Annotated in this window: 113 protein-coding genes (2 of these 113 only partly in view); 60 read left to right on the top strand and 53 right to left on the bottom strand. The window is 70.5% G+C overall.

Translation table 11 applies throughout. From position 1 onward, the window contains the following. The 12 genes from pgeF to BJ986_RS00775 all read left to right on the top strand — a co-directional run. Positions 1-64 carry the final stretch of a peptidoglycan editing factor PgeF gene (pgeF, locus tag BJ986_RS00830; protein WP_179420274.1) on the top strand. It extends 662 nt beyond the left edge of the window, so 64 of the gene's 726 nt are visible here — the last part of the coding sequence; the start codon falls outside the window, past its left edge; it ends in the stop codon at positions 62-64. After that, positions 61-783 (top strand): YggS family pyridoxal phosphate-dependent enzyme, encoded by a 723-nt coding sequence (locus tag BJ986_RS00825; RefSeq protein WP_179420273.1) that lies wholly within the window; start codon positions 61-63, stop codon positions 781-783. The genes pgeF and BJ986_RS00825 overlap by 4 nt, the downstream gene beginning before the upstream one ends. Before the next feature lie 83 nt (positions 784-866). Continuing rightward, positions 867-1346, top strand: coding sequence for a cell division protein SepF (locus BJ986_RS00820; RefSeq protein WP_179420272.1), 480 nt, complete (start codon positions 867-869; stop codon positions 1344-1346). A gap of 42 nt (positions 1347-1388) precedes the next feature. Beyond that, entirely contained in the window at positions 1389-1676 is a 288-nt protein-coding gene (locus BJ986_RS00815) for a YggT family protein (protein ID WP_179420271.1), read from the top strand. Positions 1677-1793: 117 nt separating this feature from the next. Then, entirely contained in the window at positions 1794-3041 is a 1248-nt protein-coding gene (locus tag BJ986_RS00810; RefSeq protein ID WP_179420270.1) for a DivIVA domain-containing protein, read from the top strand. Positions 3042-3252: 211 nt separating this feature from the next. After that, positions 3253-4110, top strand: a complete 858-nt coding sequence (locus tag BJ986_RS00805) for a TraR/DksA family transcriptional regulator (RefSeq protein ID WP_179420269.1) — start codon at positions 3253-3255, stop codon at positions 4108-4110. Continuing rightward, positions 4083-4664: a signal peptidase II gene (locus BJ986_RS00800; protein ID WP_179420268.1), complete on the top strand. Its 582-nt coding sequence runs from the start codon at positions 4083-4085 to the stop codon at positions 4662-4664. Before BJ986_RS00805 ends, BJ986_RS00800 begins: the two co-directional genes overlap by 28 nt. Beyond that, complete coding sequence (locus BJ986_RS00795; protein ID WP_179420267.1) at positions 4657-5580, top strand: RluA family pseudouridine synthase; 924 nt, start codon at positions 4657-4659, stop codon at positions 5578-5580. Before BJ986_RS00800 ends, BJ986_RS00795 begins: the two co-directional genes overlap by 8 nt. Positions 5581-5714: 134 nt before the next feature. Then, a complete protein-coding gene (gene dnaE, locus BJ986_RS00790; RefSeq protein WP_179420266.1) occupies positions 5715-9320 on the top strand; it encodes a DNA polymerase III subunit alpha in 3606 nt (1201 codons plus the stop codon). 22 nt (positions 9321-9342) lie between these two features. Beyond that, positions 9343-11496 (top strand): prolyl oligopeptidase family serine peptidase, encoded by a 2154-nt coding sequence (locus tag BJ986_RS00785; protein WP_179420265.1) that lies wholly within the window; start codon positions 9343-9345, stop codon positions 11494-11496. A gap of 71 nt (positions 11497-11567) precedes the next feature. Beyond that, positions 11568-13736, top strand: a complete 2169-nt coding sequence (locus BJ986_RS16135) for a SpoIIE family protein phosphatase (protein ID WP_179420264.1) — start codon at positions 11568-11570, stop codon at positions 13734-13736. A gap of 267 nt (positions 13737-14003) precedes the next feature. After that, positions 14004-14180 carry a hypothetical protein gene (locus tag BJ986_RS00775; RefSeq protein WP_179420263.1) on the top strand — a complete coding sequence of 59 codons (177 nt, stop codon included), beginning with the start codon at positions 14004-14006 and terminating at the stop codon, positions 14178-14180. 222 nt (positions 14181-14402) lie between these two features. On the opposite strand, the gene BJ986_RS00770 is transcribed toward BJ986_RS00775, so the two are convergent. Next, complete coding sequence (locus BJ986_RS00770) at positions 14403-14852, bottom strand: nuclear transport factor 2 family protein (RefSeq protein WP_179420262.1); 450 nt, start codon at positions 14850-14852, stop codon at positions 14403-14405. 166 nt (positions 14853-15018) lie between these two features. Beyond that, a complete protein-coding gene (locus tag BJ986_RS00765; RefSeq protein ID WP_179420261.1) occupies positions 15019-16104 on the bottom strand; it encodes a ScyD/ScyE family protein in 1086 nt (361 codons plus the stop codon). Between the two features lie 195 nt (positions 16105-16299). On the opposite strand from BJ986_RS00765, the gene BJ986_RS16840 reads away from it, so the two are divergent. Next, positions 16300-17163, top strand: coding sequence for a universal stress protein (locus BJ986_RS16840; protein ID WP_420372030.1), 864 nt, complete (start codon positions 16300-16302; stop codon positions 17161-17163). A gap of 79 nt (positions 17164-17242) precedes the next feature. On the opposite strand, the gene BJ986_RS00755 is transcribed toward BJ986_RS16840, so the two are convergent. The 3 genes from BJ986_RS00755 to BJ986_RS00745 are packed head-to-tail and all read right to left on the bottom strand — an operon-like array spanning position 17243 to position 19058. Beyond that, positions 17243-18241, bottom strand: a complete 999-nt coding sequence (locus BJ986_RS00755) for a hypothetical protein (protein ID WP_179420259.1) — start codon at positions 18239-18241, stop codon at positions 17243-17245. Continuing rightward, complete coding sequence (locus BJ986_RS00750; protein WP_179420258.1) at positions 18238-18894, bottom strand: cytochrome b N-terminal domain-containing protein; 657 nt, start codon at positions 18892-18894, stop codon at positions 18238-18240. The genes BJ986_RS00755 and BJ986_RS00750 overlap by 4 nt, the downstream gene beginning before the upstream one ends. Beyond that, the gene (locus BJ986_RS00745) at positions 18891-19058 is read right to left on the bottom strand and encodes a hypothetical protein (RefSeq protein ID WP_179420257.1); all 168 of its coding nucleotides are present in this window, start codon (positions 19056-19058) and stop codon (positions 18891-18893) included. The genes BJ986_RS00750 and BJ986_RS00745 overlap by 4 nt, the downstream gene beginning before the upstream one ends. Before the next feature lie 197 nt (positions 19059-19255). On the opposite strand from BJ986_RS00745, the gene BJ986_RS00740 reads away from it, so the two are divergent. Further along, positions 19256-19693: a pyridoxamine 5'-phosphate oxidase family protein gene (locus tag BJ986_RS00740; protein ID WP_179420256.1), complete on the top strand. Its 438-nt coding sequence runs from the start codon at positions 19256-19258 to the stop codon at positions 19691-19693. A 101-nt stretch (positions 19694-19794) separates the two neighbouring features. On the opposite strand, the gene BJ986_RS00735 is transcribed toward BJ986_RS00740, so the two are convergent. Beyond that, positions 19795-20022, bottom strand: coding sequence for an SHOCT domain-containing protein (locus BJ986_RS00735; protein WP_179420255.1), 228 nt, complete (start codon positions 20020-20022; stop codon positions 19795-19797). Positions 20023-20131: 109 nt separating this feature from the next. Continuing rightward, a complete protein-coding gene (locus BJ986_RS00730) occupies positions 20132-20569 on the bottom strand; it encodes a universal stress protein (RefSeq protein ID WP_179420254.1) in 438 nt (145 codons plus the stop codon). 144 nt (positions 20570-20713) lie between these two features. Here BJ986_RS00730 and BJ986_RS00725 point away from each other — a divergent pair, with 144 nt between their 5' ends. Together BJ986_RS00725 and BJ986_RS00720 are read left to right on the top strand one after the other, a co-directional pair. After that, a complete protein-coding gene (locus BJ986_RS00725; protein ID WP_179420253.1) occupies positions 20714-22501 on the top strand; it encodes a GAF domain-containing protein in 1788 nt (595 codons plus the stop codon). Between the two features lie 51 nt (positions 22502-22552). Then, positions 22553-23197, top strand: coding sequence for a response regulator (locus BJ986_RS00720; protein WP_179420252.1), 645 nt, complete (start codon positions 22553-22555; stop codon positions 23195-23197). 9 nt (positions 23198-23206) lie between these two features. Here the strand turns inward: BJ986_RS00720 and BJ986_RS00715 are convergent, their stop codons facing one another. The 3 genes from BJ986_RS00715 to BJ986_RS00705 are packed head-to-tail and all read right to left on the bottom strand — an operon-like array spanning position 23207 to position 26363. Then, positions 23207-24463, bottom strand: a complete 1257-nt coding sequence (locus BJ986_RS00715) for an acetyl-CoA hydrolase/transferase family protein (RefSeq protein WP_337794640.1) — start codon at positions 24461-24463, stop codon at positions 23207-23209. Further along, positions 24460-25830, bottom strand: coding sequence for an MBL fold metallo-hydrolase RNA specificity domain-containing protein (locus BJ986_RS00710; protein WP_179420251.1), 1371 nt, complete (start codon positions 25828-25830; stop codon positions 24460-24462). The genes BJ986_RS00715 and BJ986_RS00710 overlap by 4 nt, the downstream gene beginning before the upstream one ends. Before the next feature lie 56 nt (positions 25831-25886). Further along, positions 25887-26363, bottom strand: coding sequence for a pyridoxamine 5'-phosphate oxidase family protein (locus BJ986_RS00705; RefSeq protein ID WP_179420250.1), 477 nt, complete (start codon positions 26361-26363; stop codon positions 25887-25889). A gap of 246 nt (positions 26364-26609) precedes the next feature. On the opposite strand from BJ986_RS00705, the gene BJ986_RS00700 reads away from it, so the two are divergent. Beyond that, positions 26610-27206 (top strand): CBS domain-containing protein, encoded by a 597-nt coding sequence (locus BJ986_RS00700; RefSeq protein WP_179420249.1) that lies wholly within the window; start codon positions 26610-26612, stop codon positions 27204-27206. 121 nt (positions 27207-27327) lie between these two features. Here the strand turns inward: BJ986_RS00700 and BJ986_RS00695 are convergent, their stop codons facing one another. From BJ986_RS00695 to glnA, 3 genes are all read right to left on the bottom strand, one after another. Beyond that, entirely contained in the window at positions 27328-28212 is an 885-nt protein-coding gene (locus tag BJ986_RS00695) for a universal stress protein (RefSeq protein WP_179420248.1), read from the bottom strand. 295 nt (positions 28213-28507) lie between these two features. Further along, complete coding sequence (locus tag BJ986_RS00690) at positions 28508-29119, bottom strand: hypothetical protein (RefSeq protein WP_179420247.1); 612 nt, start codon at positions 29117-29119, stop codon at positions 28508-28510. A gap of 370 nt (positions 29120-29489) precedes the next feature. After that, complete coding sequence (glnA, locus tag BJ986_RS00685; RefSeq protein ID WP_179420246.1) at positions 29490-30914, bottom strand: type I glutamate--ammonia ligase; 1425 nt, start codon at positions 30912-30914, stop codon at positions 29490-29492. Between the two features lie 133 nt (positions 30915-31047). Here glnA and BJ986_RS00680 point away from each other — a divergent pair, with 133 nt between their 5' ends. Further along, positions 31048-31524 carry an RDD family protein gene (locus BJ986_RS00680; RefSeq protein ID WP_179420245.1) on the top strand — a complete coding sequence of 159 codons (477 nt, stop codon included), beginning with the start codon at positions 31048-31050 and terminating at the stop codon, positions 31522-31524. A 28-nt stretch (positions 31525-31552) separates the two neighbouring features. Here BJ986_RS00680 and BJ986_RS00675 read toward each other — a convergent pair whose 3' ends face one another. Continuing rightward, the gene (locus tag BJ986_RS00675) at positions 31553-32158 is read right to left on the bottom strand and encodes a PadR family transcriptional regulator (protein ID WP_179420244.1); all 606 of its coding nucleotides are present in this window, start codon (positions 32156-32158) and stop codon (positions 31553-31555) included. Further along, complete coding sequence (locus BJ986_RS00670) at positions 32155-32994, bottom strand: DUF4097 family beta strand repeat-containing protein (RefSeq protein ID WP_179420243.1); 840 nt, start codon at positions 32992-32994, stop codon at positions 32155-32157. Before BJ986_RS00670 ends, BJ986_RS00675 begins: the two co-directional genes overlap by 4 nt. 125 nt (positions 32995-33119) lie before the next feature. Between BJ986_RS00670 and BJ986_RS16720 the strand changes: the two genes are divergently transcribed. Then, complete coding sequence (locus BJ986_RS16720; RefSeq protein ID WP_179420242.1) at positions 33120-33995, top strand: ATP-grasp domain-containing protein; 876 nt, start codon at positions 33120-33122, stop codon at positions 33993-33995. Positions 33996-34056: 61 nt separating this feature from the next. Here BJ986_RS16720 and BJ986_RS00660 read toward each other — a convergent pair whose 3' ends face one another. The 4 genes from BJ986_RS00660 to BJ986_RS00645 form a co-directional block, all read right to left on the bottom strand. After that, positions 34057-34791: a DUF4191 domain-containing protein gene (locus BJ986_RS00660; protein ID WP_179420241.1), complete on the bottom strand. Its 735-nt coding sequence runs from the start codon at positions 34789-34791 to the stop codon at positions 34057-34059. A gap of 19 nt (positions 34792-34810) precedes the next feature. After that, complete coding sequence (gene lipA, locus BJ986_RS00655) at positions 34811-35848, bottom strand: lipoyl synthase (protein WP_179420240.1); 1038 nt, start codon at positions 35846-35848, stop codon at positions 34811-34813. 121 nt (positions 35849-35969) lie between these two features. Then, the gene (lipB, locus tag BJ986_RS00650; protein ID WP_179420239.1) at positions 35970-36608 is read right to left on the bottom strand and encodes a lipoyl(octanoyl) transferase LipB; all 639 of its coding nucleotides are present in this window, start codon (positions 36606-36608) and stop codon (positions 35970-35972) included. Positions 36609-36617: 9 nt separating this feature from the next. Next, a complete protein-coding gene (locus BJ986_RS00645; protein ID WP_179420238.1) occupies positions 36618-37349 on the bottom strand; it encodes a Type 1 glutamine amidotransferase-like domain-containing protein in 732 nt (243 codons plus the stop codon). Positions 37350-37419: 70 nt separating this feature from the next. Between BJ986_RS00645 and BJ986_RS00640 the strand changes: the two genes are divergently transcribed. Continuing rightward, positions 37420-38910 carry a serine/threonine-protein kinase gene (locus BJ986_RS00640; RefSeq protein ID WP_179420237.1) on the top strand — a complete coding sequence of 497 codons (1491 nt, stop codon included), beginning with the start codon at positions 37420-37422 and terminating at the stop codon, positions 38908-38910. On the opposite strand, the gene BJ986_RS00635 is transcribed toward BJ986_RS00640, so the two are convergent. The 3 genes from BJ986_RS00635 to lpdA all read right to left on the bottom strand — a co-directional run bounded on the left by BJ986_RS00635 (position 38907) and on the right by lpdA (position 43216). Further along, positions 38907-39818: a TIGR01777 family oxidoreductase gene (locus BJ986_RS00635; RefSeq protein ID WP_179420236.1), complete on the bottom strand. Its 912-nt coding sequence runs from the start codon at positions 39816-39818 to the stop codon at positions 38907-38909. The genes BJ986_RS00640 and BJ986_RS00635 overlap by 4 nt on opposite strands. A gap of 26 nt (positions 39819-39844) precedes the next feature. Beyond that, the gene (gene sucB, locus BJ986_RS00630) at positions 39845-41737 is read right to left on the bottom strand and encodes a 2-oxoglutarate dehydrogenase, E2 component, dihydrolipoamide succinyltransferase (protein WP_179420235.1); all 1893 of its coding nucleotides are present in this window, start codon (positions 41735-41737) and stop codon (positions 39845-39847) included. Between the two features lie 87 nt (positions 41738-41824). Next, on the bottom strand, positions 41825-43216 hold the full coding sequence (lpdA, locus tag BJ986_RS00625; RefSeq protein ID WP_179420234.1) for a dihydrolipoyl dehydrogenase: 1392 nt from the start codon (positions 43214-43216) through the stop codon (positions 41825-41827). A gap of 211 nt (positions 43217-43427) precedes the next feature. Between lpdA and BJ986_RS00620 the strand changes: the two genes are divergently transcribed. Together BJ986_RS00620 and BJ986_RS00615 are read left to right on the top strand one after the other, a co-directional pair. Continuing rightward, a complete protein-coding gene (locus BJ986_RS00620) occupies positions 43428-43763 on the top strand; it encodes a hypothetical protein (protein ID WP_179420233.1) in 336 nt (111 codons plus the stop codon). Between the two features lie 85 nt (positions 43764-43848). Further along, a complete protein-coding gene (locus tag BJ986_RS00615; protein WP_179420232.1) occupies positions 43849-44055 on the top strand; it encodes a DUF5302 domain-containing protein in 207 nt (68 codons plus the stop codon). An 83-nt stretch (positions 44056-44138) separates the two neighbouring features. Here BJ986_RS00615 and BJ986_RS00610 read toward each other — a convergent pair whose 3' ends face one another. Then, complete coding sequence (locus BJ986_RS00610) at positions 44139-45641, bottom strand: leucyl aminopeptidase (RefSeq protein WP_179420231.1); 1503 nt, start codon at positions 45639-45641, stop codon at positions 44139-44141. Between the two features lie 95 nt (positions 45642-45736). Between BJ986_RS00610 and gcvT the strand changes: the two genes are divergently transcribed. The 3 genes from gcvT to BJ986_RS00595 are packed head-to-tail and all read left to right on the top strand — an operon-like array spanning position 45737 to position 48266. Then, complete coding sequence (gene gcvT / locus BJ986_RS00605) at positions 45737-46843, top strand: glycine cleavage system aminomethyltransferase GcvT (RefSeq protein ID WP_179420230.1); 1107 nt, start codon at positions 45737-45739, stop codon at positions 46841-46843. A 31-nt stretch (positions 46844-46874) separates the two neighbouring features. Further along, the gene (locus BJ986_RS00600; protein WP_179420229.1) at positions 46875-47360 is read left to right on the top strand and encodes an OsmC family protein; all 486 of its coding nucleotides are present in this window, start codon (positions 46875-46877) and stop codon (positions 47358-47360) included. Positions 47361-47399: 39 nt separating this feature from the next. Then, positions 47400-48266 (top strand): LLM class flavin-dependent oxidoreductase, encoded by an 867-nt coding sequence (locus BJ986_RS00595; protein WP_179420228.1) that lies wholly within the window; start codon positions 47400-47402, stop codon positions 48264-48266. Here the strand turns inward: BJ986_RS00595 and BJ986_RS16715 are convergent. Next, on the bottom strand, positions 48263-49939 hold the full coding sequence (locus BJ986_RS16715) for an ATP-binding cassette domain-containing protein (protein ID WP_179420227.1): 1677 nt from the start codon (positions 49937-49939) through the stop codon (positions 48263-48265). The two genes, BJ986_RS00595 and BJ986_RS16715, sit on opposite strands and share 4 nt — an antisense overlap. 23 nt (positions 49940-49962) lie before the next feature. On the opposite strand from BJ986_RS16715, the gene BJ986_RS00585 reads away from it, so the two are divergent. Then, positions 49963-50178, top strand: a complete 216-nt coding sequence (locus BJ986_RS00585; protein ID WP_179420226.1) for a hypothetical protein — start codon at positions 49963-49965, stop codon at positions 50176-50178. 33 nt (positions 50179-50211) lie between these two features. On the opposite strand, the gene BJ986_RS00580 is transcribed toward BJ986_RS00585, so the two are convergent. After that, the gene (locus BJ986_RS00580; RefSeq protein ID WP_179420225.1) at positions 50212-50793 is read right to left on the bottom strand and encodes a DUF3043 domain-containing protein; all 582 of its coding nucleotides are present in this window, start codon (positions 50791-50793) and stop codon (positions 50212-50214) included. 105 nt (positions 50794-50898) lie between these two features. Here BJ986_RS00580 and BJ986_RS00575 point away from each other — a divergent pair, with 105 nt between their 5' ends. Together BJ986_RS00575 and BJ986_RS00570 are read left to right on the top strand one after the other, a co-directional pair. Further along, positions 50899-52263, top strand: a complete 1365-nt coding sequence (locus BJ986_RS00575) for a M20/M25/M40 family metallo-hydrolase (protein ID WP_179420224.1) — start codon at positions 50899-50901, stop codon at positions 52261-52263. A 122-nt stretch (positions 52264-52385) separates the two neighbouring features. Continuing rightward, complete coding sequence (locus BJ986_RS00570; RefSeq protein WP_179420223.1) at positions 52386-53639, top strand: saccharopine dehydrogenase family protein; 1254 nt, start codon at positions 52386-52388, stop codon at positions 53637-53639. A gap of 83 nt (positions 53640-53722) precedes the next feature. Here BJ986_RS00570 and nadA read toward each other — a convergent pair whose 3' ends face one another. Further along, on the bottom strand, positions 53723-54928 hold the full coding sequence (nadA, locus tag BJ986_RS00565; protein ID WP_337794639.1) for a quinolinate synthase NadA: 1206 nt from the start codon (positions 54926-54928) through the stop codon (positions 53723-53725). Positions 54929-54993: 65 nt separating this feature from the next. Here nadA and BJ986_RS00560 point away from each other — a divergent pair, with 65 nt between their 5' ends. Continuing rightward, positions 54994-55773, top strand: a complete 780-nt coding sequence (locus BJ986_RS00560; protein WP_179420222.1) for a maleylpyruvate isomerase N-terminal domain-containing protein — start codon at positions 54994-54996, stop codon at positions 55771-55773. Positions 55774-55867: 94 nt separating this feature from the next. On the opposite strand, the gene BJ986_RS00555 is transcribed toward BJ986_RS00560, so the two are convergent. Next, the gene (locus BJ986_RS00555; RefSeq protein WP_179420221.1) at positions 55868-56089 is read right to left on the bottom strand and encodes a hypothetical protein; all 222 of its coding nucleotides are present in this window, start codon (positions 56087-56089) and stop codon (positions 55868-55870) included. 126 nt (positions 56090-56215) lie between these two features. Between BJ986_RS00555 and BJ986_RS00550 the strand changes: the two genes are divergently transcribed. Both BJ986_RS00550 and erpA read left to right on the top strand, forming a co-directional pair. Further along, the gene (locus tag BJ986_RS00550) at positions 56216-57382 is read left to right on the top strand and encodes a glycerate kinase family protein (protein WP_337794638.1); all 1167 of its coding nucleotides are present in this window, start codon (positions 56216-56218) and stop codon (positions 57380-57382) included. 96 nt (positions 57383-57478) lie between these two features. Then, positions 57479-57871: an iron-sulfur cluster insertion protein ErpA gene (erpA, locus tag BJ986_RS00545; protein ID WP_179420219.1), complete on the top strand. Its 393-nt coding sequence runs from the start codon at positions 57479-57481 to the stop codon at positions 57869-57871. 3 nt (positions 57872-57874) lie between these two features. Here erpA and BJ986_RS00540 read toward each other — a convergent pair whose 3' ends face one another. Continuing rightward, the gene (locus BJ986_RS00540) at positions 57875-58600 is read right to left on the bottom strand and encodes a flavodoxin family protein (RefSeq protein WP_179420218.1); all 726 of its coding nucleotides are present in this window, start codon (positions 58598-58600) and stop codon (positions 57875-57877) included. 72 nt (positions 58601-58672) lie between these two features. Between BJ986_RS00540 and BJ986_RS00535 the strand changes: the two genes are divergently transcribed. Together BJ986_RS00535 and aat are read left to right on the top strand one after the other, a co-directional pair. Further along, positions 58673-59659, top strand: coding sequence for a PfkB family carbohydrate kinase (locus BJ986_RS00535; protein ID WP_179420217.1), 987 nt, complete (start codon positions 58673-58675; stop codon positions 59657-59659). Between the two features lie 13 nt (positions 59660-59672). Further along, positions 59673-60362 carry a leucyl/phenylalanyl-tRNA--protein transferase gene (aat, locus tag BJ986_RS00530; RefSeq protein ID WP_420372029.1) on the top strand — a complete coding sequence of 230 codons (690 nt, stop codon included), beginning with the start codon at positions 59673-59675 and terminating at the stop codon, positions 60360-60362. 82 nt (positions 60363-60444) lie between these two features. On the opposite strand, the gene BJ986_RS16125 is transcribed toward aat, so the two are convergent. Together BJ986_RS16125 and BJ986_RS00520 are read right to left on the bottom strand one after the other, a co-directional pair. Then, positions 60445-60771: a sulfurtransferase TusA family protein gene (locus BJ986_RS16125; protein ID WP_337794637.1), complete on the bottom strand. Its 327-nt coding sequence runs from the start codon at positions 60769-60771 to the stop codon at positions 60445-60447. Next, positions 60768-61961 (bottom strand): aminotransferase class V-fold PLP-dependent enzyme, encoded by a 1194-nt coding sequence (locus BJ986_RS00520; protein WP_337794636.1) that lies wholly within the window; start codon positions 61959-61961, stop codon positions 60768-60770. Before BJ986_RS00520 ends, BJ986_RS16125 begins: the two co-directional genes overlap by 4 nt. Positions 61962-62023: 62 nt before the next feature. On the opposite strand from BJ986_RS00520, the gene ctaC reads away from it, so the two are divergent. The 4 genes from ctaC (at position 62024) to BJ986_RS00500 (ending at position 66709) form a co-directional block, all read left to right on the top strand. Further along, on the top strand, positions 62024-62953 hold the full coding sequence (gene ctaC, locus BJ986_RS00515; RefSeq protein WP_179420216.1) for an aa3-type cytochrome oxidase subunit II: 930 nt from the start codon (positions 62024-62026) through the stop codon (positions 62951-62953). After that, positions 62953-64749 (top strand): aa3-type cytochrome oxidase subunit I, encoded by a 1797-nt coding sequence (gene ctaD, locus BJ986_RS00510; RefSeq protein WP_179420215.1) that lies wholly within the window; start codon positions 62953-62955, stop codon positions 64747-64749. Before ctaC ends, ctaD begins: the two co-directional genes overlap by 1 nt. Before the next feature lie 3 nt (positions 64750-64752). Continuing rightward, positions 64753-65154: an aa3-type cytochrome oxidase subunit IV gene (locus BJ986_RS00505; RefSeq protein WP_179420214.1), complete on the top strand. Its 402-nt coding sequence runs from the start codon at positions 64753-64755 to the stop codon at positions 65152-65154. A 379-nt stretch (positions 65155-65533) separates the two neighbouring features. Continuing rightward, a complete protein-coding gene (locus BJ986_RS00500) occupies positions 65534-66709 on the top strand; it encodes a L,D-transpeptidase (protein ID WP_337794635.1) in 1176 nt (391 codons plus the stop codon). Positions 66710-66786: 77 nt separating this feature from the next. On the opposite strand, the gene BJ986_RS00495 is transcribed toward BJ986_RS00500, so the two are convergent. The 5 genes from BJ986_RS00495 to ctaE form a co-directional block, all read right to left on the bottom strand. Then, entirely contained in the window at positions 66787-67128 is a 342-nt protein-coding gene (locus BJ986_RS00495) for a metallopeptidase family protein (RefSeq protein ID WP_202881289.1), read from the bottom strand. 33 nt (positions 67129-67161) lie between these two features. Next, positions 67162-68940, bottom strand: coding sequence for a cytochrome bc1 complex cytochrome b subunit (gene qcrB / locus BJ986_RS00490; protein ID WP_179420212.1), 1779 nt, complete (start codon positions 68938-68940; stop codon positions 67162-67164). After that, positions 68937-70058 carry a cytochrome bc1 complex Rieske iron-sulfur subunit gene (qcrA, locus tag BJ986_RS00485; RefSeq protein WP_179420211.1) on the bottom strand — a complete coding sequence of 374 codons (1122 nt, stop codon included), beginning with the start codon at positions 70056-70058 and terminating at the stop codon, positions 68937-68939. The genes qcrB and qcrA overlap by 4 nt, the downstream gene beginning before the upstream one ends. An 85-nt stretch (positions 70059-70143) precedes the next feature. Continuing rightward, a complete protein-coding gene (qcrC, locus tag BJ986_RS00480) occupies positions 70144-70926 on the bottom strand; it encodes a cytochrome bc1 complex diheme cytochrome c subunit (RefSeq protein WP_179420210.1) in 783 nt (260 codons plus the stop codon). Positions 70927-70981: 55 nt separating this feature from the next. Continuing rightward, on the bottom strand, positions 70982-71647 hold the full coding sequence (gene ctaE / locus BJ986_RS00475) for an aa3-type cytochrome oxidase subunit III (protein WP_475439523.1): 666 nt from the start codon (positions 71645-71647) through the stop codon (positions 70982-70984). Positions 71648-71743: 96 nt separating this feature from the next. On the opposite strand from ctaE, the gene BJ986_RS00470 reads away from it, so the two are divergent. Together BJ986_RS00470 and trpD are read left to right on the top strand one after the other, a co-directional pair. Continuing rightward, positions 71744-72208 (top strand): response regulator transcription factor, encoded by a 465-nt coding sequence (locus BJ986_RS00470; RefSeq protein WP_179420209.1) that lies wholly within the window; start codon positions 71744-71746, stop codon positions 72206-72208. Positions 72209-72213: 5 nt separating this feature from the next. Continuing rightward, a complete protein-coding gene (gene trpD / locus BJ986_RS00465; protein ID WP_179420208.1) occupies positions 72214-73350 on the top strand; it encodes an anthranilate phosphoribosyltransferase in 1137 nt (378 codons plus the stop codon). Here the strand turns inward: trpD and BJ986_RS00460 are convergent. From BJ986_RS00460 to BJ986_RS00445, 4 genes are all read right to left on the bottom strand, one after another. Further along, positions 73347-74729 carry a pyridoxal phosphate-dependent decarboxylase family protein gene (locus BJ986_RS00460; protein WP_179420207.1) on the bottom strand — a complete coding sequence of 461 codons (1383 nt, stop codon included), beginning with the start codon at positions 74727-74729 and terminating at the stop codon, positions 73347-73349. The two genes, trpD and BJ986_RS00460, sit on opposite strands and share 4 nt — an antisense overlap. 63 nt (positions 74730-74792) lie before the next feature. Continuing rightward, the gene (locus BJ986_RS00455) at positions 74793-77249 is read right to left on the bottom strand and encodes an SCO7613 C-terminal domain-containing membrane protein (protein ID WP_179420206.1); all 2457 of its coding nucleotides are present in this window, start codon (positions 77247-77249) and stop codon (positions 74793-74795) included. A 123-nt stretch (positions 77250-77372) separates the two neighbouring features. Continuing rightward, positions 77373-77657, bottom strand: coding sequence for an Lrp/AsnC ligand binding domain-containing protein (locus tag BJ986_RS00450; RefSeq protein ID WP_179420205.1), 285 nt, complete (start codon positions 77655-77657; stop codon positions 77373-77375). An 86-nt stretch (positions 77658-77743) separates the two neighbouring features. After that, positions 77744-79477: a DEDD exonuclease domain-containing protein gene (locus BJ986_RS00445; protein ID WP_179420204.1), complete on the bottom strand. Its 1734-nt coding sequence runs from the start codon at positions 79475-79477 to the stop codon at positions 77744-77746. A gap of 234 nt (positions 79478-79711) precedes the next feature. Here BJ986_RS00445 and BJ986_RS00440 point away from each other — a divergent pair, with 234 nt between their 5' ends. Next, the gene (locus BJ986_RS00440) at positions 79712-79933 is read left to right on the top strand and encodes a hypothetical protein (RefSeq protein ID WP_179420203.1); all 222 of its coding nucleotides are present in this window, start codon (positions 79712-79714) and stop codon (positions 79931-79933) included. Positions 79934-79953: 20 nt separating this feature from the next. Next, positions 79954-81294 (top strand): hypothetical protein, encoded by a 1341-nt coding sequence (locus tag BJ986_RS00435; RefSeq protein WP_179420202.1) that lies wholly within the window; start codon positions 79954-79956, stop codon positions 81292-81294. Here BJ986_RS00435 and BJ986_RS00430 read toward each other — a convergent pair. Then, on the bottom strand, positions 81267-82679 hold the full coding sequence (locus tag BJ986_RS00430) for a glycosyltransferase 87 family protein (protein ID WP_179420201.1): 1413 nt from the start codon (positions 82677-82679) through the stop codon (positions 81267-81269). The two genes, BJ986_RS00435 and BJ986_RS00430, sit on opposite strands and share 28 nt — an antisense overlap. Positions 82680-82703: 24 nt before the next feature. Continuing rightward, positions 82704-84503: an AMP-binding protein gene (locus tag BJ986_RS00425; RefSeq protein WP_179420200.1), complete on the bottom strand. Its 1800-nt coding sequence runs from the start codon at positions 84501-84503 to the stop codon at positions 82704-82706. A gap of 136 nt (positions 84504-84639) precedes the next feature. Here BJ986_RS00425 and BJ986_RS00420 point away from each other — a divergent pair, with 136 nt between their 5' ends. The 7 genes from BJ986_RS00420 to BJ986_RS00390 are packed head-to-tail and all read left to right on the top strand — an operon-like array spanning position 84640 to position 89994. Next, on the top strand, positions 84640-84990 hold the full coding sequence (locus tag BJ986_RS00420) for a polyketide cyclase / dehydrase and lipid transport (RefSeq protein ID WP_179420199.1): 351 nt from the start codon (positions 84640-84642) through the stop codon (positions 84988-84990). A gap of 55 nt (positions 84991-85045) precedes the next feature. Then, a complete protein-coding gene (locus BJ986_RS00415; protein ID WP_179420198.1) occupies positions 85046-85492 on the top strand; it encodes an SRPBCC family protein in 447 nt (148 codons plus the stop codon). A gap of 31 nt (positions 85493-85523) precedes the next feature. Further along, positions 85524-86756: an ArsA family ATPase gene (locus BJ986_RS00410; RefSeq protein WP_179420197.1), complete on the top strand. Its 1233-nt coding sequence runs from the start codon at positions 85524-85526 to the stop codon at positions 86754-86756. After that, positions 86749-87342, top strand: coding sequence for a hypothetical protein (locus tag BJ986_RS00405; RefSeq protein ID WP_179420196.1), 594 nt, complete (start codon positions 86749-86751; stop codon positions 87340-87342). The genes BJ986_RS00410 and BJ986_RS00405 overlap by 8 nt, the downstream gene beginning before the upstream one ends. Next, positions 87339-88295: an ROK family glucokinase gene (locus BJ986_RS00400; RefSeq protein ID WP_179420195.1), complete on the top strand. Its 957-nt coding sequence runs from the start codon at positions 87339-87341 to the stop codon at positions 88293-88295. Before BJ986_RS00405 ends, BJ986_RS00400 begins: the two co-directional genes overlap by 4 nt. Then, complete coding sequence (locus BJ986_RS00395) at positions 88292-89284, top strand: ROK family glucokinase (protein WP_179420194.1); 993 nt, start codon at positions 88292-88294, stop codon at positions 89282-89284. The genes BJ986_RS00400 and BJ986_RS00395 overlap by 4 nt, the downstream gene beginning before the upstream one ends. Then, positions 89281-89994, top strand: a complete 714-nt coding sequence (locus tag BJ986_RS00390) for an endonuclease/exonuclease/phosphatase family protein (protein ID WP_179420193.1) — start codon at positions 89281-89283, stop codon at positions 89992-89994. Before BJ986_RS00395 ends, BJ986_RS00390 begins: the two co-directional genes overlap by 4 nt. On the opposite strand, the gene BJ986_RS00385 is transcribed toward BJ986_RS00390, so the two are convergent. Continuing rightward, entirely contained in the window at positions 89949-90500 is a 552-nt protein-coding gene (locus BJ986_RS00385) for a hypothetical protein (RefSeq protein ID WP_179420192.1), read from the bottom strand. The genes BJ986_RS00390 and BJ986_RS00385 overlap by 46 nt on opposite strands. Positions 90501-90671: 171 nt before the next feature. Between BJ986_RS00385 and BJ986_RS00380 the strand changes: the two genes are divergently transcribed. The 3 genes from BJ986_RS00380 to BJ986_RS00370 are packed head-to-tail and all read left to right on the top strand — an operon-like array spanning position 90672 to position 93527. Further along, on the top strand, positions 90672-91619 hold the full coding sequence (locus BJ986_RS00380) for a 1-acyl-sn-glycerol-3-phosphate acyltransferase (RefSeq protein WP_179420191.1): 948 nt from the start codon (positions 90672-90674) through the stop codon (positions 91617-91619). A gap of 49 nt (positions 91620-91668) precedes the next feature. Continuing rightward, a complete protein-coding gene (gene macS, locus BJ986_RS00375) occupies positions 91669-92844 on the top strand; it encodes a MacS family sensor histidine kinase (RefSeq protein ID WP_202881148.1) in 1176 nt (391 codons plus the stop codon). After that, entirely contained in the window at positions 92841-93527 is a 687-nt protein-coding gene (locus tag BJ986_RS00370; protein ID WP_179420190.1) for a response regulator, read from the top strand. Before macS ends, BJ986_RS00370 begins: the two co-directional genes overlap by 4 nt. Positions 93528-93551: 24 nt before the next feature. Here BJ986_RS00370 and BJ986_RS00365 read toward each other — a convergent pair whose 3' ends face one another. The 3 genes from BJ986_RS00365 to BJ986_RS00355 all read right to left on the bottom strand — a co-directional run bounded on the left by BJ986_RS00365 (position 93552) and on the right by BJ986_RS00355 (position 96034). Beyond that, positions 93552-94178 carry a phage baseplate assembly protein V gene (locus BJ986_RS00365; RefSeq protein ID WP_179420189.1) on the bottom strand — a complete coding sequence of 209 codons (627 nt, stop codon included), beginning with the start codon at positions 94176-94178 and terminating at the stop codon, positions 93552-93554. Between the two features lie 79 nt (positions 94179-94257). Beyond that, a complete protein-coding gene (locus tag BJ986_RS00360) occupies positions 94258-95148 on the bottom strand; it encodes a patatin-like phospholipase family protein (RefSeq protein ID WP_420372028.1) in 891 nt (296 codons plus the stop codon). Positions 95149-95161: 13 nt separating this feature from the next. Next, on the bottom strand, positions 95162-96034 hold the full coding sequence (locus BJ986_RS00355) for an LLM class F420-dependent oxidoreductase (RefSeq protein ID WP_179420187.1): 873 nt from the start codon (positions 96032-96034) through the stop codon (positions 95162-95164). Positions 96035-96246: 212 nt separating this feature from the next. On the opposite strand from BJ986_RS00355, the gene BJ986_RS00350 reads away from it, so the two are divergent. Then, on the top strand, positions 96247-96609 hold the full coding sequence (locus BJ986_RS00350; RefSeq protein ID WP_179420186.1) for a YciI family protein: 363 nt from the start codon (positions 96247-96249) through the stop codon (positions 96607-96609). Between the two features lie 161 nt (positions 96610-96770). Then, positions 96771-97100: a VOC family protein gene (locus BJ986_RS00345; RefSeq protein ID WP_179420185.1), complete on the top strand. Its 330-nt coding sequence runs from the start codon at positions 96771-96773 to the stop codon at positions 97098-97100. 28 nt (positions 97101-97128) lie between these two features. Here BJ986_RS00345 and BJ986_RS00340 read toward each other — a convergent pair whose 3' ends face one another. Both BJ986_RS00340 and BJ986_RS00335 read right to left on the bottom strand, forming a co-directional pair. Next, the gene (locus BJ986_RS00340; protein WP_179420184.1) at positions 97129-98673 is read right to left on the bottom strand and encodes a phospholipase D-like domain-containing protein; all 1545 of its coding nucleotides are present in this window, start codon (positions 98671-98673) and stop codon (positions 97129-97131) included. A 39-nt stretch (positions 98674-98712) separates the two neighbouring features. Continuing rightward, the gene (locus tag BJ986_RS00335) at positions 98713-99228 is read right to left on the bottom strand and encodes a nitroreductase family protein (protein WP_179420183.1); all 516 of its coding nucleotides are present in this window, start codon (positions 99226-99228) and stop codon (positions 98713-98715) included. 119 nt (positions 99229-99347) lie between these two features. On the opposite strand from BJ986_RS00335, the gene BJ986_RS00330 reads away from it, so the two are divergent. Continuing rightward, a complete protein-coding gene (locus tag BJ986_RS00330) occupies positions 99348-99686 on the top strand; it encodes a DUF4760 domain-containing protein (protein WP_179420182.1) in 339 nt (112 codons plus the stop codon). Between the two features lie 49 nt (positions 99687-99735). Here BJ986_RS00330 and BJ986_RS00325 read toward each other — a convergent pair whose 3' ends face one another. Next, on the bottom strand, positions 99736-100371 hold the full coding sequence (locus BJ986_RS00325; RefSeq protein WP_179420181.1) for a dihydrofolate reductase family protein: 636 nt from the start codon (positions 100369-100371) through the stop codon (positions 99736-99738). A 97-nt stretch (positions 100372-100468) separates the two neighbouring features. Then, positions 100469-102031, bottom strand: coding sequence for a phospholipase C (locus BJ986_RS00320; protein WP_179420180.1), 1563 nt, complete (start codon positions 102029-102031; stop codon positions 100469-100471). A gap of 212 nt (positions 102032-102243) precedes the next feature. On the opposite strand from BJ986_RS00320, the gene BJ986_RS00315 reads away from it, so the two are divergent. Further along, positions 102244-102999: a hypothetical protein gene (locus tag BJ986_RS00315; protein ID WP_179420179.1), complete on the top strand. Its 756-nt coding sequence runs from the start codon at positions 102244-102246 to the stop codon at positions 102997-102999. 24 nt (positions 103000-103023) lie between these two features. On the opposite strand, the gene BJ986_RS00310 is transcribed toward BJ986_RS00315, so the two are convergent. Beyond that, positions 103024-105384 (bottom strand): TIM-barrel domain-containing protein, encoded by a 2361-nt coding sequence (locus tag BJ986_RS00310; RefSeq protein WP_179420178.1) that lies wholly within the window; start codon positions 105382-105384, stop codon positions 103024-103026. 79 nt (positions 105385-105463) lie between these two features. On the opposite strand from BJ986_RS00310, the gene BJ986_RS00305 reads away from it, so the two are divergent. The 3 genes from BJ986_RS00305 to BJ986_RS00295 all read left to right on the top strand — a co-directional run bounded on the left by BJ986_RS00305 (position 105464) and on the right by BJ986_RS00295 (position 108678). After that, positions 105464-106816 carry a class II 3-deoxy-7-phosphoheptulonate synthase gene (locus BJ986_RS00305; RefSeq protein WP_179420177.1) on the top strand — a complete coding sequence of 451 codons (1353 nt, stop codon included), beginning with the start codon at positions 105464-105466 and terminating at the stop codon, positions 106814-106816. A gap of 45 nt (positions 106817-106861) precedes the next feature. Then, positions 106862-107923, top strand: coding sequence for a threonine aldolase family protein (locus BJ986_RS00300; protein WP_179420176.1), 1062 nt, complete (start codon positions 106862-106864; stop codon positions 107921-107923). A gap of 524 nt (positions 107924-108447) precedes the next feature. Then, positions 108448-108678 (top strand): hypothetical protein, encoded by a 231-nt coding sequence (locus tag BJ986_RS00295; RefSeq protein WP_179420175.1) that lies wholly within the window; start codon positions 108448-108450, stop codon positions 108676-108678. Positions 108679-108753: 75 nt separating this feature from the next. On the opposite strand, the gene BJ986_RS00290 is transcribed toward BJ986_RS00295, so the two are convergent. The 3 genes from BJ986_RS00290 to BJ986_RS00280 form a co-directional block, all read right to left on the bottom strand. Then, positions 108754-109680: a hypothetical protein gene (locus tag BJ986_RS00290; RefSeq protein WP_179420174.1), complete on the bottom strand. Its 927-nt coding sequence runs from the start codon at positions 109678-109680 to the stop codon at positions 108754-108756. Between the two features lie 381 nt (positions 109681-110061). Then, positions 110062-110847: a hypothetical protein gene (locus BJ986_RS00285; RefSeq protein WP_179420173.1), complete on the bottom strand. Its 786-nt coding sequence runs from the start codon at positions 110845-110847 to the stop codon at positions 110062-110064. Between the two features lie 469 nt (positions 110848-111316). Continuing rightward, complete coding sequence (locus BJ986_RS00280; RefSeq protein WP_179420172.1) at positions 111317-112132, bottom strand: hypothetical protein; 816 nt, start codon at positions 112130-112132, stop codon at positions 111317-111319. 122 nt (positions 112133-112254) lie between these two features. On the opposite strand from BJ986_RS00280, the gene BJ986_RS00275 reads away from it, so the two are divergent. Next, the gene (locus BJ986_RS00275) at positions 112255-112716 is read left to right on the top strand and encodes a hypothetical protein (protein WP_179420171.1); all 462 of its coding nucleotides are present in this window, start codon (positions 112255-112257) and stop codon (positions 112714-112716) included. Between the two features lie 197 nt (positions 112717-112913). Beyond that, a protein-coding gene (locus BJ986_RS00270; RefSeq protein WP_179420170.1) for a hypothetical protein crosses the window boundary here: on the top strand, position 112914 shows a 1-nt sliver of it. It continues 473 nt past the right edge of the window; only 1 of the gene's 474 nt is visible here; only part of the start codon is in view: it crosses the right edge, with 1 base visible at position 112914; its stop codon lies beyond the right edge, outside the window.

Raw genomic sequence — 112914 nt, 5'->3', positions numbered from 1 at the left:
CTCCTACCGCAGGGACGGGCAGACCGGGCGCTACGCGGGCGTCGTCGTGGCCGGAGCCAGGTGAGCGGCACCGAAGCCCGCCGCGCAGAGCTCGCCGACAACCTCGAGCGGGTGCGCGAGCGCATCGGCGCCGCGTGCGCCCGGGCCGGACGGGACCCGTCGGAGATCACCCTGATCGCGGTGACCAAGTTCTTCCCCGCCACCGACGTCGACCTCCTGGTGGGGCTCGGGGTCACCGCGATCGGGGAGAACCGAGACCAGGAGGCGTCGGCGAAGGTGGCCGAGCTGGCCCGGCGACGGGACGTGGAGCTCCACTTCATCGGCCGGCTCCAGACGAACAAGGCGGCGTCTGTCGTGTCGTATGCCGACGTCGTCCAGTCCGTCGACCGCCCCAAGCTCGTCGCGGCGCTCGACCGCGCGGCGGCCGCCCGGGGTGTGCGTCCGGGCGTGCTCGTCCAGGTCTCCCTCGACGGCCAGCCTCCCAGTGGCCCCGCGGACAGGGGTGGGGTCGACCCACGCGCCGCGGCCGCGCTGGCCGAGCAGGTGGCGGGGTGCGACCACCTCCAGCTGCGGGGGGTGATGGCGGTCGCGCCACTGGGAGCCGACCCGGCGCCGGCCTTCGCCCGGCTGCGGGCGGTCGCGAACGGCATACGGGAGGCGCACGAGGGTGCGACGTGGATCTCCGCGGGGATGAGTGGGGACCTCGAGGCGGCCGTCGCGCAGGGAGCGACACACCTGCGTGTCGGGAGCGCAATCCTCGGTTCTCGGCAGTCACACCGGTAACTTCAGTTGCGAAGACGGCGATGACGTGGACCAGGCGTGATCGTGAACGGACAGTAGGCACTGAACCCAAAGGGAGCTCGCACATGGCTGGGGCGCTGCGCAAGACGATGGTGTACCTCGGGCTCGCGGAGGATGACGAGCGCTATGACGGTTACGACGAGTACGACTACGACGAGCACGCCCACCACGAGGCCCCGGCCGAGCGTTCCGCGGCGGTCACTCCGCTGCCGCAGCGCACGCCAGTGGCCCGGGTGGTCCGCGATGTCGAGGTCGGCGCCCTGAACCGCATCACCACGATCCACCCCCGCACCTACAACGAGGCCAAGAACATCGGCGAGAGCTTCCGTGACGGCACGCCCGTCATCATGAACCTCTCCGACATGGACGACTCCGACGCCAAGCGTCTGGTCGACTTCGCCGCCGGCCTGGTCTTCGGCCTGCACGGGCAGATCGAGCGGGTCACCTCCAAGGTGTTCCTGCTGTCGCCCGCCCACGTCGAGGTGTCTGCCGAGGAGGGCCCGGCGGCGCCCACCGCGGCCCGGGGCCTGTTCAACCAGTCCTGACCTTCACAGCGGACGCCAAGCCGCCCATGGCAGGGTGAGCCCATGCTGCTGGGTCAGAACATCGTCGCGAGCGTCCTGCGCTTCGTCCTCTTCCTGTTCTTCGTCGTCCTGCTGGGACGACTGGTCCTCGACTGGGTGCAGGCGTTCGCGCGGGAGTGGCGACCGCGCGGCCCGATCCTCGTCGTGGCCGAGATCGTCTACACCGTGACCGACCCCCCGCTGAAGGCGCTGCGGAGGCTGATCCCCCCGCTGACCCTGGGCACGATGCGCCTCGACCTCGCCTTCCTGGTCCTGATGTTGCTGACCACCATGGCGATGAGTGTCATCTGAATGGCTACTTCTCGCCCGTTTCCATCGGGTCGCCAGCGCATCCTCTAGGCTGGCGCGTGACCCACTCTCTGGGATGCTTTACCTGCACTGCTCATGCCAGCCAACCGAGGTGACTGAATGACGCTCACGCCTGAGGACGTCCTCAACAAGAACTTCACGCCGACACAGTTCCGGCGTGGCTACGACGAACGCGAGGTCGACGACTTCCTCGACGAGGTCGTCGCCGAGATGCGACGCATCGTGAAGGAGGGCGACGACCTCCGCGACCAGCTGAACGAGTGCCGGCAGACCAAGGGGATGCCGGCCGTCGCGAAGGCCGACCCCAACGCGGCCGCTGCCAAGGCCGCGGATGCGAAGGCGGCCCAGGAGGCGGAGGCGAAGGCGGTCCGCGAGGCCGAGGAGCGCCTCGCCGCGATCGAGGCCAAGGCCCAGGAGGCCGAGAAGGCAGCCCAGGAGCGCATCGCCGCGGCGATGGCGCGCGCGGAGGAGGCCGAGAAGACCGCGCAGGCGCGCGCCGACGAGGCCGAGCAGGCAGCCCAGGGTCGCATCTCGGACACCGAGAAGGGTGCCCAGGAGCGCGCCCTGGCGGTCGAGGCGCGAGCCAAGGAGGCCGAGAAGCGCGCCGCCGAGGCGGAGCAGCGTGCGGCGGAGGCCAAGCAGCAGGCCGAGGAGCTCCAGCGCTCCAACGCCGAGCAGGCCAAGGCGCTCGAGGCCGCCCAGGCCCAGGCGAAGGCCGCGGCGCAGGCGGCTCCGGTCGCCGCAGCCGCGGAGCAGGGCAACACGGCGACGGCCCTGGGTGCGGCCGCGGGTGGCGGCGCCAGTGCGGCTGCCCTGCTCGAGATGGCTCAGCGACTGCACGACGAGCACGTCGGTCAGGGTGAGTCCACCCGGGACCGCTTGATCTCCGAGGCACAGGCACGACACGACGAGCTCGTGGGCGACGGTCAGAGCAAGCACGACGAGCTCCTGTCGGTCGGCCAGGCCAAGCACGACGAGCTGCTGTCCGTGGGCCAGTCCCGCCACGACGAGCTGCTGGCCACCGCTCAGGCGCGGCACGATGAGCTCATCGGCGAGGCGACCACCAAGCACGAGCAGCTGATCACCGAGGCCCGCGAGCGCTCGACCGGCATGGTCCACGAGGCTCAGCAGAAGAAGGCGCAGATCCTCGAGGAGCTCAGCCGCGAGCGCAACATGCTCGAGAAGAAGATCGACGAGCTGAGGGCCTTCGAGCGTGACTACCGGGCACGCCTGAAGACCTACATCGAGCAGCAGCTCCACGAGCTCGACCACATCGGCGTGGAGCCCACTGAGGCCCCCGACGGCGACGCCGACGCGGCTGACGAGGGTCAGTCCGACAACCAGTAGGAGACCAGCCTCTGGTCCCTGGCTGCAGTGCACGACGAGGGCGCCCACCGCATCGCGGTGGGCGCCCTCTCGCGTTCTGAGAGCCCCGCGTGGCAACGGTTTTGGAACGCTCCGCGTTTTGCCGTTGAGTACGCAGCGCCCAGCGCTTATCCTCACCGCACCTGTGAGCGCTCGTCTGGGAGCGCCATGCGACCGAGGGGCCCGGCACACCATGGTTCAAAAGGCGAGAGCTGCGACGAAGTCCGCATCGGCGGGCAAGGCTTCCAGCGCGACCAAGACCGCCCCCGCGAAGAAGGTCGCGCCATCGAAGAAGTCGGCGCCGGCGAAGAAGGCTACGGCGGTCAAGAAGACAGCGCCCGCGAAGAAGGCGGCGCCACCGAAGAAGACGGCCCCAGCCAAGAAGGCGGCGCCCGCGCCCGCGAAGAAGGCCGCACCGGCCAAGAAGACCGCGTCCGCACCGGTCAAGAAGGCCGCGCCCGCGCCCGCGAAGAAGGCCGCACCGGCCACGAAGGCTGCCCCGGCCAAGAAGACCGCGCCCGCGCCCGCGAAGAAGGCCGCACCGGCCAAGAAGGCTGCACCGGCGCCCGCGAAGAAGGCCGCACCGGCCAAGAAGGCGGCGCCCGCCAAGAAGGCGGCGCCCGCGAAGAGGACGAGCGCCGCCACCAGGACCGCGCCACAGTCGCTGCGGGTCCGTGACGACGAGTCACCCTGGACGACCAAGGAGCTGCGTGAGATCCGCACCGCCATCGAGGCCGACGTGGCGCACCTGCGTCAGGAGATCTCGGTCGCGGAGGCCGACCTGGTCGGCCTCATGCGCGACGCCGGGGACGGCGCGGGGGACGACCAGGCGGACGCAGGGGCCAAGACCTTCGAGCGTGAGCAGGAGATCTCGCTGGCCAACAACGCCCGCGAGATGCTCGACCAGAACCTCCACGCCATCGAGCGCCTCGACAACGGCACCTACGGGATCTGCGAGTCCTGCGGCAACCCGATCGGCAAACTTCGCCTTCAGGCCGCTCCTCGTGCGACCCTATGCGTGACATGCAAGACGAAGCAGGAGCGCCGCTGATCGCGGCCGACGAGTCCCCCTCCACCACCAGACCCGCAGCAGACCGCCGCCGCCTCTTCGGCCTCATGGCCGCCGCGGCCATCGCGGCCTACGTCGCTGACCAGCTGACCAAGGCCTGGGCCCTGGCCAGCCTCGAGCCGGGGTCACCCGTCGACGTCGTCGGCGGGCTCATCCGGCTCAACCTGATCCGCAACGCCGGCGCCGCGTTCTCCATCGGCAACGGGGCCACCTGGGTGCTGACCCTGATCGCCTTCGGCGTCCTGGTCGTCATCATCCGCACCGCCCGCCGGATCGGCAGCCGCGGCTGGGCCTGGGCGCTCGGGCTGCTGCTCGGCGGCTCGCTCGGCAACCTCACCGACCGGATGATCCGCGAGCCCGGCCCGGGGCGCGGCCACGTCGTGGACTTCATCGACTACTTCGGCCTCTTCATCGGCAACGTCGCCGACATCGCCATCGTCGGGTCGGCCGCAGCCATCGGCCTGCTCGCCGTGCGCGGCATCGGTGTCGACGGCAAACGCCCCCACCATGGACGACACGAGGCCGCGGATGACTGACGCCAGAACCCTTTTCGTCCCGGACGGCCTCGAGGGGGAGCGGGTCGATGCCGCCCTGGCGCGGCTCTTCGGGGTCTCGCGCACCAAGGCCGCCGACCTCGCCTCGGCTGGAGACGTCCACGTCAACCACAAGCAGGCGGGCAAGTCCGACCGCGTGAGCGCCGGTGACCTGCTCGAGGTGACCCTGCCCGCGAGCGACCAGAGCCCGACCCTCAAGGTGATCGCCGAGCCCGTGCCCGGCATGACCATCATCCACGACGACGACGACCTGGTCGTGGTCGACAAGCCCGTGGGGGTGGCGGCCCACCCGAGCGTCGGGTGGACCGGTCCGACCGTCGTGGGCGGCCTGGCTGCGGCCGGGTACCGCATCGCCACCAGCGGAGCGAGCGAGCGGCAGGGGATCGTCTCGCGCCTCGATGTCGGCACCAGCGGACTGATGGTGGTCGCCAAGTCGGAGTACGCCTACAGCGTCCTCAAGCAGGCCTTCCGCAGTCGCAGCGTCGACAAGAAGTACCACGCCCTCGTCCAGGGACTTCCCGACCCGGTGGTCGGCACCATCGACGCGCCGATCGGCCGCCACCCCAACCACGACTACAAGTTCGCCGTGATGGACAAGGGCAAGCCGAGTGTCACCCACTACGAGGTCATCGAGGCGTTCCGCGCCGCGTCCCTGCTCGACATCCACCTCGAGACCGGGCGCACCCACCAGATCCGGGTGCACTTCTCGGCGCTGCACCACCCGTGCGCGGGCGACCTCACCTACGGCGCGGACCCCACCCTGGCCGCCCGTCTCGGCCTGGAGCGGCAGTGGCTGCACGCCGTGGGACTGGGCTTCGAACACCCCGGCACCGGCAAGTACGTCACCTACGAGAGCCCCTACCCGGCTGACCTGGCCCAGGCCCTCGAGCGTCTCTGAGCCGTCCCTGAGCCGCGCGAGCGGGCGGTGCGGTATGCCGGGCAGCCCGCTGCCCGGCATACCACGCGCCCCATCCGTCACAGCTAGGCGCGTCCCTTAGGTCCTGTCGGAGCCCAGACCTAAGATCGCTTCTGATGTCCCCCCAGATCGCCTCCGGCTCCTCCAGCTCGAACAGCACCGACTCGTTCGTCCACCTCCACGTGCACACCGAGTACTCGATGCTCGACGGTGCGGCGCGGATCGGTGACCTGTTCACCAAGGCCGCCGAGATGGGGATGCCGGCGCTGGCCACCACCGACCACGGGTACGTGTTCGGCGCCTACGAGTTCTGGAAGAAGGCCCAGGGGACCGGCGTCAAGCCGATCATCGGGGTCGAGGCCTACGTCACGCCGGGCACGCACCGCACCGACAAGACCCGGGTGAAGTGGGGCGAGGACCACCAGTCCGGCGACGACGTGTCCGGTTCGGGCGCCTACACCCACATGACCCTGCTGGCCCGCAACAACAACGGGCTGCACAACTTGTTCCGGCTCGACTCCCAGGCCAGCCTCGACCAGGTCTACGCCAAGTGGCCCCGGATCGACCGCGAGCTGCTCGGCCAGTACGGACAGGGACTCATCGCGACGACCGGGTGTCCCTCGGGCGAGGTGCAGACGCGCCTGCGCCTGGGCCAGTACCGCGAGGCCCTGCAGGCTGCCTCGGACTTCCGTGACATCTTCGGCAAGGACTACTACTTCGCCGAGCTGATGGACCACGGCCTCGACATCGAGCGGCGGGTGCAGAAGGACCTCCTGCGGCTGGCCCGCGAGCTCGGCCTGCCCCTGGTCGCGACCAACGACCTGCACTACACGACGCGCGACGACGCCAAGGCCCACTCGGCCCTGCTCTGCGTGCAGTCCGGCTCGACCCTGATGGACCCCAACCGGTTCAAGTTCGACGCCGACGACTTCTACCTCAAGAGCCCGGCCGAGATGCGGCACACCTGGCGCGAGCTGCCCGAGGCCTGCGACAACACCCTGCTCATCGCCGAGATGTGCGACATCTCGTTCACCGAGGGCGAAGGGCGGTACATGCCGCGCTTCCCTTGCCCCCCGGGGGAGAACGAGGAGTCGTGGTTCGTCAAGGAGGTCCAGAAGGGGCTCGCTGACCGGTTCCCCGGCGGCGTCCCCGAGTACGCCACGAAGCAGGCGGCCTTCGAGACCGACGTCATCGTCTCCAAGGGGTATGCCGGGTACTTCCTCGTCGTCGCCGACTTCATCAACTGGGCCAAGGCCAACGGCATCCGGGTGGGCCCCGGTCGCGGCTCCGGCGCCGGCTCGATGTGCGCGTACGCCATGAAGATCACGGATCTCGACCCGATCCCGCACGGCCTGATCTTCGAGCGGTTCCTCAACCCCGAGCGCATGTCGATGCCCGACTTCGACGTCGACTTCGACGAGCGCCGTCGTGGCGAGGTCATCAAGTACGTCACCGACAAGTACGGCGCCGACCGGGTCGCCCAGATCGTCACCTACGGCACGATCAAGGCCAAGCAGGCCGTCAAGGACGCCTCCCGCGTGATGGGGCACCCGTTCGTCGTGGGCGAGCAGCTCACCAAGGCGATGCCCCCGGACGTCATGGGCAAGGGCGTCCCGCTGGCCGAGATCTACAACAAGGACCACAAGCGCTACAACGAGGGCGGCGACTTCCGTGCGCTCGTCGAGACCGAGCCGCACTTCAAGGAGATCGTCGACACGGCCCTCGGGCTGGAGGGGCTCAAGCGGCAGTGGGGCGTCCACGCAGCCGGGGTGATCATGTCGAGCGAGCCGCTCATCGACGTCATCCCGATCATGCGGCGGCTCCAGGACGGCCAGGTCATCACCCAGTTCGACTACCCGAGCTGTGAGGCGCTCGGGCTGGTCAAGATGGACTTCCTCGGCCTGCGCAACCTCACCATCCTCGACGACGCCATCGACAACGTGAAGGCCAACCGCGGCGAGGACATCGACCTCGACGCGCTGTCCAAGGACATGACCGACAAGGCGACGTTCGACCTGCTGTCCCGCGGTGACACCCTCGGCGTGTTCCAGCTCGACGGCGGCGGGATGCGCACGCTGCTCAAGCTGATGCAGCCCGACAACTTCGAGGACATCTCGGCGGCCCTCGCGCTCTACCGACCCGGCCCCATGGGAGTCAACGCCCACACCAACTTCGCCCTGCGCAAGAACGGCAAGCAGGACCTCACGCCGCTCGACCCGCAGCTGGCAGGCAAGCTCCAGCAGGAGATGGTCGACGCGCTCCTGCCGATCCTGGGCACCACCTACGGCCTGGTGATCTACCAGGAGCAGGTCATGGAGATCGCCCAGAAGCTGGCCGGCTACACCCTCGGCAACGCCGACCTGCTGCGCCGCGCGATGGGCAAGAAGAAGAAGGAGGTCCTCGACGCCGAGTACGTCCCCTTCTCCGAGGGCATGAAGGCCAAGGGTTTCAACGAGGCCTCGATCGCTGCCCTGTGGGGCGTCCTCGTGCCGTTCTCGGACTACGCCTTCAACAAGGCCCACACCGCCGCCTACGGACTGGTGTCCTACTGGACCGGCTACCTCAAGGCGAACTACCCGGCCGAGTACATGGCTGCGCTGCTCACCAGCGTCGGAGACGACAAGGACAAGTCCGCGCTCTACCTCGGCGAGTGCCGCCGGATGGGGATCAAGGTGCTGCCCCCGGACGTCAACGACTCGGTGGCCCGGTTCGCCGCGGTGGGCACGGACATCCGGTTCGGGATGCAGGCGATCCGCAACGTCGGGCACAACGTCGTCGAGGCGATCGTCGCGGCCCGTGAGGAGAAGGGCCGGTTCACCTCCTTCAAGGACTTCCTGTCCAAGTGCCCCGCGGTGGTCTGCAACAAGCGCACGATCGAGTCGCTGATCAAGGCGGGCGCCTTCGACGGTCTGCAGGAGTCGCGACAGGGGCTGTACCGCGTCCACGAGGACTTCGTCGACAACTTCGTCGACATCAAGCGGCAGGAGGCCATCGGACAGGACTCGCTGTTCGGGTCCTTCGGCGACGACGCCGCGGGGGAGTCCGTCGACTTCTCGGTGCTGCCCACCATCCCCAGTGTCGAGTGGGACAAGAAGACCCTGCTGCAGTTCGAGCGCGAGATGCTGGGCCTGTATGTCTCGGACCACCCGCTCTTCGGCATCGAGCACGTGCTGAGCTCCCACGCAGACACCTCGATCGCCAGCCTGATGGGGGAGGACGGCAAGCCCGAGGGCGCCAACGTCACCATCGCCGGTCTCATCACCGGGCTCCAGGTCAAGCGCACCAAGAAGGGCGACCTCTGGGCGATCGTGACGGTGGAGGACCTCGAGGGCGCGATCGAGTGCCTGTTCTTCCCCAGTGCCTACCTCACGGTGCAGCACGCCCTGACCCATGACGCGGTCGTCGTCGTCAAGGGGCGGGTCAACCGGCGTGACGACACCCCCACGATCTTCGCCTCCGACCTGACGCTGCCCGACATCTCGGAGGGGCCGCGTGGTCCGGTCGTCGTCACCATCGACACCAACCGGGCCACCCAGACCAAGGTCGAGGAGCTCAAGTCCGTGCTGTCGTCGCATCCCGGCTCCACCGAGGTGCACGTGCGGCTGAGCCAACCCGGGCGATCGGTCCTGATGAGGCTCGAGGACTCCTACCGGGTCAACGCCACCGAGGCGCTCTTCGGCGACCTCAAGGTGATCCTCGGCCCGCGCTGTCTGGCCGGCTGAGTCCACCCCGTAGGGTGCGAGCGTGACCACGCCCGAGGCAGCCCGGCCCACCCCACCGCGCGCCGAGCGGCGCGAGACCACGCGGGAACACCACGGGGACGTCGTCGTCGACCCCTACGAGTGGCTCCGCGACAAGGAGGACCCGGCGGTCCGCGCGCACCTGGAGGCCGAGAACGCCTACGCCGAGGCGGTCACGGCCCACCTGCAGCCGTTGCGCGACGCCATCTTCGAGGAGATCCGCTCGCGCACCCAGGAGACCGACCTGTCGGTACCGGTCGCGAGCGGGCCGTGGTGGTACTACTCCCGCAGCTTCGAGGGCTCCCAGTACGCCGTGGAGTGCCGGGCGCCCCGTGTCGAGGGGGCGCCGCGACCGATGCCCGAGCCGGGTACCGAGGTCGAGGGTGAACAGGTCCTGCTCGACGCCAACGCCGAGGCCGCGGGTCACGACTTCTTCGCGCTCGGGGCGCTGACGGTCAGCCCCGACCACCAACGCCTCGCGTATGCCGTGGACACCGAGGGAGACGAGCGGTTCGCCCTGCGGATCAAGGACCTTCGCACCGACGAGGTCATCGACACGGCCGTGGACGAGGTGGGCTACGGGTGCGTGTTCTCGCTCGACGGCCGACACGTCTTCTACACCCGGGTCGACGAGACCTGGCGCCCGCACGAGGTCTGGCGACACGAGGTCGGCACCCCCGCCGAGGCGGATGTCCTCGTGCACCACGAGGCCGACGAACGGTTCTGGATGGGCGTCGGGTCCTCACGCGACGACCGTTGGCTGATGATCGGCCTGGGGTCGAAGACGACGTCGGAGGTACGGATCCTCGACGCGGCAGACCCGACAGGTGAGTTCCGGGTGGTCGCGCCCCGGCGCGAGGGCGTCGAGTACGACGTGGAACCTGCCGGCGACCGCCTGCTGATCGTGCACAACGAGGAGTCGATCGACTCCGACCTGGCCTGGGCGCCGATCGATGCCACCTCGGCCGACCAGTGGCAGCCCCTCATGAGGGCCGAGAAGGGCGAACGTTTCCAGGGCATCGACGCGTTCGACGACGTGGCAGTGCTGTCCCTGCGCAAGGACGGCCTCACCGCCCTGCGGGTCCTGCACCGCGACGCGGGTCAGCCCTCGGGGTTTGCCGGACACCACGACCTGGAGTTCGACGAACCGGTCTACTCCGTCGGGCTGGGCGACAACCCCGAGAGCGCCACGACGACCCTGCAGGTGGTATTCGAGTCCATGGTGACGCCCAAGACCGTCTACGACTACGACGTGGCGAGCCGCGAGTTCGAGCTACTCAAGCGTCAACCCGTGCTCGGCGACTACGACCCCACCCAGTACGAGCAGCGTCGCGAGTGGGCGACGGCAGCCGACGGCACCAGGGTGCCCCTGTCGCTGGTGCATCCGCGCGGCGCCGAGCCCGACGGCACGCACCCGGGTCTGCTCACCGCCTACGGGTCGTACGAGATCTCCTCCGACCCCTACTTCTCGGTGGCCCGGCTGTCCCTGCTCGAACGCGGTTTCGTCTACGCGATCGCCCACGTCCGCGGGGGTGGCGAGCTCGGTCGTGCGTGGTACGACGACGGCAAGCTGGCGACCAAGAAGAACACCTTCACGGACTTCGTCAGCTGTGCCGACCACCTCGTCACGAGCGGCTGGGTGGCCCAGGACCGCCTCGCGGCAGAAGGCGGCTCGGCCGGTGGCCTGCTCATCGGTGCCGCCATCAACCTCGCGCCCGAACGCTTCCGCGCCGTGCACGCTGCCGTCCCGTTCGTCGACGCGCTGACCACGATCCTCGACCCGTCCCTGCCACTGACGGTCGTGGAGTGGGAGGAGTGGGGCAACCCCTTGGCCGACGCCGAGGTGTACGACTACATGAAGTCCTACTCGCCGTATGAGAACGTGCGCCACGCGGCATACCCGGCGGTCCTTGCCACCACGTCCCTCAACGACACGCGGGTGTTCTTCACCGAGCCGGCCAAGTGGATCGCCCGCCTGCGCGAGGAGACCACCAGCGACCCCGCCGACCGGCCCGTGCTGCTGCGGACCGAGATGGTCGCGGGGCACGGGGGCAAGAGCGGGCGCTATGACGCCTGGCGGCAGGTGGCCTGCGAATGGGCCTTCCTCATCGACCAGGTGGGAGCCGCGCCGAGGAACTCGCGATTGGGTGGCCCCTGATCGCGCCTCCGGACCGATTATCGCCATACCCTTTCGGGTAGGGCGATCCATGTCGGACAGAGGCGGAATGCGTGGGTGAGGGCGGAGCGCGCGAGGCGCGACGTCTTGCTGCCCACAGCGACTGGGCAGCGACGCCGCTGGGGCCTCGGTCGCAGTGGCCGCCACAGCTCGAGGCCGCGTGGGAGATCGTCCTGGAGTGCCCTCTGCCGGTGGCCCTGCTGTGCGGGGACGAGTTCACGATGCTCTACAACGACGCGTTCCGCGATCTGTTGGGCAGCAAGCACCCGGCGGCCTTCGGCCAGTCCGCCCGCAAGGTGGTGGCCGAGATCTGGGACGACCCCAACGTCGGGCCACTGTTGGAACGTGCCTACTCCGAAGGCGAGGCGTTCCTGGACGAGGGCACCGAGCTGAGGCTGGACCGCGGTCGGTCATCGGCCGAGGGCACGGGCCTGCACGACGAGCCGGATGACGGGACCGACGTCGGCTACTACCTGCGCAGCGGTTCGCCGGTGCTGGCCGAGGACGGCAGCGTGCTGGCGGTCCTGCACGTCATCGTGGAGACGACCAGTGCCATCGGACGGGCCCGCGCGGTCGCGAGGCTGGCGGCGCAGCTGGCCGTCGCGGTGACCGTCGACGACGTGTGCAAGGTGGTGCTGCGTCAGGCGATGGTGGCTTTCGACGGTCTCTCGGTCTCGGTCTGCTTGCCGTCAGCCGGGCCCGCCACCTGGCGGATGGCGCGCCGACACCGGATCGAGCGGCTCTCGCCGGACGAGGAGCGGCTGCCGCTGATCTGGTCCGAGCTGGGGGAGGACATGGCGGCCATCATCGCCGGGGCCATCTCACGCAACGAGCCCTACCTGTCCGACAACGGCGAGATCGTGGCCGTGCCGTTCCGGGTGGGTGGCGGTCGGGCCGCGCTGGTCATCCAGCGCGAGGCCGCCCCCGTGCCCCAGGACGTCCTGGCCGTGCTGGCGCCCTTCCGGGAGCTGGTCGGCGATGCCTTGGGGCGCGCCGTGGTCTACGACGCCGAACGCACGACCGCCGAGCTGCTCCAACGCACCCTCCTGCCGCCCAACCTGCCCCAGTCCGACGCGATCAGCATCGCCGCGCGCTACGAACCCGTGTCCGAGGGGACGGTGGCCGGGGGAGACTTCTACGACTCGTTCTTCCTCCCGGACGGTCGGCTGGCTGTGGTCATCGGCGACGTCGTAGGACGCGGGGTCATGGCGGCGACCGTCATGGGTCAGGTCCGTGCTGCCGCACGCGGGGCGGCCCTGACCGACAGCGACTCCGCGTCGGTCATGAGCTCGCTGGACCGGGTCGTCTGGGACCTGGACGCCCTCTGGCCGGCGTCGATGCCGCTGGGTTCGCCCCGGGCCCGACCGGGTATGGCTTTTGGCGGCGAGCTGTTCGTGACCATGCTCTACGGCACGGTCGACCCCGAGACTGGCGACGTCATGCTGGCCAGCGCCGGCCACCCGCCCCCTGCTCTGCTCCACGGTCTGACCTCCCGTGCCCTGGGCAAGGCGCGAGGGGAGCTGCTGACGATGCCGGTGGGTCCGCCGCTGGGGATCGACGGCGTCCGGCCGACCCACCACCTCACCATCGAGGTCGGTGACATGCTGGTCGGCTTCACCGACGGGCTGCTCGAACGTCGTGGTGAGGCGTTGGACGAGGGCGAGGCCCGGCTGCTCGAGGTGCTCTCGGAGATGCCGCCGGGCAGCCCCCGCAGCGTGGCGCAGTACGTCATGGACTCGATGCTGCAGACCTCCGGCCAGGAGGACGACTGCGCGGTGCTGGCCATCGGGCGCTCGCCCGTGGGACACCGCCGGGCTGCGATCGTCGTGCCACCCATGCCCGAGTCGGTGCGGGCGGCCCGCGACTGGGCGCGCGAGCAGCTGACCGACTGGAGCGTCGGGGACGGGGACCAGCACACCATCGTCACCGGGATCTCCGAGCTCATCACCAACGCCGTCCTGCACGCCGGGACCGAGTCGCACCTCACCATGGACCTCGACACCGGAATCGTCGCCGTGACCGTGGCGGACAGTGGCAACAGGGGCGAGCCGCTGCTCACCGGAGCGGACACCATGGCCGTCCGCGGGCGTGGGCTCTCGCTGGTGCGCGCCATCTCGGACTCCTTCGGGGCGCACAGGACCTCGGCCGGCTCCACCGTCTGGTTCGAGGTGGCGGTCGAGCTGGTCGGGGTTCAGGCCGCGGCCCGCGGGTGGGCTGACTGACCTGTACGGGTCGGACCGACCTCGTGCCCCACTGACCCCAGTGCGCCGCTGACCTCGTGCCTGTCGGACTTGTCCCGTGCCGGGTCGACTTGTCCCGATGTGGTGCCCGGTGCCCGGTCATCCGTTCGGTCAGGGGTGTGCTGACCAACGAGGGAGGCGGACGGTTTCGGCGCGGCGCCGACGACCTGGCTGCGGCATCGTTCATGCTGCGCGTCAGAAGGTTCGCGTGAACGACTTGACTGCTCGTCCTCCGACGGTGAAAGGTCGATGACCATGTGGCAACGACTGCTCGAACGATTCGTGCCCCTCGTGGACGACGACGTCTCGTCGCTGGACCGGCGTGACGGAGTGGGCGTGTCGAGTGAGTCGGTCGTCGACCTGCGTGGCGCCCGGGACCAAGCTGGGCCTTCGCGTGGCTCCCGCACGGCATACAAGGGTGCCTGAGGCCGTTGGCCTCCTGAAGTTCCCTCCTGACGCTGCCCCCTGACGCGGCGACGCGGCCCGTGCGCCTGATGAGAGGTGCCCACGCCCCCTGGCCCCCCTGTTGCGCGGGCACCTCTCGTCCCCGGGTCCAGATTGCTCGCCATGGGCGTTCGTGACCATAGTCAATGTGAGCCATTTGCCCGCCGCCCCGGGGGAGGCAGCGCCTGACGACGTGGTGGGGACTCAGCCCACGCCGGGCAGCTCCAGGATCGCGAGGCCGTCGCGCTCGTCGTCCCAGGCTGCCGCACTGATGCGCCACCCGTCCGGGGTCCTGATGAACTGCAGCGACTTCATCCCCTGACCGGTGAAAGCAGCGCCGTCCTGCCGCCCCGACTTGGCGTAGGCGCCGAACCAGTGGGCGATGTCCCCGAAGCGGTCGACCCGCCCGGACAGGCTCCACTCCTTGAAGTCGACCAGCGTGCCGCCGGACAGCAGCGCCTCGCGCGGAGCGATGAATCCCTCCACCGTGGAGACGACGGGATCCAGGCCGCAGGTCCTGATGACGACCGCTTCAGGAAGCAGGATCGACCTGAGCCTGGCCATCCGGGTGGGGAGCTCAGGGCCAGAGGTGAACGCCTCGAAGAAGACCCGCACGAGAGCCTCGATCTCGGCGGTGTCCGTCTCGGGGCTCATGCCCGTAGCCACATCGTCGACATGGCCACACGCTACGGGCACTCGTTCGCCGCGGCCCACCGGCTGGTCCATGACCGCGAAATTGTCGTGGACCAGCCGCCCCCGAGGCTGAGTGGCCCCACCCGGGGAGGGTGGGGCCACTCAGCTGGCTGACGAGGGGAGAGGGTCAGTCATCCAGCTTGATTCGCACGACCTGGCCCGTGGGACCCGTGTCGTTGTGGGCCGGCATGATGCTCCAGTTCGAGACGTAGATCGCGTCGTCGTGGAAGGCGAAGCCCGACGGGAAGAACAGCGACCCGGCGCCGAGCGTCGTGCGGTGACCGCGGGGCGTCACCTTGATCACGGCCCCGCTGGGGTCTGGCCCGAACATGCCGTTCATCTGGAACTCGGTCGCGTAGAAGTTGCCGTGTTCGTCGAAGCCGCACCCTTGTATGCCGGTGAAGCCCGTCCATTTCACCGTGGCCACACCGTTGACGATGCGCCACACGCGGGCATGTCCAGGAGCGAAGTCTCCGCCCAGCAGCTCACCGACGTACAACGAGCCGTCCGGAGCCTTTGCCACGCAGGTGGGAACGGCGTCAGTCGGTGAACCGTCCGGCACGGGGAGGTATGCGTAGGTCGACACCGACCCATGGCGGTCCACCTTGGCGATCAGGTTGCCGCCGGCGTCCGCGACGAACAGGGTCCTGCCGGAGGTGGCCAGACCGTTGGGGTTCGCATCCGGGAACTGGTCAGGCTGGAGCTCCTTGTGGTCGCCGGTCCAGGCGTAGTCCGCGTCACCGGTCCCCGCGATGTCGCGCCAGCCAGTTGCAGTGATGGCGATGGTGTGGCCCAGCTGCGCACGGGCTGCCTGCACGACCGGATCGCTCGCTGGAGCCTCCGGCGGGATGCCTGCCGTGTTGGCAGCCACCTGGGCGTACAGGCGAGGGCCCCGGGTTGCGACGGCGACGACGCCTTCGGCGCCAGTTCCGTCCGGGCTGGCAAGGGAGATCATGTGGTCGAGGACCTTGGTGAGGTGCCCGTGGGACAGTCGACTGACCCCACTCGTGAGACCAGCGCAGCTCTGGCCCCCGTCGGGGCCCGGGCCGAGGCAGAGGTCGCCGCCATGGCCGGCTTCGGCGATGTACAACGCGCCGTCTGAGCCGAACGCCAAGCCTCGTGGGTTGTCGAGGTGGGGAGCAACAACTGTGATCCTCCCGGCGCCGCCTTCTGCATGCGCGGGGAGGGTGGAGGCGTTCAGGGCGGCGGCCATGGTTCCCGCCGAGAGGGCCGCAACGTAACGGGCCCGACGCGATGTTCTGAACATGGTGGGCATACGGACTCCCAATCTTCGAAGTGGACAACCTCCGAGTGTCGTGATGACCCCGCTGCGGCGCCTCCGGCAAAAGGGTGACGGACCATCCGCGGCGTCGGAGGCTCGCGTGGTTGCGGTCATGGCGATCGAGTCATGTTTGACTGCTGCCTCCGTGCTGGTTGCCGCGGGGCGCTCTGGCTGTCTAGGCGTCAGGCCATGAGGCAGGCGCAGATACAGGTGCTGGTCGCCGCGGACTATCCAGGGATGCCGTCCCCACCGCGCAACGGGTCGTGGACCCCGCGACTGCTCCAAACCAGTGCTGAGGGCCACCTCGAAGAAGCCCTTCGGTTTGCAGGAAAGCGCCTGCCCGAACTGCAAGTTCAGGGCCGGGTCGTCGTCGGCAAGGCGGCAGGAGTCTTGGTGGAGGCGTCCCGCACCGCCGAGCTCCTCGTGACCGGCAGCAGATCTCTGAGCCCCTCCACCTCCGCGATCCTGGGGTCGACCTCAGCCATCACGGCAGCGTTGGCACACTGCCCAGTGGTCGTGGCTCGTGGAGCGGCCGACGCGGATGTGAGCTTCACCCGACCCGTCAGCGTTGGAGTTACCACTTCGCCACGCTCACGGAGCTCGCTGACCTTTGCCGCGCAGGCTGCCCTTCGGCGCGGGGTGCCGCTGAACATCGTGGGTGCGTGGGCCATGCCAGCCGCTGAGAGCTGGGACTTCGCCCCATGGCACACCGACTCCCTGGCGGCATTCGCACGTGCCCTGCGGGCCGACACTGACCAGGCAGTCAACCATGCGCTGGGCGTGGTCCGCGGCGCTTACCCCGAGGTTGATGCGCGTGCCGAGGTGGTTGAGATGCCACCGTGGGCCGCCCTGGAAGCGGCGTCGCGACGTGCCGGCTTGCTCGTCGTGGGCTCGCGGGGCACGGGGGGCTTCGAGGGACTGACGCTGGGCAGTGTCGCCAGAGCGATTCTGGACCACTCTCGCTGCCCAGTAGCCGTCGTGCCGAAATAACGCCGGGACCGGCTGCTGTTCGATCCGCCGCCCTGAAGCCATCAGCCATCCGGCGCCTTGATGCAGGAGACGGTCTGATTCAGCGGCGCTCGGTCGCCTGCTTCCGGTAGTAGTCGCGCCAGATGTACCGGTGGATGGGGATCCACCGCGGGAGGGAGCGCACACCCGGCAGGAACGGCACGAGCAGGAACCCGAGGCTCAGCAGGGCCATCAGCCCCCACACCAGGGCATCCGCGTTCGGCGAGGACTTGAAGGGCTCGACCTGGTACCAGAACGTGTAGAGCCACAGCCACGACTGGCCTGGGTAGCTGCCCGTCTCGTTCATCATGCCCCACTGGTCGCCCCCGAGGTGCTGGGTAGTGGCGTGGTCATCGAGGTAGCTGCCGTCGGCCAGGAACAGTGTGGATCGGGTGTAGTCGGTGTTGTAGAAGCCGGACTCGCCTTGGATGACGGGCTGGAGCGCACCGGACTGGGCCATGCTGAGCAGGTTCGCGGTGAGTGCGGGGACTGGTCCGTACGCACCAGCGGCCACCTTGGCGGGGTTGCCGTCGGGGACTTTGCCGAGCGCATCCGCATACGACCCGGCCCACTTGCCCTGCTCGGTGGCAGTGGCGCCCTTCCAGTCGCTGAGCGCGCGGGAGAGCGTTGCAGTGGCGGGGAGTGTCAACAGGGGCGTGATGACGAAGTCGTTGGCGGGGTCAACCGGGATGCGCACACCTGCTGCCTTCTGCAGGTTGAGCGGGCCGAGTTTCTGACCGGCGTCCGCAGTGGCGTTGTAGGGCGGTCCGTAGCTGGCGCTGGTGCTGGTGCCGGCCAGCTCTGCTGCCGCGGTGGCGACGAAGTCGTTGGGCGCCTGCTGGGCCCATCCGGCGAGGGTGAGGCTCTTCTCGTCGGGGGAGCTGAAGGCGGCGGCCAGGCCGATGACCAGTGCGCCCACGACGACCAACGCGATGACGAACTCCTTGAGGAGGTCGTACTCCCGTTTGGCCCCCGCCCACGGCCGTGCGGCGACGTCGTCTGAAGCGCTGCGGCGTCCGGGTCGCGTCGGCGCAGGGCTGTGGGTGCGTGTCGTGCTCATGACGAAGTCTCCTCCGGGGTGGCTTCGGACAGTGCGTCGATCGGCGGCACCACCCCGTGCTTGCGGACGAGCAACACATGCCAGACCACGATGAGACCCACCACCAGGGGGAGCAGCGCGACGTGCCACAGCAGCATCTGGCCGAGGTTGGTGACGTTGAACCAGGCACCGATGCCGACGGAGTTGAGGCCGTCCTTGGCCTGCCCGGAGATCCACTGGGCGTCGAAGTTGGTCTGCACGAGGTACCCGGTGAACGCTGCACCGATCGAGGCGAGGAAGGACACGACGCCGGTCATCCAGGTCATGGCCCGGTGACCCCGCCACGCGGCCATCCAGAACTTGCCCCAGAGGTGCACGACCATGAACACGAAGAACAGCTCGACGCTCCACAGGTGCACGCTGTTGACGAAGTGCCCGACTGACGACACGTGGTACCACTGCGGCCCCTCCAGGGTGAGGACCACACCGCTGCCGATGATGAAGACCAACGCGGCCAACGTCGCGACCCCGAAGACGTAGATCCACGACGCGACGTATGCCGGCTGCTCGTCCGGCATGAGCTGCTCGGGTGGCATCGTGCGCACGACGCGCTCACGGAGCCGCCCCGTCCAGGTGTACCGACCGGCGTCCTCGGCCGGTGTGCGGGTCGTCATCGCCGATCCCGAGGCTTCGGGAAGGGCAGCACGACGGCCAGCACGAACAGGACGACGATGATTCCGATCGTCACCAGGTTCGCCACGGAGATCTGGATCGGTCCCCAGGTGAGGTATCGCGCGGGCCCGTCGAGCCCTGCGGTCAGAGCTGTGGTGGTGGTCATGTCGACAACTCTCCCTTCCCCAGCCGATGGGGGACGCCTTCACGATAGGGGGGAGCAGAGGCTCGCAAACAGGGCACAAGGTCCTGCGTCGTGGAGGCGGCCGGGTCGGTCGCGACCTGCGTGTCTGAACTGCGTCTTCGATGGATCGGGACCTTCGCCTCTGACGATCGAGCCAGCGGGTGTCTTCACTGGGGAGCATGACTCATTCCGGCACTCCCCACCCTGGATCGGAAACCCATGAGCTGGGCGCCCATGAGGCGCTCGCCTTGCTGCGTTCGGTCCCCGTCGGCAGGTTGGCCGTCATCGTCGACGGTGGGCCGGACATCTTTCCGGTCAACCACATGGTGGACCACGGGACGATCGTGTTTCGAACGGCAGAGGGAACCAAGTTCTCGGCAGCGCACGGACACCCGGTCGCCTTCGAGGTCGACGGCTACGACGCGGCCAACGGCCAGGCGTGGAGCGTGGTGGCGCACGGCGTGGCTCGCCTGGTGAATGACGCAGACGAGGCCATCGAGGCCCTGAGCCTGCCGATCTTTCCGTGGCAGGCGGGGGCCAAGCCCCAGATCGTCCGGGTGGTCCCGAGCACTATCACGGGGCGACGCTTCACCGTCCTCGGCGGCTTTCGGTCGTAAGCGGCCCGCCTTCGCCTGGCGGCCTCCCGGCTGGCGCGACCGGTCTCGCGGCCGGCCCAACCCTTGTCGCGCAACCCATATCGCGTATCGCGCCTGCCTTGTCACTGGCGCAACACGGCGCGCTGCCGGGCAAGGGTCTCGGCATCGATCTCGCCGCGGGCATAGCGAAGCTCAAGCTCGGCCTCAGCGGCTGTCGGCGGCTGGTGCGCGGGAGTCGGCGGCCTGCGGTCGCCCTGCCCGGCGGACGGATACAGGGCGTTGATCGCCAGCACCAGCGCCACCACCAGCCCGATCGCCAAGGCCGCCATGATGACGATCATGGGGCCCATGTGCACCCAGTCTGTCCATCCCCAGTCCATCATCAGACTCACCTCGTCCGGGTTCTCTTCGTGGTTTCCATGTTTCGGCGTGGTTCCGTTTCAGCGTGGTCCGCGTGCGTCAGTCAGTCCCCGGGACCACGAGGACCCGGCATCCAGAGTTGGCCTGGCAGTAGGCCGCGACCGCAGGCTGCGCGCCGCCGCCCGGTTTGTCCTGTCCCACGACAAGGGCCTTCGCCAGGCGGCTCCGGTGCACGAGGAGTTCACGCGGGTCACCCGACGGTGCTTCGAAGGTGGCCTGGACCCTGGGCTGGCCATGGAGAGCGCGTAGGGCGGCGCCAAACGTCGCGGCCTCGGCATCGGCTCGCTCCTGGTCGTCCAGTCCGTCCGGCAGAACCTGGACGAAGCGCACTCGTCCCCCGAGCTCCCGTGCCAAACCGACGGCGGCCTGCGCCACAGCGGCAGCCGAACCGTCGTTGACGATTCCAGCCACCACTTCGGGCGGCGTGAGCGGCCGAGCTGACGGGGGTCGCTGCGGTGACTGCGAGGTGGTGGTCACGTGTCGAGCATGCGACTCCTCGCGACGACGTAGTCGGGCCATTGGTCCCTGTCCGTCCCCGATGCCGCAGAGGGTCCCGCCGAGGCGCGGCCAACTTCGGCAAAGACGGTGGGGGGCTTGGGCGCCGGGCCTATTCTCGGGAACGTGGTTCTGGACCCGAAGCGCGAGCGCGACCAAGGGCGTTGGTCTGAGGGCGTCTCCCTCGAGGTGGACGACCTCATGGAAGAGCTGCGTGCGCGGGCCAGTGCTGCGCGCCGGTCACACGAGCAGCTCGAGGCGCTGCTGGACGCGGTGACGGCGATGAGCGCCAACCTCGAGCTCTCGGTGGTCTTGGGCCGAATCGTGCGGTCTGCCTGCGCGTTGGTCAACGCCCGGTACGGCGCTCTGGGTGTCCTGAGCCCTGACGGGGAGCACCTGGTCGAGTTCGTGACCCACGGCGTCAGCCCTGAAGAGCGCGCCCGAATCGGCGACCCGCCCCGGGGGCACGGCATCCTCGGCCTGCTGATCCGCGATCCTCGACCACGTCGACTGGCCGACATCGCGGCTCATCCGGACTCCTACGGTTTCCCGCCGAACCACCCGCCGATGCGCAGCTTCTTGGGCGCGCCCATCCGGATTCGCGACGAGGTGTTCGGCAATCTCTACCTGGCCGGGAGCGACCATGACGCGGAGTTCTCCGAGGCCGACGAAAGGATGCTGGTGGCGCTGGCTTCGGCGGCCGGGTTCGCCATCGACAACGCCCGCTTGTACGAACGCAGCGAGCAGCAACGACAGTGGGGACAGGCCATCAGCGAGCTGACCCGCAGCCTCCTTGAGAGCCCGGTCGAGACCGACTCCCTGTCGCCGATGGTCGAGCGCGCCTGCGGCCTGGCTGGTGCACGGCTGTGCGCCGTGACCTTGGTCGGCGCGGACGGGCTGTCCGCCATCCATGCGTTGTCCAACCGTGACCAGCCGGTGGCAGCGTCGGCGACTCCGGCTCCGTCCTGGGCGCCCCTCGAGGGGGGCCACTGGTCGGAAGTGCTCAGCTCGGGCCAGGAGCTCCTGCTCGTGCCGGGTCCGCAGCCTGGCGCGGCGCAGCGGGTTGCCTCCGACCTGTCGAAGGCGGCCGGAATCGTTGGGGCCGGCCCCACGGCAGTCCTGCCGATGGCTGACGGTTCCGGAGCGATCGGGCACCTGCTCCTGCAGTGGGAACCGGGTCAGGAGGACCTGGCTTCGCAGGTGATGCCGGCGCTGTCCGGCTTCGCGCAACAAGTGGGTCTGGGGATCATCGCCGCCCGCGCCCAGCATGACCGAGCCCTTGTCGCCCAGCTCGAGGACCGGGACCGCATCGCTCGGGACATGCACGACCACGTCATCCAGAGACTCTTCGCCACCGGGCTGTCCTTGCAGTCCGCCGGCCGTTTCGCTGTCCACCCCGTCGTGCAGGCCAGGCTCGACGAGGCGGTCGAGAGCCTGGACGTGGCGATCAAGGACATCCGCTCCACGATCTTCCAGCTCCACACCCAGGCACCCAGCGCGGACCTCGAGTCCCAGCTGCGCGCGCTGGTCGAGACGTATGCCGCGAGCCTTGGCTACACGCCCGCGCTCACCCTCGAGGGGGACCTGAGCCACCTGGATCCCGATCTGGCGGCAGACCTGATGGCTGTCGTGCGTGAGGGACTGTCGAACGTGTCACGTCATGCGCAGGCCGGCGCCGCGACCGTTCAGCTCTGTCTCGGCCCGTCGCTGACTGTGGCCATCACGGACAACGGCACAGGGCTCGGCGCCACCGGTCGGCGCAGCGGCCTGGCCAACCTTGAACGTCGGGCGACCGCCCGCTCTGGAACGTTCACCGTCGAGTCTGTCGAACCATCCGGCACCCGGGTGACGTGGGTGGTACCCCTGGGCGGCCCGGGACCTTCGGCCCTGCCCGGTCGCGGTAGAGACGACTAACGTCTGACCATTGGTGCAGCCCTGCGGGGCTTGGGAGAGGGTGAGCCGACTGTGATCAAGGTGTTTCTCCTGGACGACCACGAGATCGTTCGTCGGGGGCTGCGTGAGCTCCTCGAGGCCAACGGTGGCTTCGAGGTGGTCGGGGAGTCCGGCCTTGCCCGGGAAGCGGCTCGGCGCATCCCCGCATTGCGCCCGGACGTGGCGGTGTTCGACGCGCGGTTGCCCGACGGCTCGGGAATCGAAGCCTGCCGTCAGGTGCGATCCGTCGATCCGACGATCAAGGGCCTGATCCTCACGTCCTACGACGATGAGCAAGCGCTGGCGACCGCGGTCCTTGCGGGGGCGTCCGGCTTCCTGCTGAAGGACATCAAGGGCAATGGGCTGGTCGATGCGATCCAGCGCGTCGCGGCGGGGGAGAACCTCCTCGACACGGAGCGCGCCCGCAGACTTCGCGCGACGTGGGGCCAGGGCGACGACACCGATCCGCGGCTGCGCGCGCTCAGCCCCCAGGAGCGTCGAATCCTCGATCACGTCGCCGCCGGCCTCACCAACCGTCAGATCGGTGAGTCGATGTCCCTCGCCGAGAAGACCGTCAAGAACTACGTGACGTCGCTCCTGGCCAAGCTCGGCATGGAGCGACGCACCCAGGCGGCCGTGTATGCCGCCACGCACCAGCGGTCCACACTGACCCGCTGATCCGGTCAGTCAGGCCAGTCCGAGGGCGCGTGCCTCCTCCCACAGTTCGGCCCGGACCGACGGGTGCGCGGCCTGCTCGATCAGCTCCCGGGCCTGCGCTTGCTCGTCGTTGCCCCAAATTTCGGCCACGCCCTGTTCGGTGATGACGGCCGTGTGCTGGAACGAGGTGACCGGCTCGTCGATCATGGCGATGATGGTGGAGGTGTCTGCCGTCGGGTGCCACGACTGGAGCGCCATCAACGCCTGGCCGCCCTCCGCGTGGAGGGCACCCTCGATGAAGTCGATCTGACCGCCGAACCCGGAGTGGATTCGCCCAGCGATCCGAGACGCGTTGGCCTGGCCGAAGAGGTCGACCTGGAGCGCTGTGTTGATGCTGACCATCGCCGTGTTGCGCGCGATGAGGGCTGGGTCGTTCGTGGTCTCCGTCCGCAGGAGGCGCAGCCGCTCGTTGTGGTCGGCCCATTTGTACAGCTGCGCGGAGCCCATCACGAACGAGGCGACGATGCTCCTGCCGGTGCTGAGGGCGCCGGTCTGGTCCAGGGTCATGACCCCGTCCGAGATCATCTCGCTCCAGATCCCGAGACCACGGCGTTCCAACAGGCCGGGCAGGACGGCATCAGGTACGCGACCGATGCCCAGCTGCAGCACGGAGCCGTCCCGGACCCGATCGGACACGACCCGGCCCAGCTGGGCCAGTGCCCCCGTCTGCGGCGGGCCGTGGCCTTGCAGGGTGCGAGGAGTGTCGCCGAGCGGCTGGTCCACCCACAACGCCGCGTCGATGCTTGAGAGCGGGATCTCGGCATCGCCGTAGGTGTACGGCATGGCGGGGTTGAGCTGGGCAAGCACCAGTGCGCCCCGCGCCCGTGCGGCCTCGATGGCGGCGGGCAGGATGTTGACCTCCACACCGAGACTGACGTTGCTCCCTGATGGGGCCGACGTGTGCAGGCACACCACGTCGGGTGGGGTGGCGGTGGTGAAGAGGTGAGGGACCTGCGAGAGCCGGGAGGGGATGTACCTCAGGCTGGTGAGCCGACGCATACCCGGTCCCACAAAGGGTGTTTCGTGCACGATCCCGGCCCTGGTGGGTATGCCAGCCGGCGCGTTGAGCATGAACAGGCGGTACTGCTCGAGTGAGGTGTCGACCAGGGTCAGCAGGTCCCAGGGAACTGCTGCGTTTCCGCTGACCACGACACGCGGCGCGGGCCCGGCAGTCTGGCCGACGGCCCTGACCAGCCGGGTAGATACGGCGCGCAGGGGGGTGGTCACGTGAGCACGACACGTTCGCCGAGGCGGGGCACGGCGACCGTCGTGTCGAGACTGGCCCGGATCTGTTCGGCCAGCGCTGCGCTGGACTCAGGCTCGCCATGGACGAGGTAGACCGTCTCCGGCGGCTGGGGCATCGCGGCCAGCCACGCGACGAGCTCTGCGGAGTCCGCGTGGACCGAGAAGGTGCTGTCGACCACGACTTCGGCGCGCACCCTGACGTACTGTCCGTGGATCTTGACCTGGCGGACGCCCTCCTGGAGTGCTCGACCGCGGGTCCCGGCGGCTTGGTATCCAGTGAGCACCACGGTGTTGTTCGGGTGCGGCAGCAGGCTGGCGAGGTGGTGGACCACGCGGCCACCGCTCGCCATGCCCGACGCGGAGATGATGATGCAGGGCCGACCGGGGTTGTTGAGCCGCTTGGACTCGTCCGCAGAGCGCGCCTCCCGCACCCCTCGGAGCGTGGCCAGGTCGCGCAGCGCCTCAGAGCGTAGCTCGGCGGCGAGCTCGGGGCGCCGGTAGACCTCAAGGGCAGCCAAGGCCATCGGGCTGTCGACGTAGACAGGGACCTCGGGTATCGAGCCTGCGATCTGGAGACGAGCGATGGCCAGGAGAACGAGCTCGGTACGGTCCACGGCGAAGGCCGGGATGACTATAGAACCTCCCCGCCCGATGGTGCGCCGAATCGCTCCGGCGAGCACTTCATGGTCCTGCTCCTCAGGGTGGGTGCGGTCGCCGTAAGTCGACTCGATCACGACGGTGCGCGCGACCGGTGGTGCGGAGCGTCCCCGCAACAGCGGATGCTGCGGCCGTCCGAGATCGCCGGAGAACAGCACCTGGGTGTCGCCGTGGGTGACCAGCGCCGAGGCGGACCCCAGGACATGACCGGCCCGCGTCAGGCTCAGCTCTGCACCCGAGAGCAGCGTCGTCGACTGCCCAAAGTCGCAGGAACGCAGGAGGCGAATGGCCCGTTCGGTATCGGCCACGGTGTACAGCGGCTGAGGTGGGTCGTGACGTGAGTAGCCCTCGCGCTGGGCGAACATCGCCTCCTCCTCCTGGAGGTGGGCGCTGTCACGCAGGACGATCTCAGTCAGCGCTGCAGTTCCAGCGGTGGCCCAGACCGGTCCGGCGAAGCCCTGCCGCACCAGCGCAGGCAGGTACCCGCAGTGGTCCAGGTGAGCGTGGGTGAGGACGACGTCGGTGATGGACTTCGGTCCTGCGACCAGTGGCTCCCAGTTCATGCGCCGCCATCGGCGTTCGCCTTGGTAGAGGCCACAGTCCACGAGCACCCGCGAGTGCCGGTCGTCGAGCAGGAACTTGCTTCCTGTCACCGTGCCCGCTGCGCCGAGAAATGTCAGTGCGAGGGTCATGCCACGCTCCTTCGATGGGGGTGGGGGCGAGCGGGAAGCGACGGTCGATGCTCGGTCTAGGTGCCGGAAGCTGACAGGGACCTGCGTCCCTCGTCTCCCCACAGCGCCCGTCCGGTGATGGCTGTGGAACGGACCCTGATCCACGTCATCCTCGAGGAGTCGGCAGGCACCCATGGCTCACGGGTGATCGGCTCCAGCCGGCGAAGGTCCTCGCGGTCGCTGACCACCTCGGCGGTGCCGTGGACGAGCACGCTCCACCCATCCTTGGCGCGGGGGTTGTACGCGTCGACCTCGAAGGAGACGCGGTCGCCATTCACCGCGGCTTCGATCTTGGAGTCGCCCAGGGTTCGGAAGTAGACGTTCAGTCCCAGAACGGTGTGGTTGACCGGCAGAACAGCGATCTCTCCGTCGAGGACGAAGGCGATCCTCCCCACCGGACACTCGGCGAGGCGGCGCAGGCACTGGTCGAAGGTGAGGACGCGAAGGCCCGTGTGGTCGGTAGGGACGTTCTCGTGGTGCCGGTCGCTGGTCATGTCCATTCCCCTCTCGTGCTCGGCGGCCACGGATCGTGGAGGCGCTGCGCTGGGTATCGCGCTTTTCAGGGTCGACGGTGCTGTTCCCGGCGGGAAGGGGCCAAGGTCCCGTCGGATGCGTGGACGCGCGTGGTGCCTTGTCCCCGAGGACGAACGTGGGACCTAAGGCCCGCCTGCGGGCCTGCCCCTGGGCGGACAGTGAGGGAGATCAGCCGTGCTCAGTGACATCACCACGAGGAGGTCGCCATGCTTGTTCGGGAGCTCATGACGAGCCCGGGGACGAGCCTGCGGGCAGGGTCCCGGCTGGACACCGCAGTGCAGGTCTTGGCGGCGCAGCACATCAGTGCGGTCCCCATCGTCGATGCCTACGGTCACGTGGTCGGGATCGTCAGCGAGGCCGATGTTCTCCGCGAGGGGCTTCCGGAGGATCCACGAAGCCAGCTGCGTCCGACCCAGGAGCCGCCGGCGCCGTGGCACCGGCTGGTGGACGATGTCATGACGGTGGACCCCGTCACCGTGGAAGCGCAGTCCGATGCGGCACGCGCCGCTGAGCTCATGGCTGACATGGGCTGGAAGAGCCTGCCCGTCGTGCGTGGCCGGCAGTTCGTCGGCGTGCTCAGCCGCAGCGACGTGGTGCGGGCCTTGGCCACCCCGGATGCGGAGGTACAGCGCACCGTCGCCTTCGAGTTCGCGCAGATCGGCCGCGAAGACTGGACGGTGGACGTGGTCGAGGGCGTCGTGACTCTGCGTGACGTAGCCCCCGGCCGCGAAGCGCGACTGGCGCGGGCGATTGCGGAAACGCTACCCGGAGTGCGTCGGGTCCTGATCGAGGATCGTGCCTGACCGAGGATCAGCTAGCAGCCTTCACCATCACCCCCAGCTGTGATCTGGGCACAGCTCGCAGAGCTCAGGTCACAGCCGGGCGTTGGCGCGCCATAGTCAGCACGGGCGGCCCTGACGTTCCTCATCCGAGCGACGGCGTGAGCCGGAGAGAAGGGGCGACAACGGTGGGGCACTTCGCGTCGTGCAGGACGCGGCTGCTCACGGATCCGAGCAGCAGGCCGGCGAAGCCGCCGCGGCCTCGGCTGCCGACGACGAGGAGCTGGGCGGTCTGGGACACCTCTTGGAGGACGACGGCCGCTTGCCCACGCACGGAGGTCAGGCTGACCTTCACATCCGGGTACTTCTCCTGCCACCCGGCCAGCATCTCGGCCACCAGGACCTTTTGGGTCTGCGCGACGGCGATCCACTCATCTTCCCATTCCGAGCCGGCGAGGAATGGCCCTGGTTCCTCCCACCACCAGGTGTGCACCGGGACGAGCTCGGCCTGACGGGTGGAAGCTTCTGCGAAGGCGAACTCGACCGCCGGGACTGAGTGCTCGGCGGCATCGACACCGACGACGACCGGGCCCGTGGTCGACCATTTGCGGGACCCAGGCACCACCATGACCGGGCAGCGTGCGTGCGAGGCCACCTGGTGTGCTGTGGTCCCCAGGAGCACCGAGGCGCTCTGGCCGTGGGTGCCCGCCCCGACGACGACCAGAGAGGCCGTGTGACTCGCCGTGACCAGTGCAGTGGCCGGGTCGGCGACCTGGCTCGCGAAGGTGATCTCGAGGTCGGGGGCCGCCTCGGTGGCGCGCTCGTAACTGCGTCTCGCGAGCTCCTCGTGCGCCTGGAGACGGTCCAGGGTCCAAGGCGCCAGTCCGAGGGGGGTCGCATGCAGGATGTGCAGGGGGCGGTGGGTGCGTTGGGCCTGCTCGACGGCGACCTCGACTGCGCGGTCTGCGGCTGGCCCTCCGTCGACGCCCACCACGACGGGGCGGCGCGGGGGCGAGGCTGGCATGCTCATGATGGTCTCCTTCGTGGTGAGGGGTCTCCAAAATGCGATCGCGTTGCCGGGGACCTGTAGGGGCCAAGGTCCCTGGATGTGGCGAGGACGCAACGCGCTTGGGTATCGCCGGATCGCGGCTACTCGGAGACATCAGCCAGGATCGGACTCAGCGGTCATGCCTCAGGCCTGGTGGAGGTGCCCTCCATGGGCCGTCTAAGGGCTCAAGGCCGGGCACGGCCGTGCTTCGGGAGGGCAGGCAAGCCCCCGACCAGCTGGTCGGGGGCTTGCCGTGGGTTCGCAGAGGCTGGACGGTTCAGCCGACAGCGGGAGCAGGAAGGGCTGTGCGACCGGCTCCGATGCGAACTTCCTCCTCTACCGGCACGGTGCGACGGTGCCAGAGTCCGAGGAAGCTGAGGAGAAACATGAGGGCCGAGCCGACGAAGCTGGCGATCGCTCCCCAGAGGGCGATCGTGCCCATGGTGCCGAAGGCGTATGCGTTGAGGAGCAGACCGCGCAGGGTGTTGCCCATGAAGAGCGTCTGGCGCAGCTGGCCGAGCTTGGCCACCTCGGCCGGATCGGCTTTCGGGTTTGCCGAGGCTGCGATGAACTCGCCGCTGACCTCTTCGTAGGTGCGGCCCTGGCTGGCCTTGTTCATGTGGACCTTGATGAAGTGGTCGGCGTAGGTCTTGGCCTGGGCGCCGGTGGTCATCGGCTGGCCCGCGTACTGCTGCAGGTACGGCTTGATGGCCGGGTCCTCGATGGCCTTGCCGGACGGCATCGTGATCTTCTGGTCGGCCAGCTGGCTGTGCACGTTGTCCTGCACGAAGTTGCTGGCCCACACGAGCAGGCCGCCGGCCACGAGCAGGACTGCGGCGACGACGATGCCGCCGGTGCTGAGGAGGGTGTCTAGGGTTCTGCGTCGCATGGCTTCTTCTCCCGCTGAACGGGGTTCGCGGCCCCGATTGTCTTGCCCTTGTGGGCACTTCCAGCGTGGGGGAGCGACGCGCCGGCCGCTTGGGACCAAGGTCCTCGTCCAACTGTGGTCCACATCACAGCCGGGGGGCCAGGCCCGCGAGCTCTCGACGAGCCCGTGGCGGAGATCTCGGGTCGTTTGTCAGTCTGGGCGCAGTCACCCGCCACCCCGCGCCGGGACCGCGTGGACGCAGTCGAGCCCCTGCCGGGGAACGGGGGACACCCCGGCAGGGGCTCGGCAACACTGCAGGTCAGACCCGGTGAAGGGCCTACCGCTTAGATGTCGCTGCGCCTTCGTTCGACATCTGACTCCGCAAGCTCCGTCAGATGTCGAAGTACATCTCGAACTCGTGCGGGTGCGGGCGGAAGCGGATCGGGTCGACCTCGTTCTTGCGCTTCCACTCGATCCAGGTCTCGATGAGATCCTGGGTGAAGACATCACCCTCGAGCAGGAACTCGTGGTCGGCCTCGAGGGCGGCGAGCACCTCGGGCAGCGAACCGGGCACCTGCGCGATGGCGTCGTGCTCCTCCGGCGGCAGCTCGTAGAGGTCCTTGTCCACCGGCTCCGGGGGCTCGATGCGGTTCTTGATGCCGTCCAGACCGGCCATCAGCATCGCGGAGAAGGCGAGGTAGGGGTTGGCCGACGGGTCCGGCACGCGGAACTCGACGCGCTTGGCCTTCGGGTTGTCGCCCGTGATCGGGATGCGGATGCACGCCGAGCGGTTGCGGGCCGAGTAGACCAGGTTGACCGGGGCCTCGTAGCCCGGGACCAGGCGGTGGTAGGAGTTCACCGTCGGGTTCGTGAACGCGAGCAGGGCCGGCGCGTGCTTCAACAGGCCGCCGATGTACCAGCGGGCGATGTCGGACAGGCCGCCGTAGCCGCGCTCGTCGTAGAAGAGCGGCTCGCCGTCCTTCCAGAGCGACTGGTGCGAGTGCATGCCGGAGCCGTTGTCACCGAAGATCGGCTTCGGCATGAAGGTGACCGTCTTGTCGCCCTGCCAGGCGACGTTCTTGACGATGTACTTGAACTTCAGCACGTCGTCCGCGGCCTGCTTCAGGGTGTTGAAGCGGTAGTTGATCTCCTGCTGACCGGCGGTGCCGACCTCGTGGTGCGCACGCTCGACCGACAGGCCGGCGTCCTCGAGGGCGAGCGTCATCGCGTCGCGCATGTCGGCAAAGTGGTCGACCGGCGGGACGGGGAAGTAGCCACCCTTGTACCGGGTCTTGTAGCCCTTGTTGCCACCTTCCTCGTCGCGACCGGTGTTCCACGCGGCCTCGACCGAGTCGATGTAGTAGTAGCTGGCGTTCTGCTTGGTCTCGAAGCGCACGTCGTCGAAGACGTAGAACTCGGCCTCCGCACCGAAGTACGCGGTGTCGGCGATCCCGGTGGACTTGAGGTACGCCTCCGCCTTCGCGGCGATGTTGCGCGGGTCGCGGGAGTACTCCTCACCGGTGAACGGGTCGACGATGGAGAAGTTGAGGATGAGCGTCTTCTCCTTGCGGAACGGGTCGAGGTACGCGCTCGTGGGGTCCGGGATCAGCTTCATGTCGGACTCGTGGATGGCCTGGAACCCGCGGATCGAGGACCCGTCGAACATCTGCCCTTCCTTGAAGAAGTCGGCATCGAGGCTCTTGGCGGGCACGTTGAAGTGCTGCATCACGCCGGGCAGGTCACAGAACCGCACGTCGACGAAGATGACGTCCTCGTCCTTGATGAACTTCAGGACCTCGTCAGCATTGCTGAACAAACCAACCTCCTGTGGTGGGGCCGGGCGAAACCGCCCATGACTCAACTGGTGTCGCCGTCGACACTAACGGGTCGGGATTTCTCGGCCATGACCCGAATGTTTCGCCGGTGTTACGCGGACATAGGCTTTCCTGGTGGTCGACCGCAAGGACATCGGTTCGTGGCTCGAGGGCCCGGGTTCGCGCTCAGCCGCGCCCTCGGCATACCCGGGCGAGCGCCTGGGTATGCCGCGCGAAGGCTCCGGTTCGATGGGCCGGTTCGGGCGCCGCCTGGTCGGCGTCGTCATCGACTGGAGTGCCTGTCAGGCGATCGCCGCGGCCCTGTTCGGCGTACCGCTGCCGTTCCGGGGGGTGGCCACCAGCACGCAGACGCTCATCCTCCTGGCGATCTTCGCCCTCGAGAACCTGCTGTTGCTCGGCACCACCGGCTACACGCTCGGCCACCGCATCGTCGGACTGCGTGTGGCCTCGCTCGACGGGCGCACCCCACGCCCCTTCCAGGCGCTGGTGCGCACCGTCCTGCTCTGCCTGTTCCTGCCGGCGATGTTCTGGGACAAGGACGGCCGCGGTCTGCACGACAAGGCCGCGGGCACCGTCATCGTCCGCAGCTGACCCGAGCCGGCTGACCCGACCGCCCGGCTCAGCGCCGGGTGATGATGTCGCGGATGCGACCCGTCGCCTCGGCGAGGATGTCGATGATCTCGCGGCTCTGCTCGCTGGTCAGGCCGTGCCGTTTCCACGCGCCACGAGCCTCGGATCGCAGCTCGGAGACCGCCTGCTCGAGATCGCGGATCGCGGTGGGGTCGCTGCCCTTCCACCCCTGCCACGGCTCCGGTCCGCCGACCGGTGTCGCCGTCCGGCGTGCCTCCTGCGCGGCGGCCTTGAGCTCGGCGCGCAGGTCCTTGGTCTCGCCGCGGACCCGGGAGCGCACCTGTTCGGCGAGCTCGCGCACCGACAGGTCGAGGTCGGACTCGAGGCTGCTCAGGTCGTCCTGACGGGCCCTGACCTCCTCGCGGCCGGCCTCGGTGATCCGGTAGATGGCCTTGCGGCCCTCCTCGGACCGCTCGACCAGACCCTCCTCCTCGAGCTTGGCCAACCGCGGGTAGACGGTCCCGGCGCTGGGGGAGTAGAGCCCGTTGAACCGGTGCTCGAGATCCTGGATCACCTCGTAGCCATGCCGCGGGCCCTCGTTGAGCAGGGCCAGCAGGTACAGGCGGAGCTGACCGTGGGCGAAGACGGGGCTCATGCTGACGCCTCGTCCACGGGCGCCCCGGAGCGGGACTTGAGGACCACGACGTTGCCCGAGACGGCGTTCGCCTTCAGCCGCAGGCTGCCATCACCGTCGGTGAGCCGGTTCCCGGACTGGCGCGAGAACTTGTCGATCGTGTGACCGTCGATCACGACCTGGCCGGAGGCCGTGTTGGCCGTCACGTCGTAGCCCCCGTGCGGGGCCCGCACGGTCACGTCGCCGGAGACCGAGTTGGACTTGATCGTCGCGGCACCGTTGACGAGGTCGAGGGCCACGTCGCCGCTGACCGTGCTGATGCTCACCTCCGGCACGTCGCTGTGCTGCGCGGTGACGGCACCGGAGACCGAGTGCACCGTGAGAGGGCCTCGCACGTTGCCGCACTCGACCTCGCCGCTGACCGTGTTGACGTCGACGGGTCCGACGATGTCGTCGATGGTGATCGAGCCGGAGACGGTGTTGGCTCGGGCTCCGGACCGCATACCCGCGAGGAGTCCGGCGGCGCTGACCGTGCTCACCGAGGTCGCCGCGTCCTCCGGGATCGAGATGCTGATCGCGACCCGGTTGTGCTCGAGACCCTCGAACGCCTGGCGGACCTTGTCGAGGATCCGCGTGGAGTCGACGCCGTGGGTGATCTTGAGCTTGGAGCCGTCCCAGCTGACCTTGACCGGCATGCCCTCGACCTTGGCGACCTCGATCCTCGCCGTGGGGGAGTCGGCGTGGGTCACGACGTCGACCCGGCCGCCGACGATCGCGACGCTGAGCCGGCTGACGCGCTCGCCGTCGCCGCCGATGTCGAGCACCCTGGCGGTGTCGATCGACCATTCCTCGCTCATGGGTTGTCCTCTCGTGGGATTCATCTCGCGTTATATCGCGTTGTTGCGACTCACGTTATATCGCGTATGTCACGAGGGCAAGTCCCAGCGCCGGATGCCTTGCCGCGCCTGAGAGGATCGGCGCCGTGACGAAGCCCCGCATCGCCCTGTGCACCTGGTCGGACCCGTCCTACCTCGATCCGGAACCCCCGCAGATCGCCGACGCCCTGCGCGCCCTGGACGTGGACGCCGAGGTGGTGGTCTGGCACTCCGACCTCGACTGGGCGACCTTCGACCTCGTCGTGATCCGCTCGACGTGGGACTACTTCGACCGCTTGGAGGAGTTCCTCCAGTGGGCCGAACACGTCGACTCCGTCGCGCGGATCGTCAACAGTCCCAAGATCATTCGCTGGAACTCCCACAAGGGCTACCTCGCCGAGCTGGGCGAGGCCGGCATACCTGTCCTGCCTGGTCTCGCGCTGGCGCAGGGCGCCACCCACCCGGTCGACCAGATGCTCGCCACGGGCTGGGGCGACGTCGTGATCAAGCCTGCCGTCGACGGTGGCGCCAGGGGGGCGCTCAGGACCGCCGCCAGCTCCGACGAGGCGGCGGAGCACCTGACGCGGCTGGTCGAGGCCGGCGACACGATCGTCCAGCCGTTCGCCCCGAGCGTGGAGCAGGGGGAGACGTCGCTGTTCTTCTTCGGAGGCGGCTTCTCGCACGCCGTGCGCAAGGTGCCCAAGGCCGGCGACTACCGGGTGCAGGCGCTACACGGCGGCTCCGAGGAGGTGCACGTGCCGACGCCGGCGGAGCTCGACGTCGCGACGCGGGCGATGGCGCTGGCACCGGACGACCTCGTCTATGCCCGGGTCGACCTCATCGACGTCGACGGACAGCCGACCCTGATGGAGCTCGAGCTCATCGAACCCGACCTGTTCCTGCGGATGGCGCCGGGCTCGGCGGAGCGCTTCGCGGCCGCCGTCGCCGCGGTGGCGGCCGAGGTGTCCACCGATTCGATGTAGACGCGCCCGTGATTCCCGGCGGGTTTACATCGACCGCGGGAGGATCGGGAGGGTCTGGGCCTCAGCGGCCGCGCATGGCCTTGCGATCGACGCGCGCACGCATGGGGTCCATCCCGGCCGGGATCGGCGGGCGCAGGCCGCCGAGGGACTTGAGTCGCTTGTTGACGGCCGACACCTCCTCCTTCGTGAGGACCGGCTTCATCCGGGTCAGCTTGCCGCTGAGCTTGCGGACCGGCACCTGGTCGGCGCCGTCACCGACGACGACGGAGATCACCGGGACGCCGGGCGCGACGCGCTCGACCTTCTTGCGCTCCTGGACGAGCAGCTTGCCCCGACGGGCATCCGGCCCCTCGGCGATGAGCACGATGCCGGGACGACCCAGGGCCCGGTAGACGAAGGCCGCACCCGCGACGTCCTCGGGGCGGGTGCCCCGCGCGCCGTCGACCGCGACCGGCTGCTGGTCGAAGAACCAACCGCGGCGCAGCGCGCCCAGGGCGGCGCCGGCGGCTCCGGGCTGACCTTCGAGCGAGCGGTAGGCCGCCCGCTCGGCCATCCGGGACAGGACGAGGGTGGCCGCCAGCAGGCCCAGCGGGAAGGACAGCACGAGGGCGTACACCCAGTGCCCGACGAGCGCCCCGATGCCCGCCCCGACGGCGAGGACCGCCAGGAACGCGAGCAGCATCCACCACGGGATGGTCGGGTCGGCCTTGCGCGAGGCCGCGAAGACCTGGCGGATCTGGGCGAACCGGCCCTGCTTCGTGGGCGTGTCCGACTGCTGTTCTTCCTTGCGGGCCATGAGGGTCAGGATACGGGTGTCAGGCGGAGGCGCCCAACGCGCCCGGCTGCCGCGCTGCGAGCAGCGAGGAGGCCTCCTGCCGGGCAGGGTCCCCGGCGGCGTCGGCGAGGTGCTGCAGGTGCTCGGGGATGTCCCGGCCCCACTTCTTCATCGCCGTCGCCCACAGGCGTCCGGCGCGGTACGAGGACCGCACCAGCGGTCCGGCCATGACGCCCTTGAAGCCCAGCTCCTGGGCGACGTCGCTCCAGTGCACGAACTCCTCGGGCTTGACCCACCGGTCGATCGGGTGGTGCAGCTTGGAGGGCCGCAGGTACTGCGTGATCGTCAGGATGTCGCAGCCGGCCTCGTGCAGGTCGCCGATCGCCTGCTCTACCTCGTGGTCCTGCTCACCCATGCCCAGGATGAGGTTGGACTTCGTCACGAGTCCGGCCTCGCGCGCCATCGACAGGACCTTGAGCGACTTGTCGTAGGTGAAGGCGGGCCGGATCTGCTTGAAGATGCGCGGGACCGTCTCGAGGTTGTGCGCGAACACCTCGGGCCGGGCGTCGAAGACCTGTCCGACCAGCTCGGGCTGGGCACCGAAGTCGGGGGGCAGGATCTCGACCCCGGTGGTCGGGTTCTTGGCGTGGATCTGACGGATCGTCTCGGCATACAGCCAGGCGGCGCCGTCGGGCTGGTCGTCACGCGCGACCCCGGTCACGGTCGAGTAGCGCAGGCCCATCTGGGCGACCGACTCGGCCACCCGGCGCGGCTCGTCGCGGTCGAGCGCCTCGGGGCGACCTGTGGCGATGTCGCAGAAGTCGCACCGACGCGTGCACACGTCACCACCGATGAGGAAGGTGGCCTCGCGGTCCTCCCAGCACTCGAAGATGTTGGGGCACCCGGCCTCCTGGCACACCGTGTGCAGACCCTCGGTCTTCACCATCGAGTGCAGCTTGGTGTACTCCGGACCCATCTTCGCGGTCGTCCGGATCCACTCCGGCTTGCGCTCGATCGGCGTCTCGGCGTTGCGCGCCTCGACGCGCAGCAGCCGGCGGCCCTCGGGTGCGATGGTCACGAAGACTCCCTTGCGTTGCTCGGTATGCCGCGGGGCACGAGTCCGCCCGGAGGTCACCGGGCGTGCATCAAGACTACGCCTGACCCCGCAGGGGTATTCCGCCGCCCGACGTGCTCCCGGTTCAGCTGCCGGCGAGGACGTCGAACAGGTGCTTCTCGGCATAGGGCAGGACGTCCTGGACCGTCACCACCCGTCCTGCTTCGCGGCTGATCGAGCTCACCCCGGCGTCGTCGATGCCGCAGGCGACGATGTTGTCGGCCCACGACAGGTCGGCGTCGCAGTTGAGGGCGAAGCCGTGCATGGTGACCTGGCGGCTGACCCGCACGCCGATCGCGCCCAGCTTGCGGTCCGGGCGACCCTGCTCGTCGGCCAGGGCCCAGACGCCGCTGCGGCCGTCCACGCGGGTCACGTCGACGCCGAAGTCGCGGCAGATCCGGATCATGACCTCCTCGAGGCGACGCACGTGGGCCACCACGTCGATGGGGACGCCGTGCAACCGGACGATGGGATACCCCACGAGCTGCCCCGGGCCGTGCCAGGTGATCAGCCCACCCCGGTCGACGTCGATGACGGGGGTACCGTCGAACGGCCGTTGGTGTGCCTCGGTGCGCTTGCCCGCGGTGTAGACGGCGGCATGCTCGAGCAGGAGGACGGCATCCTCCGCGCCATCGACGACGGCTGCGTGCACCTCGCGCTGGTGGGCCCACGCTGCCTCGTAGTCGACGAAGTCGGGGGCGAAGCCCACGTGCTCGAAACGCATGCGGGCAGCCTACGCCTGGGGGAGTCGTCGGGTTTCGAGGCGCTCCTCGACGGCCACGTCTGCCTCCCGGGTGACGATGTAGCCCGCCTTGCCGTCGCGCTCGCTGACCGCCTCGACGAGCTGGGTGCCGTGGTAGACCAGCCCGACGCCGTCGTCCGTGCAGTGCGTCGTCGGCAGGGTGCCGTCGGCCACGAGCGAGTGGACCAGGGGGCGCCGGCGCTCCTCGGAGTCGTAGTGCACGCCGTTGCCGTAGGGCAGGAAGCCGAGGCCGTTGGTCACCGGGCGCAGCTCGGGCCCGAACGAGTCCGTCGTGCCCCCGGCATACCAGCAGATGGAGCCGGCGGACACGCCGGCGAGGACCACCCCTGCCTCCCAGACCCGCCGGAACACGGCGTCCAGCCCGTGCACCCTCCAGACCGCGAGGAGGTTGGCGACCGAACCACCGTTGACCCAGACCACGTCCTGGCTCAGCAGGTGGCCCTCGACGTCGGCGAGGTTCGGCATGGGGAACAGGTGCAGGTTCGTGATGGCGAACCCTGCGACGCGCCCCGCCTCGTCGACCTCGGCGGCGAAGGCGCGCTGGTCCCCACTCGCCGTGCCGAGGACGGTGACCTTGGGGGTGCCCTCGGCGCCGGAGAGCGCGACGGCATGGTGCACCAGCGCGTCGAACTCGAAACGGCTCCGCTGGGACATGCGGTAGCCACCCGAGGTGGCGAGGATGGTCGGGTGGTCTGCGGGCATGCCCCGACTCTAGGAGAGGGCCTGTGGACAACTCGCAGGGTGGTGCGGCGCGACTGGGCATAGTGACGCGATGAGCACCGAGAACGCTGCGACCCGGCCGCAGGTGCCCGGTTACCTGCTGGGCGAGCAGCTGGGGCGCGGGGGTTCCGGCACCGTCTGGGCAGCCACGCGGGAGGTGGACGGGGCTGCGGTGGCCGTCAAGGTCGTACCCGTCGGCACGCCCGGGCAGGCCGACCAGCTGGTGCGCGAGTTCGCCGTCCTGGCCCGGGTCGAGGTCGACGGACTCGTCGGATTCCACGAGGCGGTAGGGCTGGCGGGGGAGCCTGCGGCGGTGGCCTTGGTGCTCGACCACGTGCGCGGAGGTTCGCTGGAGGCCGTGGTGCGGGCGCGTGGCCACCTGAGCGTGGGGGAGTCGGTGACGATGCTCGCCCCGGTGGCGCGAGCCCTCGCCGAGCTGCATGCCGTGGGCGTCGTGCACGGCGACGTCACCCCGGCCAACGTCCTCCTCGAACGCACCGGCCGACCGCTGCTCGCCGATCTCGGGGTGGCCTCGCTGGTGGGCGAGGTGCCCGGTCACCTCTACGGCACCGAGGGTTTCGTCGCGCCGGAGGTGCTCGACCGCGGGGTTCTCACCCCTGCCAGCGACGTGTATGCCGTGGGTGCGCTCGCCTGGTGTTGTGTCACCGGCTCGGCGCCGGCCCCCATGGCCCTGCGTCGCCCCCTCGAGGAGCTGGCACCCGGGCTGCCCTCGGCGTGGTCCGAGCTCACGCTCAGAGCCCTTCGGGCCGATCCAGTCGGCCGCCCGACCGCAGCCGAGCTGGCCCTGGCCTACTACGACTCGGCCCCCTGTGAGCCGCTTCGGCTCGTCGTGGGCACGGACGAGACGTCGCTGGTGACCCAGCGGCTGCGGCAAACCCCACCGGCGGCTTCTCCGGACGCCAGGGCCAGCGCGCGGCGGGAGGGCGTCCGGCGGGTCGGTGCGGGGCGGGTCGGTCCGCGAAGGCGCCTCCTGGCGCTCGGCACCCTGGTCCTCCTGACCGTCGGGCTCGGGTTGGCGGTACTCATGGTCAGCGGCCGGGTGGCCCGGCCGCCATGGCTGCACCCCAACACGGTCGGCGCATCAGCCGCCACGCACCAGGGGGCGGTGCCTGACCTCGCGGCCGACCCGGCTGCGCCGCGGACCGATCCCGTCGGGCTGATGACGGCCCTGGCCGCGCTGCGGGCCGAGGTCATGTCATCGCGGTCCACGGCCGCGCTGGCCCGCTTGGACGCACCCGGCTCGGACGCCCTCGCCCGCGACACGGCCCTGCTGCACGCCCTCGACGCATCGGGTCAGTCCTGGCAGGGCGTGGCGCTGACCGTGACCTCGGCGCGCACCCTGGGGCACACCGCGACGACGGCGTCGGTGGCCGCGGTCGTCGGGACGGCGGCATACCGGGTGGTCGACGCAGCGGGTCGGGCACAGGCGCGGCCGGCGGTGGTCGGCGAGGAGCTGCGCTACGAGCTGCGGTGGTCCTCAGGCCGGTGGCGGGTGGCCGGCATCAGCGGGCCCACCCTCTAGGACCGCTGTGACAACACCCAGCGCAGGGCCGACTCGACATCCTGGTCCTGGTGGACGAAGCCGGACTCGGCCAGGCGCGCCGGGACGGCTCGCTTGCTGGTGAGCACCTCGTCCGAGAATCCGCCGAGGACCAGCTTGATGCCGAAGGCGGGGGCCGGCAGCAGGGCCGGGCGGTGGACCTGTCGGCCGAGCTCACGCGCGATGTCGAGCTGGTGGTCGGGATGCGGTCCGACGAGGTTGACCGGACCCTCGATCTCGGGGTGGTCGACCAGGTGAGCCAGCCCAGCGACGGTGTCCCGCAACGAGATCCACGGCCACCACTGACGGCCGCTCCCGAGTGGGCCGTTGATGCCGGCCCTGGCCAGCGGCAGCATGCGCGCCAGCGCCCCGCCGCCAGGAGCGAACACCAGGCCGGTGCGCGTGGTGGCGACCGACAGCCCGGCCGCACGCGCCGGGTCTGCTGCCGTCTCCCAGGCCCGCACCACCTCGCTGAGGAAGCCCCCGCCGGGCGAGGACTCCTCGGTCAGCACCTCGTCGCCACGGTCGCCGTAGACGCCGACGGCTGCGCCGCTGACCAGGCGGACCCGCTGGCCCTGCGCGGCGAGCGTGGCCAGGGTGGTGGCGACCGTGGTCGTGCTGTCCACGCGGGAGGCGAGGATCTGCTGCTGGTAGGTCGGCGTCCACCGTTTGTCGCCGACGCCGGCCCCGGCCAGGTTGACCACGGCGGTGACACCTTCGAGGTCGGCTGGGTCGAGCCGATGGGCCGCCGGGTCCCACTCCACCTCGTCGGAGGCCCTGGCGGGCCGACGGACCAGCCGCACCACCTCGTCCCCGCGCTGGCGCAGGAAAGCCGACAGCGCGCCGCCGATCAGTCCGGAGGCCCCGGTGATGGCAACGCGCTGCGGCATGGGCTGGTCCTGGTCGACCGAGGTCGCTAGAGCCCGAGGTCGGACTCGAAGTTGCCGTCCTCGAGCCGCGTCTTCATGGTCGTGAGGAAGCGGGCCGCGTCGGCGCCGTCGACGACGCGGTGGTCGTACGACAGGGCCAGGTAGACCATCGAACGCACGGCGATGGTCTCGCCGCCATCACCGTCGGACACCACGACCGGACGCTTGACGACGGCGCCGGTGCCGAGGATCGCGACGTTGGGCTGGTTGATGATCGGCGTGTCGAAGAGTGCCCCGCGGCTGCCGGTGTTGGTCAGCGTGAAGGTGCCACCGCCGAGCTCGTCCGGGCCGATCTTGTTGGTGCGGGTGCGCTCGGCGAGGTCGGCGATCTTGCGGGCCAGTCCGGCGATGTTGAGGTCTCCGGCGTCCTTGATGACCGGGACCAGCAGGCCGCGCTCGGTGTCGACCGCGACGCCGAGGTTCTCGGTGCCGTGGTAGGTGACCTCGGTGCCCTCGACACTGGAGTTCACCGACGGGTGGGCCTTGAGGGCCTCGACGGCCGCGAGGGCGAAGAACGGCAGGAAGCTGAGCTTGGTGCCCTCACGCCGCTCGAACTCGGTCTTGGCCTTGGTCCGGAGCCGGGCGATCTTGGTGACGTCGACCTCGACGACGGTGGTCAGCTGGGCCGACACCTGGAGCGACTCGACCATCCGCTTGGCGATGGTCTGCCGCAGTCGCGACATCTTCTCCGTGGTGCCGCGCTTGGGCGACACCGACGGCGTCCCACCCCCGGTCGACGCGGCGGCAGGCGCGGCGGCCGGTGCGGCTGCGGCGGGAGCAGCAGGGGCCGGCGCAGCGGCCGCCTCTTCCGCTGCCTTGGCCGCGTCGAGGACGTCCTGCTTGCGGATCCGTCCCCCGACCCCGGTGCCCTTCAGCGAGCCCAGGTCGATGTTGTTCTCCGCCGCCAGCTTGCGCACCAGAGGCGTGACGTAGGCCGAGGCATCCGTGTCGTCGGTTCCCGAGGCAGCGGGCGCGCTCGGTGCCGGTGCCGGTGCCGGTGCCGGTGCGGCCGGTGCGGAGGGCGCGGCGGCCGGCGCCTCCTGCGCGGCGGGCTGCGGTGCCGGGGCCGGTGCAGCCGGTGCCTCCTGCGCCGGGGCCTCCTGGGCTGGTGCCTCCTGCGCGGGGGCGGAACCAGCGGACCCGCCGATGACGGCCAGGTCGCCACCCACGGGGACGGTGTCGTCCTCCTGGACGAGGATCTTGGTCAGCGTGCCGGCGACCGGCGAGGGGATCTCGGTGTCGACCTTGTCTGTCGAGACCTCGAGCAGCGGCTCGTCGACCTCGACGCGGTCGCCCTCTGCCTTGAGCCATCGGGTGACGGTCCCCTCGGTGACGGACTCGCCGAGTGCGGGCATCTTCACCGTCTCGCCGCCGGAGGAGCCGGAGGAGTCCGAACCCGCGCCCGACTCGCCGCCCCCGGACGCCTGGTCCTGCTCCGGCTCGGAGGTCGCAGCCTGTGGCTCCTGCTCGGTGGAGGGAGCCTCCGCCGGCGGTGCCTCGGCGCCCTGCTGGGCCTGCTCGCCCTGGCCGCCGTCCAGCGCCTGCTCGCCCTGGTCTTCGCCCTGGCCTTCGGTCTGCTGACCCTGCTCGCCCTGGCCGCCGTCCTGGGCGGCGGGCTGTTCGCCGCCGCCGGAGCCGTCCGAACCGTCACCGATTACCGCGAGGTCGGCACCCACGGGGACGGTGTCGTCCTCCTGGGCCAGGATCTCCTGCAGCACACCGGCCACGGGCGACGGGATCTCGGTGTCGACCTTGTCGGTCGAGACCTCGAGCAGTGGCTCGTCGACCGCCACGGTGTCGCCGACGTTCTTCAGCCAGCGCGTCACGGTGCCTTCGGTGACGGACTCACCCAGGGCTGGCATGGTCACGCGTTCAGACATGTGCCTGTTTCTCCTTGTACTCGTGTTCGCTGGCGGGTGCTGCGGTCGTGCGGTGCTGCGATGGTGCGGGGGCGCGGTGCGCTCGGGTCAGTTGTGCGCGTGCAGGGGCTTGCCGGCTAGGGCCAGGTGGGCCTCGCCGAGCGACTCGTTCTGGGTCGGGTGGGCGTGGATCAGGGAGGCCACGTCGGAGGGCAGCGCCTCCCAGTTGTAGATCAGCTGGGCTTCGCCGACCTGCTCACCCATCCGGGCGCCGATCATGTGAACGCCCACGACAGGACCGTCCTTCTCGCGGACCAGCTTGACGAAACCCTGCGTCTGCAGGATCTGGGACTTCCCGTTGCCCCCGAGGTTGTACTCGTAGGTCTCGATCTCGGCGTACTTCTCGCCGGCCTGGGCTTCGGTGAGACCGACCGAGGCGATCTCGGGGTCGCAGTAGGTGACTCGCGGGATCCCCGCCTCGTCGATGACCGCAGGGTTGAGCCCGGCGATCTCCTCGGCGACGAAGATGCCCTGCGCGAACCCGCGATGGGCCAGCTGGAGGCCCGGCACGATGTCGCCCACGGCATACACGCCGTCGACGCCGGTGCGCAGCCGCTCGTCGGTGGTCACGAAGCCCCGGTCCAGGGTCACTCCCGCCTCGGCGTAGCCGAGCCCTTCGGTGACCGGTCCGCGGCCGACGGCGACGAGCAGGAGGTCGGCCTCGAGGGTGGCGCCGTCCTCGAGCGACACCGTCACGGTGTCGCCGGACTGGGTCGCCCCGGCGAACTTCACGCCCGTCTTGAAGGCGATCTTGCGCTTGCGGAACGAGCGTTCGAGCGTCTTGGAGATGGCCTCGTCCTCGGCCGCCACGAGCCGCGGCAGGGCCTCGACGATCGTCACCTCGGACCCGAAGGACTTGAAGACCGACGCGAACTCGACACCGATGACGCCGCCGCCGAGCACCACGACCCGGGGCGGGACGAAGTCGAGGGTCAGGGCCTGCTCGCTCGTCATGATCCGGCCGCCGATCTCAAGGCCGGGCAGCGACTTCGCGTACGAGCCGGTCGCGAGCACGACGTTGCGTCCGCGGATGCGACGACCGTCGACCTCGACGGTGGAGCGGTCGACCAGGCGACCGGCGCCTTCGACCAGCTCGATCTTGTGTGCCTTGGCCAGGCCCTGCAGACCCTTGTACAGGCGCGCGATGACGCCGTCCTTGTAGGCGTTGACGCCGGACATGTCGACCGACTCGAAGGTCGACTTCACCCCGAACTGCTCGCCCTCACGGGCGGTGTCGGCGACCTCGGCGGCGTGCAGCAGCGCCTTGGTCGGGATGCAGCCGACGTGCAGGCAGGTGCCCCCGAGCTTGCCCTTCTCGACGAGGGCGACGCGCAGCCCCAGCTCTGCCGCCCGGAACGCGCAGGCGTAGCCGCCACTTCCTCCTCCGAGGATCACCACGTCGTACGTGGTCTCGTCGGTGGTCTCGGCGTCAGCCGACATGCTCGCTCCCTTGCGTCGTGTGCGTCGGATGGTGGCGTCGCCCAGGGTCGCGGTCAGGTCGTGGCCGGTCCGGATCGACACAGAGCATCTTGTCACTGATTGCACAGCGAGGCGCAAGCAGGTCGACGCATGGTCCGCGGGTCACCGCGCGCGCCGCTCCGGTGCCCGCGATGGGCTCCGGTCGGGACACCTCTCCCCGTATCGTGGGCGCATGGCGTGGTGGAAGCGGAGCGGCAAGCGCTCGGACCGGGGACCCTCCGACGGGCCCAACATGGCGGTGGACCAGCAGGCCGTCCGCCGGCACTTCACCGAGTTCACCACCAGCCGTCGCGGGGTCGAGGCCTACGTCGAGCCGCCGACGAACGTCACCGCGACGACCGTCATCCTCATCGCCTACGACGGTGAGTGGACCCGGCGGGCCGCGGGGTCGCGCGATGCCGCGTTCGCGCTCGCTCGTAGTCTCGAGGTGCCGGTGTACGACGTGCTCCAGACCGGTTACCCCAACCGCATGCGCGAGTGGAACTCGCGCCAGCGCAAGAAGCAGTGACCCGTATGCCGCGTGGCTGGCAGAGTGGGCACAGACCTGCGGGCCGGGAACCGGCTCCGCTCCGCTCCGAGAAGTAGGAGGCACCATGGCCAAGTCCGGTGACGCAAAGAAGCCAGCAGGACAGGGGCCCAGCGAGGAGATGAAGCGCAAGTTCCGCGAGGCCCTCGACAAGAAGCAGTCGCACGCAGGTCGCGACGTGTCGGACGACACTGAGCACGGCAAGGTCGACCACGCCCAGGCGGCGGCGACGACGGCGACTCAGCAGATGTTCCGTCGCAAGAGCGGCGGATGACCGAGTAGTCAGGTGACGACAGTGGGGCCCGTCCACCGCGGACGGGCCCCACTGTGTTTGCGCGCGCCGGCGGGCAGCGGGCGTCAGCCGGCGTAGTCCTCGACCAGGCGCAGGAGCGTGCCCACGCCGTAGCCGGTGGCGCCCTTCGGGGTGTAGCCCCACCCGGAGCCCTCATTGAACGAGGGACCGGCGATGTCGACGTGCGCCCAGGGCGTGCCCTCGGTGACGAACTCCTTCAGGAACAGGCCGGCGGTGAGCATCCCGCCCCACCGTTCGCCCTTGTGGGCCAGGTCCGCCACCGTCGAGTCGAGCTGCTTGCGCAGGTCGGCCGGCAGTGGCATCGCCCAGGCCGCCTCGCCGGCCGCGGCCGCCGCGGCGACGACCCGGTCGCGGAAGGTGTCGTCGTTGGCCATGATGCCGGCGACGCGGCCCCCGAGGGCGACCATCTGCGCTCCGGTGAGGGTCGCGATGTCGACGATCACGTCGGGCTTGGCCTCACCGGCCAGGCAGATGCCGTCACCGAGGACCATGCGCCCCTCGGCGTCGGTGTCGAGGATCTCGACGGTGGTGCCGTTGCGCATCGTCACGACGTCGCTGGGGCGCTGGGCCGTGCCGCTGGGCATGTTCTCGGCGAGGCAGAGGTAACCGGTGACCTTGACCGGCAGGCCGAGCTGGGCGGCGGCGAACACCGTCGCGGCGACCGCGGCGGCGCCGGCCATGTCGGACTTCATCGTGGTCATCCCGGTGGCGGGCTTCAGGTTGAGTCCGCCGGAGTCGAACGTGATGCCCTTGCCGACGAGCGCCACCGAGGCCGTTGCGCGGGGCGGGTTCCACGTCAGGGTCACCATCCGCGGCGGGTTGACCGAGCCCTGGCCGACGCCGACGATGCCGCCGAAGCCGCCCTTCTCGAGCGCCTTCTCGTCGAGCACCTTGATCGTCACCTTGGCGGTCGCCGTGGTGTTGCGGGCCTTGACGGAGTCCGCGAACGACTGCGGGAAGAGCTGGTTCGGGGGAGTGTTGACCAGGTCGCGGGCGTAGGCCTTGGCGTCCGCCAGGATGGCCGCCCGGGTCGCGGCTGCCTTGACCGCCTTGACGCGCGCGTCCGGGGTGGCGACGGTGATCGCGGTAATGGCCTTGGCGGGCTTGGCCGCGGGGCCGCGCACCCCGGCATACCGGTAGGCGCCGAACGCGGCGCCCTCGGCGACGGCGGCGACGGACTCCTCGCCGGCGGTCGGCAGGGCCACGACGACCTTGTTCGCGTTCTTGAGGGACCTCGAGGCGGCGCCGGCAGCGCGTCGCAGCACCTCGTGGTCGAAGGAGGTCGTGCGGGCAGTCCCCTTGCCGAGGCCAGTGAGGACGACGCGCGGGGCAGCGACTCCGGGGACGGCCGCGATGGTCAGCACCTCGTCGGCGGCACCCGTGGCGTGCAGCGCCGCGAGCTGCGCGGCGACGTGGGAGGCGGCCGGCCGGGGGAGGCCGTGGCCGGCGGCCAGGGCGGCCTTGCCGTCGGCGTCGACGGTGGCGAGGACGAGGGCGTCCGCCTTGAGGTCGTGGGCGGGGCGGTCGGAGACGCTGACGGTAGTCACGTACTCATCCTTCATGTGGGGGCTGGTGGCACCTGCTTGTGCGCAGGATAGCCGTGCCGCGTGGGGGGCAGGTGCGGGGCGGTAGCGTTCGGAGCATGAGCGACGGAGCCCTGAAGACCTCACCCCTGCACGACCGGCACGTGGCCCTGGGGGCCAAGATGGCCGACTTCGGCGGCTGGGAGATGCCGATCGAGTACCCCGGTGGCGGCGTCGTCCGCGAGCACTCCGCCGTGCGCACCTCCGTCGGCATCTTCGACGTCTCGCATCTCGGCAAGGCGCGGGTGTCCGGACCCGGGGCCAAGGACTTCGTGAACTCCTGCCTGGCCAACGACCTCGACCGCATCCACGAGGGCAAGGCGCAGTACACCTTGTGCTGCAACGACTCCGGCGGGGTCGTCGACGACCTGATCGCCTACCTGCGCAGTGACGACGACGTCTTCCTCATCCCGAACGCCGCCAACACCGGTGCCGTGGTCGAGCTCCTCGCCGCGGCCGCCCCGCAGGGTCTGAAGGTCGAGAACCTCCACGAGGGCTACGGCGTCATCGCCGTCCAGGGCACCAACAGCGACGAGGTGCTCGAGGCCCTGGGGCTGCCCACCGGGCACGAGTACATGTCCTTCGTCGAGACCGACTGGAAGGGCCACCCCGTCATCGTCTGCCGCACCGGCTACACCGGGGAGCGCGGCTACGAGCTGGTGCCGGCGTGGGAGGTCTCGGCCGAGCTCTGGGACGCCCTCCTCGAGGCCGCGGCGCCGTACGACGGACTGCCGTGCGGCCTCGGTGCGCGGGACACCTTGCGCACCGAGATGGGGTACGCCCTGCACGGCAACGAGCTGTCCCCGTCGATCACGCCCGTCCAGGCACGGGTCGGCTGGGCGGTCGGCTGGAAGAAGGAGGCGTTCTGGGGCAAGGACGCGCTCGTCGCGGAGAAGGCGGCCGGCCCTTCCCGGGTGGCCTGGGGCCTGCTCGCGACAGGACGAGGCATCCCGCGGGCGCACTGTGAGGTGAAGGTGGACGGCGAGGTCGTGGGAGAGGTGACGTCCGGGACGTTCAGCCCGACCCTGCGCAACGGCATCGCCCTCGCGCTGCTCGCGCCGACCGTCGCCGCGGGCGACGAGGTCGTCATCGACGTGCGCGGACGCGAGGTGCCCGCGACCGTCGTGAAGCCGCCGTTCGTGCAGGTCGACGTCCGCGAGGACTGAGCCGGAGCACCGGGGAGGCACAGTGACGGGTATGCCGGACGAGGGGTTCCGCGGCGACGTCCGCGGACACGTGTACTCCGCGCGCGTCGAGTGGAGCGGGTCGACGGCCGGCGGCTACCGCGCCTATCCGCGAGCCCACACGGCCTGGACGCCACCGGCGGCCGAGGGCTTCGACCTCAGTGCCGACGCGCACTTCCGTGGCGACCCGGACCTGCCCAACCCCGAGCAGCTGCTCGTCCTGGCGGCGTCCTCGTGCCAGCTGCTGTCCTTCCTCGCGGTCGCTGCCCGAGGCGGCGTGGAGGTGCTGGCCTACGCGGACGACGCCTTCGGGCAGATGCCGGCTGACGCGGTGCCACAGCGGATCACGCGGATCGTCCTCAGGCCGGTCATCAGCGTGGTGGCGGGGACCGACCCGGCCGTCGTCGTGCGGATGACCCACGAGGCCCACGACGAGTGCTACATCTCCAACTCGCTCACCACGCAGGTCGTCGTGGAACCCGAGGTCGTCATCGCCTAAGGGTGCCTGGCTGTCGGTGGTCGGACGTAGCGTCACAGGATGCGATACGGCTTCGTCGTCCCCTATGCCGACGCCTGCGCGTTCGCCGAGGTGGCGGCGCTGGGTGAACGGCACGGCTGGGACGCGGTGTTCACCTGGGAGAGCCTCTACGGCGAGCATGCCTGGGTGACCCTGGCCGCGGCGGCGACCGCGACGTCGGCGATCCGGCTGGGCACCCTGCTGACCCCGGCCAGCCGTCACCGGCCCTGGGATCTCGCGTCGATGGTCAGCTCCGTCGACCGGCTCAGCGGAGGCCGGGTCGTCATGACAGTCGGGCTCGGCGCGCTGCACCCCGGGTGGACCCGGTTCGAGCGCGACGAGGGCCGGGCCGAGCGGGCGCGCAAGCTCGACGAGTCACTCGCCGTCTATCGCGGCCTCCTGTCGGGTGCGCCGCTCACCTACGACGGGGTGCACTACCCGGTCGGTCCCGAGGGCGAGGGGGCGCCGCCCCTGCCGCCGCCACCGACCCAGCGACCACACCCGCCGGTCTGGGTGGTCGGCGCCTACCTGCCCGGCCGTCGCAGGCAGCCCTCGATGGAGCGGGCCGCGCGGTGGCAGGGGGTGCTGCCCACCGTCGCGGTGCCCGACGCCCAGCCGGGCAGCCCGCACCTCACCCTGGAGTCCGTGGCCGAGGCGCTGGCAGTCGTGCGCGACCTGCGGGAGGAGGCCGGGCTCCCGTGGGAGGGCTACGACGTCGTCATCGAGGGGGACAGCACGGGCGAGTTCGTCCGGTCCGCGGGCACCCCGGCGCAGTGGGCCACGATCGGGGCGACCTGGTGGATCGAGAGCTGGTGGAGCGTCGAGCCCGGCCCGGCCGGGCTGGCCGAGATCCGCCGACGAGTGGAGGCCGGTCCGCCGACCGACTAGCTGACGACGTCGGACACCCGAAGGAGCGGCAGGGGGTGCATCACCTTGGCCACCTGCGGTGCGAAGGCCGGCGAGTCGCTCAGGATGCGCCTTGCAGGCCCGTCGGCGACGACCTCCCCGTCGGCGAGGATGATCGCCCGGGTCGCGACGTCGGCCGCCAGCTCGACGTCGTGGGTGGCCAGGATGACCGTGCGGCCGGCGGCGGCCAGCTGCGACAGCAGGGTGGTGAGCCTGGCCTTGGCCTGGTAGTCGAGTCCGCGGGTGGGTTCGTCGAGCAGGACCACCTGGCTCCCGCGGGCCAGGACGAGACTCAGCGCCACGCACATCTTCTGGCCCTCTGAGAGCTCGGTGGGGTGACGGGCGCTGGGCAGACCTGGGACCAGGCGCTCGAGGAGGGTGGCGCTCGACCCGGGGATGAGCGCGTGGGCGGCGTCGTTGGCGGTCAGCTGCGACCCAACTGCAGCGTCTGTGAGCAGGACGGCCGGATCCTGTGGCGCGAGGGCCGACGGACCCGACACCCGGACGCGTCCCGAGGTCGGGCCGAGGCTCCCGTGCAGCGCGCCGAGCAGGCTCGACTTGCCGGCGCCGTTGCGCCCCATCAGGACGACCACCTCGCCCCCGTGCACCTGGAGCGTCACCGTGCGCAGCGCCACGACCTGTCCGCGCAGCAGGCTGAGCCGATGCACGTCGACTCGCACCTCGCCCCGGGTGCCCGGCCCGTCGTCCCGCCGGTCGTCCCTCCGGTCGTCCCGCCGGTCGTCCCGCCGGTCGTCCCGCCGGTCGTCCCGCCGGTCGTCCCGCCGGTCGCCCGGCACGTCGCCAGACCGGTCGTGATCCAGTGCGGCCCGCAGGCCCTTGGCCTGGCGCCGACCGGCCCGGACCGACAGCGGGACGGGGGACCAGCCGAGCCGCAGGCCCAGGTCGACCACCGGAGGGCGGATGGGCGAGCGAGTCATCGCGGTCGCCGGATCGAGCGGCCCGATCACCCGCCCCGCCTCGACGAGCAGGACCGAGTCAGCGTGGTGCACGACCCTTTCGAGCCGGTGCTCGGCCACGACCACCGTGACGCCGACGTCGTGGACGAGGCGGTGCAGGATCGCGAGGACCTCCTCGGCAGCCACCGGATCGAGCGCGGACGTGGGCTCGTCGAGCACGAGGACACGAGGGCCACCGGCGAGCGCGACGCCGATGGCCACGCGCTGCACCTGTCCACCCGACAGCTCTGCCACCGGACGGCTGCGCAGGCCCGCGAGACCGAGCAGGTCGAGGGTCTCCTCGACCTGTCGCTGTCCGCGGTGCGGGTCGTCCGCGCGGGGTCGCACGCCTGCCGCGATCACGGACTCGACCGTCCCGTCGACCAGGTCGGCGGCGGGATCCTGTCGGACCAGCCCGACGACGGCCCTCTCCTCGTCAGTCCCGGCCCCCCACAGGTCGGCCCCGTCCACGAGCACCCGGCCGGTCCGGGTGACCTTGCCGTGGGCGTGGTCGACGCCGCGGGTCGAGGGGGTGTCACCGGACGTCGCGGGGCCGCCCAGGCAGCGCAGCAGGGACGTCTTGCCCGATCCGGTCGGCCCGACCACGAGCACCAGCTCACCCTCGGGGATCGCGAAGGAGGCGTCGCGAAGCGCCGACGCGCCGGCATACGCGATGGTCACGGCCTCGAACACGATCACGCAGCGAACCCTAGAGTGGAACCATGAGCGACGCGTGGACCTGGACCTACCTCGATGCCGAGGGCAACGCCCTGTCCGGGGACGGACTCGTGACGACCGCTTTTCCCTCGCAGTCGGACGCCGAGAACTGGTTCGGCGAGTCGTGGCACGAGCTGACGGACCACGGGGTCGACGCGGTCAACCTGTTCCACGAGGGGGTGCTCGTCTACGGGCCGATGAGCCTGCGGGCCGCCGAGTAGCAGCCGAGCAGCCGCCTCAGGGAGCGCTTGCGCTCAGGCGGGGTACTCGCCGCGCTTGACGAGGGCCCTGGGCATGCGCGAGCGGCGCAGCTGGAAGCCGCGCATCACGGCATACATGGCCAGCCCGCGGCCGACCTTGTCGGCCCCGAACTTCGCGACCAGCAGCTTCTTGAGCCGCCGCCACATGAGGAAGCCGTCGACGGCGGCGACCAGCAGCAGCCCGTAGACGCAGATCGAGACGATGGCGAACAGGGCTGGGACGCGGATGAACGACAGCGCCAGCACCACGATCATCACGGGCAGCATGAACTCGCCGATGTTCCAGCGGGCGTCGATGTAGTCGCGGATGTAGCGGCGGACCGGGCCCTTGTCGCGGGCAGGCAGGTGGGCGTCGTCGCCGGTCGTCATCGCGGCCCGCTGCTTGAGCTGGGCCTCGCGACGCCTGGCCTTGTCGGTGTCCCGAGCGGCCTTGCGGTCGGTGACGACAAGCGGGCGCCGGTTGGCTGCCTCCTGGTCCTTGCGCTTGGGGGTGGGCCGGTTCTTGGCACCCTCGCGGGGAGCGTGGGCGACCGAGGAGGCCTGCTGGTCGTTGAGGGTCTTGCTGCGTCCGAACACCCGCTCACTGTATGCCGTGCGGTTGCCTTCCCTTGAATCGCGCGTCAGCGTCCCCGGGCGCCGGCAGCGGTGGGCTCGACCAGGTCACCCGTTAGGCTCCCCGACGTGACCGACGACGTGCTGACGAACGACCAGATCTCCGCCCTCAAGACCACGGTCGCGGGCCTGATGCCCGGCCTGCGCAAGGACCTCGAGGACCTCACCCGCATCCCCAGCGTGAGCCTGGACGCGTTCGACCAGGCCCACGTCGAGGCCAGTGCCGAAGCCACCGCGGCCCTGCTGCGTGCCGAGGGACTCGAGGTCGAGATCGTCCGCGAAGGTGGTCGTCCGGCCGTCATCGGGCACATCGACGGACCGCAGGGTGCCCCCACCGTCATGCTCTATGCGCACCACGACGTGCAGCCGCCCGGCGACGACGCGGACTGGGACAGCCCGCCGTTCGAGCCGACCGAACGCGACGGCCGCGTCTACGGACGCGGTGCGGCCGACGACAAGGCGGGGATCATGGCGCACCTCGCAGCCCTGCGGGCGCACGCCGGCAACCTGCCCGTCGGGGTCACCGTCTTCGTCGAGGGGGAGGAGGAAATCGGCTCCGACTCGCTCCCGACCCTGCTGGAGGTCCACGGCGAGAAGCTGCGTGCCGACGCCATCGTCCTGGCAGACTCCACCAACTGGGCCATCGGCGAGCCGGCCCTCACCACCACCCTGCGTGGCCTGATCCGCGTGGTCATCACGGTGACGACCCTCGACCACGGCATCCACTCGGGCATGTTCGGCGGGGCGGTCCCTGACGCCATCACGCCGCTCATCCGCATCCTGGCGACCCTGCACGACGACGCCGGCGACGTCGCGATCGCCGGGCTCAAGTCCGGCACGGCCAGCGACCTGGAGTTCGACGAGGCGCGCCTGCGTGAGGAGTCGGGCCTGCTCGATGGCGTGGAGGTGATCGGCACCGGCACCCTGCTCGACCGCATCTGGGCCAAGCCGACCGCGACCGTGATCGGCATCGACGCACCCTCGGTCGCCAAGTCCTCCAACACCCTGGTGCCCACCGCCAGCGCCAAGGTGTCGATCCGCCTGGCCCCCGACGAGGTGCCGCTGGAGGCGTATGCCGCCGTGCAGCGGCACGTCGCCGCCCACACCCCCTGGGGTGCCAAGGTCGAAGTGCACCTCGACGACCAGGGAGCGGGTTTCGACGCCGACGCCAACGGGCCCGTCTACGACCAGGCGCGCGCGGCCTTCACGGACGCCTGGGGCGTCGAACCGGTCGACATCGGCGTGGGCGGCTCGATCCCGTTCGTGGCCTCCTTCGCCGAGAAGTTCCCCGATGCCGCGATCCTCGTGACCGGTGTCGAGGACCCCGACACCCGCGCGCACGGCGCGAACGAGTCGCTGCACCTGGGCGAGTTCGAGAAGGTCTGCGTCGCCGAGGCCGTGCTCCTCGCGCGACTCGGCGCGATGCCGCGCTGAACATCCATGCTGGACCCGTCGACCCGTCGACCCGTCGACCCGTCGACGCTGAACCTGTCGATGACAGGCTGGACCTGCCGAAGCCCCGCTGCACCTGTCGAACCGAGTGAAAGGGACCTCTCATGAGCGACGCCGCGAACGAGCCCCGCCCCTACGACGTCGTCGTCTTCGGGGCCACCGGCTTCGTCGGCCGGCTGGTGGCGGCATACCTGGCCGAGCACGCCCCTGCCGACGTCAGGATCGCCCTCGCCGGCAGGTCGAGGCAACGACTGGAGGAGGTCAGGGCCGGACTGCCGGCCGCGGCCCACGACTGGCCGCTGGTCACGGCCGACGTGGCGGACCCGGCCTCCCTGCGCGAGCTCGCTGCGTCCACCACCGCCGTGGCCTCCACGGTCGGCCCCTACCTGCGCTACGGGCTCCCGCTCGTCCAGGCGTGCGCCGACGCGGGCACCCACTACGCGGACCTCACCGGCGAGGTCCTGTTCGTGCGCGCCGCGATCGACGCCGTCGATGCCCGGGCGCGGGAGACCGGCGCGCGCATCGTCACGGCCTGTGGCTACGACTCGATCCCGTCCGACCTGGGCGTGCTCCTCCTGCACGAACGCGCAGTCGCGGATGCCGCAGGCGGCCTGCTCGACACCACGCTGCACGCCCGGTCCAAGGGTGGACTCAGCGGCGGCACGATCGACTCCTCGCGAGCCCAGCTCGAGGCGGTCGGTGAGGACCGGACGCTGCGCAAGGTGCTGTTCGACCCCTACGCGCTGAGCCCGGACCGCTCTGCCGAACCCGAGCTGGGCTCGGAGCGTGACCCCAGCTCGGTCTTCACCGACTCCGAGACCGGTGAGTGGGTCGGGCCCTTCATCATGGCCAGCTTCAACACGCGGATCGTCAGGCGCAGCAACGCCCTTCGCGACCACGCCTACGGCCGACGCTTCAGGTACCGCGAGGTCAGCTCCTACGGCCGGGGGCTGCGCGGGCGCCGGCGCGCGACCCTCTTCACCGCCGTGATGGGTCTGGCCTTCGCCGGGCTCGCCAACCCGCGGACCCGTCCCCTCTTCGACGCGCTCGCGCCGTCACCCGGCGAGGGCCCGAGCGAAGAGAACCGCCGCTCCGGCTGGTTCTCGATGAAGATCCGCACCACCACCGAGACGGGACGTCGCTACCTCGCGACGGTGTCGGCCCAGGGCGATCCCGGGTATGCCGCGACGGCAGTCATGCTGGGGGAGGCCGCCCTCTGCCTGGCCCTGGACGGCGACCGGCTCCCGCAGGCGGCAGGGGTGCTCACCCCGGCCACGGCGATGGGTGACGCCCTCGTCGAGCGGCTGCGAGCGCGCGACTTCGTGATGACCGTGGACGAGCTGTCCGACCGCCCCTGATATCAAGCCGGGCTGCCCGTCCACGGCGCTGCGGACGATTCAGTCTGTTCCGGGATGGCCGCCGTGGGCCTCCGCCAGGTGTCCTAGTCCTTCGAGGTCTCTCCGGGTAGCGACAGCATCTGGTCGAGGGCCACCCGGGCGTAGCGGGCAACCTCGTCGTCCACCGTGATCGCGTTGACCACCCGACCCGCCACGAGGGACTCGAGCGTCCAGACGAGGTGCGGCAGGTCGATGCGGTTCATGGTGGAGCAGTAGCAGACGTTCTTCTCCAGGAAGGAGATCTGCTGCCGCGGGAACAGCGTGCCCAGCCGCCGCACCAGGTTGAGCTCGGTGCCGACCACCCACTTCGTGCCGTCCGGGGCGGCGGCGATGGTCTGGATGATCTTCTCGGTCGAGCCGACCTCGTCAGCGGCCTCCACCACCTCGTACTGGCACTCGGGGTGCACGATCACCCTGACGTCGGGGATCTCGCGGCGCGCCTGCTCGAGCGCCGCGAGGCTGAACCGGCCGTGGACCGAGCAGTGCCCGCGCCACAGGATCATCGTGGCGTCCTGGAGCTGCCGACGGGTCAGCCCGCCCATCGGCTTGTGCGGGTCGAACACGACGCAGCCGTCGAGCGAGCCGCCGAGGTCGCGCACGAAGGTGTTGCGCCCCAGGTGCTGGTCGGGCAGGAACAGCACCTTGCCGCCGGGGCCCTTCTGTTCGAGGGCCCACGTCAGTGCCGTCTTGGCGTTGGAGGACGTGCAGATCGTGCCGCCGTGACGACCCGTGAAGGCCTTGATGGCTGCCGAGGAGTTCATGTACGTCACGGGGACGGTCAGGTCGGCGACCCCGGCCTCGACCAGGTCGTCCCAGCACTCCTCGACCTGGCGGATGGCCGCCATGTCCGCCATCGAGCATCCCGCCGCGAGGTCGGGCAGGATCACGGTCTGGCTGTCGCCGGTGAGGATGTCCGCGGACTCGGCCATGAAGTGCACGCCGCAGAACACGATGTAGGGAGCCTGCGGCCGCGCGGCCGCGTCCTTGGCCAGCTTGAACGAGTCACCGGTGACGTCGGCGAACTCGATGACCTCGTCGCGCTGGTAGTGGTGACCGAGCACGAAGACCTGGTCACCGAGGGCAGCCTTCGCCGCGCGGGCGCGCTCGACGAGGCCCGGGTCCGACGGCGCGGGCAGCTCGCCGGGGCACTCGACCCCGCGCTCGGTGTGCAGCTCCGTGCCGCGCCCGAGGACGAGCAGCGGCAGGGGAGTGGTGGGTCGGGAGTCCGACTGCGTCACAGAGGTGCTCACGTGCTCGATCGTATGCCGTGGCCGGCCCGGCCCGGGCCAACGGTCCGTGCTCTAGGGTCGCCGCCATGGACGACGCCACGCAGCTGACGACCCTGCACGCGGCCACGACCGCGATGGGCGACACGGTCCGCGCGGCTGACCCCCAGGCCACCGTCCCGTCCTGCCCGGGCTGGACCGTCACCGACCTGGTCGACCACCTGGGCCGGGTGCACCTGTGGGCGGCCCACTGTGCGCGCACCGGCTCGCCGCCGGATCCCTACCCGCGTCGCGGCCGCGACCAGCCGTTGCCGGACTGGTATGCCGCGTGCGCCGACACCATCGTGACCACCCTCGGCGAGCTGCCACCCGACCATCCGGCCTGGAGCTTCTCAGCCGTGCCGGGACACCAGGACGTGAGGTTCTGGCGCCGTCGGCAGGTCCACGAGACGACGATCCACCACGTCGACGCGCTGCAGGCGTGCGGGCGGCTGCCGACCACCGGTCTGGTCGACCACCTCCCCGTGCTGACACCCGGGCAGGCGGCTGACGGGATCGCCGAGGTCTTCGAGGTGATGGCGCCACGCAGCCTGGTCCGCCATGCGGATCGTCCACCCCTGGACGTGATTCCGGCGGAGCGGCCCGTCGCCTTCGCATGCAGCGACACCGGGGCCTCGTGGACCCTGAGCGTGGTCGACGCAATGGTCCGAGTCGACGACGTGCCCGTGCGGGACGCGGTCGCGCTGGTCAGCGGGCCGGCATCGCACCTGTACCTCTCGCTGTGGCACCGCGCCGACTCGTCGCTGCTGCGGACCGAGGGCGACGAGGCTGCCGCCCGGCGGCTCCTCGGTGCTGCTCTGGTGCCCTAGCCGCAGCGGCAGCGCTTGCGACAGGGGCAGCGGCTAGTGCTTGCGACAGCGGCAGCGCTGGCTACAGGGGCGGGAGCCGGGGCAGGCGCAGGGCTCAGAGGGGGTGGATCTTGCTGCTGGACATCGCGACGCTGACGGTGTTCTCACCGAACCGGACGTGAATACGGTCGCCGGTGATCTTGACGACGGATCCGAGCCCGTGCCGGTCATGGGTGACCCGGTCGTTGACGGCGAAGTCAGGGATGTCGGGGACGGGCGCGGCCCGGAAGGGGCTGTTGGGAAGGTGCGGCTTCTTGGCGGGTTGGCGGGGGCGCATCCATCCATTGTGGACCTGTTTTGCCCTCGCGGCCTCCACGGGGAAGCCGATTCGGGCGTGCCCGTGCTCAGCAGGGCCCGAGAAACCCGCCGTCGCGCTCGGCGTCGGGACTGCGAGGATGTCTGCGTGCACGTCGTCATCGCCCCGGACTGCTTCACCGGCACCCTCACCGCCCAGCAGGCCGCCCGTGCCATCGCCCACGGGTGGGAGGCCAGCGCGCCGCACGACCTGCTGACCCTGCGTCCGCTGTCCGATGGCGGACCCGGGTTCCTCGACGTGCTCGCCTCCGCGCTCCCGGAGGCCCAGACCCTGGCGGTCACCGTCGCCGACCCGCTCGGACGGGACGTGCCCGCGGCGATCCTCATCACCGACACCCACGGCAAGCGCACGGCATACCTGGAGTCGGCGCAGGCGGCGGGGCTGCACCTGCTCGCCGCCGACGAGCGGAACCCGGCCGTCACGAGCACGTGGGGCGTCGGCCAGCTCGTCGACGCTGCGCTTCGCGAGGGCGCGACCCGGATCGTCGTGGGCCTGGGCGGCAGTGCGACCAACGACGCCGGCGCGGGCCTGCTCGCGGCACTCGGCGCCGGCGCTCCGGATGACCTGGCCCGAGGTGGGCTGGCCCTGGCCGACATCTCCGATGGTGCGCTGTCGGCGCTCGCGGCCACCCGCGAGCGGTTCCGGGACGTCGAGGTCGTCCTGGCGACCGATGTCGAGTCGCCGCTGCTCGGACTCCAGGGCGCCAGTGCTGTCTTCAGCCCCCAGAAGGGCGCGTCGCCCGAGACCGCGCAGGCCCTCGAAGGAGCGCTGGGACGGTTCGTCGAGGTGGTCCGTCGTACCCTGCCGGAGCAGACCGACCTGTTGACCGGTGCCGCCCGCCGCCTCGACAAGGCGCCGGGAGCGGGCGCCGGGGGTGGCCTGGGCTACGGCCTGTCCCTGCTCGGTGGCACCAGGGTCAGCGGGGTGGCTCAGGTCCTCGAAGCCGTCGGGTTCCGTGACCTGCTGCGCGCCGCCGACCTGGTGGTGACGGGGGAGGGCTGCTTCGACTGGCAGAGCCTGCAGGGCAAGGTCGTGGCCGGCGTGGCCGCCATGGCCCTCGAGACGGCGACGCCGAGCGTCGTCATCGCCGGCCAGACCCTCGTGGGGCGCCGCGAGGCGATGACCTTGGGCCTGTCCGGCAGCTATGCCGTCGCCCAGACCCCCGCGGAGGTCGAGGCGGCCATGGCCGACCCGGTCGGGACGCTCGCGGCACGCGCTGCCCGGGTGGCGGCCACCTGGTCCCCCCGGGCCTGACCACGACGTACAGTGGGAGGTGCGCGGGGAACATTTCGCGAGAACCGCAGGTTGGCACTGGTGGCCAACCTCCACCGACATGAAGGACTCATCACCATGAGTGTTCAGGACCAGACCGCCGAAGCGACGACCGCCGACGCGACCCAGGCGCCTGCCGAGGCCACGCACGGCGTGCTCCTCACCGATGTTGCTGCTGCCAAGGTGAAGTCCCTGCTCGAGCAGGAGGGCCGCGACGACCTGCGTCTGCGCGTCGGCGTGCAGCCCGGTGGGTGCTCCGGCCTCATCTACCAGCTCTACTTCGACGAGCGCACCCTCGACGGTGACCTCGTGCGCGACTTCGATGGTGTCGAGGTCGTCGTGGACCGGATGAGCGCCCCTTACCTCGTCGACGCGAGCATCGACTTCGCCGACACGATCGAGAAGCAGGGCTTCACGATCGACAACCCCAACGCGGGCAGCTCCTGCGCCTGCGGGGACTCCTTCAGCTGACCCCTAGCGGTACTCGGGGTTCTCGTAGTCGAAGCGGGCGCCGGCGTCCCACTCGGTGCGCTGGTTCCCGCCCACGGGGAAGCCGCCCGCGGCCTTGAGCAGGGCCGCCAGGTGCATCAGGTTCCACGTCATGAACGTGGTGTTCCGCTGGGTGAACTCGTTCTCCGGCCCGCCGCTGCCGGGGTCGAGGTAGGACGGGCCGGGGCCGGCTTCCCCGATCCACCCGGCGTCCGCGCCTGGCGGGATGGCGTAGCCGATGTGCTGCAGGCTGTAGAGGATGTTGGACGAGCAGTGCTTGATGCCGTCCTCGTTGCCGGTGATGATCGCGCCGCCGACCTTGCCGTAGTAGACGTACTGGCCCATGGCGTTCGTCATCGACGACCCCGCGTAGAGGCGCTCGATGACCTGCTTGGTGATGCTGGAGTTGTCGCCGAGCCAGATGGGTCCGGCCAGCACGAGGATGTCGGACTCGATGATCCGTGCGAAGAGTGTGGGCCACTCGTCGCGCTCCCAGCCGTGCTCGGTCATGTCGAGGTAGACGCCGGTGGCGATGTCGTGGTCGACGGCCCGGATCAGCTCGACGTCGACCCCGTGCTTGCGCATGATCGCGGCGCTGATGTCGACCAGCGCCTGGGTGTTGCTCCGCTCCGGTGAGCGTTTGAGCGTGCAGTTCACGAAGGTCGCACGCAGGCCACTGAAGTCGAAGGCGCTGATCCCGGGTTCGCTCATGGACTCGACTGTGCACGGTCGCGGGAGCACCGACAACAGTCATTCGGCGGATAGCGCGATAGGTTTTCGACCGTGCAGATAGCCATCACCGGTTCCATTGCCACCGACCACCTGATGACCTTCAAGGGCAGGTTCCGCGACAGCCTCGTCGTCGACCAGCTCGACAAGGTCTCGCTGTCGTTCCTCGCGGACGACCTCGAGGTGCGCCGCGGGGGCGTGGCCGCCAACATCGCGTTCGGCATGGCCAACCTCGGGCAGCGGCCGATCCTCGTGGGAGCGGTGGGGGAGGACTTCGGCGACTACCGCAGCTGGCTGGAGAGGCACGGCGTCGACTGCGTCTCGGTGCACACCTCCGAGTCCAAGCACACCGCCCGGTTCGTCTGCACGACCGACGACGACATGGCCCAGATCGCGACGTTCTACGCGGGGGCGATGAGCGAGGCTCGGGCCATCGAGCTGGGTCCCATCGCCCAGCGGGTGGGTGGGCTCGACCTGGTGCTCATCGGGGCCAACGACCCCGAGGCCATGCTGCGGCACACCCGCGAGTGCCGCTCGCGCGGCATACCGTTCGCCGCCGACCCGAGCCAGCAGCTCGCCTTCGCCGACGGCGAGACGATCCGCCAGCTCATCGACGGCGCCGACTTCCTGCTCACCAACGAGTACGAAGCCGCGCTCACCAAGCAGAAGACGGGCTGGAGCGCCGAGGAGATCGCCGACCGCGTCAACACCCGCGTCATCACCCGGGGCAAGGACGGCGTCACCGTCGAGCGCAAGGGCGAGGACCCCATCGAGGTGTCGGTGGCCCGTGAGGTCCGGCGGGCCGACCCGACGGGGGTGGGCGACGCGTTCCGCGCCGGCTTCCTCACCGGCCTGGCGGCAGACCTGGGGCTGCGGCACTCCGCCGAGCTCGGGTCGATGCTGGCGACCTACGTCATCGAGACGGTCGGGACGCAGGAGTACACCCTCGGCAAGGCCAGCTTCCTGCGTCGTCTGTCCGAGGCGTACGGCCAGGACTCCGCCGACGCCATCGAACCCCACATCTCCTGCGTCGCCCCGTAGGACTCGGCCGCACGTGGAGACCGACCCGGTCGAGCCCCTGCCGACCTCGTGGGCGTTCGACCTCGACGAGGTGGACGACGGCGAGGACATGGTCGCCGTCGGGGGCGACCTGCGCGCCGGCACCATCATCGAGGCCTACCGCAGCGGTGTCTTCCCGATGGGCCTGGGCGAACACGGTGCCAGGCCGCTGGGGTGGTGGTCCCCGGATCCTCGGGGCGTCCTGCTGCCGGGCGGCGTGCACGCCAGCCGTTCCCTGCGCAAGTCGCTGCGGCGTTTCGAGATGCGGGTCGACACCGCCTTCCGCGAGGTGGTCGCCGCCTGTGCGGACCCGAGCCGCGAGGGGCGGTGGATCACGGACGAGATCGCCGACGCCTACACCGAGCTGCACGCCCTCGGCTGGGCCCACAGCGTCGAGACCTGGCTCGACGGCGAGCTGGTCGGGGGCCTCTACGGCATCAACGTCGGGGGGCTGTTCGCCGGGGAGTCGATGTTCCACCGCGTGACCGATGCCTCGAAGGCGGCCGTGGTCGCCACCGCGGGGTACGTCTTCGCGGACGGCGACCCCCGACGGCTCATCGACGTGCAGTGGGCCACCGACCACCTGCGCAGCCTCGGGGTGGTCACGATGTCCCGCCGCGAGTACCTGCGCCGGCTCGCGGACGCGGTGGACCTGCCACCGCCCACCTTCGGCGCCGTTACCTGAGTCGGCGCTTCCTGAGTCGGCGCTTCCTGAGTCGGCGCTTGCTGAGTCGGCGCTTCTTGAGTCGGCGCTTCCTGAGCCCGCGTCAGGACGCCAGCCGCACCCGGTATGCCGCGGCGCCGCCTTCCGCTGGCACCTCGCCGAGGTAGGTCTGACCGCGCAGGCGACACCACGCCGGGATGTCCGCCCTGGCTGCCGGGTCCGTGGCCCACACCTCGATCACGGCTCCCCGGGGAGCGTCGGCCGCGACCTGTGCCAGCCGGATGACGGGCAGCGGGCATCGCAGGCCGCGGGCGTCGACGACGACCGGCGCGGACGCGACCGGGTCCTCGGGGACGTCGTGGCGGCCGGGGCGGGCGTCGTGGCGGCCGGGGCGGGCGTCGTGGGGGCCGTCGGCGGGGGCGTGGCTCACAGGCGGTGTGCTCCGAGCTCGGCGCGGACCGAGGCGACCACGTCGCCGATGACGGCGCAGAAGGCGTCCACCTGGGCGGCCCGGTCGGGAGCCACAGCCGCAAGGGGCAGCGTGACGCGGACGTTGCCGTGCGTCAGGGCGCCCATGGCCGCCAGGACGTGGCTGGGTTCCAGGGTGCTGGCGGTGCACGCCGACCCCGACCCCACCCCGAAGCCCCGACGGTCGAACTCGCGCACGAGGGCCTCACCGTCGGCGTACAGGGCCGAGAAGGTCACGACGTGGGGGAGCCGGTCGACCGGGTCGCCGACGACCTCGACGTCCGGGACCGCGGCAGCGGCGGCGCGCACCCGGTCCACGAGGAGGGCGGCCTCGGCGGCGTCGGAGTCGCGGGCTGCCGCCGTCTGCTGCCAGGCCTCGGCAGCAGCCAGGGCCAGCGGCACCCACGGGGTGTGTCGCGTGGCGCCGCTGAGCGCGGCGTCCGGGTCGGGGGCCCCCGGCAGCAGCCAGCGTGACCGCTCGGGCAGCACGACCAGCCCGAGACCGCCAGGACCACCCCACGACTGGGCGTCGCCGGCGAGCGCGTCGTAGGTCGTGGGGGAGGGTGCCCGGCCCAGGGACGCCTGGGCGTCGACCGCGAGTGGCACCCCGGCGCGCTGGCACAGCGCCCAGGCAGCCGCGAGCGGCTGCACGGTGCCGACCTCGCCGTTGGCGTGCTGGAGGGCGGCGGCCACGGTGCCGGGGACCTCGACGGCCCCGGCCCACGCCGCGAGGTCGACCCGCCCCGTCCCGTCCACCGCGACCGTCGCGAACGCGGGCGGGTCACCGAGCGAGTCGGCGGCGTGGCGCCCGGGGACCAGGACCGCCGAGTGCTCGACGGCGGAGGCGACGACGCGCGTCCCGCGGCGGCGGCCGGCATACCGGAAGCCGTCGAGCATCCAGCGCACGGCGGTCGGGCCGTCGGGCGCGAAGGCGACCTCCGGGGGTCGCACCGCGAGCCCCGCCGCGAGCACCTCGCGGGCCTGGTCGAGCAGCCGCCTGGCGGTCCTCGCCTCGCGGTGCAGGCGCCGCGGATCGGCCCAGCCGGCCTCGATCGCCGCGAGGAGGGTCTGGCTCGCGCGAGGGTGCATGGGGCCGGGCGCGGCATCGAGGATCGCGCGGACCGAACCGTCGTCCGGGGAGGGGTTGGCCACACCCCGACGTTAGTCCCACCCTGACCGGACGACCCGCAGCGGCTGGAGTAGGGTTTGGCGCGATGGCCCATCACTGTCTCGAAGAAGGTGCACCGTTGCGTCAGCAGGACGTCTCTGCGCCGCGCCCACCCCGGCGGCGGACTGCAAGCAGGAGATCGATCACGGCTCTCGGGCTGTCGCTCGTCGCCCTCACCCTCTCGGGGTGTGCGGGGCGCGTGCAGGACGGTTTCCTCCCGCGTGCGGTGACCCAGGGCGGGGAGCGGGTGACCTCGCTGTGGAACGGCGCCTGGATCGCCGCGCTCATCGTCGGGGCCATCGTCTGGGGCCTGATCGGATGGTGTGTCGTGGCCTATCGCCGCGCGAAGGACGACACCGCCCTGCCGGTGCAGCTTCGTTACAACGTGCCGATGGAGATCCTCTACACGATCGTCCCTGTCTTCATGATCGCGGTGCTCTTCTACTACACCGCTCGTGACGAGGCAGCCCTGCTCGACACCTCCAAGCACCCCGACGTCGTCGTCAACGTGGTGGGCAAGAAGTGGAGCTGGGACTTCAACTACGTCAACGAGCAGACCTACGAGAGCGGCACCCAGGCCGAGCTCACCGGGAAGCCGGGCGCGGAGAAGAACCTGCCGACCCTCTACCTGCCGGTCAACAAGCGCACCGAGTTCGTGCTCACCTCGCGTGACGTCATCCACTCGTTCTGGGTGCCGGCGTTCCTGCAGAAGCTCGACATGATCCCGGGCCGGGTCAACAGGTTCCAGGTCTTCCCGACGCAGACCGGTGACTTCAAGGGCAAGTGTGCCGAGCTCTGTGGCGCCTACCACTCGCAGATGCTGTTCAACGTCAAGGTCGTCGACCAGGCCACCTACGACCAGCACATCGCCGAGCTGAAGGGCCAGGGCAACAACGGTCAGCTCGACAACAGCCTGAACCTGGCCAAGGTCATGGGCCAGGACCAACACCTCATCCCGAGCGCAGGGAGCAACTGATGGCAGCGGCAACCGAGTCCACCTCGGCCGGGACGTACTACCGCTCCACCGAGGCCACCGCGACCCGCAGGCTCACCAAGGGCCAGACGATCGTGAAGTGGGCGTCGACCACCGACCACAAGGTCATCGGCAACCTCTACTTCATCACCTCCTTCATCTTCTTCATCTTCGGTGGCGTGCTCGCCCTGCTGATCCGAGCCGAGCTGTTCCAGCCCGGTCTGCAGGTCGTGGACAACCCCGACCAGTTCAACCAGCTGTTCACGATGCACGGCACGATCATGCTGCTGCTGTTCGCGACACCCCTGTTCGCCGGTTTCGCCAACGCGCTCATGCCGATCCAGATCGGCGCCCCTGACGTCGCCTTCCCGCGGCTGAACATGTTCGCCTACTGGCTCTACCTGTTCGGTGGCCTGATCGCCTCGGCCGGCTTCCTCACCCCCTCGGGTGCGGCGTCGTTCGGGTGGTTCGCCTACTCGCCGCTGTCGGACGCCTCGAACACCCCTGGCCTCGGTGGTGACCTGTGGGTCTTCGGCCTCGCGCTCGGTGGTTTCGGCACGATCCTCGGTGCGGTCAACTTCATCACCACGATCATCTGCATGCGCGCCCCGGGCATGACGATGTTCCGGATGCCGATCTTCACCTGGACGATCCTGATCACCAGCCTGCTCGTGCTGATGGCGTTCCCGGTGCTCGCGGCGGCGCTGCTCGCCCTCGGTGCGGACCGCAAGTTCGGCGCCCAGATCTTCGAGGCCGGCAACGGTGGGCCCATGCTGTGGCAACACCTGTTCTGGTTCTTCGGCCACCCCGAGGTCTACATCATCGCCCTGCCGTTCTTCGGCATCATCTCCGAGATCCTGCCGGTGTTCTCGCGCAAGCCGATCTTCGGCTACAAGACGCTGGTCTTCGCCACCATCGGCATCGCGGCCCTGTCGGTGACGGTCTGGGCCCACCACATGTACGCCACCGGGCAGGTCCTGCTGCCGTTCTTCGCCGTGATGACCATGTTGATCGCGGTGCCCACCGGCGTGAAGTTCTTCAACTGGATCGGCACGATGTGGGGCGGGAAGCTGTCCTTCGAGACGCCGATGCTCTGGGCGATCGGCTTCCTGGTCACGTTCCTGTTCGGCGGCCTGACGGGCATCATCCTGTCCAGCCCGGCGCTCGACTTCCACCTCTCGGACAGCTACTTCGTGGTCGCGCACTTCCACTACGTCGTCTTCGGCACCGTGGTCTTCGCGATGTTCGCAGGCTTCTACTTCTGGTGGCCCAAGTTCACCGGACGGATGCTCGACGAGACGCTCGGCAAGATCCACTTCTGGATGCTGTTCATCGGCTTCCACACGACCTTCCTGATCCAGCACGTGCTGGGCGTGGACGGTATGCCGCGTCGCTACGCCGACTACCTGCCCGAGGACGGCTTCACCTGGATGAACCAGGTGTCCACCTTCGGCGCCTTCCTGCTGGCCGCCTCGACGCTGCCGTTCCTCTACAACGTCTGGAAGACCTGGCGCACCGCGCCCCTGGTCGAGACCGACGACCCCTGGGGCTACGGCGCATCCCTGGAGTGGGCGACGTCCTGCCCGCCGCCGCGCCACAACTTCGACGTGCTCCCGCGGATCCGTTCCGAGCGTCCGGCCTTCGACCTGCACCACCCCGAGGCCGCGCCGCTGGGTGGGGTCTACGCCGACCCGGACACGCTGACCCGGATCATGGCTGAGACCCGCTCGTCCGAGCACCACGCGACGGGCGAGTTCGACGAGCACAAGCACCCCCGGTTCCACGAGGAGCGTGACTGACCCGTGAAGATCGAGTACAAGCTGTTCGTCATCCTGGCTGCCTTCTTCGCCCCCGTCGGGCTCATCTACGGCATCTTCACGCACTGGCGCGAGCCGGTCGGCCCGGCCGGGCTGTTCCTGTCCGCCGGCCTGGGCGCCATGATCGCCTTCTACCTCTGGGCGACGGCGCGACGCCTGCCGGAGCGTCCCGAGGACAACCCGAGCGGTGAGATCGCCGAGCAGGAGGGCGAGTACGGCTTCTTCAGCCCGCACTCCTGGTGGCCGCTGCCGCTCGCCGGCGCCGCCGCCGTGTGCTTCCTCGGGCTCGCGATCGGCTGGTGGCTGTTCATCATCGGTGCGGCCTTCGGGGTCGTCGCCCTGGTGGGCTGGACCTTCGAGTACTTCAAGGGCCCGCACGCCATCTGACAGCCCCCGCGACAGGTCGTCCGGGCGTGCTCACCCTCTGCGGTGGCGCGCCCGGCGCTTCGCCGTGCAAGGGCACCCTGATGGAGCAGGTAGACTGCCATCAGGTCCGCGCAGGGGCGGGCCGTTTCCAGGGGGCTCGGCTCCAGGGGGCTTGGCGCCGAATCGTGATCGCCCGGCCACACAGTTGCATAGCCAACCAATGAGGGCTGCCCGGCGTCTGCTCGGGTGAGGGCACCGTCGGACGCCGTCCGGCGGGTCCAGCCGCACACGACACAAGTCACGCACAGGGCGCCACGGTGGCGCGGAGCACAGGAGCACACACGTGGTGGGTAGGACGCAAGGGTCACGACGACTGGGCACGGCCGTAGCCGCGGCCGCAGTGGCAGCGGTGACCGTGCTGGCGGGGTGCTCGGGCGCCGTGCACAGCCCGTCGACCGGCAACGTCGCGGCCCACTCGAGCAGCAGCTCGTCCTCCCCGTCGGCGACGGCCACTCCCGCCTCGCTGAGCATCAGCCCCGCCCGGGACGCCAGCAACGTCCTGCCGACCGAGCCCGTCGTGGTCAAGGCCACCACGGGCACCCTGCGTCAGGTCTCCGTGACCGACACCGCGGGGCACCAGGTCCCCGGTGCCCTGGGCAGTGACGGCTCCTGGACCTCCAGCGCGCGTCTGGCGCCCAGCGCGGCATACACCGTCACGGCGCAGGCGACCGGTCCCGATGGCTCGCCGTCGACGACGACCTCCACGTTCACCACGCTCAAGCCCAAGGTCATCGCCACCTACGGGATCCTCAACGCCGGCGCGACCGTCGGTGTCGGTATGCCGGTGAGCATCCAGTTCGACTCGCCCGTCGCCACCAAGGCCCTGCGCGGTCAGATCGAGAAGCTCGTCAAGGTCACCACCTCACCCAAGCAGGTCGGCGCCTGGGGCTGGCTGGACAACCGGCAGCTGATGTGGCGCCCCATGAACTACTGGCTGCCCGGCACGAAGGTGTCCGTCAGTGCTCCGCTGACGGGTGTGCAGACCGGCGACGGCAAGTGGGTCGCCAACGACGACTCCGCCAGCTTCACCATCGGCTCCTCGATGATCTCCACCGTCGACATCCAGCGCCACATGATGACCGTGACGCGTGGCGGCGTGGTCATCAACACCATCCCGATCAGCGCCGGACGCCCCGGTCCCAAGACAGAGACGCGCTCGGGCATCAAGGTGATCATCCGCAAGGAGGGCACCGTCGTGATGGACTCCACGACCATCGGCATCAAGAAGGGCCAGCCCGGCTACTACAAGATCACCACCCAGTCGGCCATGCGGGTGACGTGGACGGGGGAGTACCTCCACTCGGCGCCGTGGTCGGTCGGATCTCAGGGCAACGCCAACGTCAGCCATGGCTGCGTGAACATGTCGCCCGCCAACGCGGCCTGGATGTACGCCAACTCCAAGGCCGGCGACGTCGTGAAGTTCACGGGCTCGTCCAGGCAGTTCCAGCCCGCCGAGGGCATCGGCGTCTGGCAGTACTCGTTCGCCGCCTGGAAGGCGCAGAGCGCCCTCGCCTGACCGGCTGGAGCCCCCCAGTGGACCACCGGGCAACCCCGGCCCACCGGGACCGGGACCCACTGGCTCGCATTTCCCGCTCAGCCCCAGCCGAGGTCGTGCAACCTCGAGTCGTCGATCCCGAAGTGGTGGGCGATCTCATGCACCACGGTCACGGCGATCTCCTCGAGGAGGTCGCCGCGGTCGTCGCACAGGCGGGTCAACGGCCCCCGGAAGATCGTGATCCGGTCCGGCAAGGCGCCTGCCCAGCCGTCGCCCCGGTCCGTGATCGGGGTGCCCTCGTAGACACCCAGGAGGTCGGGGTCGCCCTCCGGCGGCTCGTCCTCGACGAAGAAGACGACGTTGTCGAGCAGCCGCATCAGCTCCGGGGGCACCGCGTCCAGGGCGTCACCGACAGCCTCCTCGAACTCGGCTGACCCCATCTCGACCACGGGGCCAGCCTGCCACTGGAGGACTCAGGGACGCTTCGGGGGCTCCCTGCGGGCGCTCTCGAGAGCCGGACGGGACCCATCGGCACTCAGCTCGCCCTGCGGGGCGGCCTCGATCGCCTCGTGGCCGTGACCGTCGTGGTGCGCCGCGGCCAGCTCGGCCGGGGTCACCGGGTTGATGGTGTCGGAGAAGTAGAACCGGGACAGCGCCGCCCGGATCTTGTCCTTGCGCGCGGTCGGGGACGCGACACCATGGGCATCGGTGGCCGCCTCGATCTGCAGGACCTCGTGGTCGTCGTGCTGGACGAGGTTCCAGAGGGTGTACTCGTCGAGCGGCTCGTGCTGTTCGAAGAACCTGCCGTCCGCCGTGCGCACGATGCGTCCCGTCTCGCGGCCGTGCAGGACCAGGTCGCGGTCCTTGCGCTGCAGCGACAGGCAGATCCGCTTGGTGACCCAGAAGGCGATCGGCGGCGCGATGAAGAAGGCCGCCCGCAGGATGTGCGTGATGTCGTTGATCGACAGGTGCAGCTTGATCGCCATCAGGTCGTTGCCCGCGGCGAACATGAGCACGCCGTATGCCGTCAGGCCGGCCATGCCCAGGCCCGTGCGGGTCGGGTTGTTGCGCGGCCGGTCGAGCAGGTGGTGCTCGCGGTCGTCGCCGGTCGCCCACTTCTCGAGGAACGGGTAGACGGCCATCAACCCGTACATCACGGGGATCAGCAGGATGGCGCCGATCATGACGTTGAACGAGAAGGTGAACCCGAACGCCGTGAACTCCAGCCAGCCGGGCAGCAGGCGCAGCGCGCCGTCAGCGAAGCCCATGTACCAGTCGGGCTGGGAACCGGCGGTGACCGGGGACGGGTCGTAGGGACCGTAGGCCCAGATCGGGTTGATCGTGACCAGGCCGGAGATCAGCGCGATGACGCCGAAGACGATGAAGAAGAAGCCACCGGCCTTTGCGGCATACACCGGCATGACCGGGAAGCCGACCACGTTGTCGTTGGTGCGGCCCGGTCCGGGGAACTGGGTGTGCTTGTGCACGAACACCAGCCCGATGTGGGCCGTGAACAGCCCGACCAGGATGGCGGGCAGGAGCAGCACGTGGATCGAGAACAGGCGGGGGATGATCGCCTCGCCCGGGAACGGCCCGTCGAACAACGCGAAGGACAGGTAGGACCCGAGCACCGGGACCGAGCGCATGAAGCCCTCGGCCGCGCGCAGGCCGGTGCCGGAGAGCAGGTCGTCGGGCAGGGAGTAGCCGGCGAAGCCCTCGACCAGGGCCAGCATCGACAGGATGCAGCCGATCACCCAGTTGATCTCACGGGGCTTGCGGAAGGCGCCGGTGAAGAACACCCGGAGCATGTGCACCGACAGCGCGACGATGAACATCAGCGCGGCCCAGTGGTGGATCTGCCGGATCAGCAGGCCACCGCGGATGTCGAACGAGATGTCGACCGTCGAGCGGAACGCCTCGGACATGGTGATGCCACGCAGCGGCAGGTAGGAGCCGTCGTAGACGACCTGACCCGCGCTGGGGACGAACCAGAAGGTGAGGAAGGTGCCCGAGAGCAGGCAGATGATCATGGAGTACATGGCGACTTCGCCGAGCATGAAGGACCAGTGGTCGGGGAAGACCTTCTTCATGAGGTAGCCGACCGGCTTGGCCGCTCCGGTGCGGTCGTCGAGCCAGCCGGCCACGCCGCCGACGGCCTTCAGGGCGGGGCTGGTGGGCGGCTCGGGCTGGACGTCGTCCCTGCGCAGGCGACCGATCGGGTCGCCGTTGGCGGTGCGCTGCTCGGTGCTCATGCGGAACCACGCTCCCAGAAGCTCGGACCGACGGCCTCACGGAACGGGGCGTCGGCGATCAGGTAACCCTGCGAGTCAACGGTGATCTTCAGCTGGGGCAACGGACGGTGGGCCGGCCCGAAGATGACCTTGCAGTCCTGCGTGACGTCGAACGTCGACTGGTGGCAGGGACAGAGCAGGTGGTGCGTCTGCTGCTCGTACAGGCCCACGGGGCAACCGACGTGCGTGCAGATCTTGGAGTAGGCGACGATGCCGTCGTGACCCCAGTCGCGCTCCTTCTGGGGCTTGATGTCCTCGGGGTTGAGGCGCATCAGCAGCACGGCAGCCTTCGCCTTGTCCTCGAGCACGTGCTGGGAGTCCTTGATCGACTCGGGCAGCACGTGGAAGACCGAGCCGATCGTCACCTGGTCGGCCCGGATCGGGGTGCGCTCCGGGTCGCGGACCAGGCGGTCGCCCTTCTTCCACATCGTGGTGGAGAGCTGGTCCTTGGGCAGCGGCCCGAGGCCACCGATGAGGGGCAGGATGATCGCCAGCGGCGGCAGTGCGAGGGCGCCGAGCAGCGAGAACTTGATGAGCGGGCGACGGCCGAGCTGGGCCTTCTCGCCGCCCTCCATGAGCCCGGCGACGACTCGCTGACGGTCCTCGTCCTTGGCCCGCTGGGGGTGGCGCTCCTCGACCGACTCGGTGTCGGGCATCAGGGTCTTGGCCCAGTGCACTGCGCCGACGCCACAGCCGAGCAGTGCCAACGCCATGCAGATGCCGAGGACGACGTTGTAGATGCTGGCGTTGCCGATGCCGGGGATGAACCCCGACTGCTCGGGGTCGATCGCGAAGTAGGCGACGATGAACAGCACCGTCCCCAGGCTCGAGAGACCGAAGAGGGCCGCGACCTGCTTCTCGGCCCGCTTGGCCGCCCGTTCGTCGAGGTCGGCCATCCGCGGGACGTGCGGCGGCAGGCCGGGGTTCTGGAAGCGCGCCGGAAGGCCGCCCGTGCCCTCGATGTGGCCCTGGTCCAGCCGGACGGCGGTGGAGCCGTAGCCGTGTCCATCGCCCTGCGAGGCACCGTGGGTGTCGCTCGTGCCGACGACCGCGCCGTGCGGCGTGTCGTATTCGCTCATCGTGTCGTCGATCCTGTCGAGTCGCGGTGGTCAGTTCCAGTGTCTCTCCGCAGGCCGGTCTGGACCAGCGGGTGTGACCGACCCATCAGGCGGCCTTCCTGCCGAGCCAGACGGCGAAGGCGACCATGATGCCCAGGCCGAAGATCCAGACGAACAGCCCCTCGGACACCGGGCCGAGGTTGCCCAGGGCCAAGCCGCCGACGTTCTTCTGCTTGTCGACCGCGTGGAGGTAGGCGACGATGTCGTTCTTCGCCGAGGGGGAGATGTTGTCGTCGCTGAAGACGGGCATCGACTCGGGCCCGGTGGCCATGGCCTCGTAGATGTGCTTGCCCTTGATGTTGCGCAGGCTCGGGGCGTACTTGCCCCTGGTCAGGGCGCCGCCGGAGCCGGCGAAGTTGTGGCACATGGCGCAGTTGACGCGGAACAGCTCGGCGCCCAGGGCGACGTTGCCGCCCTCACCACTGGAGTACTGGGCGTCGGGGACGGCCGGGCCGGGTGCCAGCGATGCGATGTATGCGGCGACGGAGGAGATCTGGTCCTGCGAGAACCGGACCGGCCCACGGGGAGCCTGGACGTTGGGGGCAGCCAGCGGCATACGGCCCGTGCCCATCTGGAAGTCCACGGCAGCCGCGCCCACGCCCGGAAGCGCAGGCCCCGCCTTGGTGCCCTGGGCCTGCAGGCCGTGGCAGGTCGCGCAGTTGGCGAGGAAGAGCTTCCTGCCCTCCTGGGCAGAGCTGGCCGCGGTGCTGGCGGCGTCGGCCTGCTTGGGCGCGAAGGCGGCGTAGGCGACTCCGGTGAGGATCAGCCCGAGGAGCAACAGCAGGGCGATCGCGGCCGGGTGTCGGCGGCGGGCGGCCAAGGCGTTCACAGTGCGGTCCTGTCGATGGTGGTGGGCAGGGCGGGCTGGGCGGACATCGTGCTGCTCACTTGAGCAGGTAGATCGTCGCGAACAGCGCGATCCACACGACGTCGACGAAGTGCCAGTAGTAGGACGTCACCACGGCGCCAGCCGCCTGGGCGTGGCTGTAGTGACGGGTCGTGAAGGTGCGGCCGATGATCAGCAGGAAGGCCAGCAGGCCGCCGGTGACGTGCAGCGCGTGGAAGCCGGTCGTCAGGTAGAAGACCGAGCCGTAGGGGGTGGAGGACAGGGTGATGCCCTCGTGGACGAGCTGGGAGTACTCCAGCACCTGGCCGGACACGAAGACCGCGCCGAAGATGTAGGTCAGGACGTACCACTCGCGCATGCCCCAGCTGGCGACGGACAGCAGGCTCGCGCCGGCCCGGTGCGGCTTGCCGTGCTCGGCAGCGTGGACGCCGAGCTGGCACCACACCGACGAGGTGACCAGCACCAGGGTGTTGATCGAGGCGAACGGCACGTTGAGCTTCTCGGTGGACGTCTTCCACAGCTCCGACTCGACCGAGCGGATCGTGAAGTACATCGCGAACAGGCCCGCGAAGAACATCAGCTCGCTGGCGAGCCAGACGATGGTGCCCACCGAGACCATGTTCGGTCGGGACACCGGGCCGTGGCCGGGAATGGTGCCGGCCGAGCGAGCGGGTTCTGAGGTCACTGGGGATGCTGTCGCCACAGGCGCCAGATTAGCCACATTCGAAGCGCGGCACACCGTCGCCCCCCCGACGGGTGCGTGGGCGTCCCGAAACGGCGCACCGGTAGCATCTGCGACATGACCGCTTCGCACGCGACCGCCGCCGCCGCCCCGACCTCGTCCGGGTCGACGTCGAGGTCCACGCCCCACCAGATCTCGGTGCTGCTGTACAGCGACGACAAGACCACGCGCGACGCCGTGCGGGTCAACGTGGGACGTCGTCCGGCACGGGACGTGGAGGTCGTGTCGTGGCGTGAGTGCGCCACGGCTGCTGCCGTGGTCGAAGCCGTGGAGAACTCCCGTTTCGACGTCCTCATCCTCGACGGCGAGGCCGCGCCCCTGGGTGGCCTGGGCCTGTGCCGCCAGCTGAAGAGTGAGATCTTCGACTGCCCGCCGGTCCTGGTCCTCACCGGCCGACCGCAGGACGGCTGGCTCGCGACGTGGTCCCTCGCCGACCTGGCGGTTCCGCACCCGCTCGACCCGATCGCGCTGGCTGCCGCCGTGGCCGAGCTGGGTCGCCTCGCTCGCCCCAGCGCCTCCTGACCGGGATGGGCGCCACCGAGTCTGCTGGCCCCACCGAGTCTGCTGCCCCCACCTGGCCGGACCTGCTCACCCTGCTGATCGCCGGGCACCACCTCTCGACCGAGCAGGCAGCCTGGGCGATGGACCAGGTCATGCGGGGTGAGGCGTCGCCCGTCCAGGTGGCCGGGTTCCTCGTTGCGCTGCGCGCCAAGGGCGAGACCGTCGAGGAGCTTCGCGGCCTGGCCGACGTCATGCTGGCGCACGCCAACCGCATCGAGGTGCCCGGGCCGAGCCTGGACATCGTCGGCACGGGGGCCGACCGCTCCAACACGGTCAACATCTCGACGATGGCCTCGGTCATCATCGCGGCCAGCGGCATCCGGGTCGTCAAGCACGGGAACCGGGCCGCGTCGTCCGCGTCCGGCTCGGCGGACGTGCTCGAGGCGCTCGGCGTCAACCTCACCCTGAGCCCGCAGCGTGTCGCCGAGGTGGCGGCAGAGGCGGGCATCACCTTCTGCTTCGCCCAGGCCTTCCACCCCGCCATGCGGCACGCCGCCGTCGCGCGCAGCGGCCTGGGTGTCGGGACCGCGTTCAACGTCCTGGGGCCGCTCACCAACCCCGCCCAGCCGACGTATGCCGTGGTCGGTGTCGCCGACCCGCGGGTGGCCCCGCTGATGGCGGGAGTCTTCGCCGGGCGCGGCAAGGACGCCGTGGTCTTCCGGGGTGACGACGGACTCGACGAGCTCACCCTGAGCACCACGTCGACGGTGTGGTGGGTCAGCGGTGGGGAAGTCACGCAGCGGGTCCTCGACCCGCTCGACGTCGGCCTCCAGCGCCAGCCGGTGGAGGCCCTGCGCGGCGCCGACGCGGCGCACAACGCCCAGGTGGCGCGAGACCTGTTCGCCGGGCAGCGAGGAGCCGTGCGCGACGCCGTGGTGCTCAACGCCGGGATGGCGCTGGCGCTGGCGCGACCCGACCTCGTGGGCACGGACGGCACGGCGGGCGGGGCTGGCGGCAGGGTCGGGCACGCGGACTCCGACGCGGCCTTCGCGGCTGCCGTGCGGGCCGGCATGGACCGGGCCGAGGCCACCTTGGACTCCGGCGAGGCCGCGGCCCAGCTGGACCGGTGGGCGGCCGCGACCCAGCGCGCCTCGTCGGACTAGGACTGCGAGGCCGCGGCGACCCGCAGGATCGCTGCCACTGACCGGTCCACGTCGGCTTCGGTCGTGGACCAGTTGGAGACCGAGACGCGCATCAGCCGGCGGCCGCGCCAGGTGGTGCCACCCAGCCAGCAGGTGCCGTCACGCTGCACGCCGTCGATGACCTGGTCGGTCCGGGCGTCGCTGCCGAAGCTGACCAGGACCTGGTTGAGGACGACGTCGTTGACGACCGTCGCTCCGCCCACCTCGAGGCCTTCGGCGAACCGCTGCGCCAGACCGCAACAGCGGTCGACGAGGTCTGCGACACCGTCTCGGCCCAGCTCACGCAGGGCCGCCCAGACGGCGAATCCCCTTGCCCTGCGAGAGGATTCGGGCACGAGGTCACCCATGGCGGGAGTCGGGCCGCCCTGTCCGGTGAGGTAGGCCGCGGTGTAGGACAGGGCCGCGGCGTGCACCTGCGGGTGCGCGCAGATGGCGAAACCACAGTCGTAGGGCACGTTGAGCCACTTGTGGCCGTCGCAGGACCACGAGTCGGCGAGGTCGATCCCGTCGACGAGGTGCGCCCGGGTGGGGGAGGCCGCCGCCCAGAGCCCGAAGGCGCCGTCGACGTGCACCCACGCGCCGTGCTGCCGGGCCAGCGCGCAGGCCCTGCGTAGGTCGTCGCACGCGCCGGTGTTCACGTTGCCCGCCTGGAGGCAGACGATGGTCGGTCCCTGCTCGCCCCGGTCCAGCACCTCGGCGAGGTCGGCGACGTCGAGCGCGCCGTTGGCGTCGGCCGCGACCTCCTCGACGACGGCGGTGCCGAACCCGAGCAGCCGCAGCGCCCGGTCGATCGTCGCGTGCCGCTCGGCCCCGGCGACCACCCGGACCATCGGGGCGCCACGCAGCCCGTCCCGCCCCACGTCCCAGCCCGCCTCGGCGAGGACGTGCTGGCGCGCGGTGGCCAGGCAGACCGTGTTCGCCCCCTGGGCCCCCGTGACGAAGCCGACGGACGCGCCGGGAGGAAGCCCCAGCAGCGTCTTCAGCCATCCACCGGCGACCTCCTCGGCCACCGCTGCCGCGGGGGACAGGGCGCCGTTGAAGGCGCACTGGTCCCACCCGACAGCCACCATGTCGGCTGCGCTCGCCGCGGGCATGGCGCCCCCGATGACGAAGCCGAAGAACCGCGGTCCCGGGGTGGCGACCAGGCCTGGCGCGAAGGCCGTGACGAGCTCCTCGAGGACCTCGCTCGCCGGGGTGGGTGCCTCGCGCAGGACCGTGTCCACCGCGAGCCGCAGGGTCGCGGCATCGGCCTCGGGACGCACCGGGGTCACGGGCAGTCCGGACCGGTGGCGCGCGGCGACGTCGGCGGCCCGCTGGAACAGGAGCGTCAGATCGTCCATGTCGGCGAAGGTACGCCGCCTCGTGCCGCGGCAGCCTCCACCGTCGGGGTGAGCACCTCGGTGCTACGAGAGCGAGGCGAGCCAGCTCACGGCCTGACGGGCGTCGGCGCGACGTTGCTCGTACCGTGCGCCCACGGCCAGCAGGGCCACGCCCAACGTGCCCAGCGTGAGGTAGCGCGGCAGCTGGACCGCGTAGGGCCCGAGCTCGGTCACCGCGACGACGACGGCGGCCGCCGCCCCCAGGACGACCGGCGCCTGCCAGCGGCGCAGCGCCCCGACGATGAGGACCAGCACCGCGGCACTGACCGTGACCAGCGGGCGCAGCACCCCGTCGTCGACCGTGGTGAACAGAGCGGACGGGAGCAGCCCCACGGCCAGTCCCGGTCCGGCGGTCAGCCAGGTGCGGTCGCCGAGCTCGCGGTGCGACCACAGGCCGGCTGCCAGCAGCAGCGCGGCCGGCGGCAGGCTCCAGGCCTCGAGGGTCGTCACGTCGGCGTGGCCGAGCTGGAGCCAGGTCGCCGACGTCAGCGCCACCACCGCGAGGGTGACGACCGCGCGGCGCTGCGGCAGGGCGGCATACCCGACGGCGAGCAGTCCGTATGCCGCGGCGACGGCTGCCGCCGCGTGCGGCCAGGAGCGGTCGACGGCGACCGCGACGGTGGTGACGGCCAGGAGGGAGGCGATGGTGCCGAGCACGAGCTCCTCCGGGCGGCGGCGCCGCCACAGGGTGAGGGCCACCAGGGCCAGGGCGGTGAGGACGAGCACGGCCCACTGGGTGCGGCTGCCGACGAGCCCACCGGCCAGCCACAGGGCCCAGGTCGCTGTCGCGGCGCTCACCCCCACGCCGACCGGGCGCAGCAGCGGACGCAGCAGCGCGGTCGCCGCCGTGGTCCCGGCGATGCCGCCGAGCACGCTGATCGTCACCGCGTCAGCGAGTCCGCCGCCCACGGCGCCCAGCAGCGCGCTGACCAGGGTGAGGTGGCCGACCGCGGCCAGTGGCACCTCCTCCGGCTCCAGGCGCCGGGTCAGGGCCGCCACCACGAGGGCCGCGCCGCCGACCGCGGCGACCAGCACCTCGACGTCCGGGGAGACGAGGGACCCGGTGAGGGCCAGGGCGAAGACCGCAGCGAGGGCCGCCACCCCCGTCGCGGGCACGCGCCAGCCGGGTCGCTGCACGGCTGCCGTGGCGGCTGCCAGGGCGGCCCCGGCGAGGGCGACGATGGTCGCAGGACGCGAGTCCTGGATGAGGGTGACCACGACCAGGATCGCCATGGCCAGCCCTGTCTGGGCCTCGCACCATGCCGCGCCCAGCGAGGTCGTCCGGGTCCGGGAGGCAGCCAGGACCGTGGCGACGACGGCGGCGAGCAGGGACAGCCCGGCGGTCCAGAACGCACCGACCTGGAGGGCCAAGCACAGGACGGTCGTCGGGACCGCCGCGGAGGCGACGAGGGCGACGACCCCCACGGCGCGCCAGTCGCCGGAGAGTGGACGTCCCCGCCAGTCGGCCCGGACCGCGCGTCGGCCGCCGAGCCGCGTCGCCCGCGCCGCGACGACCTGCCTGACGGTGAGGGCCCCTGCCGTGGCCAGGGTGGCCAGCACCAGGAGGCAGGCGGAACCATCGAGGGTGAGCTCACCGATCCCAGCGCCGGAGGGGTGGTTCAGCGCGTCCACGGACGCGCTCAGCGCGCCATATCCCGCCACGGCGAAGGACAGCGCGGTCCACCCGGCGGCAGGCCCTGTCGCGGCCCGGCGGGTCAGTCCGTAGGAGGAAGGCACGACCAGGTGCAGGACCCCGAAGACCACCGCGCCGAGCAGGGCGAGGGCCGCGCCCCCGGCGGCGGTCGAGGCATACCCGACGACACCCGCCCACCCGATCGAGGCCGCGGTGAGCGACAGCAGGGCGAAGCCGGCGATGCGCTGGTCGCGGCGGTGCACGGCGGCGAGGGCGACAGCGGCGAGGATGCCGCTCACGGCGGTGTAGGCGCGTCCGTCGACGACGTCGAGGTGGGCCAGCCCGAACCGGCGGGCAGCCGCGATGTCCAGGATCAGCAGGCCTCCGGCGACCAGCGCCAGGGCTTCCGCGCTGCTGGGCAGGTGGCGCCGCGAGAGCCTCAGGGACGCCAGGGTGGCGGCGGCGGTGAAGCCACCCATCACCAGCATCTGACCCACGCGGCCGATGATGAACCAGGCGATGGCCAGGGCGATCGACCCCGCGACCAGCACCAGCAGGACGCCGACCGCGAGGAGGGTCTGCTGGGTCGTCCAGGTCCGGCGGAGGTCGGTGGCGGTGACGGTAGAGCCGGCGGGCTCGGTGGACTGGGTGGCCGGGGGAGTGGTGGCGGTCGTGGCGCGCAGCGAGGCGATGAGGGACGCGCGCTCGCGCTGGAGGGTGGCAAGGGTCTGGTCGACCTGCCACAGGCGGGCGGCGTCCGGGCCGGTCAGCGGGAGGTGGCAGTCGGGGCACGCAGTCGGAGCCTCGGGCAGGGGGCGGCCACAGGCGGGGCAGGGGATCGTCGACATCGGTCCTCCGGGGGATGACGGCGCGGTGGCGCGCTGTGGTCCCAGTGTGGAGAACCGCCGGACCCGGAGGATGGGCGTTGCTACTCAGATCGGCCGTGTGGCCGAGGCCGACGCCCGAGGGGCTCAGTCGCCGTCGAGGCCGAGGCTGAAGGCAGCCTCGAGGTCGTGCTTGGAATAGGTGCGGAAGGCGATGTGGGTGTTGGTCCCGATGACGCCCTGCACCTTGTTGAGCCGGTCGGCGATCACGTCGTTGAGCTGCTCGTGCTCCCTGACCCGGATCATCGCGATGAGGTCGGCGTCACCGGCGACCGAGTAGACCTCGGAGACACCCTCGAGCTCGGCGATGGCCTGGGCCACCTCGGGGATGCGGTCGACTTCGGCGTTGATGAGCACGATGGCGGAGATCACAGGCCCACTGTATCGGCGCCGTATCGGCGCCGCCGTACGCCGCGTCGGCGAAGTGACCGCAGACCCGGCCCGCGCACGGATGCGCGTCAGGACGCCGCGACGAAACCCGGGACGGCGTGCTGGGCGACGAGCTGCGGCTCGAGCTCCGCGCGGGCGCCACCCGCGCCGCCGACCGGGCAGGTCCACTCCCCGTCGAGGTCGACGATGCGCACGCCCGGCGACTCCAGCCAGCGCAGGATCTTCTCGGTCTCCTCGGGCGTGGCCGCGGGGGCCGGCCAGGGGGCGGGGAGCACGACCTCGGCACTGTCTCGCAGGGCGTCGACATAGGGCATCGGGTCAGCGCCCCGTGGCGAGATCGTGCTGGCCGCGAGGCGACCGTGCCGGACGACGACGATCTCCCACCCGCCGGTGGTGGCGGGGCGGGCGGCGATGATCTGGGGGCTCGCGGCGAGGGGGGCGATCCGCTGGGCCCTGGCGATCCCGCGCACCAGCGCCAGCATGCGGTCACGCAGCGTGCCCGCGTCCTCGAACCGCTCCTGGTCGGCGAGCGAGCCCATCCTCGAGCGGAGCGCCGTCACCACCCCGCGGGAGTCTCCGGCCAGGGCGTGCACCGCGTCCTGCACCACCGCGGCATACTCCTGGACGCTCTGGGCACCGGTGCAGGGGGCGCCGCACCGACCCATGTCGGCGAGGGCACACGATCCGACGAGGCGGGTGGGCGAGAGCCGTTGCACGCACTGGCGCAGCGGGATCACCTCGTGCACCGCCGCAATGGCGTCCTCGGCCGCGCCGCGGCTGCCGAACGGGCCGATGTACCGCGCGCCGTCACCGCGGACTTCGCGCACGATCGACAGCCGTGGAAAGGCCTCGACGGTGAGCTTGACCCAGGTGGCTCGCTCAGGGGTCTTGGAGCGGCGGTTGTAGCGCGGCTTGTGAGCGGCGATGAGGCGCAGCTCGCGGACCTCGGCCTCGAGCGTGGTGGCGCAGACGATCGGGGTCACCGACTCGGCGAGCCGCACCATCTCGGCCATCCGGGTGCGCTGCTCGGACGCGGTGAAGTAGCTTCGCACGCGCGTGCGGATGTTGATCGAGGTGCCGACGTAGAGGACCCGGCCGTCGCTGTCCTTGAACAGGTAGACCCCGGGCTCGTTGGGCAGGCCGTCGGCCAGCCACCGCTTGCGGCGTTGGGCCGGGCTCACCCGCGAGGTGTAGCTCGCGAGCTCCTCGAGGGTGTGCACGCCGAGACTGCCCACGCGGCCGATCAGGGCGTGCAGGACGTCGACGGTGGCCTGGGCGTCGTGCAGGGCACGGTGGTCGGGCGTGGTCGTCGCGCCGAACAGGGCGGCCAGCGTGGACAGCTTGTGGTTGCGCGCCTCGTCGCGTGTCACCAGCTGGCGGGCGAGGTGGACCGTGTCGAGGACCGCGTGCCGCGGCCACTCGATGCCCTGGTCGCGGGCGGCCATCTTGAGGAAGCCGACGTCGAACCCGGCGTTGTGGGCGACGAGCACCGCACCCTGGGCGAACTCCAGGAACGCGGGCAGCGCGGACTCGATACGTGGTGCGTCGGCCACCATCGAGGTGGTGATGCCGGTGAGGGACTGGATGAACGGCGGGATCGGCACGTGCGGGTTGACCAGCGTCTGGAACTCGCCCATCACCTCGCCGCCCCGCACCTTGACCGCCCCGATCTCGGTGATCGCCGAGTCGGCCGGGCTGCCGCCGGTGGTCTCGAGGTCGACGACGACGAACGTGACATCGGCCAGTGCCGTGCCCAGGTCGTCGAAGGTGCCTTGCACCATCTGGTCGCCGGCCGTCTGCATGGGACCGACGGTAGATCGGTGGTGTGACAGCCGGTGGCAGGCGCGCCCTTCGTCGGGACCTCCCGTATGCCGTGTCGCCGGCGCTGTCAGTGCCTTCACCTAGCGTCGTGGACAGGTGACCCGACCGGGACACGACAGAAGACACGACGCAGGACACGACAGCGGTCCCGAGACGGACCCGAGACAGCGGTTCCGAGACGGACACAGTCCCAGACAGAGAGCGAGGTGGTCGCGATGATCATCGAATGCCAGAGCTGCCCGGTGCGCGACCTGCACTGCGCCGACTGCATGGTGACGGCCATGCTGGTGCCGCAGGGCGCGCAGCTGCCCCTGGACGCCGCCGAGCGGGCGGCCGTCGCTAGGTTCGCCGCGGCCGGGCTGGTCAGCGCGCCCGAGGCCGCCTCGGCCGCCGCCCGCCGTGAGCCGTGGGCTGCCCACATCCGCGCCGTCGGCTGATCCCTCCCTACGATGGCCGGATGAGCCGACCCGCCTCGTTCCGTGGCAGTCGCCCCGGGCGTGTGGCCACCGCGGGGGCAGCCGTCGCGCTCCTCGTCGGCGTGCTGGCGGGTTGCTCGTCCAGCAAGCCACCGACCGGCGGGACGTCGTCGACGTCCCTGTCCTCCCAGCAGAACGCACCCCAGCCCTCGGTGGCGCGGGAGGACGCCCTGGCCGCACTCCTGGCGAGGCGGGCCGCGGCGGTGCGGGCCCACGACCGTCGTGCGTTCGCCGCCACGCTCGACGACCCGTCGTCGGGCTTCGGGCTGCGCCAGCTCGCGCAGTTTGACGCCCTGAGGCAGCTCCCGCTGGGCACCTTCAGCTATGGCACCCCCGAGCCGGCTCCCGCGCTGGGCGCCGCGCGGGCGGCCCAGGTCGGCCCGGATGCCTGGGTGTCGCGGGTGGCTGGGCGCTACAGCCTCGCCGGGTTCGACACGGCGACCAGGGAGTTCGAGTCGTACTTCACGGTGGTGCGACGTGGCACCGCCTGGCGCCTCGCCGACGACACCGACGGGGGCACCCAGGTGCAGCTGTGGGACCTGCCCCACTTCGCGGTCATCCGCAGCGCGACCACCCTCGTCGTGGGGTCGGGGCCGCGGAGTCGGCTGCTGCCCTACCTGGCCCTCGGCAACCTCGCCGTGCCGCGGGTCGACGCGGTGTGGACGCCGCACTGGAACCACCGGGTGGTTCTCGTGGTCCCCGGGACCGCCGCCCAGATGGCGGAGCAGGTCGGTCAGGACAAGGGTCAGGTGTCACAGGTCGCGGCCGTCACCGACGGCCCGTTCGACGTCCAGGGTCGGGCCGGTGCCGACCGGGTGGTGGTCAATCCCAGCGCCTTCGCCAGTCTCGTGACGCGCGGCAGACAGGTCGTCATCACCCACGAGACGACCCACGTCGCCATCCGCTCCTCGACCAACAGGCCGGTGCCGCTCTGGTTGTCCGAGGGCATGGCGGACTTCGTCGGCTACCGCGACGTCGGCGCGACGCGCACCCAGGTGGCCGCGGCCCTGCTCGCCAAGGTCCGTTCCGGCACGGGGCCCACAGCCCTGCCGTCCGCCGCCGACTTCGACCCGTCACGCACCACCATCGCGCCGAGCTACAACGCGGCGTGGCTGGCGGTCAACCGCATCGTCGACCGCTATGGCCTGGCCGCGCTGGTGCGCTTCTACCTCGCGGTGGCCACGACGCGCGACCCCTCGTCCGCCGCCGGCAGCGACCCGGATGCGAACGTCGCCAAGGCCTTCATGACGGTGCTGCACACCACGCAGGCTGCCTTCACCACGCAGTGGCTGGTCTACCTGAGGTCTCTCGCGGCCGGCTGATCGCCGGCGGCGAGTGGTGTGCCCGGGTCTGCCTGGTCCGTCGACTCGGGCCCCGGTCTCGGGTCGGCTGACAGGTCCAGGGAGGCGACGACCAGGGCGCCCACGAGCCAGAACTGGTTGTAGAAGGCCTGTTTGTTGACGAGGTTGGCCACGAGCAGCACCAGCGCCAGCCAGCGCAGGACCTCGGCCAGGGCAGGCTGCCGTCGCCAGACCGTCCAGCAGACGGCGGCGAGGGTGCCGAGCACGACCACCCCGGTCACGGCGAACGGCAGGGTCACGCCGAAGGTGTTGAGCGCCAACAGGTAGAGCGTGTTGGCGAACTTGATGGGGTGGAACCCCACGAGCAGGCTGATCGTGTCGTGGACGAAGTCCGGTGGGCTCGCGAGGAACCAGGGGGCGATCAGCGCGCCGGTCAGGGCACCCGTCGCCACGGCCCGGCGCCACCCGAAGGGACGCCACACCAGCAGGACGGGCAGCAGCAGCGCGAGGTGCTGCTTGCTGGCGCACGCCAGTGCCAGCGGGATGACGGCCCACCAGGCCCGGTCGCGCTGCACGAGGACGGCCCACCAGACCAGTCCGGCAAGCAGCAGTGGCTCGGTCCACGCCTGGTCGAGCTGCGTGAGCGTCCCGGGGGCGAACACGAGCAGCGCGGTCACCGTGGCGGCGGTCCAGACCCAGTCGCGCCCAGCGCTGGATCCCGCAGGCCGCGAGCCCGCCCCGCGCGCGAGGGCCCAGATGCCGGCGACGGCCACGAGGGTCCAGAAGGCCAGGGCCCAGCGGATGTCACCGAACAGCCAGCGCCCCGGCGCGAGCAGGACGGCCGTCCACGGCAGGTAGGTGAAGGCGTCCTTGACGCCCGGGGAGCCCGTCCAGGTCATGGCGTAGAAGTTCTCCCCGCGCGCGAGGCCGTCGGAGGCTTGCTGCAGCGAGACCCACACGTCGATGCGCGGCCGGGGTGAGGAGATGACGGCGATGGCCGCGCACGCGGCATACCCGACGACGGCGACGAGGCCGGCCGCCCACGCAGCGCGGGATCCGCGGGCGCCCAGCAGGACGGCAGCCAGCAGCGGCGCCACGACGAGCACGGTGGTGGCCACCGCGAGGCCCGTGGGGGCGAGATAGCTGAACAACGGCACCGCGAGGGTCGCCAACGCCGACCCGGCCAGCACGAGGGCAGCCGCCGGACGGGTCAGCCGCACACGCCACCCGGACCACTGCCACCACGCGAGCGCGATCGTCGCCGCGGTCAGGGCTGCGACGATGGGGATGCGGTAGCGCACGACGCTCCACTGCAAGGCCGTGAAGAACACCAGCCAGGCCAGGGCGAAGACGGACGAGGACACCGCCACGGACCGCGTGGACGGCCCGCTGGCAGGACGGCGCATGCCTAGACCCTAAGGGTCAGCGGGTCACTCCTTGGCCCCGGCGTAGAGCGACTCCACCTCGTCGTGGAAGTCCTTCAGGACGATGTTGCGCTTGAGCTTCAGGCTGGGCGTCAGGTAGCCGTTCTCCTCGGTGAAGTCACCGGGCAGCACGGCGAACTTGCGGATCGACTCGGCCTTGGAGACCGACTTGTTGGCGTCGTCGACCGCCCTCTGGAGCTCGGCGAGCACGGTCGGGTCGGTGCGAGCCTGCTCGAACGTCACGCCGCTGAGGCCGTTGTTCTTGGCCCAGCCGGGGTACATCTCCTCGTCGAGGGTCAGCAGGGCTCCGATGAACGGCTTCTGGTCACCGACCACGATGCACTGGGAGATCAGCGGGTGGGCGCGCAGCCGGTCCTCGAGGGCCGCCGGGGCGACGTTCTTGCCACCGGCGGTGACGAGCAGCTCCTTCTTGCGCCCGGTGATCTTGAGGTAACCGTCCTCGTCGAGCTCGCCGAGGTCGCCGGTGTGGAACCAGCCGTCCTGCATCGCGCCAGCCGTCGCCTCGGCGTTGTTGTTGTAGGCCGCGAAGACGTTGTTGCCCCGGATCAGGATCTCGCCGTCGTCGGCGATCCGGATGCCGACCCCGGGCAGCGGAGCACCGACGGTGCCGATCTTGACCCGGTCGGGCACGTTGACCGTGGCCGGCGCCGTGGTCTCGGTCAGGCCGTAGCCCTCGAGGACGGTGACGCCGATGCCCCGGAAGAAGTGCCCCAGCCGGGTGCCGAGCGGGGCCCCGCCGGACACGGCATACAGGACCTGGCCGCCCATGGCGGCCCGGAGCTTGGCATAGACGAGCTTGTCGAAGATGCCGTGGCGCACCTTCAGGCCGAGACCAGGCCCGCCGGCATCCTGGGCGGTGGACCAGGCGATGGCGGTCTCCGCGGCGTTGGCGAAGATCTTGCCCTTGCCCTCGGCGGTGGCCTTGGCCTCGGCGGAGTTGTAGATCTTCTCGAAGACCCGGGGGACCGACAGGATGAAGGTCGGCTTGAACTCCGCGAAGTCGGGCAGGAGGTTCTTGATGTCGGCGCTGTGGCCCATCTTGGCCTCGCCCGCCACGCACAGGACCTGGATGAACCGTGCGAAGACGTGGGCCAGTGGCAGGAAGAGCAACGTGGAGGCGCCGTCGGCCTTGACGACCGAGCCCAGCTTGGTGATGGCGTTCTCGGAGAGCGCCAGGAAGTTGTCGTGGGTCAGCTGGACGCCCTTGGGACGCCCGGTGGTGCCCGAGGTGTAGATGATCGTCGCGATGCTGGCGCGGTCGAGGCTCGCCTTGGCCGCCTCGAGGTCGGCGTCGCTGACCCCGGCGCCGGCGGTCTCGAGGTCGGCGATCGCCCCCGCGTCGACCTGCCAGACGTGGGCCAGGCCGGGCACCTGCGCGCGGACCTCCTCGAGGGTGGCCGCGTGGGCGGGCGTCTCGAGCATGATGCCCTTGGCGCCGGAGTCGGTGAGGATCCAGCTGACCTGCTCGGCGGAGGAGGTCTCGTAGATCGGGACTGTCACCGCGCCGGCGGTCCAGATCGCGAAGTCCGTGAGGGTCCACTCGTAGCGGGTCTTGCACATGATCGCGACCCGGTCACCGGGTGCGATTCCCGAGGCGATCAGGCCCTTGGCGACAGCCCGGACGTCCCGGTCGAACTCGGCAGCTGTGACGTCGATCCAGCGGGTGCCCTCCTTGCGCGAGAACGCGACCCGCGACGGGTTCGAGGCGGCGTTGCGTGCGGGCAGGTCGGCAAGACTCCCCTCGGTGGTGGGGGGCACGAGCGGGGGTGCGACGTGTTCCTGCACAGAGTCTCCTTTGACGATGGCATCACGGCCTCGACGACGGCATGTCTGCCCCCGGTGCCGCACAGACTACCCGCGGGTAGGGGCCCTGGGGGAGGGCCCATCCACATGACGGTGTGAGGTGCGAAACACTGGACGGGTGCGGGACCGCAGGATCGACATCATCGACGAGACCTTCATCCGCGCTGCGCCGCAGGTGGTCCGGGCGAGTCTCGACGAGGAGGCCTGGACCGCCCAGATCTGGCCGCACCTGACCCGGTCCGTCACCCGGGACCGCGGGGTCAAGGGGATGCGGTGGAGCGTCACCGGGCAGGTCGTGGGCGAGATGGAGGTCTGGCTCGAACCGTTCCGCGACGGCGTCGTGGTGCACCACTACGTCCGTGGCACCCGCGGGCCGCGGGCCCCGCGCGACGTGGCCACCCGGCATACCCTGCGGTGGAAGCGCGCGGTGCACGAGCTCAAGGACCGCCTCGAGGCCACCCCCGGGTGACCCACGTCGACGCGCCGCTCGTCGGCGAAAGGTCTGGCGCTGTAGCCTTCCGCGCATGGCCGACCGCACCGAATCCAGCATCGACATCGACGCCAAGCCCGGTGAGGTCCTCGACGTCATCGCCGATTTCGAGAGCTATCCGCAGTGGGCGACGGAGGTCAAGAACGTCACCGTTCTCACCGAGGAGGGCGACGGCTGGGCGGACCAGGTCCAGTTCACCCTCGATGCGGGGGCCATCAAGGACACCTACACCCTCGACTACGAGTGGGACGTGGCCAGGAACGGCACAGGCGTCGTGTCGTGGAGCCTGGTCGAGGCGACCGTCCTCAAGGCCATGAACGGCTCGTACACGTTGGCAGCCAAGGGAAAGGACGCCACCACGGTGACCTACCGGCTCGCCGTCGACGTCAAGATCCCGATGCTGGGCATGCTCAAGCGCAAGGCCGAGAAGGTCATCATCGACACGGCACTGAAGTCGCTGAAGAAGCGGGTGGAGGCTTGAGGCAGGGCGTCTCCCCGGGGCGCCGTTAGCCATGCGGGTCATTCTCTTCACCGGCAAGGGTGGCGTCGGCAAGACCACCACCGCTGCCGCCACCGCCGTCCACGCCGCGCGGGCCGGGGTCAAGACGCTGGTCATGTCGACGGACGCGGCGCACTCCCTCGGCGACGCCCTGGGAGTCGACCTCGGGGCTGACGCACGCGCCGGCCACGAACGTGCCGCGACCCCGGTGGACGTCGAGCCCGGGCTGTCCGCGCTGCAGATCTCCCCACCGCACCTGCTGGGCGAGTCCTGGCGCGCGGTGCAGACCTACCTGCTCTCGGTCCTGGACACGGTCGGGATCGACCCCGTCGTGGCCGAGGAGCTCACCCGGCTGCCCGGCGCCGAAGAGGTCGCCGCGCTGCTCGAGCTGCGTGCGCAGGTCGAGTCGGGTCCCTGGGACCTCGTCGTCGTCGACTGCGCCCCGACCGCGGAGACCTTGCGGCTGCTGGCGCTGCCCGAAGCCCTCGCCTGGCACCTCGAGCGCCTGCTGCCCGCGCAGCGCGGGCTGATCCGGACCCTGCGCCCGGCGGCCGCGGCTGCTGCCGGCATCCCGCTGCCCGACGTCGCGGTGGTCGAGGCGGTGACCGGGTGGCATCGCCAGATGCGCCAGGTGCACCGCATCCTGACCGGCGACCAGACCTCCGTCCGGCTGGTGCTCACCCCCGAACGCGTGGTCATCGCCGAGTCCCGGCGCACCTGGACCTCGTTGTCGCTCTACGGGTTCGTCGTGGACGCCGTCGTCGTCAACCGCGTGTTCCCGGACGCTGCCGCCGAGGCGGGTCGCCGCACTCCGGACGCCTGGCGCGCCTCGTGGAACGCCGCCCAGCAGGAGGGTCTGGTGGAGGTCCGCGAGTCGTTCGCCGGTCTGCCCGTCGTGGTGACTCCCTACCTGCCGTCGGAGCCGATCGGGGCCGACGCCCTGGCCGCCCTCGCGCAGGCGCAGCAGGGGGCTGCCGACGTCCTCACCCCGGTCGCGCATCGGGGCCTGGTCGTGGAGCAGACGCCCGAGGGTTTCCTGTTGACCCTGCCGCTGCCCCTGGCACACGCCTCCGACCTCGGTCTCCAGCGCCGGGACGACGAGCTGGTCGTGACGGTGGGCGAGCACCGCCGGGTGCTCACCCTGCCCGCCGCTCTGCAACGATGTGTGGTCGAAGGTGCCTCGGTGCGCGACGGCCGGCTGCGGGTGCGCTTCGTCCCCGACGAGGAGGTCTGGCCGCGTGGCTGACGACGAACGCCCTGCCGTGGGCACGGTGGCCCAGGAGGCCGCCCGACTGCTCGACGCCCTCGGCGGGTGGGCGAGCACCACCCAGGCCGGGTATGCCGCGGCGGCGGGGGGCCGGTGGACCGCGCCGACCGCCGGTGACCCGGACAGCGAGACCGTCGGCGACCCCCTCGCCGGGCCGCAGGACAGCCACGGCCACGGCCACGGCCATGGCCACGGCCTCGGCTCGGGCGGACCCGGGCCGCGGTGCGAGTCCTGTGGCGCCGAGAACGGTGCGGGGCAGGCGGTCACCTGTCAGCTGTGCCCGGTCTGCCAAGGCATTGGACTGCTGCGCTCGGTCCGGCCCGAGACGGTGGACCGGCTGGCCGACCTCGCCGGCGCGCTCGCCGCCACCTTGCGCGACATCGCCGGTCAGCGTCGCGCCGACTCCGGGTCTGACGGCAGGTCCGACTCCAGGTCCGAATCGCGGGCCGACAAGGGGGCGACGGCGTCTGGCGGGGCGTCGGGTACCGCGCGGGGTCGCGTTCACGACATCGTGGTGGACGACGAGAACGAGCCTACGGCGCAGCCGGGGAGCGCGACCTCATGAGCGTCACCATCGGCGTGGACATCGGTGGCACCAAGATCGCTGCCGGCGTGGTCAGCGCGACCGGGGAGATCCTGGCGCGAGCCCGCAGGGACACCCCCGCCCACGACCCGGACCAGATCGCCCACGACGTCGCCGCCGTCGTCGCGGAGCTCGCTGCCGGCCGCACGGACATCCGGGGCGTGGGGGTGGCGTGTGCCGGCTTCATCGACCGCACCGGCTCCACCGTCCTGTTCGCCCCGAACCTCGCGTGGCGGAACGAGCCGCTCAAGATGCGGCTCGAGGCGCTCATCGACCAGCCCGTCATCATCGAGAACGACGCCAACGCCGCGGCCTGGGGCGAGTTCCGGTTCGGGGCCGCCACCGAGGCCGACGACATGGTGCTGATCACCGTCGGTACGGGTATCGGCGGCGGCGTCGTGGCCGACTCGAGGTTGTTGCGCGGCGCCTTCGGCATCGCGGGCGAGCTCGGACACATGAGGGTCGTGCCCGACGGGATCCGGTGCGGCTGCGGCAACCGGGGCTGCTGGGAGGTCTACGCGTCGGGCAACGCCCTGGTCCGCGAGGCCCGTGAGCTCGTGACGTCCGCCGCACTGAGCGGAGCGGCGCTCGCGCAGGCCTGTGGCGGCGACCCCACCGCGCTGAGGGGCGACCACGTCACCAGTGCCGCGCAGGCCGGGGACTCGGCCTCCGTCGAGCTGCTGGCCGACGTGGGCCGGTGGGTGGGTGAGGGCGCGGCGTCGGTCTCCGCGATCCTCGACCCCGAGCTCATCGTCATCGGTGGTGGGGTCGTCGCGGCCGGTGACCTGCTGATCGGGCCCGCGCACGCGGCATACGCACGCAGCCTGACGGGGCGAGGCCACCGGCCGGTCGCCGAGATGGTGGCCGCCCGCCTCGGCAACGACGCCGGCCTGATCGGCGCGGCTGCGCTGGCCGCCGAGGGCGTCGGGTCGTGAGCGCCGGCCTGGCGGTCGGCATCGACATCGGCGGCACCAAGGTGGCGGGGGGAGTCGTCGACACCGAGGGCACGGTCGTGGCAAGAGCACGCCGTGACACCCCCCACCGGTCCACCAGCCCGGCCGTGGTGGAGGACACGATCGTCGAGGTGGTCGCCGAGCTCATCGACGGCGTCGGGGACGACGTCGTCGCGGTCGGCATCGGAGCGGCGGGCTTCGTGGCCGCGGACCGGGCCACCGTCGTCTTCGCCCCGCACCTGTCGTGGCGCGACGAACCCCTCGAAGCAAACCTCCAGCGTCGCGTGCCGGTGCCGATCTCGGTCGACAACGACGCCAACGCCGCCGTCTGGGCGGAGTGGCGATTCGGTGCGGCACAAGGGGACTCGCACGTCGTCATGGTGAACCTCGGCACCGGCATCGGCGGCGCGCTCATCCTCGACGGCCAGATCATGCGAGGCAGGTTCGGCATCGCGGGGGAGTTCGGGCACATGCAGGTGGTGCCCGGCGGTCAGCGCTGCGAGTGCGGCAACAAGGGTTGCTGGGAGCAGTACGCCTCGGGCAACGCCCTGGTCCGCGAGGCCCGCTCCATGGTGACCGCGAACAGCCCGATGGCCACCGACCTGCTCGCCCGGGCCGGCGGTGACCCGTCCGCCCTGACCGGCCCGATGATCACCGAGGCGGCGCGCGACGGCGACCCGACCGCGACCGAGCTGCTCGGCGAGATCGGACAGTGGCTCGGCGTGGGCATCGCCAACCTCGCGGCCGCCTTCGACCCGGGCGTCTTCGTCGTCGGGGGTGGCGTGAGCGCCGCCGGCGACCTGCTGCTGGAGCCGGCTCGGAGCACCTTCCGGCGCCACCTGACCGGCCGCGGCTACCGCCCCGAGGCGCGGATCGTGGCGGCCGCGCTGGGCAACGAGGCCGGACTGATCGGAGCCGCCGACCTCGCCCGTCGTGACGCTCTGGGACGCGCGGGCGCCGAGGGCGCATGACCGCGGTGCGGGTGGCGTCCTACAACGTCAAGGACCTCACCCTGGACCGTCGGGCGGCAGCCCGCGTCATCCGTGCGATCGACCCCGATGTGCTGTGCCTGCAGGAGGTGCCGCGCCGGCTGTTCTCGACCTGGCGGGTGTCGCAGTTTGCGGCCGAGTGCGGCATGTTCTGGTCTGGCCGGCACCGGGGCAGCGGCGGCACGACGATCTTCACGTCGCTGCGTGTCCACGTGTCCGAGACACGGCACCAGCGGCTCCCCGTGGCCGGGCTGGAGCGCAGGCGCGGGTATGCCGTGATCCGGGTCGGTCCCGCCGGTCACCAGCCGCTCGTGGTGGCGTCCGTACACCTGAGCCTGGACGCCGACGAGCGCGTGCGGCACGCCGGCCAGATCCTCCAGTCGCTCGCCGGAGGCGGCCCGCTGATGCTGGCCGGGGACCTCAACGAGGGGCAGAGCGGACGGGCCTGGCAGCTGTTCGCCGCATCGCTGCGGTTGGTCTCACCGACGGCTGCGACCTATCCGGCGGTGGCCCCTCGGGCGCTGCTCGACGGCATCTTCGCCTCTCCGGAGCTCAGGGTGCTGCCACACCGGGAGGTCGAGCTGTCGGCCGAGGACCTGGTCGCCGCCAGCGACCACCGCCCCACCTGGGTCGACGTGGAGGTGGGTCAGACGCGGGCGCCGTTGTCGGGGTCGTCCTCGTCGCGGGCCTGAGGCTGGCGCATCACCAGCAGGACGAACCCCATGACCGTCAGCCCCAGCGCCCCGATGGTCCACCAGTCGCTGACGTCGGGCCGGAACAGCACCAGCCACAGCAGGAGCAGCGGGCCGGCCACCAGGCCGACGATGATCCCCCAGAACTGCAGGTCCTCCTGGGGCGGCAGGGGGGCCGTGGGCCCGGGCTCGAAGTGGTCGTCGTCGTCGAGGTCGTGCGGCTCGCGCAGCTCGACGGGGTCGGGCGCGTCCTCGGTCGGTTCCGGCTGCTCGGCGCCGCGCCAGACGACGAACGGTCGCGTCGGTGGCGGGTTCACGTTCGGCTGGAGCGGCGGGTTGACCCCGGTCGCCCGCTGGTCCGAGGCGGGGTCGGCGGAGGGATCAGGGGTGTCGCCGCCGAGGGAGTCAGGAGCGTCGGGCGAGGCGGGCGGGTCGGGAAGGGACTCGACCTCGTCCCAGCGCGCGATGATGTCCGCGAACTCGGCGTCGACGTCGCGGTCGCTCATGGATGCCCCTTGCTCTGGATCGAGGCGGGTGGTCGGCCGTCGTGACCAACTCCGACGAACCGGCCCAGCCGCTCGATGGCTGCACCGACTCCTCCTGCGCATTCTCGCACGGGGCCGCGACGACGGCGTGAGTAACGTAGAGTTCACGGCGTCACTTCGGGAGGTGTGCTGGTGTTCTACTGGGTTCTCAAGACGGTCGTTCTTGGCCCGATCCTCAAACTGCTCTTTCGTCCGTGGGTCGAGGGCGAGGAGAACATTCCCGACGACGGTCCTGCCATCTTCGCCAGCAACCACCTGTCGTTCTCGGACTCCATCTTCCTGCCGCTCGTCGTCCCGCGCCGGATGACCTTCCTGGCGAAGGCCGACTACTTCACCGGTCGCGGCATCAAGGGACGGCTCACCGCCGCGTTCTTCCGTGGCGTGGGGCAGCTGCCGGTGGACCGTTCCGGGGGACGCGCGGGCGAGGCGGCCCTGCGCTCGGGCCTGAAGGTGCTGCGCCGCGGCGAGCTGCTGGGCATCTATCCCGAGGGCACGCGCAGCCCTGACGGCCGCCTGTACCGGGGTCGCACCGGCGTCGCCCGGATGGCGCTCGAGGGCGGCGTCAAGGTGCTGCCCGTCGCGATGATCGGCACCGACAAGGCCCAGCCGACCGGCGCCAAGATCCCCAAGCTGATCCGCATCGGCATCAAGATCGGCAAGCCGCTGGACTTCTCGCGCTACGAGGGCATGGAGGACGACCGGTTCGTCCTGCGGTCGATCACCGACGAGATCATGTACGAGCTCATGCTGCTGTCCGGCCAGGAGTACGTGGACATGTACGCCACGTCGATGAAGGACCGCATCCTCGCCGCGGCCAAGACCAAGGCCCGCGAGCTCCAGGAGGCGGCCCTGCCGGGGTCGGCGGCCAAGGAGCTCGAGGAGGCCCTCGATGCCGGCGACGACGAGAGCTCGCGCAGGAGGCGCTCGAGTGTCGACGACGCCGCGGCGGACATCGACGAGCTGACCGGCCCTGACGACGTCCGCACCGAGAGCGAGGCCGCCGCCGACCGCGACGACGTCGCGCGGGACGTCGAGCCGGTGTCGGACGAGGTGCCGCCCGGCGCCCGCGCGGCGAGCTAGGTCCCTCCTCGCCGTGGCACGGCACGGTGGCCTGTCGACGCGCCGAGTCGTGCGCCCGGCCGTTGGCCGGGCCGTCCCGGCACCTGACTCCCAGCCCGAGGTCGTGTCGGCGTTCTGGAAGGGGATCGACGTCTTCCGGCCCCTCGCCCTGGGGTATGCCGCGTACTCCCTGGCCGACCGCCCGCACGACCTCATGCGGCCCGCCCTCGGCTGGGCGGTCCTGGGCGTGCTCGGCCTGTGGACCGCGTTCCTGGTCATCTACCGCAGTCGCCGCCTGCGGCTGGTGGTCGTCGAGCTGCTCCTCGGCGCGGCGGCGATCCTGGCTACCCTGCTGGTCGACACGCCCCAGGCGATCGCGGAGGGCTCGCGCACCCTGCCGACGTTCTGGCCGGCGGCCGGCGTGGTGTCGGCGGCCGTGCTGCTGGGCCGCAAGGGCGGCATACCGGCGGCGGTCTTCATCGGCATCGTCGACGTGGTCGAGGTCGGGAAGGCCACGCCGAACACCATCAACAACATCGTGCTGCTGCTCCTGATCGGCGCCCTCATCGGCTATGCCTGTGACCTCGCGCGGGAGGGGCACGCCAGGCTGCGCGAGGCGATCGCCCTCGAGGCCCAGGTGCGCGAGCGCGAGCGGCTGGCCCGCACCGTGCACGACGGGGTGCTGCAGACCCTGGCCTTCATCAACCGTCGCGGCACCCAGCTCGGCGGCGAGGCCGCACACCTCGGTGGGATGGCCGCCGACCAGGAACGCCTGCTGCGCGCGCTGGTGAGCGGCACGTCGGCAGCCGACACCGAAGCCGCCGTGACCGGCGACCTCGACCTGCGCCAGCAGCTCGGCAGGTTCGCCGGCGGTCGCATCCACCTCGTGGCCCCCGCCGACCCCGTGCTCGTGCCCCCTCGGGTGGCCGGCGAGCTGGTGGCGGCCGTCGGAGCAGCCCTGGACAACGTGCGCCTGCACGCCGGTGACGACGCCCAGGCGTGGGTGCTCGTCGAGGACGACGGCAGCGAGGTCGCCCTGACCGTGCGGGACAACGGCGTGGGTATGCCGGCGGGTCGCCTCGACGAAGCAGCGGCCGCCGGGCGGATGGGCGCCTCGTCGAGCATCCGTGGGCGGCTGAGCGACCTGGGCGGAACGGCCGAGTACTCGGTGCGAGAGGGTGCCGGGGTGACCGTGCGGATGCGGGCGCCGAAGGACGGCGGCCGCGACGACGAAGGAGCGCGATGAACGACCAGCATCCAGAGCCCGCCGACCCTGCGCCGGTCCGCGTCGTCGTGGCGGACGACCACCCGCTGTGGCGCGACGCCGTTGCCCGCGACCTCGCCGAGGCGGGGATGACGGTGCTGGCCACGGCGGACGACGGGCCAGCCGCGGTGAACCGGACCAGGGCCACCCGCCCGGACGTCCTGGTCCTCGACCTCAACCTGCCCGGCATGCGCGGCCACGAGGTGTGCGCGGCGCTGGGGTCCCTCGCCACCCGGGTGCTGGTGCTGTCGGCCTCGGGGGAGCAGCAGGACGTCCTGGAGGCGGTCAAGGCGGGCGCGACCGGCTACCTGGTGAAGTCCGCTTCTCGCGAGCAGATCGTGGCTGCCGTCGAGGCGACCGCCCGAGGCGAGGCGGTGTTCACCCCCGGGCTGGCCGGCCTGGTGCTGGGGGAGTTCCGCAGGATGTCGACCGAGCCGCAGACCGACCCCTCCCGGCCCATCCCTGAGCTGACCCAGCGTGAGACCGAGGTGCTCAAGCTGGTCGCGACCGGCATGTCCTACAAGGAGATCGCGGCCGAGCTCTTCATCTCGCACCGCACGGTGCAGAACCACGTGCAGAACACTCTGGGCAAGCTGCAGCTGCACAACAGGATCGCGCTGGTCCGGTTCGCCATCGCGAAGGGACTGGACACCCCCGAGGCCTGAGCGCGGCGCAGGTGGCGGCGTGGCTCACGCGGTGACGCGCTGGCCCAGCCAGACCGGTCGCGAGGGGTCGCCCGACTCGAGGGCGACCCACACCCCTGAACCGACTGCGGGGACTGCCGAGGCCGCCGGTCCGGGCAGGCATGCCGCGGCCCACACCGCGTCGTCGCCGCTGAGATCGGGAATCCGCACGAGCAGGCGGTGCTGCCTGAGCGGGTCCGTGGCGTCGAGCACGACCGCCCGGTAGACCCCGCAGCCCGGACTCGACGGTGCCTCGCTCTGGTCGGCATCGATGATGACGCGCCCCTGCTGCAGCAGCACCGAGATGTACCCGCCGCCATGCCTGTAGCCCACGCCGATCGAGCTGCCCGAGGGCGGTTGCCGACCGTGCACGCCGTCCCCGAACTCGATGACCGTCGCACCGTCGTCACCGCGCCGGACGACGATCCGGTCGGACTGGAAGCTGAGCAGCTCAGCCAGGAAGGCGAACAGCTCCAGCAGGGCGACGCCGGGGTCGCTGTCGGTCGTGTCCGTCCAGTCCCTCAGCCCGGCGCGAGCCCGACGGACGAGGTCCTCGAGGTCGGCTCGGTCGGCGGGGTGGCCCTGCGCGTTCATGGGCTTGCGTGTCCGCTCATGGCGCCATTGTCCGCTCATGGCGCCATTGTCCGCTCGGCGCCCCGGCTCAGCACCAGCACTCACTCAGTCCCAGAACCCACTCAGTCCCAGAACCCACTCAGTCCCAGAACTCACTCAGCCGCTCCGCCAGGACCACGCCCTGGTGATGGCCCGCCCGAGCGGCCGGGAGACGTGTCGACGGATCCATCAGGTTGGTGCCGAAGGCCTCGAGGGAGTCGCCGTCAGGCAGGATTGTCTCGACGACGCTGCCGCCGGCGCGCAGCTCGTCGACCTGGGCGGCGAGCTGCATGCCCCACTCCGCCGGGTGGCGCGACCTGCCACCGAGCGGGGACAGCACCAGCACCCGCCGGAAGCCTGCGGCCAGGTCGGCATTCTCGTTGCGTCGGTAGCCACCGTCGATGTACCTGTTGTCGCCGATGCCATAGGGCGCGCCGCTGGACGTGCTGGCCGCGATGGCGTCCACCAGGTCGACTCCACTGTGGCGGTCGAAGACGACTGGTTCCCCTGTGCGGGCATCGACCGCCGTGACGAGCACTGGTCGCTGCGGCCAGTGCTCGCTCGGTAGCCGCGCGGCGACGACCGCCCGCCATCGCTCCTGCCCGGAGCCGTCCGCCGCCGCCTCCAGCTCGAGGGCGGCTGCCCCCATCCGGCGGCGCATGTCGGCGGGGTCGCTGGCGGCGGCGATGATCCGGCCCGTCCTCTCCAGGTGGTCCACCGCCGGCGGCGCGGCAGCACGACCGTCCGGGGGTCTTCCCGGTGCAGGCCGTGGCTGCGGTACCGCGCCCAGGATGGCGGCATACAGCTCGGCCGGGCTCGCGCTGGTGAGCTGGGCCGCGGCGGTCGATCCGGCCGACGTCCCGATGACCAGGTCGGCCTGGGTGACGTCCGGGCCGGCATCGGCGAGGCCCGCGACCACCCCGATCAGCCAGGCATTGCCCGCCGACCCTCCACCACCGAGCACCAGTGCCCGCTCGCCTGCGACCTTCACGCTGACCATCCTGCTAGAGGTCCGCCACCGCGGGGATCACGCGCTCGCCCATCAGCTCCAGCGTGCCGGGCTTGCTCACGTCGGCCAGACCTCCGTGCGCCACCTCGATGCCCAGACCCGCAAGCTCGTGCAGGTGCTCGATCGTCTGGTCGACTCGTTCGCCGTTCGGACCCAGGTCGAACCGCAGCTGGGCGGTCTTCTCGATCTGGTCGTAGTCCCGGCCCAGGCGCTCGCAGTGCTCGCGCAGCACCTCGAGCTTGTGCGCGAGCTCAGGCGTGTCGAAGATGTTGCACGCATCGGCATACTGGGCCACCATCCGCAGCGTCTTCCGCTCACCCGCGCCGCCGATGAGGATGGGCGGGTGCGGACGGCTGAGGGACTGCGGGGAGTTCAGCGTCCGCGCGAGGCGGTAGTGGGTGCCTTCGAAGGGCCCCTCGTCGTCACTCCACATCTGCAGGCAGATCTGCAGGGCCTCCTCGAGCCGCTCGAACCGCTCCGCCGTCGAGGGAAAGAAGAGCCCCAGCCCGCGCGACTCCTCCTCGTTCCAGGCGGCGCCGATGCCGAGCATGGCGCGCCCCCCGGACAGGATGTCCAGCGTGGTGACGGCCTTGGCCAGCAGGCCGGGGTCCCGGTACACCACGGCCGTGACCACGGTGAGCAGCTTGACCCGTTCGGTCTTCGCCGCGAGGAACCCGAGCGTCGTGTAGGCCTCGAGCATCTCGTGCTCCGGCGGCCCCAGGTGCGCGATCTGCCACAGGTGGTCCATCACGCTGACGCGGTCGTATCCAGCGTGCTCGGCACGCACGGCGATGTCGCCGAGCGTCCCGCGCAGGGCCACCGGCCCGCCGTCCCAGGTGAAGTCCGAGATGTGCAGTCCTAGCTTCATGCCACTCCCTCAGGGTCTTCTGCGTCGCGTCCGCGGGGTCCGTCGATGCGGACGACTCCCATTGAACGCTGACCACGGCATACCGTCGCGCTGGAGGGCGGGCGTCGCCCGCGGAACGTATCGGTGGCAGGGTGTCGTATCCGCGCGACGTCGTTCGTGGAGTGGGTGAGAGGCGGTCATGGGGACCGCCCCGGAACTGGAGGAGAACAGTCATGTCGCACTACCTGCTGGCCGTGCACGGGCCCGCCGAGATGAACGAGTTCGGCAACTACGGCTCCAAGGAGGAGATGGAGGCGTCGTTCGCCGCGACCGGTGTCTTCAACGACAAGCTGCGCGCCGACGGCTACTGGGTCTTCGCCGGGGGGCTGCAGCCGGCCTCGACGGCCACGGTCGTCGACGGGCAGGGTGACACGCCGGTCCTGACCGACGGTCCGTACCTGGAGTCCAAGGAGGTCCTCGGGGGCTTCTGGGTCGTGGACGCGCCGGACCTCGACGTGGCGCTCAGGCTCGCTGCCGAGGGATCCAAGGCCTGTGGGGGCAAGGTCGAGGTGCGACCGTTCGAGGGCATCGCCTGAGGTCGGCGGATCCGTCGCCGGATCGATCGGCGGATCGATCGGCGGATCGATCGGCGCATCGATCAGGATTCGAGAAGCGTCGGTCCCGGGACGGCTCATAGCCTCGTCCTCATCGACATGACGGTCGACGACCTGACCGTCCTGAACCGGAGGTGACGAAGATGAGTCCCACGATCCGCAGTCTGGTGATCCCGGTGTCCGACCTGGACGCCACGAAGGCCGTCTACACGGCGTTGTTCGGGTCACCGCACACCGACGAGTCCTACTACGTCGGGTACAACGTCGACGGCTTCGAGATCGCCCTCAACCCTGCCGGAGCCGGTGGGGGACCGGTGGCCTTCGCGGACGTCGACGACCTCGACGCGACCCGGGAGACCCTCCTCGCGGCGGGTGCCACCGAGCGCGACGCACCGCGTCAGGTGGCACCCGGCGCCCGCGTCTGCGTGCTCTCGGACGCCGACGGCAACCCGATCGGGCTGCGCGGGAAGTAACCGCCGCCGACGTCCGACCGGACGGCACTCACAGTCGTCGCATGACGCGCAGGGGCAGCGGCCGGCCGTCGGGATCGTAGACGGTGCGGTAGAGAAGTTCTGCCCAGGCCCGGGTGACCCGGCCCAGCGGGGGGTCCACGAGAGGACGGAGCTGCCCGGGTGGCCTCGGTCCCCGGCGGCCCGTCCGGTGCCACTGCTCCAGGGCCGCGGCGGCGTCCGCGAAAGCGTCGAAGACCTCGGCGCGGGCCGGGGCCGGCGCCGCGGCCTCCAGGCCGAGGTGCTCGCGGACCAGCTCGTCCCGCAGCCCCCGCGCGTAGTCCTCGTGGGCGACCGCCGCCGAGATCTCGGAGTCGTGGGTCCACGAGCGCCGGTTGAAGTTGTCGGAGCCGACGCTGGCCCACGAGTCGTCCACGATGCTCACCTTAGCGTGGACGTAGATCGGCCTACCCTCGGCATTCTCGATCCCGTAGAAGGCCACCCGCCCCGGGGCGGCCTCGCGCAGGGTCCTGATCACCGTGTCCCGACCTGCCAGGTTGGGCGGCATGGAGAACCGCCCGTCCTGGTCGGGGCGCAGCGGCAGCACGGCGACCATGCGCAGCTCCGGACGTCGGCGCAGGGCGTCGGCGAACGCGCTGGCCACCTCGACCGACCACAGGTACTGGTCCTCGACGTAGATCAGCTCCCGCGCGCCGCGCAGCGCCTTGCGGCAGCCGCGAGCGACACTGCGCTCGCCCTGGGGGGCGAAGGGATAGCCGCCCAGGCGCCGCGGATAGGTGCGCAGCACCTGGACCGGGTGCGGACCCGTGGGCTGCGGGTCGGGCAGCTGAGGCGGCAGCGGCGTGGGACGTTCCGGGTCGTGGCGCAGGGCGTCGGCCGTGCGCCGCAGCGGTGAGCGGCTCATCCGCTGGGGGTCTTCCCACCGTTCGCGGAACACCGTCTCGATGTCACCGACCACCGGGCCCGTCAGGCAGAGCTGGACGTCGTGCCAGGCGGGACGCGGGCCGTAGGCGGCCGCCATCGACTGCCGCTGGGGGTCGCCGTGGTGTGCCGCGTCGTCCCTGCGGCTGTGGCACAGGTCGATCCCGCCCACGAACGCCACGTCGTTCTCCGGGCGTCCGGGATGGCGCAGCACCACGAACTTCTGGTGGTGCGAGCCGCCGGTGCGGACCCGCATGTCGAGCAGGCACTGCCCGCCGGCGGCGTTGACCCCCTCCTGGAGGGTGCGGTTCTCGGTGTTGGAGAAGGCGAGCCGGTCCCAGTGTGACCGCCAGATCAGACCTCGGACGTCCACCCCGCGACGTGCTGCCGCCGCGAAGATCGTCGCCACCTCGCTGCCAGCCTCGCCCGTCAGCCGCTCGTCCGGGTCGCCGCGCCAGTCGACGAAGAGCAGCAGGTCCCCTCGTCGGGTCTGGTTCACCCGCTCGGCGAGCTCGGCGAAGTAGGTGGCCCCGTGCACGAGAGGGCGCACGAGGTTGCCGTGACTCCAGGCCGAGGTCGGGGTGTGCCGGCTGTCCAGCCGGGTCGCAGGGTTGCCCCGCTCCGACGGGCTGAGAAACCACTCCGCGAGATCCACGCTCGGATGGTAGCCAGTGCCGGCCGTCGAGGCGGACGGTTACCACCCTCCGCGATGCACGACCTCGTCGAAGGGGCGCCGGTTCAGGCGTTCGAGGACGGCCAACGGCTTGTCCGATGGATAGCCGACGGACAGGACGTAGGCCAGGAACCGCCCCTCGGGGAACCCCAGGACGGATCTGGCCTGGTCCTGGTCGGCGGCTGCCGCATGGCCCGTGCCGATGCCCAGGTCCGCTGCGGCGACGGTCATCGCATACGTGGCCTGGCCGAGGTCGTACTGGAGAAGGGCCGACTGGCGGTCATCCTGCGGTTCGGGTGCGACGATCGCGATCGCGGCCGCCGCCCCGGCGACATGTCGGGCGCCCTGCCAGACCTTCGCCAGCTCGACCAGCTGGGCCCGGTCCGTCACGAGGACGAAGTCCCACGGCTGCCAGTTGCCTGCCGACGGCGCCCGGCGGCCAGCCTCGAGGATGCGGTCGAGCGCCTCGTCAGGGACGGGCTGCTCGGTGAACTGCCGGACGTTTCGTCGCGCCCGCAAGGCGTCCCAGGTCTCCACCGTCCCATCGTGCGCCTGCGATACGGCATACGGAAGTCTCGTGCGAACGACGTATGGCGTGGTCAGGGTGCTCGGCGTAGCGTGCCAGTCCGGACGGGCTCGACTCTGGAGGGTGGGAGATGGCAGATCGACAGGACGGCTCACTTCTCGTGCAGCTGGCGCAATGGGGCTCGGCGATGGGGCTCGAAGAGGCGATGCAGGCCGTGTGGGCGGACGACTTCGACCCCGAGACCGCTTCCGCGCAGGACCTGCTCGTGTCCCGGGTGCTCAACTGGGGAGAGACCATCGGGACGCTCACCAAGAACGGGCTGATCGACACCGACCTCGTGCTCGACTGGTGGTGGGTCGCGGGTGTCTGGGCACGCGTCGGGCCGGCCGCTCGTGCCCTGCGCGACAAGCAGGGTGTCCCGGAGCTGTACGAGAACTTCGAGGCACTGGCGGCCAAGCAGAGCAGCTGACTCGTCCCAGGGCAGCAGCTGAGCGCGGGGCGGTGCTGACTGCCGACGGTCAGGAGCCGAGCTTGCGGGTGAACGTGAGGTGCGTGACGCCGCTGGGGGAGGAGACCGACTCGATGTCGTAGGTCTGCTCGAGCGAGTCCAGGCCGTCCCAGACCCGGACCCCACGACCGAGCAGGATCGGGACCTGGACCAGGTGCATGTGGTCGACGAGCCCGGCGGCGAGGAAGTCGCGGACCACGGTGGGGCCACCGCCGATCCGGACGTCCTGACCGCCGGCCGCTTCGCGGGCAGTCGCGAGCGCCTCGGCCGGGGTGGCGTCGAGGAAGTGGAAGGTGGTCCCGCCCTCCATCTCCATCGAGGACCGGGGACGGTGGGTCAGGACGAAGGTCGGGGTGTGGAACGGCGGGTTCGGGCCCCACCAGCCCGTCCAGTCAGGGTCGTCCTGCCAGCCGGGCGGCCCGAATTTGTTGGCGCCCATGATCTCGGCGCCGATGCTGTGGCTGTGGCGCTCGGCGAAGGCGTTGTCGAGCCCTTCGGACCCTCCCGCGCCCCAGAACCGGGTGGCGAACATCCAGTCATGGAGGCGATGGCCGGCATGACCGAACGGTGCCTCGAGGGACTGCGGCTCGCCCGTGGCGAAGCCGTCGAGGGAGATGGAGAAGTTGTGGATCCGGCTGAGCGACATCGGCGCCTCTTCTGCGGTGGTCAGTTCGCTCGCCGGCCGGACCAGGTGCGTGGCCGGGAGCCCGAGTCGACGGTATCCCGGCCACGCACCCTGGGTATCAGTCCTTGGGCTGACCGGTGCTCGGGTCGAGCAGCAGGCGCTCGGTGGTGCGCTGTCCGCCGCTGAAGGCGAACAGGTTGTCCAGGCTGCCGGCCTTGGCGTCGAACGAGCTGTCGCCGACGCGTCCGGTGTTCCAGTTGTCCTCGACGAACTTCAGGATCGAGGTCTGGTCGGTGATGGTGTGGTCGACGAAGTTGGACTTCGCGTAGGGCGAGATGACCAGCAGCGGCTGGCGCGGGCCGTAGCCGCAGCGGTCCTGGTACCCACCGGACACGCGCGCGGGGTTGGCGCCACACTGCCCGGGAGCGGTCAGGGCGTCGGTGGGGTCCTGTGACTGGTTGACGATCGGTGACATCTGGTGGTCGTACCAGCCGTCGCTGTCGTCGTAGGCGACCACGACGGCGGTGTTCTTCCAGTCAGGCGTCTTCTGCAAGCGGTTGACCGTGTCGACGAGGAAACGCTGCTCGTCGAGCGGCGTGGAGTAGCCCGCGTGCCCGTCCTGGTATGCGGCCGCCTTGAGGTAGCTGACCGCCGGCATGGTGCCCGCGTTCACCGCGGACCAGAAGTTGCTCAGGTCGTACTGGTGGTTGGCCGGGCCGGCGTGGCCGATCTCGGCCACCGACGCGGGCGGGGTGTGCTGGGGGTTGGCCGTGCTGGGGTAGTACTGGAACGGCTCGTGGTGGGGGATGTAGTCCTTGCTCGTGACCCCGCCGATGTCGGTGTGGGTGGCCGCGCAGTCGGCGAAGCCGCCCTGGAACCAGCCCCAGCTGACGCCCTTGGCGTTGAGCAGGTCACCGACGTTCTTGTTGGTGGACCCCGGCACCGTGCTGCTGGTGTCGCGGGTGTCGCACTTGTCGCCGGTGGGCTGCGGGTCGCCGATGACCGTGCTGCTGGTGGCAGGCACCGCGGTGCCATCGGTGGTGAAGCCATGGGTCTGGCCCGAGATGAGGTTGAGCGCTCCCGGCGTGGACGGCCCGAAGGTGCTCGAGTAGGAGTTGTCGCTCATCGCGAAGTGCTGGGCGTAGTTCCACAGACCGGTGACGGTGTTGCCGTCGTAGTAGCCCATGACCAGGCCCTTGCCGGTGCCGTAGTCCGCACAGGTGCCGGCGCCGCGGCCGACGGTCTCGACGAACTTGTCCATCGCGCCGGCGTCGAACGCCTTCTGCTCGTCGGTGTAGTTGTGGTCCTGGTCGCACGTCTGCGCCTGGTTCCGGCCGAGGCGGAACGGCTGCACCGAGTTCGGGTTGTTCGGGGCCTGCAGGGACGGCCCGAGCCCGTTGACGCCGGGCGTGCCGGGCTTGGCGACGAAGCGCGGCTCACCGGCGGGGTTGGCCGCGTGCGGGTAGGTCGCGAAGTAGTGGTCGAAGGAGACGTTCTCCTGGTAGATCACGACGAGGTGCTTGATCGGCGTCGTGGTCGCGGCAGCACGCTCTCCGTGGTGCGACGCGGCAGCGTGACCGGAGGCGGTAGCCGCGACTGCCGGGACGCCCGCGACCAGGAGGGCCGCGGCTGCGGTGATCAGCGGGATCCGCCCGCGGCGGAAGGTGGGTGAGGAAGTCATCGACGAGCTCCTTGGGTTGCCAGGCGACCACTGCGATGCGGTCGAGGCCACGCTATTCCCCAGGTGAAGCTATCGGCGGTGAGTACGTGTCCGGGAGGTGAACAGTGCCCCAAGGAGAGGGGACGCGACCATCGCGCCGTCACGTTCCATCGGTCGACCCGACTGCGCCCTGTGGAGGACACTGTGCGGCAGACCGTCGCGAAGGAGCAGCCATGTCGTTGTCAGCGTCGCCGCTGCCTCCGGAGGCAGTGCACCCCACCGTGCCATCAGCCCAGGAAGCCGACGACGGACCAGGTCACGGCAGTCCGGCCGAGGCGGTGTCTGCTGGTGTCAGGGCGCAGATCCTGGCAACCGAGCACTGGAGCCTGCTGGCAACCCGAAGCATGACGTGGTCGGAGGTCATGAGCCGGATTGCCATCCACCTCACGGTGGCGTCGGCATCGCTGGTCGTGCTGGCGCTGTTCGCCCAGCACTCGGGCTTCGGCGGCGCCTTCCGGGTGATGGCGATAGGGCTGGCTGCTGCCGTGCTGGTCATGGGCATCCTCACGCAGGCCCGCGTGATCAACGCCAGCGTCGACGACGGGTCCGCCATCCTCGGGATGAACCGGCTGCGGGCGGCATATCTCGAGATCGACCCCAGTTTGGCGCCCTATTTCGTCACCTCCTCGCACGACGACCAGCAGGGGCTCATGGACACCTACCTGATGGGGTGGCCCCGCTCGACCTTCAGCCACGTGCTGGCGAGCACCACCATGTTCATGACCGTCTTCAACGCCATCGTGGCCGGGGCACTGGGCGCTCTCGTCTCGGGCGCAGCCGGGGCCCAACCCGCCGTGATCGCCGTCGTCGGCAGCCTCGTCGGCCTCGGCTTCGTCGCAGGCGAGATCCTGGTCGGGCAGCGCACCTTCGGCTCCCTGCGGCAGCCCTCTCGCTTCCCCACCCCGCGTCAGTCCCGCACCGGCCCGTAGCCGCACCCCTGCTGGCCGGGTCCCTCAGTACTCGGCGAGCAGGAGCTCGAGCAGCGCCGCCTCGACCTCGCGGTCGAGCTCGAGGCCGCGCAGGCGGGCGGCCGCATCGGTCGGGCCGTCCGCCGACTCGACCAGGGCGTATGCCGTGCGCTTCAGGTTGTAGTCGATCCGCGCCCGGTCGAGCACCTGGCGTGCCTGCTCGAGGGTCCGGGCCCAGCCGAACGGACGGAGGTCGTCGAGGGTGACCCGCAGGCCGTCGGCGGTGGCGACCTCGCCGAGGGCGAACCGCGTGCCGCAGGTCTCGGGGGAGGCCGTGACGTCCGTCTTCCCGGTGGAGCGTGCCGTGCCGGCCTCGACGCCGAGGACGACCAGCGACCAGGTGCGCGAGGGCGGGAGGACGTCGACCGCGCCGGTGGGCGGTGCGATGACCACGGTGGCGGTGGCCTCGTCCCAGGTGATCGACGTGACCGCGGTGCGTGCCGCAGTGCTGCCGTCGTCCTCGACGAGGTCGAACCGGCCGTCCGCCCCGACCGCCAGCACGAGCTCGAGGTGCTCGGGCAGCGTCGTTCCGACGGGCTCGTCACCCTGGCCCGCCAGGGGCAGCAACGCTCCCGCACGCGCCAGCACCGGCAGGGTCTCCAGCGGCCGGTGCAGTCGCACCTGCCTCCCGCCGCGGTAGCGCGTGCCCGTGAACAGGTCGGTCCAGACTCCCTCGGGCAGCCAGGCCTGCACGCTGCCGAGCCCGAGGACCTCCTGCTGCGGGCTGGTGATCGGGGCCACCACCAGCTCGGTGCCGAACCGGAACTGGGTCGGCACGGCATACGCCTCGGTCGCTGCGGGGTCCGCCCAGTACATCGGCTCCACGAGCGGGACTCCCTCGCGCGCCGCGCGGGCGTTCATGGTGTGCAGGTAGGGGACGAGCCGGTGCCGCAGCCGCAGGAACACGTCGATGGTCGCGCGGGCCTGGGCGGGAAAGGTCCAGGGCTCCTTGCGGATGAAGGGGTGCAGCGTCGAGTGCAGTCGCATGATCGGTGAGAAGACGCCGAGCTGCACCCACCGGACGGTCAGGTCGTCGTCGCGGCTGCCGTACCAGTGCCCGCCGATGTCGTGGCTCCACCAGCCGTAGCCGATGTTGGAGGAGCTGGCGGTGAAGTAGGGCTGGAAGGCCAGGGAGTCCCAGGTGATGTGGGTGTCGCCGGAGAAGCCCACCGGGTAGCGGTGGCTGCCCGGACCGGCATACCGGGAGAAGGTGAGGGGCAGCTGACCGCGCCGGGCGGAGTCGTTGAAGTGCTCGATGTTCAACAGCCACAAGGGATCCACGCCAGGGGTGCGGCTGAACGAGCCCTGCTGCCAGTCGAGCCACCAGAAGTCGACGCCCTCGTCCTCGAGCGGGTGGTGGAGCCGTCGGAAGTAGGAGTCCATGAAGCGCGGGTCCGTCGGGTCGAAGGCGACCGCGCGCTCGCTGGCGGGGTCGACCCCCATGTCCCGGGCGACCTGCGGGTAGGCGTCCTCGAACGCGCGGACGCCGTCGGCGGGGTGGACGTTCAGCGTCACGGCGAGGCCGCGACGGTGCAGCTCGTCGAGGAAGGCGGGCGGGTCGGGGAAGAGGTCGCGGTTCCACGAGTAGCCGGTCCACCCCACGCCGAACCGCGGGTCGATGTCGACCCAGTGCCAGTCCATGTCGAGCACCGCGACCGACAGTGGCACATGCTCCGCGTCGAACCTGTCGAGCAGCTCGAGGTACTCGTCGGCGGAGTAGGGGTGGTAGCGGCTCCACCAGTTGCCGAGTGCCCAGCGGGGGAGCAGCGGCACCGCCCCGGACACGGCGTAGAGGTCGGCGACCGCGGCCCGGTAGTCGTGGCCGCGGACGAACAGGTAGAGGTCCTGCGTGCCCAGGCGCCGCGCAGTCGCACGCCCGTCCGCGATGAGGAACGACTCGGAGTCGTCGATGACCGCGATGCCGCTGCGGGAGACCACCCCCGGGCCGAGCGGGACGGCCCCGTCGACGTCGTCGAGCGTGCGTGCGGTGCCGCCGAGTCCGTCGGCCGGCTGGCCGTAGCGCCACTCGCTGGTGTGCGCGTCGGGCATGGCCGAGGTGGCCGTGACGACCAGACCACTGGGGCTGAACGGCTCGCCGTCGTAGTCGAGGTGCAGGCAGTCCGTCGAGAGCTCGATGCGTCGGCCCGAGCGGTGCACCTCGACGTCGGGCACCGGGAGCGCCCGGTTGACCGCGAACGTGCTGGCCCGGTCCTCGAAGTCGCCCGACTCCGACCACTCCAGCCGAAGGAGGCCGGGCGTGAGGACGGTGATCCGCCAGCGATCGCCGGAGACCACCGCATCGGGGTGGGCCACGGGGTTGCCTGGGACGGTCAGTCGCGAGTCCACGGGTCCCTCCTTCCCGACGCAGGGTATCGGGATCTGGGCCACAGGACGGGGTGGGCGTCGTGCCGCCTATCCTTGAGCAGTGAGCACCGCCCAGCACCACGACGTCCTCGCCAGCCTCGCGGCCGGGGCACTCCTTCCCGCTGCCCAGCAGCCGGAGTGGCCCGACGCCGCGCGCCTCTCCAGCGCTGTCGCCGAGCTCGCGTCGTATCCACCCCTGGTGTTTGCCGGAGAGTGTGACGTCCTGAAGTCCCGGATGGCCGCCGCAGCCCGCGGCGAGGCCTTCGTCCTGCAGGGCGGGGACTGCGCCGAGACGTTCGCCTCCGCGACCGCCGACAACATCCGAGACCGGGTCAAGACCATCCTCCAGATGGCCGCGGTCCTGACCTACGGCGCGTCCGTCCCGGTCGTCAAGGTCGGTCGGATGGCCGGCCAGTACGCCAAGCCCCGCAGCAGCGGAGCTGAGACGCGCGAAGGAGTGACGCTCCCGGCATACCGCGGCGACATGGTCAACGACTTCGACTTCACGCTCGAGTCGCGCACCCCCGACCCGCAGCGGCTCGTGCAGGCCTACCACGCCAGCACGGCCACGCTGAACCTCGTGCGCGCCTTCACCCAGGGCGGCTTCGCCGACCTGCGCCACGTCCACGACTGGAACCGGGGCTTCGTCGCCAACGCCGCCAACAGCCGCTACGAGCGACTCGCCAAGGACATCGACAAGGCGATGAAGTTCATGCAGGCCTGCGGCGCCGACTTCGACGCCATGCGCACCACCGAGTTCTTCTCCGCGCACGAGGCGCTGCTGCTCGACTACGAGCGTCCGCTGACCCGCGTCGACAGCCGCACCGGCGAGCTCTACGACACCAGCGGCCACTTCATCTGGGTCGGCGAGCGCACCCGCGACATCGACGGCGCCCACATCGACTTCGTCTCCAAGGTGCTCAACCCGATCGGCATCAAGCTGTCGGCGAAGGCCGAGATCGACGACGTCCTGCGGCTCATCGACAAGGTCGACCCCGACCGCGAGCCGGGGCGCCTGACGTTCATCACGCGGATGGGTGCCAGGACCGTGCGCGACGCGCTGCCGACGCTCGTCGAGAAGATCACCGGTTCGGGCGCGCAGGTCACCTGGATCTGCGACCCCATGCACGGCAACACGTTCGAGTCGGCCAGTGGCTACAAGACCAGGGACTTCGACGACGTCGTGGAGGAGGTGCGCGGCTTCTTCGAGGTCCACCAGGGCCTGGGCACCGTCCCCGGCGGCATCCACGTCGAGCTGACCGGCAACGACGTCACCGAGTGCATCGGTGGCGCCGAGAAGATCCTCGACGCCGACCTGAACAAGCGCTACGAGACGGTCTGCGACCCGCGGCTGAACCACCAGCAGAGCCTCGAGCTGGCCTTCCTCGTCGCCGAGATGCTGGCCAAGGACTGACCTCCCGGGCGGCCGCGGCGCGGGGTCACCTCCTAGGCTTCAGGCATGCCTGACGCGCCCGTGGTCGACCTGCTCTCCGACACCCTCACCCAGCCCACCGAGGCCATGCGGCGCGCGATGGCCGACGCCCCGGTCGGCGACGACGTGTTCGGCGAGGACCCGACGGTCCGACGGCTCGAGGAGCGGGTGGCCGAGCTGCTCGGTCACGAGGACGCGTTGTTCGCGCCCACCGGCTCGATGGCCAACCAGCTGTGCCTGCGGCTGCACGTCGCCCACGGTGAGGAGCTCGTCGCGGACTCCCTCGCCCACGTGCTGCGAGCCGAGATGGGTGCCGCCGCGGTGCTGTCGGGGATCTCGTCGCGGTCCTGGGTCGCCGACCACGGTTTGCTCGACGCGGCCCAGCCGCTGGCGCTGATGATCCCCGACGGCGGCACCTACCAGGTCAACACCCGTCTGGTCGTTGTCGAGAACACGCACAACTTCGGCGGCGGCACGGTCCAGCCGCTCGAACAGATCGAGGCACTGCGCGCCGGCACGCAGCCGCGTGGCGTGGCGATGCACCTCGACGGTGCCCGGCTGTGGAACGCCCACGTCGCCACAGGTGTCCCGCTCGCCACCTACGGTGCGTTGTTCGACACCGTGAGCGTGTGCCTGTCCAAGGGCCTCGGCGCCCCGGTCGGCTCGGTCCTCGCGGGCTCGCGCGACCTCATGGCGCAGGCGCGGATCTGGCGCAAGCGGTTCGGCGGCGGCATGCGGCAGGTCGGCATCCTCGCCGCAGCCGGGCTGCATGCCCTCGACCACCACGTCGAGCGGCTGGCCGACGACCACGCCCGGGCGCGGCGCTTCGCCGAGGCCGCGGCAGCCGCGGCCCCGGGCTCGATCGACCCGGAGCGTGTGCAGACCAACATCGTGGTGCTCGACGTGGCAGCGACCGGGTGGACTCCGGCGGGCTTCGTGCAGGAGGCGGGCCGACGGGGCATACGCCTCTATCCGGTGAGCGCCACGGCGGTGCGCCTGGTCTGGCACCTCGACGTCGACGACGCCGGCACCGACCGAGCCATCGCCGAGCTGGTCCCGATGCTGCAGGCCGGTCCTCAGACCTCGTGATGGAGCAGCTCGGCGGATGCGCGTTTTACCGGATCTGCCGATGAGCGGTAACGACTACGGCCGTGGGAAGGCGCGCACCTGGCCGGCGCTGGGCAGTTGCGTGGGCATCTCATCGGTCGCCCATCCGTACTCCAGACAGTCGATGTAGCCAGCTTCGTTCAGCCAAAGGAGCAAGAGCCCAATGTCACGGGCCCTCGGCGTCAACTACTGAGGGACCGCCTGGAACAGGGCTGTCAACACCGCTGACGGGAGGGCAATCGTCCGTCACACGCAACTGCATCATGGTTACCGGACCACTGATGTACTCGAGACTTTCGGCCTGCACGAGCAGCGGGGGCCGCACCTCAGCCGGAGCGTGCTGAATGACGGTCCGTACGAGCGACCGCAAGGCTTCGATGGGGGGTGGCACGTTTGGCATGCCAAGCAGGGTAGACCGACGATTCGACGCACGCTCATGCCGCGTTCCGCGCAGTCGATCCCCGAATTGACAGCGTCATCCGTGGGAGTGCCTCTAGCCTGCACGTATGAGTGACGACCGCCGCCTCACAGTCGATGAGGCGTATGAAGCGGCCTACCGCTTCGTTTGGCAGTACGCGGAACGCGAGCCAACGAGCGATGCGCTGCAACTCATGCTGGTCAGCATGGAGCCGACAGACGACGCGTATCGGACAAGCGATCCGGCGTCGTGGGAAGACTGGCTCAACTGCGTGGCCGATACAGGACGCACGACATTGCCGCGCTTCCCCAGAGCGTAGGAACCAGAGGCAGATCCGTGGCGGACGCCCGCTCATGCCGCAATCCGCGCACGGGCTGGTCTTGAGTCATTCGTACTACTCGTAGGACATCGAGCGGATCTTCCACCCCTTGTCGCGGTAGAAGTACAGCCGAGCCACCGTCCGCTGTCCGGCGCAGCAGCCACCCACCTCGGTGAAGTGGACGGTTGCGGTGAGGCTCTCTACGCCGGTGATCGTGGTGACCTTGATGCCAGTGGCGACCTTCTCCGGATGTGCTCTTCGCCGCGAAGCGTCGGCGGTGCAGGCCGACATGGGCCGGGCTTGGTCGGCCCATTGGGTAGCGACGAACTGTGGTGTCACGAGCGTGCGGCACGCCTTGGTCGCGTCCGTCGTCAGGTCGAACGCTTTGGTCGCGGCGGCGACGGCGGCCTTCTCCATCGTCGGGAGTTCGCCGTCGCACGTGTCGGCGTGCATGAGCTTGGCCAAGCGGTAGCGCTCGGTGTAGGCCATTTGCACACGGTCGCCCGCAACCTGCAGCTCTGCCGGTGACGTGGCCGCGGCCTCGGCCTCCCGACCGGCGCGGATATCTTCGACATTGACCAGGAACTCTTCAAACACCCCTGCCAGGTCCGCCGGCGGCCGCAGCACCTCGAGCCTCGGCTGCCACTGGTCCATCGACTGCAGGACCAAGCCCGAGAAGCCGGACAATGATGCGGAACTGCCTCCCGGGTATCTTTCGTCGGCGGCGCGCTGCAACTGGTACGTGCGCAGGCAGTACGTCATGAGGCCGTCCCTGAAATCGGCCTTCACCCGCGCCGGGTCCACGACTGCAGCCGTCGGCGAGACCGCCGACTTTGTGGGCGACGCACCCTCCGTGGCCCGGACGGGCGGGGTGGCCGGGGCGGAGCCGGTCACGTCGGCAGCCGACGGAGCTGTGGAACCGGGCCCGCAGGCGGTTAGGGCTACGGCGGTCGCAATGACGACGGCGGCTTCGATCAAGCGTGCAACGGTGCGGAGAATCATGGTTCGGACACCGTACGGACGAGCGGCTGGCGCCGAGGGCGTTTCAGGATCTTCGGCACTGAACGGCCTGGGCCAAGCGCAGCGGTCGCGCTTGCCACTCTGACAGGAGTTGGCAGTGTCGCAGCCCGCAGGAAAGCGTCAGCGCTGACTGCACAACTTCCTCATCTGCCGCCGTCCGCGCGGTCCTGCCGATGACGGTGCACATATTGTGTGCGTCTGGCGCACGCGGGAGCCTCCTCACCGCGGGAGCAACTCGATGGGTAGCAACGTGCTGGCGTCGAGGAGCCCATCTGTGTGACCCTCAGAGTCGATGTCGAGATTCAGCATTCGTTTGGTCGCTCGGGTGAGCGCATCCGTGGGAGTTCCACGCGCGCCGGCCGGTTACGAGACGGCGGCGCCCGTGTCGCCGAGTAGTTTCGTCGCCTTCTCGAATGCGAGGCGGGTGGCACCCTCGACGTCCTGACGCGTGGCCGCGATGAAGTTCAGCGACACCGCGGTGTCGCCGAAGTCGGTGGAGACCATGGTGAGCTCGACGTTCTTCAATGGGCCGTCAATCCCGGTGACGCGCACCGCTATGGGGTCCTTCCCGTACAGGGGCGGGTTCACGACCTGGACGATCATGGAGGAGGTGCCAACGCCCGGCACGGCGAGTCTGACCCCGTGACACGCGGCCGCGGCCGATTTCGCTGCGACCGCAAACGCGGCAGCCTTGCTGGCGCTCCCGAAGGTGTCGAGGGACTCGCCGACTACGGGCCCGGCCCGGCCTGCGGTGAACGAGACCATCGCACTGGCCGTCGTGCCGGGCGTGACGGTCGCGTTGGTGATCCGCACGAAGGGGGCGCACTTTGGGTCCGTCGAGGTTGCCTTCGGGCCGTTCTTGGCGGACGCGTCGGGCAGGAGCGTGAACCCCGACGGCAGGTCGCTCAACGTCAGCAACGCCTTCTTGAGGTCCCCGGCGGTCTTCGGCGCGGCGGCCGCGATGGCGACGCTCGAGGGGGGAGCCGCCGACGGCGCCGAGGCCGCGGGGGCCGCGGCCGTTCGTCCGGAGGCAGATCCGCTCCGGGGTGTTGCGGAGGGGGCCGGCGCCCCGGAGCAGGCGGCCACTGAACCAGCTACGGCAACGGCAGCGACGGCGACGGCGACGAGAACATGACGGTGAAGTTTCACGCGGCGGAGATTACCCAGGTCGCCCGTGCAAAGTAGGGCGTTTGCATGCAGACCTACCCAAAAGTTCAATTTGATCGCGAAAGGACGATCTTCCTCAGGGAATGCGGAGAAACACCTGTCGGTGGCGGGTGATGGTCATACTGCCAGGGGTGTCGCACGGAACCGTCCGCACATGCCGCAGGGAGTGCACTCAGTTGAGAGCCGGAACCGGCAGCCGACATCCGGGCGCAGTTGACTCCCGCTGATCGTGTTCGAACTCGTAGGCGCACTCCCCGCACATGCCGTCGAAGTCATTGCCGGACCCGGGATGCTCGGACCAGGGATGGTCGCACTCAAGGCAGACACCCAGCTGACGGAGTTGTCGAACTCGTTGTCGGTGCGCCCTACGCCGCTCGAAGTACCCACTCACGCGGTCAAGCATCCCTCACGATGTGTCCGCTCATGGCGCGATCCGAGTGGAGCCGAGCGCCTACGACTGCAGCCGTTCGAGGTACCACCGAACGGCGTTCAAGGTCTCGGGAGGCAGGCTGTTCCTATGCTCCGAGTCCTCGACGACGAGCAAGGCTTGAAGGGCGGCTCGGCGGTGCCTGTCGTCCCTCGAGCGCTTGCTGCTGGCGGCCCCGGCGATGAGATCTTGCGCCGCGTCGAGGCTGACTAGAAAGTCGTGATAGCTCCCGTGAGCTTCGCCGATCTTTGGTGCGACTGCCTGAGCCATGAGCCAGCCCAGCATTGCTTGCTCGTCGGTGCGTTCCTGAGCGACGCGGCGGATGTTGCGCCACCACGGCCCGGGTGCCCGGACACGCATGACGGTGTCGGGCTCTACGTTCGCTGCGGCCAGAGTCACGGCTTCCTGGATGACGCGGTCGTAGTCGTCGGCGTCGAAAACCGCCGAAGTCAGCGAATCGAGCATGAGGGGTGGGCGGTACTGGTCCTCCCAAGCCCAATCGGTCCACGCAACTGCGTGGTCATCGCGTGACACCCGTACGGTCAGCGCACCGCACATTAGGTCTCCGCAGGAGCAGACCAGGAGCGGCACCCGCGAGGGATCTTGCGCGTCGCTGTCGAAGGACGCTTCGCCGGCGAGAACTGCGGCGCCATCGACGTGGAGATGCTCGAAAGGGGTGACTTGGTAGTCGAGCGGTCCGATCTCGGTGATAGCCACAAGGTCGCCCAGGGCTTTGCCGTTGAGGACGAACTCGACACGCTTGGCGACTTCGCGAACGACCCACTTGCCGTCGACAGCATTGGCGATTGTGGGCGCCGTAGACAGGGTCAGAGAGGTCACGCGACCATCCTCGCTCACCCCGGAGTCTTCCCGCCGCGAACGCACTCATCTGCCGCGATCCGCTCATGCCGATGACAGCGTGGGTGCCCCTACCCGAAGCGGTCGCATGGGAACCTTCGAGCGTGACAGTTGATCCTCGCGAACCCTTGCTGCTTCGGCCTCCACTGGCGTATCGAGCGGCTGGTTGGGGCTTCGTCCTTTTCGGGTCCTTCTTCGGGCTCAGTGGGGTCGTTCAAGACGGGTCAGACTCCTACGACTGGGGGGCCGGGGCGATGATGGGGGTCTTGGTTGGGTTGTCGCTCGGCTTCGGCATATCCATCAGCACTGCAAAGGCAACGGTCAACAGTTCGGCCATCCGGTATGAGTACGGCTTCGTCCGGCGGGCCATTCCTTCCAGCGAGGTCGAATCGGTAGCGGTCGGCCCCGGCAGTGGCCTTTACTACCCGCGCATCTGTCTCCACATCGATCAACGCGGCCGAGACCGGCCGCTCCGCCTGCTTGCGCTGCAACGGCCTGACACAGCGAAGGGTCGTGCTGTGCTCGAAGAGACTGCTGCGAACGTGCGTGCAACGGTCGGCGTCTGAGCAGACGGACCTCCCGCCCACCGCTCGCTGGTGCGGCGTTCGCCCGTACTCAAGACCCGTGTATCCGGCCGCCTATCGGTTGCCAACGCGAATGTCCGCTCTTGCCGATGACAGCGCACCGGACGGCTTGCCCCGGCAGGCCACGTGATTGATACCGAATTTCAAATGTTCGACGGCGCTCGTGCGAAGATCCGCCCG

Origin of the sequence: Pedococcus badiiscoriae, from assembly GCF_013408925.1 — a bacterium.
Taxonomy (GTDB): Bacteria; Actinomycetota; Actinomycetes; order Actinomycetales; family Dermatophilaceae; genus Pedococcus; species Pedococcus badiiscoriae.
Note: the sequence above shows the minus strand (reverse complement) of the source record. Positions and strands in the feature narration are given on the sequence as shown.

Bases quoted from the DNA above. Each gene is read 5' to 3' on its own strand.
- BJ986_RS00435 (WP_179420202.1), top strand. From the start codon at position 79,954: ATGAGCCGACCCGCCTCGTTCCGTGGCAGTCGCCCCGGGCGTGTGGCC.
- BJ986_RS00615 (WP_179420232.1), top strand. From the start codon at position 43,849: ATGGCCAAGTCCGGTGACGCAAAGAAGCCAGCAGGACAGGGGCCCAGC.
- BJ986_RS00745 (WP_179420257.1), bottom strand. From the start codon at position 19,058: ATGACCACCACCACAGCTCTGACCGCAGGGCTCGACGGGCCCGCGCGA.
- BJ986_RS00635 (WP_179420236.1), bottom strand. From the start codon at position 39,818: ATGCCGCAGCGCGTTGCCATCACCGGGGCCTCCGGACTGATCGGCGGC.
- lpdA (WP_179420234.1), bottom strand. From the start codon at position 43,216: ATGTCGGCTGACGCCGAGACCACCGACGAGACCACGTACGACGTGGTG.
- BJ986_RS00710 (WP_179420251.1), bottom strand. From the start codon at position 25,830: ATGACCCTCGCACTGACATTTCTCGGCGCAGCGGGCACGGTGACAGGA.
- BJ986_RS00325 (WP_179420181.1), bottom strand. From the start codon at position 100,371: ATGTCGCTCAGCCGGATCCACAACTTCTCCATCTCCCTCGACGGCTTC.
- BJ986_RS00800 (WP_179420268.1), top strand. From the start codon at position 4,083: ATGCAAGACGAAGCAGGAGCGCCGCTGATCGCGGCCGACGAGTCCCCC.
- BJ986_RS00440 (WP_179420203.1), top strand. From the start codon at position 79,712: ATGATCATCGAATGCCAGAGCTGCCCGGTGCGCGACCTGCACTGCGCC.
- BJ986_RS00570 (WP_179420223.1), top strand. From the start codon at position 52,386: ATGAGCGACGCCGCGAACGAGCCCCGCCCCTACGACGTCGTCGTCTTC.
- BJ986_RS00670 (WP_179420243.1), bottom strand. From the start codon at position 32,994: ATGAGCGAGGAATGGTCGATCGACACCGCCAGGGTGCTCGACATCGGC.
- BJ986_RS00430 (WP_179420201.1), bottom strand. From the start codon at position 82,679: ATGCGCCGTCCTGCCAGCGGGCCGTCCACGCGGTCCGTGGCGGTGTCC.
- BJ986_RS00805 (WP_179420269.1), top strand. From the start codon at position 3,253: ATGGTTCAAAAGGCGAGAGCTGCGACGAAGTCCGCATCGGCGGGCAAG.
- BJ986_RS00620 (WP_179420233.1), top strand. From the start codon at position 43,428: ATGGCGTGGTGGAAGCGGAGCGGCAAGCGCTCGGACCGGGGACCCTCC.
- BJ986_RS00320 (WP_179420180.1), bottom strand. From the start codon at position 102,031: ATGACTTCCTCACCCACCTTCCGCCGCGGGCGGATCCCGCTGATCACC.
- BJ986_RS00735 (WP_179420255.1), bottom strand. From the start codon at position 20,022: ATGGGCCCCATGATCGTCATCATGGCGGCCTTGGCGATCGGGCTGGTG.
- BJ986_RS00460 (WP_179420207.1), bottom strand. From the start codon at position 74,729: ATGGACGATCTGACGCTCCTGTTCCAGCGGGCCGCCGACGTCGCCGCG.
- BJ986_RS00770 (WP_179420262.1), bottom strand. From the start codon at position 14,852: ATGAGCCCCGAGACGGACACCGCCGAGATCGAGGCTCTCGTGCGGGTC.
- BJ986_RS00820 (WP_179420272.1), top strand. From the start codon at position 867: ATGGCTGGGGCGCTGCGCAAGACGATGGTGTACCTCGGGCTCGCGGAG.
- trpD (WP_179420208.1), top strand. From the start codon at position 72,214: ATGGGCGCCACCGAGTCTGCTGGCCCCACCGAGTCTGCTGCCCCCACC.
- BJ986_RS00765 (WP_179420261.1), bottom strand. From the start codon at position 16,104: ATGGCCGCCGCCCTGAACGCCTCCACCCTCCCCGCGCATGCAGAAGGC.
- BJ986_RS00755 (WP_179420259.1), bottom strand. From the start codon at position 18,241: ATGAGCACGACACGCACCCACAGCCCTGCGCCGACGCGACCCGGACGC.
- BJ986_RS00300 (WP_179420176.1), top strand. From the start codon at position 106,862: ATGCCTGACGCGCCCGTGGTCGACCTGCTCTCCGACACCCTCACCCAG.
- BJ986_RS00585 (WP_179420226.1), top strand. From the start codon at position 49,963: ATGAGCGACGCGTGGACCTGGACCTACCTCGATGCCGAGGGCAACGCC.
- BJ986_RS00660 (WP_179420241.1), bottom strand. From the start codon at position 34,791: ATGGCCCGCAAGGAAGAACAGCAGTCGGACACGCCCACGAAGCAGGGC.
- BJ986_RS00675 (WP_179420244.1), bottom strand. From the start codon at position 32,158: ATGAGCCCCGTCTTCGCCCACGGTCAGCTCCGCCTGTACCTGCTGGCC.
- BJ986_RS00795 (WP_179420267.1), top strand. From the start codon at position 4,657: ATGACTGACGCCAGAACCCTTTTCGTCCCGGACGGCCTCGAGGGGGAG.
- BJ986_RS00410 (WP_179420197.1), top strand. From the start codon at position 85,524: ATGCGGGTCATTCTCTTCACCGGCAAGGGTGGCGTCGGCAAGACCACC.
- BJ986_RS00445 (WP_179420204.1), bottom strand. From the start codon at position 79,477: ATGCAGACGGCCGGCGACCAGATGGTGCAAGGCACCTTCGACGACCTG.
- BJ986_RS00540 (WP_179420218.1), bottom strand. From the start codon at position 58,600: ATGAGCGAACCCGGGATCAGCGCCTTCGACTTCAGTGGCCTGCGTGCG.
- BJ986_RS00455 (WP_179420206.1), bottom strand. From the start codon at position 77,249: ATGTCGACGATCCCCTGCCCCGCCTGTGGCCGCCCCCTGCCCGAGGCT.
- BJ986_RS00365 (WP_179420189.1), bottom strand. From the start codon at position 94,178: ATGAGCGGACAATGGCGCCATGAGCGGACACGCAAGCCCATGAACGCG.
- BJ986_RS00640 (WP_179420237.1), top strand. From the start codon at position 37,420: ATGAGCACCGAGAACGCTGCGACCCGGCCGCAGGTGCCCGGTTACCTG.
- lipB (WP_179420239.1), bottom strand. From the start codon at position 36,608: ATGCGTTTCGAGCACGTGGGCTTCGCCCCCGACTTCGTCGACTACGAG.
- BJ986_RS00290 (WP_179420174.1), bottom strand. From the start codon at position 109,680: ATGATTCTCCGCACCGTTGCACGCTTGATCGAAGCCGCCGTCGTCATT.
- BJ986_RS00695 (WP_179420248.1), bottom strand. From the start codon at position 28,212: ATGAGCATGCCAGCCTCGCCCCCGCGCCGCCCCGTCGTGGTGGGCGTC.
- BJ986_RS00810 (WP_179420270.1), top strand. From the start codon at position 1,794: ATGACGCTCACGCCTGAGGACGTCCTCAACAAGAACTTCACGCCGACA.
- sucB (WP_179420235.1), bottom strand. From the start codon at position 41,737: ATGTCTGAACGCGTGACCATGCCAGCCCTGGGTGAGTCCGTCACCGAA.
- BJ986_RS00705 (WP_179420250.1), bottom strand. From the start codon at position 26,363: ATGACCAGCGACCGGCACCACGAGAACGTCCCTACCGACCACACGGGC.
- BJ986_RS00355 (WP_179420187.1), bottom strand. From the start codon at position 96,034: ATGAAGCTAGGACTGCACATCTCGGACTTCACCTGGGACGGCGGGCCG.
- qcrB (WP_179420212.1), bottom strand. From the start codon at position 68,940: ATGAGCACCGAGCAGCGCACCGCCAACGGCGACCCGATCGGTCGCCTG.
- BJ986_RS00295 (WP_179420175.1), top strand. From the start codon at position 108,448: ATGAGTGACGACCGCCGCCTCACAGTCGATGAGGCGTATGAAGCGGCC.
- BJ986_RS00470 (WP_179420209.1), top strand. From the start codon at position 71,744: ATGACCGCTTCGCACGCGACCGCCGCCGCCGCCCCGACCTCGTCCGGG.
- BJ986_RS00495 (WP_202881289.1), bottom strand. From the start codon at position 67,128: ATGGGGTCAGCCGAGTTCGAGGAGGCTGTCGGTGACGCCCTGGACGCG.
- BJ986_RS00350 (WP_179420186.1), top strand. From the start codon at position 96,247: ATGTCGCACTACCTGCTGGCCGTGCACGGGCCCGCCGAGATGAACGAG.
- BJ986_RS00385 (WP_179420192.1), bottom strand. From the start codon at position 90,500: ATGAGCGACCGCGACGTCGACGCCGAGTTCGCGGACATCATCGCGCGC.
- BJ986_RS00555 (WP_179420221.1), bottom strand. From the start codon at position 56,089: ATGCGCCCCCGCCAACCCGCCAAGAAGCCGCACCTTCCCAACAGCCCC.
- BJ986_RS00415 (WP_179420198.1), top strand. From the start codon at position 85,046: ATGGCCGACCGCACCGAATCCAGCATCGACATCGACGCCAAGCCCGGT.
- BJ986_RS00775 (WP_179420263.1), top strand. From the start codon at position 14,004: ATGACCATGTGGCAACGACTGCTCGAACGATTCGTGCCCCTCGTGGAC.
- BJ986_RS00370 (WP_179420190.1), top strand. From the start codon at position 92,841: ATGAACGACCAGCATCCAGAGCCCGCCGACCCTGCGCCGGTCCGCGTC.
- BJ986_RS00700 (WP_179420249.1), top strand. From the start codon at position 26,610: ATGCTTGTTCGGGAGCTCATGACGAGCCCGGGGACGAGCCTGCGGGCA.
- BJ986_RS00645 (WP_179420238.1), bottom strand. From the start codon at position 37,349: ATGCCCGCAGACCACCCGACCATCCTCGCCACCTCGGGTGGCTACCGC.
- BJ986_RS00315 (WP_179420179.1), top strand. From the start codon at position 102,244: ATGTCGTTGTCAGCGTCGCCGCTGCCTCCGGAGGCAGTGCACCCCACC.
- qcrA (WP_179420211.1), bottom strand. From the start codon at position 70,058: ATGAGCGAATACGACACGCCGCACGGCGCGGTCGTCGGCACGAGCGAC.
- BJ986_RS00740 (WP_179420256.1), top strand. From the start codon at position 19,256: ATGACTCATTCCGGCACTCCCCACCCTGGATCGGAAACCCATGAGCTG.
- BJ986_RS00390 (WP_179420193.1), top strand. From the start codon at position 89,281: ATGACCGCGGTGCGGGTGGCGTCCTACAACGTCAAGGACCTCACCCTG.
- ctaC (WP_179420216.1), top strand. From the start codon at position 62,024: ATGGCCCATCACTGTCTCGAAGAAGGTGCACCGTTGCGTCAGCAGGAC.
- BJ986_RS00330 (WP_179420182.1), top strand. From the start codon at position 99,348: ATGGCAGATCGACAGGACGGCTCACTTCTCGTGCAGCTGGCGCAATGG.
- dnaE (WP_179420266.1), top strand. From the start codon at position 5,715: ATGTCCCCCCAGATCGCCTCCGGCTCCTCCAGCTCGAACAGCACCGAC.
- gcvT (WP_179420230.1), top strand. From the start codon at position 45,737: ATGAGCGACGGAGCCCTGAAGACCTCACCCCTGCACGACCGGCACGTG.
- BJ986_RS00560 (WP_179420222.1), top strand. From the start codon at position 54,994: ATGGACGACGCCACGCAGCTGACGACCCTGCACGCGGCCACGACCGCG.
- BJ986_RS00595 (WP_179420228.1), top strand. From the start codon at position 47,400: ATGCGATACGGCTTCGTCGTCCCCTATGCCGACGCCTGCGCGTTCGCC.
- BJ986_RS00600 (WP_179420229.1), top strand. From the start codon at position 46,875: ATGCCGGACGAGGGGTTCCGCGGCGACGTCCGCGGACACGTGTACTCC.
- BJ986_RS00815 (WP_179420271.1), top strand. From the start codon at position 1,389: ATGCTGCTGGGTCAGAACATCGTCGCGAGCGTCCTGCGCTTCGTCCTC.
- BJ986_RS00690 (WP_179420247.1), bottom strand. From the start codon at position 29,119: ATGCGACGCAGAACCCTAGACACCCTCCTCAGCACCGGCGGCATCGTC.
- erpA (WP_179420219.1), top strand. From the start codon at position 57,479: ATGAGTGTTCAGGACCAGACCGCCGAAGCGACGACCGCCGACGCGACC.
- BJ986_RS16840 (WP_420372030.1), top strand. From the start codon at position 16,300: ATGTTTGACTGCTGCCTCCGTGCTGGTTGCCGCGGGGCGCTCTGGCTG.
- BJ986_RS00345 (WP_179420185.1), top strand. From the start codon at position 96,771: ATGAGTCCCACGATCCGCAGTCTGGTGATCCCGGTGTCCGACCTGGAC.
- BJ986_RS00400 (WP_179420195.1), top strand. From the start codon at position 87,339: ATGAGCGTCACCATCGGCGTGGACATCGGTGGCACCAAGATCGCTGCC.
- ctaD (WP_179420215.1), top strand. From the start codon at position 62,953: ATGGCAGCGGCAACCGAGTCCACCTCGGCCGGGACGTACTACCGCTCC.
- BJ986_RS00750 (WP_179420258.1), bottom strand. From the start codon at position 18,894: ATGACGACCCGCACACCGGCCGAGGACGCCGGTCGGTACACCTGGACG.